Raw genomic sequence first — 115,343 nt, 5'->3', positions numbered from 1 at the left:
AATTATTTGATTTTGGCCACATGGAATTCGTCGTAAAAATTTTCATCGCACCTAACATAAATTTGCTCGAAAATTTTTACGGCTCATTTCATTTGTAATAATGTTTAAGTTGATCAATTAACGAAGTCCTACATTAACACCAAAAATGAATGATCTAACAAGCGGGTAGTTATTATCCCAGCCGTTACTGCCTCTGAAAGTGAAGTCATTTTCAGGGTCCCAGCCTACCCAATTGGTGAATGTATACAGGTTACGACCACTTACATAAAAGGTCAGGCTACCCAGTCCTGTTTTATTTAATAAGCGTTGCGGCGTTGTGTAACTTAAGGTTGCGTCTTTAATTCTTGTATAGCTATTGTCTGAAGCATATCCATAACCGCGGGTGTTGGTATATCGCAATGAAGGCCGTGTATTGCTTTTGTTGGTTTCCGTCCAGTAACCAATTTCCGCAGCGGTGTTCATGCGACCCGCTTCATCGGCAAAGGTTAAATTAGGATTGTTCTTCAATGCGCCCTGGAAGGTTTGAATGAAAATGTTCAGGTGCCAGTTCTTATAATGGAAGGTATTGGTGAGGCCACCGATCCATTTAGGCAGCGTAGAGCCCAATACGGTTCTGTCATCAGCCGTAATGGTTTTGCTGCCATTTCGATCTTCAAATTTCAAATCGCCGGGCTTAACACCGGGGTCCTGGCTCGATGCATCTTCACCGGTTTGCCAAACGCCCTGCAGTACGTAATCATACACTACAAATAATGGCTGGCCTATAAACCACCGGTTGCCAAGGTCGTCTTTCTTATCACCATACAGGTCAACGATCTTGTTCCTGTTCCTGGAGAAGTTCAGCATAGACTCCCATTTAAAGTCACCGGCTTTTACGTTAACCGTGTTCAGCGTTATTTCCAATCCATTGTTTGATAATTTACCCAGGTTATCCCAAACGATCTGGTAACCGGTTGCCGCGGGCAGGTTGCGTCTCAGTAAAATGTCGGTTGTGCGGGTGCTGTACACTTCAATGGTACCGCTAATGCGGCTGTTCAACACCGAGAAGTCGATGCCGGCATTGAAACCGGTTGTTGATTCCCAATGCAGGTCTTTATTACCCATGGTACTGGTGCTTATTACGCCAATGGTGCTTACGCCATTATAAGGGAAGCGAACAGAGGCATTGGTAGATGCGGTCCCATTGGGATCGATGGCCTGGTTACCAGATTTACCGTAAGACATACGCAACTTCAAATTGTTCACGAACGAAACAGGGCTCATGAAATTTTCGTTGCTGATGTTCCAACCTAACGCAAATGAGGGGAACAGTCCGTATTTGTCGGTATTGGCGCCAAAAGCGGAATAGCCATCGCGACGGGCAGTAACGGTTAACAGGTAGCGACTGTCGTAATTATAGTTCAACCGGCCCATTTGTGAGATCAGGGTACTTCTGTTCTGGTTAGAACTTGCGGTCAATGTAGCGGCAGCACTTAAATTCTTATAAGACAACTCATCGTTTACGAAACCTACGCCCGTTGTAGAGGTTGTAAAATAATCGTTCTGTTGCGCACTGTACAAACCGGTAAAGTCAAAATGATGCTTTTGCCAGTCTTTGGTATAGGTGAGAATATTTTCAAAGATCCAGTTCTTGTTCTCGGTGCTGCCCACCGTTGCTGTTCCCAACAGGTCATTTGCCTTCCGGCCAACGTAATTGGCGGTTCTGCCGGGAAGGTACGACCAGGCGGCATTCGCGCGGTATTTCAGGCCCTTTAAAAAGGCAGGTTTTAATTCAAGATAAAAATTACTGTTCAGGTTATTGCCGCGGCTTATACGATCGTTATACAAACCCAGCAATGGATTTACATATAACAATTCGGGGTTCATGGGATAGATCTCATAGTCGCCAGTGGCTTTACGCAGTGTTCCATACGGACTCATAATAGCACCCAGGTAAAAGTTAACCCTTCCGCCATCGTAATTATTATTCACAAAGAATAATGAAGTACCAACGGTGAGGAAGTCGGTAAGGTTTACATCGAGGTTCGACCGGATGCTCAGCCGACGGTATTGATAGCCCTTCACCACGCCTTTTTGATTCAGGTATTCGCCCGACAAATAATATTTCACATCTTTCGTTCCGCCAGATATACTTATATTATGGTCCTGGATGATGCCCTGTTGGGTAACTTCTTTTATCCAGTCAACTGTTTTTCCATTATTGTAATTGGCAATCTCATATGCATTGGGCAGGATGTTCGTTTGTGTTTGCGTGGGGTTCACCTGCTTCCACCAGTCGGCATATTTCTGAACATATTGTTCGGGGCTGCTGGGCTTCATCACATGCGCTATGTTTTCCAAACCGGTGTAACCACTGTACCGGATAAGCGGTTTGCCCGACATCCCTCTTTTGGTAGTGATGAGAATTACGCCATTGGCGCCGCGGGTACCATAAATGGCTACCGCAGAGGCGTCTTTCAATACTTCAATAGAAGCAATGTCATTTGAGTTGATGTCGTTGATGTTACCACCAGTAGTGCTGAACGGAATACCGTCCACTACAATGAAAGGTGTTCTGTTGGCATTGATAGAATTAATACCGCGTACAGTAACGGTAGCGCCGCTACCGGGCACCGATGAGTTTTGGGTAACATTTAAACCAGCTACCGAGCCTTGCATCGCCTGGTATATATTGGTAACGGGCAGTTCACTCAAACGCGCTTTGGGAACAGATACTACCGAACCGGTAACATCTGATTTCTTTTGCGTACCATAGCCTATTACCACTACCTGGTTCAGATCGGCGACGTTCTCCTGCAGCACAATATCGATTGTATGGCGGCCTTTCACCGGGATCTCCTGATCGAGGAAACCCACCGAACTAACGATCAGTACGGCGTTCTCACTGGTAACATTTAATGAGTAGTTCCCATGCTCCTTTGTAGAAGTACCATTGCTGGTGCCTTTTTCCTGCACGGTTACATTTGGCAGGGCCGTATTGCGGGTATCTGTAACACGGCCTGTTATTTCAAAAGACAGCGGGGTACGTTCTTCCGCCGCCTCTTTTTGTTCCGTTGAAATAACGATGAGGTCGTTGCCAACTATTTTATAAGTAAGAGAGGTTTTGTTCAGCAGTTGTTTCAATACATTACCAACCGGTTCAGCCTGCACGTTTATATTGATCTTTTGTTCGGCCGGTAAGATCTCTTCATTGTATACAAACCGAAAATAGGTTTGGCGCTCAATGATCTTGAATGCTGTGCGCAGGGAGCCATTTGCCAGTTTAAGAGTAACTTTTTCCTGGGCAAATCCAACATGCGCTATAGACTGAAGCGAAAAAAAGCATATAAGCAGAACAGTCAATTTCATCAGCAGCAAGCATTTGATAATAGGGGCAGGACATGAGAATGCCCTACATCCATTTTTTTTCATAACTTAGTTTTGAATAGTTAAAGGATGAGAATTTCTCTAAGCAAGAAGGTTGTCAGAATTTAACTTCAAACGGGGGATGCGTCAACATTCTCCGTTTTTGTTTTACGTAGTCAGGTTACTCTTTTCATTGCAAATCGTTTTGGTTACTCAATCGTTAATACATCGTATATATAGTACAAGTACTTTACCAAATGGTGACCTGTGCGCCTTTAATGTCGTACCGGAAGCCGCGCGATAAGCTGAGCGCTTCCATGACGTCAGCCAGTGATTTATTCTCAAAAACACCGGTAAAATGCAGGTCTTTCAGCGATTCATTCTTTAATAGGATGGTTACATTATACCACCGTTCAATTTCCGGTAGCATGCGATCGAAAGATTCGTTCTCAAAAGCCAGTTTATTTTTAACCCACATGGTTTCATAATGGGCAGTGGTATCTTTTTTATAAGGCCGTATTTTACTCAACGTCATCATGGGCTCATTATCTGTATTACCGGCGATACTGTCGCCTGATGTTAGGTTATTATTTACAACAGTAGCATTGTCATTTTTAACGATCAGCTTTTCATCAGGTTTCAGCACTATTTTTTTATCAGGGTTATTGTGAAGGATCACTTCTACAGAACCCCGTATCAGCGCGGTTTCCGTTGTTTTTTCGCCGGGATAAGAACGAACATTAAACGCGGTGCCCAATACTTTTATATCAATAGAGCTGGTATGAATGATAAAAGGAATTCTTTGGCCGGTTTCAGCGGAGGTAGCATGCGCTACATCAAAATAGGCTTCACCGGTAAGGGTTACTTCACGGGTATTACCTAAAAAGTTCTGGCCATAGGTTAATTTACTATCCGAATTCAGCCACACCTGGGTACCATCGGGCAACTCCACTTTTGATTTTGAACCAGGGCGGGTACTGATGGTGTTACTGGCAACAGGATCATCCGTTTTCTTTTTTGAAGGTGAAAAAACAAAAAAGAAGATCAGCACCGATGCCGCTACCCCGGTAGCCAGCCATAACCATCGTAAACGATTGCGATGGGGTACCGGTTCCATCTCAACTGAACGGTTATCAATTCCTTCTTTATCAAACTGCAAAGCAGGCTGAGCCAGGTGATTGCTAAGCCGTTGCAGGTGTTTATCAAAACGAACCTCATTGGCGGCCCCCGCCTCGCGATGCTGCCTGCTGGTCCAGATATTACGCATGATCTCTGCACGCAATTCCAACGAGGGGTCTTGCTTCAGCAGGGTGTTCAGTTCTTCCAGTTCTTCGGCAGTGGCCTCGCCTGTAAGCTGTACACTTAATAAATACCAGACTCTTTCTTCGTTCATGATCATAGGCTGTGATTACTAAGACAAGGGAATGGATGGTTATGTACCAAAGGGGAGAAAAAAAAAATTTGTGACTAATGGAGGCGAAGTAAGATTTTGGGATTGCGGGATTTGGGGATTTCGGGATTTCGAGTTTTTCGAAAGGTTCAAATCCAGGGAAATCGCAAAATCCCTAAATCTCAAAATCAGAAATCGGCATCTCACTTCGTATTTCTAATGTGGTATTGTAAACTAATGGAAACTGGCAATGATTCAGCAATCTTCCGCGTAGCAATAGCTACCTGGTTGCGAACGGTGATCACTGAAATATTCAGAATATCAGCAACTTCTTTATAGCGCATGCCATCTTCTTTCACCATTTGGAAAATAAGGCGGCACTGCGGTGGTAATTGCCTGATGGATTGCCGGATGGTGTTGATGATATCGGCAGAAATGCACAGTTCTTCGGGATTATCGAGGCTGATAACTGTTTCAAGGTCCATTTCGTCGAGACTGACAACGGGATTTTTAAAATGGCGGGTGATATAGTTAAGACAAAAGTTCTTCGCGATCTGGTACAGATAAACTTTCAGGTTCACAATTTCAGGGAGTTTGTTCCTTATCTGCCATAATTTGATAAACACGTCAGAAACAATTTCTTCTGCAACTTCTGAAGACTTTACAAAGGAAAAGCAAAAACGATGGAGATTATTGAAGAAAATGTTATACAAGGCGTGATAGGCCTGCATATCTTCATACAAAGCAATACGCTCCTGCAGCGATCTGATATGGTTGGGATCAGTCAAATGGCAAGTCCTGGTTTTATATTACAACCAATTTCAGCCAAAAAAATAATATGTGCAAAATTTGCCGAATGTTTTTTAGCCAGGACCAATAAAATGTCTAAAACACAGTTGAAATATTCCTCCCCTCCTTGCACACTTATTGCTAAAATCGACGCGCCTATTAGTTTTAATTGCACGTTTATCAAATTTATTTTCAGGACCACTCATCCTTATTTACATTACAGGGCCAAAATCAACCAAAACCATCTGACCTGCACATGATCCCGCTTTTCTGCAATTCACTTCTCACGAAATGTGCTATTCCCAAAAGCAATTGTCAGATCGATCGTATTGGACAACAATTAAAAATAATATCACTAACTATTTAAACTACAACTATGTTCAAAACAAGCTTAACCGCCATTTTTGGGGTTATTGTTCTTCAAACAGGTGCAATGGCACAGGTATACGTAAAAAACACAGGGAATGTAGGTATTGGAACCCAAACGCCTGCTACTAAGTTGGATGTAAATGGTATTGTAACAGCCGGGAATGCAGGCGGAGGTTATCATTTAATAGTAAATGATATTCCCACAGCCCGCTGGGCCCTGGGAACCGGCAATCATGCATTTCATATAGCCAATGATTATCCTGTTACAACTACCTGGGCAGAAAAGTTTGTTATAAGCAGGGATGGGAATGTAGGAATTGGTGTAACAAACCCCAGTGCAAAACTGGAACTGCCCAATAATGGTGCAGCAAGTTTGCGGGTAGGGGTTTCAAGCAATATGGCCAATACCCATACCCAATTACTAAATTCCCTGGCAGTAGTTGGAGAGGTTCCTGCTGCAATTTCCTCTAGTGGAGCAGTAGCCTCGGACTTTTTTAATAATGGCAACAGCCCCACCTGGGCGGGAACGCTCCTTTTTCATTATGGTAGTGGTTTAGGCCAGGGCTACTTATACCCAAACGTCCCCGTTGATAAAAGAAACCTTGGTGTACTGCACTTTCAAAATCAATCAAACGGACTTATCGTGGCAAGTGGAGGTCTCTATTTAGCGGCCGGATATAATTTACTAGCTACTTTGCACGCGAATGGCAATGTGGGTATTGGAACGGATAATCCCGCTTACAAACTTCATGTGAATGGGACTGTTTGGGGAAACAATTTTATTACGTCGGGCGGATATGGCTATCCTGATTATGTGTTTGACTCTACCTATCAGTTACCTACCTTGCAGCAAGTGGAAACCTACATTAAGCAAAATCATCACCTGCCTGAGGTACCATCGGAAGCTGAAGTTAAAAAAGACGGTATAAACCTTCGGGAACACCACGTTATATTGTTGAAAAAAGTAGAAGAACTTACTTTGTATGCAATAGAACAGAATAAAAAACAGCAGGAACAAAATGAAAGGTTGAAGCAGTTGGAGGAGAAAATGGCCGTAATGATGGAAGAAAATAATAAACTGAAAGAAGAGCTGGCAAATTCAAAGACAAAGAAAAAAGCCCGTTGCCGGAAATAACTTTTCAGATTTTCGAAATAATAATATTTGAATGGGGCTGGCCTTTCGGGTTGGCCCCTATTTGTGATGAACTATCAAATGAAATTATTTCGTTGCGACGGGAGTTCGGGTCATTTCAATCCTGCGTTACACTAAAGAAATGTTTTCCACTTCGGAGAAATGTTTATCATTGGTATATATAGGCAGATCATACTGAAGAGCAGTGGCTGCTATCCAAATATCATTTTTTGGAATCGGTTTTCCCTTTTTGAGCAAAGCGGCTTTTACTTTGGCACCTGCCTCCGCAGTACCTTGATCAGCACTCAAAACTGTACATTGTAGTAAGAACGCTTGACGATTTGTTGCTTATCCAGAAAGTTCAAAACTTCCTGATCACCTTTAAACAATTCAATCACAATGCTTGTATCCAGGAGTACTTTATTTCCAGTCATCGGGATTTATTTGTTCAAAACTTTCTTCAATTATACGTTTCATTTCATCAGCTTCTGTTGATGACCATATACCAGAAAACTTTTTAAAGCTTTTAGGTTCTACCGCATGCAGTTTACTTTTGCTTATTACGTTATTCACTTCCTCAAGTACAGCCTCATTCTCAATTTTGAGAATTTCTTCGATCAGGTGTAATTTTTTTGCTTCCCCGTACATAAATGCATTGATTTTCAACAAATAATGATTTTAAATGATTATCCAAACGGGTGGTGTTTGCTGAAGCTGCCCAAAGACCAGTAATGCAGTAACGGGTATAACCCGGGCGGCATCACCTCTATGTTGATTACTGCAACGCGTAAATTGAATTGCGAGGGTTATTGTCCGGATTGCAATGATCAATGTCTGAATTGCGATGAGACTTGTTCGGCTGCAATTACGTTTAGCCTGTTACAGCCTCCAGACTGTACAGCGAAAGAACTATTATGTTTTACGAGCAAGGCAGGCCGTCATTTAAACAATAGCTCTTGCATGCTAAGTTATAGGTATGGTACTTCAGCATACACAGGCTGCACGCAGGTTTTTTTGGCTTATCACCAACCGTTGATCCGCTAAACCTTCAAAGCCGGTATACGGCAGGTCATACACCGTATTGGTGATAGCCACTAAAGGGGAAAAATTATTTAGTCCTCAACTTTTGCATTACTATTTTGCTACTGTTGCCTCGCACTCTTGTACGTTCGGTAATCCTACTCAACACCATAATGTCAAAGAGCTTTACTCTATTTTTGAATATCCGATAGCCTTGATCGAAAACACTGTCAGCCGTGATTGATTGCCCAAATGTATACCAACCAGCACGCTTATTTTTCAAAAATGTGATGGTGTTTTGCCCTTGGTGTGACGGGCTTCGGAAAGTGATGGGATGTTTGGTAGTTTCTCCTCGGAAGCGCTTCCTTTTTTGGGATGGTATTCGGATTATGGTGTGACGAACAATCAAAATCAGGGGACGTTTGACACACTTTCATCGGTTTGTCCTCATTGCCTCCTCGAAATAACCTCGATTCTCCTAGTGTGGGACCTCGGTTTCACCTCAGGCTGTCCTCAGATTTCGAGGACATGTCCTCGGATTCTCCTCTTTGGGTCCTCGGAATCCGAGGAAGCAAAGAGGACCCAAAGAGGAGGTAATGAGGAAGCATTAAGGTTCACACATTGTAATACTTTTTTTGTGATCGCCAGCTTCATGAATGGTTCGGTAACTACAATTACCTTATGCTGCTTACCTGAAACTTAAAAAAACTGCCCGTTGCAATTTATCGCCATTAAACCTGTTATCGTTAAACATCCGGCTCAGTTACTTAAAAAAGAAGTTGCGGGCCGCCTTTTTTAATATCAGTACTTTTTACAAATACGTCAGCCAATTAAAACTAAACGGTCCCAGGCAAGCATAATTCAGAATTTCAAAAGTTGTTTGTGCTTTACAAAAAGTTCGCACCACCCATTGTAGGATTGCTCTTGAAAAATGTGCATGAAAAATATTTACATCCGGCAGGTATAAATAGTTGTCAACTCATTAGCAACGACGGTTCAGAAAATTATGGCCCTGTAAGTTCATTATTGCAAAAGTCACCACCTAACAATACAACACCTGATTGCGCAAAGTGATATTGAGTTTTCAAATTCCATGATTGAAGCGGCTAACAAACAATTAAAGTATCGTTTTTTGTACCATCACTATATAGCCGATTATGACGCTTTGGCTAAATACGTTGAACAATCCGTCAATGATTACAATATCCGGCCGCATCATGTATTGCATGGATTAACGCCTAATGAAGTTTTATGTAAAGATCATAGACGTTGCACTGCAGCCATGAAATTGGGAAAAGCCAGTTAAGCAAAAACAATCCTGTACAAAATCGTAAGAGAGTTAAATTTAGAATATGACCGTTTGAAAATTTAAACTATTCATCGTATACCCCCTCCCACTCCTGGGGTTCTGGAAATTTTTCTCTATATTTTTTTTGATCAGTACTTAGTAAATACTGAACCCATTGCATAAAGTAATCTTCTCCTAAACCCATCCGCCAAAACATATCAAGTTGATCGATGGTTGGAAAAGCTATCCACGGTGGTAAAATCATTGATGGATCATCTATATGTTTCCGAATTTCACTTCTAACATTCATCAATAAAACGCCAAGCCTGTTCTTTCCGGTTCCATCACCGCCGTCGCCCCAATAATTATCATTTTCTGTATGCTCAATAATTAAACTGTCCTCAGTCAACAAAAGCTCCTTTAATAACTTTGGGTGTTGCAGGAACTTACAGCGTAATGCATTATACATTACCTGCTCTTTGATAGCGTCCCAATCGCTTCTTATAATGTTTTTAGAATCCCTGCCTTCAATAGCAGCCTGCATTGGAGATCCAATTGATTTGATCCTTTCCCTAATTTCTATACTTTCAAATTTATTTGCCTGAAAATAATGCTCAACAGTATTCCACCTTTCACTATCTAAATAGATTGGATGAGCCGAAAAGTTAGAAAAAAATCCAAATGGATCGTTTACTTTATAAAATTTTATTTCTTTCATCTACTGACTTGTTGGATACATTATACTAATTGCCTCTACCGGAACTTTGGGCGAAATAGATACTTCCTGCTGCCAAACTGAATAATGATAACCTCTGGAAAATCTAGGTAAAACCATCCAACCTCTCTGAATTGAGGATGCCGGAATTTTTGACAGATCAATTCTTATTATACCATTGCCAGTTGAGAAAGACTTCGCAATATCATATGTTAATGATGTCGAAACCCAGTGGTCATGTAAATAAGCATTCTTACCTGAACCTAGAATTAGATGTTGCTCTAAGCTCCAGGTACCGTTTGGATTTTTACCAAAAACCCCTTCTCCATCAAACAATGTTTTAGCGTTGAGGCTATTCAAACCACGGTAACTATACTCTTTAGGCTGAGTAACCGCCTCTGTTCCAGGTACAAATTTAGGTAAACTTAACCTTCCTCCCTTAGTCGAAAATCCGGAATTTCCAGGAAATCCTCCCAGAGAGAATACCATTTGATCTAAAACAGAACCTCTAATAGCACCTATATCCCCCTGAAGTTTATACATCGCAGCAGCAATTGGCCCATTCGCTATGGCTTCTCCTATGGGCGTATAATAATCACTTCTAACTTTTGCCATAGCCCTTATTACATCTGACTTTTTACCAATATGGCCATTGCCAAATAAATCTGGTGCAACTATTTCCTCTTCAGGCTGTACTGGTTTCATTACTTTATCTGCCCGTACTTTTGCCTGCTGAACTGCTACCGGTGGAGCTTCAGAATGAACAGGCTTTAGTATCACTTTTGCAGAAGATGTCGCTGGAGCAGTAGGATGCGTAGGATATGAACCAGTTATCCATCCATCTTTAGCCCTCAGATTACCAGTATTTATAGGGCCGCTTAATCTTTCACCAGTCCTTGTATTAACGGCCCACATTTCTAATCCATCTAAGTCAATAGCCTGTATAGGAGTATTACTGGCAAATTGATATGGTGTTAATTCAGGATATTCAGCCGTAATAGGATCCACACTCAAAAACTTTCCAATTCTCGGATCATAAATCCTCATCCCATAATCCTGCTGGTTACCCTCCCCCTTCACCTCATTATCATTCTCCTTACCATTAAACCCATACCGGTAATTTCCGCCATTAAAGATACGACCCGGCATTTGCATGCCAAAAGGATAGTAATCGCTTGCCGTTAGAACATTCGCTTCGTAATAATCAATAGTTCCGTTAGTGCCTACATCTATACCGGTTTTATTATCGCTGATAGTGGCCAATATGTTGCCTAAATGATTGCTCAATTCGTACTCCCGTTCACCAATGTTGAACTGTCCATTGCCGGCGCCAGGGGCGATCCAGGTACTGGTAACATCTATATTCGGGCGCCATATGCCCAGCCTGCTGCTGCCATAAAGATGTTGCTCTGACCATTTCATCTTATTATTATCCGTTCCCGAACCCGGTACATACCGGGTGTATACACCTAATACAGTACCCTGGGCATCTCGCACATAAAAGGTATGCTGCGTACTAACGCCCGGGCTTTCCACCGATTTAACGATCCGGTTACCGGCCGCATCATAAGCATACCTGATTGTTTGACCTGTTTTTGTCACCTGCTTTATTTTACCATATAATGTCCAGCTTATTGACGTTCCCCCTTCATTCTTCAAATTTCCAATATTGTCATATTGGTAATAATCCGCCGTTTGGCCGTCTATATCTGTAGTGTACACATTTGACGGAACATTATCCTGAATATGCCGCAACTTATTGTTCACCTTTTGCCCTGCACCGTCGAGGTTATAGTGATACTTCAGGTCATCCATTAAATAGTTTCCGGCAATATTTCCATTCCTATTATAGGTCTCTATATTTCCATTTCCATCGTAGGTAATATTTTCCTGGTAAGCCGGCAGGATGCTGTTGCTGTTCCAGGTGGTACCGCCACCTGCCAGGTCATGCATGCGCATTTGCTTTAACCTGTTTAACTGGTCGTAGCGATAAGTATAGCCTTTTAAAGCTCCATTGTTCAGCATATTAATAGCCAGCGTAGTATGGCTAATATTACCATTGAACAACTCTTTACCACTTGTTGCATTGGGGTCCTGGTAATTATAATTCATACTATAAGCACTACCACCCCCTATCGGCTGGTAATCGCCGTTAAAATATCCCAGGCTAAAGCTCATCACATCCCGGGCAACCAGTGGGAAATTAGAACCCGCCAATCCATCGCCACTCATATCTTTACCGGCATCGAGTTGCTGGCTGTTAATTCCCTTGAGCCATCCCTGCAAGTTATAAGCATAATCCAATCCCTGCACTTTGTTATGCCCCAACTCCGTTCTGGCCAGGGGACCATGCAGGTAATAACGATAGGTTGCTTCTGTATTCCAGATCAATCCATCACGGCTGGTACCGGCTTCAATCACCCTATTATCGGCATCGTATCTATACCTATAATAGAACTGATCACCTTTCCCTTCCTGGTACTTCACTTTGTTCACTTTACCACTTACCAGGTCATAATCATAATCGATCCTTTTGATACCGGTCGCCGCATCAAACAATGATATTTTCTGATTTTCCTGATACAGTGTTTTAGTATTACCGCTTATGTCATAAGAATAATAGGTAGCTGCTGTTCGTTGTGACCCAACAGCACCTTCCAGCACTATACTGGCCGCCACCCGTTTGCGCAAATTCGTTAGTAATCCGGGGGCATACGATGGCGCTTCGTCATAAATAGTTTGCGTTATCTGGCTGTTCTGGCCGCTCTGCATCCAGGTTTGCAAACCGGCATTATCACGGGCTAAAACCTCTGTCATGGATGAACCGGCATTTACTTTTTCACCCACTTCAACTATCCGGTCAAATGCATCGTATTTAGTATAACTGTATCGATTAGCTGGTTCTCCAGGCGTCAATGGTTGCAATTGCTCTGCATTCTGTGATACAGTAAGTTTCCCTAACCGATCGTACCAGAAGCGACTGACACCACCATCCGGTGACGTTTGTTTTATCACCTGGTTCAAACTATTGTATGCATAGGTAGTAGGCAACCCATGGAACGGAACAATAAAGTTATTCAGCGCATCCCTGTTTACCGTATTATAAATATTACTTCCCGCGTTCACCCAATTGTAACCTGAACCGGGCAATGCTACATTGTTATGATTACAGCTTACATCAGCTACAACAGCCCCGTTTTCAGGGTCCATGGGCCAATAACCAACAAGACCTGTTACTGCTGAAGGTGTAATTCCCTGCTGATAATTGGCGCTTATTTGCTGTGCGGTGCGCGCCACATTCCAGATGCGAACTTCATCTATTAAACCGGGCATAAACCCATACGTGCCGCCACCGAAATTATAGCTTGGGTTCACATACTGCTTGGTCGATGTAAGTCCGGTTTTTACCAACTGCCCATTAATATACAGCGAAGGCGTGTTATTGGTATACACCACGGCCACATGCTTTCCACCTGTCATATCTCCCTGCCAAACCAGCAACGACGGCATGTACGCGGTTGCTAACTCATACACACTAACGCCATTGGTACCTACTGAAATCCCCATTCCGGCCCGGTTGGTACTGGCGGCGCCACCATCATCAGGATAGATCAGGTATTGCTGTCCGCTTGTACCTGCAGTTCCAGATTGGGATTGCGCATCAATTTCATGCGTTTGCTCTGGTTTTACCCAAAACTCAACCGTAAAATTGTTGGTAACGTTCGGCAGCCCTTTCGTTTCCTGGTTCAGATTGGCATTTACCTGTAAGGCGCCCTGGTTCGCCACAAGTACTGTTTCTGATACCGGATTACATAATGAAGAAATATTAAACCTGCCCCATATCAATAACGGTGAATTGGTTCCCTTTAACGTCTCTGCAATTGAAAAACAAGGATTGGCATAATTCTCCTGCACTTCTGCACCAGACAACAACCGGTTGTATAATCTTACATGTTTTACCGGTTCAATCACTTCGGCCGGCAATGTATATCCTGCTATAATTGACCAGTCAAATGGATATCCGGATATATTGCCAGGAGGAAGCAATGTAAGTTTGGCGCCGTTTAAATATACATCCCAGGTATCAGCCGTAACGCTGTTTGATTGAACAACCACATGCGACCATTTCTGGATAGAAAGTGAGCCGATGTCGGCCACCATCTGGTTACTAAGGGTTATTGCTATATCGCCAGAGGTACCTGGTTGTAACGAGTATAATTCTACCCACAGTTTTTGGTTGGCAATAGCCGCCTGGTACATGTACTTATGGTCGGGTGTTATAAACCGTACCTGGCTGCCATTTGCAGCATCGATATTATTCAACCATAATTCAATAGACTTTGCGGCATTGCTCTGCAATACGGAACTAACGGTATTCAATGCTGCAGTTTTATCTTCTACTTTAGTAATACCATCGTCTTCGCATGACGAAATATTTAATTGCCGCAGCGTTTGCACCTGGTCTATCTGGCTTTCCGTTAAAAAGCGCACCCCTTCCGGTGGTATGGTTTTTACCAGGTTGCCGCTTTGATCATAATAATAGAGTGTGTAATGGTATTCATACTGCTCGCCTTCTATAGTGGCTGAAGCTTTATTACCTAAACATTTTGAAATATACTGGTTCCTGAATCTTATACGCTCCAGCGTAATGTACCGGTCATATTCCTGTCCGGCCCGTTCAAACGCCGTCATGATACTATTTCCCTGGCAAATGAAATCGTTAAACGGAACTGACGGAGAAGCCGGTTTGTTATACAGTACCGCCGTACTATTTATTGAACATTTTTCAGAGAAAGCAACATAATCACTGTAACCAAGCGCATACCCCAAATTGTGATTACAATAATTCGTAAACAGAACCCGGTAAAGCTTGGTGCTTTGATCAATACCCGGGTATTCATTTAAAAAATTTGATTTCAGCGTATTAACCCTGCTACAATTAACAAATGGATGATCAGTATTTGCGGGAGCAGGTGTGGCCAGTGCTACCGGTAACAAAACCGGTTCATTCAAATACCGGCAACCGGCAGTGCACCTGGTTTCCAGATCCTGTAATTGCGCACTGGTAAGTACCATATCCTCTTCCAGTTCCTGTTTCAGATAGGCATAAAAACTGCCTGCAAAACCAGAAGCATTGTACCGGTTTTTAAGCTGCGTAAGATTGGTACAGATAGTACTGTTTATCTGGCCTGAATTGGGGTTTACATCAACGGGCGTTCTGTTATACGGATAAGGTCTTTCCAACAGGTCCTGGCTAAAGCCCAGTTGAACCAGCGAAGCGCCAACCTTAGCCACAAATGCTGCTTTAAAGTTGCTATACACTCCGGCAGGCGCGGAACCTGAATAGTCGCTGGCAACCCGGATGGTTTCTGGTGTCGTTGCTCTTTGAATATTTACTTTCGCTACCTCCACCAATGCGTTCACCAGGTCATCGATGGTTCCATCTCCTATACTGTTGAAAGCCGCTTCTTCTGTACGAACTGCTTTCAGTTGATCGCTCCAACGTAATTTAAGATTCTCCAAATCTGCCAGGGCAATCGCACGGAATTGGTTCAGGTTCTCTTCATCGGTAGGTATTGGTGTTGGATTGGCATTTAAACAGTTGAGATAACTCGATATATCAATGAATTCATTAAATACACGGTTCTTATTCTGGTATAAAAGATAATTGGGGTGCTGCATGCACACAGATGAAGGGATAACATTCGGTACGCTGGGGCATTCAAGTAAAGTTTCCCTAAGAGTGTATGTTATATGTTCGTCCATTTCTTCCGTAAGATCACCGTCATCAATAAACTCTGTATATTCCATTCCTAAATATACCCGGTCTGTACCTGCCTCTAAAGACACCCAACCCAGATCTATCACACCGAAATCCTGGTTCCCAAGATTATCATACCACCACTCCAGGTGCACATTCACTTTTCTTGGCACATTACCATTATTATATACAAGCCATTTATGCTTTGCATTATAGAAACGTTCATACGGCATATTATTTACATCCGGGATATCCTCGGTTTCTATATGGAAATCGGCCATTGTCGGGCATACAGGGACCTGGGAGCCTCCCTGTGCACATGTCAGCAATGTACCGGCGTTGCCAGTGGATAACAGCGCATCTTTCCCGATAAAACAATCGGTACAACCCGCACTAACCTGTGCTTTTACCTGGTTCAGGTATTTGCTTTTTAACTGGAGATAGTAATTCCTGTATAATTCCCATTCCATTGTCGTTGAGCGGCAGGAAGCATTTACAGAACAAGAAGTCCAGGTGGAAAAAAACACATTAGGATCCGTCGTATTTGTTAAAGGTTTGCAATACAGGGCCCAATCGATAAATGCAAAAATATTCTTTCCTGACTGACCATTTATAATAAAGCCGATAACATTAGAGAAGTCAGCAAGATCGTTGACCATGGAAGCCTTCAGGCTGCTTCCACGCCCGCCATTAAAGAACGGATCAACATCTGCCAGGGCATTCATATTGGAACGGTTATAATATCCCCTGCTTATCGCCTCGTCGCCGGTGGTTACCAGGTCGCGTAATGTTCTGTCAAAATTGTAGCTGGCTTCATTGTTCTTATTGGCGGGTGAAAAACTTTGGTCTTTACAGAACAGGTAACTACAATACTCGATATGCTTTTTAACAAACATATCGGCCCATTCAGGATGGTCTATATAAGCTCTGATGAAGTCAGACTCTGACAGATCACGGATAAACACCGTATTCCCATTATCATCCACATAACTGAAATTATAGATCTCTGTATTGCTGGCGTCGTTCCAGTTATAGAAACGCAATACGTTAATAGTCCTTTCAACGTAACTATACACATTAACGTCGTTCTGCTCCACAGCGGTAATCAAAGCATACTGGCCACCGGGTATAACCTGCTGCTTCATTAGTACCAAATAATCATCACAGGCGGTAGTAACATTACATGAAATACTATTACAATGCGCCTTTAACTCATTCCAGGTGTTGGTGATCCATTGTTGAACCGCACTGTTCGCCTGAACGCCACTGAATTTGTCTGTTCCCAGCAAGTCGAGCACTTTTTGACGGAACGCATCCGGTGTACTACCCAGGGTTTTACAGGCTTCGCAGGTTGTATAACAGCCGGCAAGATCAAGCTCATTCAATTTCTCTTCAAAAAAGGCCTGCAGCTTTTTCAGATCGCTGTTATTCGCTATATAATAATCTGTATGGTAGTTTACCGCATTCTGGCTCAATCGCAGGGTATATGAAACATTATATGACCCACGGCTGGCAATCGGCACAGGCAGCGTTCCGGTTACAGGTTGTGGATTGGCGTTACAGGCCACATTATTTATTGCAAATGGGGTGGTGGTTGCAGTGGCAACGATCTCACCACAATTATTACGAACTTCTATCAGCACATCATAATAACAATTACTGCAAAATTGTCCCTGCCCATGTGTAGTAATTAATGCTGCCGGATTAACCGAATAATGCAAATCAAACGTAACCTGATCTACCGCAGCATTAAACGTGGAGGTAGCCGTCATCACCAATCCAGACGCATTCGCGATAAAATCGGCAGGTTTTATCAGGGTCTCATTGATGCGGGCCCTTGGTTCACCGGCGGCAGCCGAAGGCAATGCATCCAATGTACTGGGTGGCCCACCAGCCAGCGCAGTGGCAACCGTCCTGCCATTCGCATCTATATAGCTCACGCTTGCCTGGCCATTGGCATCTATGATCATATTCTTCAGGTAATGCGAGCAATCTCCTGCTTCCACGCCAAATAACCGGTCCAGTTCCCGTTGACCTGGCTTCCCATAAAAATATTGCGTGGCATGCCCATTGATAGGCTGAAAAGTATTTCCTACCCCACCCTGACGGCGGATGCGCCCGGTATTGTCGGGCATATATTCGGTCAGGGAATAAGGGTATTGCTGGGCATCGGGAACATATTTGGTAAAATAAAATTCATTATCACTCTTAAACGGATTCCCCGGCGAATAATACTTTGAGGCGCCGCTGCTGACATTCAAAGGACCTGCCTCAGCAACACAATTACTGCTTAAAGTAATGTCTGTATGACTAAAGGCGTTGCCGGTACTGTTTACATTGAAATCTGTATAATAATTAAGGCTTTTGCTATTGGTAGGCGCAGGCAATATACTGACCGCAGGGCGGCCCATTTTATCATAAATCGTTTCCTGTACAATTGCCGTTTCCTGTCGGTCTGTAGTGCTATTTGGAACCAGGGTCAAATCACTATTACTTAACGTAATAGCCTGCCTTTCCCGCAATGTGGCATCAAAATAGTTGATTACTTCTTTTCGCTTTCCTTCTTCTGCAAAGGCTGCTGTGTATTGGTAGTTCATACCCGGCTCATGCGCTGTTACCGGCACACAAACTGCAGATCCTGAACCGTTATCATAATCCCATAAACCCGTAAGCCTCAAATTGGTATTTGCCTGGTACGATACGCCGCGAACCCTCACAAGCACATATCCATCAGGGTATGGCAAATTAATAGTATAAGAAGATGATGATAGGGTAACCCGCGTATTATCATTCACCATCCATTCGGTTGCTTTGGCATATGGTAATGAGGCCCCATTACCATAACTTGAATATATAATTCCTCCGTTTGTACTTAACCTATCGATAAAGGTCCACTCAATGTCATATTCCTCGGGATTGCCAAAATGCTGCGGATTCCACGAAACAACCAACTGGTTATTATTGATAACGGTACCCGTAAAAAAGCCGGAAGCCATTAAAGAAAGGGCATTCACTCCGTTACTTTGCAGGTTGAAATATGTCAGGTCGGCCTGCAACGGACCAATAGCATTGGGATTAAACGGATATTTCCGTTCAACCAGGATCTGGTTCTTTAACCTGAAAAGGGCCGGAATATCACTCCCCCATTCCTGTGAGGTTATTGAATTTACAACGACTACAACCTTAAATGCATTTTTAAACTTGTAATGCGCATCTGCCGGATAGAATGCACCTTTGGCGGTATCGTACTTCACTACCAGGTTCACATTATTGATCTCTTCCGGCACTGTTTGATCACGACTGGTGAAATACTTAACCGATACATTTAAAGTACAGGTAAATGATTTGTTATAAAAAAATATTGACGTGTCAGATCGCAGTTCAAAAGAAATGATATTGTCAACAGACAGATGTTGTATATTATTCCAGTCGCTGAGCGACAGATGCAGGAACTTATCATCTATCACCACGCAGGAATCGCCCTGCTTTATTTTACCGGTCAATGTTTGAATATACGATTCACTGGCTGCCAGCAATACAGTTGCCGGCAGGCAAAGCAGGAAAAACAATACCAGTATTCTTCTAATAATGTGCTGTACCGTCATAAAGAAAGGCTTACTGTTCAGGATTAGAAACATGCAATTGATAGTCTTGATACTTCAATGCTGGTTCGATCTGATCTTTTTTTATGGTAATAATTTTACTGATCTCTTCTTCGATATCCATGTTAACAGCCGGCAATTGCCGGTAATCGATGTGGCTTATCCATACCTGGCTGGCAGCAGCCGTTTCAGCGGCAACTCCCTCTTTCCACCATTGTATGGTTGCACGCTTTACCTGGTAGGTAGCCGGATCATATGTTATATCGAATGTCTTTATCTCAGGATTAAAATCACTTTGACAGGAAATTTCCCGTTCATTGTCATTTTTTTGAATAACCTTTCCGGCGATCCTGAAATCAGCCTGTTCATTAAACAACATATCAAAAGTTAGCTGCCGCATGGGCCCCTTAACCCTTTTATGTTCCGTTGCCACCGGCGATACCACAATAACCTGGTTTACCGTATCGAGCTGTACAACCAGCTTGCCGTTACAAAACACTTGCAGGTAACTGAACTGCGAATAGTATTTATCCTGCCTCCTGATATACCGGCAGGTTGTTTGTTCCTTTATTTCGTCCGGTGCTTCCCCGTCGTATAAAGTAATGCTGGCATCCAGACTAATGCTACTGTCATTTTTAATTCGATCGCATATACGTTGATATTCTTCCTTTGCACCCGGCAGTTCATTATCAACGTTCGCATTTGCAAACCAGCCTGCCAGGTTACCGGCTATTGACAAACCCGATACAGCCACTGCCAGTATTAAAAAAATTATTGCTTTCTTTTTCTGCATACGATATAACGGTTATAAACAAATAGATAAACGATATTACAGGCAACAGCTATGGACGCTTTCTGAATGACTGCCTGTTTTCCTTTATGGTCATCACTCCTCTTTCCGTTTCCTTTTTTACACGAACAGGCGTACCCTCATCGTCATACTCATAGAAAGTGGCAAAATTGTTTTCATCCAATTGCGCCATTAAACGCATGTTACGATCGTCGTACACAAATGAGCTCATATTGCCTTCGTAAGGAAAAATGCGCACATCATCAATGTGAATGGCGCCACCTGGCACTAATTGAAGGTTAAAGGAAGCACCCGCTGTAAACACAAGTTCCAAGCGTTTCCATTCTTCTACAACCGGAACAACTTTACTACTTACTCCCTGGTCCTGGCCATTGATGGAAACTGTTAGATTATTGATCTTATTCTGGGTCTTTACGCCGTCGTGCACCCACATACTTAGTATGTATTGCTTCCCTGGTACCGGTGCAAATCCTTTTGCCAGTTCATTGGTTGCCAGCGTAGGCTCGCCATTGGGACCATTAAATGCATAGGGCTTAATAGCAGGTGGCGCTGCATTGCCTGCCTGTTTTGTAATGCTTACCGAGCCCGTTGACAGCAGCCAGCTATATCTACCGCTGTGCACAATATCAGTAGCTAAACAATTACCGAAAAGGCACCAGTTGCTGCCTGAATTGGCTAGCCCCCAATCAAAATGGCGTTTTATTGGGCATACCTGCGTCAAATTACTTTGAAGCGTGAAATTGTAATCTTCAAAACCATCAAAAGCTATTTCATTATGCCGTGCATTGGTGGCTACAGCTATAGCGGCCGATTCGCGGTAACCATATAAAGCCGTACTATACCTGAAAGGATTGGTTATCGCATCTATATTACCCTGGCGGTCGCGGTTAATAGGGATAACGCTTTCCACTTCATTTCCTTTACCATCATAATAAACCGATTTGGTTGCCCATACCCAACGTTCGGTAACAGGTGGATTATCTACCTGCACGTTGCTATGCAATAGAGGTGCGGCCGGGAATTCCCAGAAAGGATTGAATGCCGTATAAGCGCCGGAGTTCCGGATATTCGTTCCACCAGGCAGGTTGGGCGCTCCTGTTTTTTGTTCCCGGTCAACCATGTAAACAAAGCTTTGCTTTGGCCGCCAGTTACCTAAAACACCCTTGACATAGGGATTTACTACCTGGTCAATCGGATCACCGCATGCATCATACTTGTAACAAACTTTCAATTCAGGTTTGTAAAAACCGTGCATTCCAGGCGCGCCATAAAAGTTAATATGTCCACTATTTCCATTGATCATGCTAAGCCTGACACTAAACTGAGGTATATCCCTTGTGGAATACCACTCCTTAAACATAGCAGTAATATTAGTTTCAATGTAACCTGAAGAACTGATAGCTGGTAATGTAACTACGGTACTCGCAGCAACAGGCGGCTGGTTTTGCCAGGTAGCCTGTCCCTGATTACAGTCAAGTACCTGCTTTACCCGTTCAAGCTTTGACGTATTTGATGATCCACTCCAGTCAGTTGCATAAAGCCTTAAAACGACTGACTCTATCTGGGCGTTGGCCGGAATACTGGATACCGTATTAAAGTTTAAATAACTCCGGCTTTCCGCACCGCTTATTGAGCTTGCCTTAAAAAGGCTACTGCATTCTGTTGAAGATTGGCTGTGCACTGTATAATGGCCTGGCTCTCCTTGTGGAGCATAAATACCGGGAGGACAATACATAACCAATTGATCAGGTACTGGCACACTCCATTCATTACTATACAACACAGCCTTGGCATCCAGTATTTTATTGGCCACACTGAATTGCAGGCTTCTGCCAGTACCCGTTTGCACCACCGGGTTATTCATACAAACTATACTACCTACACCGGCACCGGTTTGGTTCCTTCTACCCGATCGTAATAAATAAAATTTTCCGATAGCAGTAATGAAACCTCCCTCTTCGTTTATAAACCGTAAAGAACCATCAACTGTTGACTTAATAACCCAGCCTTTACGCGTATAATCTTCGGATATCAGTTCATCGCCTGAAACAAGATATTGCTCATATGCTGCGGGAACCTTGCCATCTGTTCCGGTAATAAAGTTTGTAAATACAGCGCCGATATTCTTATACGCAGCCCCCATTCCTTCATGCCCTTCTGCCCAATACGCCGGATAATTAAAGGCATAGGTATAATCATTGAACTCATTTTGAGTGCGCGTTAATAAAACATTCCCGGTTTCACCATCCCATAACAGATTTTCTGAAGTAATAGAAGAACCGTTTTTCTCCGTACGAACCTTTTTAAGGATGCCGTATTTATGTATGACCTTTACAAATGAAATAGAATTGTAGGCATGCCTGGTAACATTATAGCCAAAATTACCAGCTCCAAAGAACATTGGTATAGGTATGGGAGATGGTATAATAAATTTGCCCACGTAAATACCCACACCAACACCAAAGCTTTCATCGGTACTTTCCCTAGCATCCGTTACCAGGTCCACATCCATTCCTAATAATTCAGGTTCTATTTTCCATCCTTCCTCCGGCTTTAAAATATCCACTTCATTTTTTAGCGCCTTCGTCTCAGCCTGCTCATCCTCCACATTATAAAAATATTCCGTTGATGAAAGTTTACCGCCGCCCATATCAAACACCTTCATCGATTTGGGCTTACCGTGCATATCGTTTACCTCCACTTTAAACCCCTGAGAAGTGACTACCTTTTTAACAGAGGTGCAGGTAAACAATTTTAGTAAAATATTATTTTCATATGTAAATGGCTCCAGCGGCAGGTTATCAACCAGCGTAGGGAAATCCTTTGCTGTATAAAATTCAGCTTCAATGTAACCGGAAAACTTCTCCAACGCGCCGCCCTGGGCATATGTATCGCCAAAATTGGTAACAGTAACTTTACTATAACCTACTGAAGCAGCCGGAAACCAGGTTTCGCAGAAAGGCCGTTCAACAAAGTGCAATTTATCCGGCGCCCAGTGAACTTTCTCTGTATACGGTATGGGTTCATGAAAAGGGTTTTCTTCATTACCTATCTGTGGTTCGTAGGCCGCAACTCCCGTTGAAATGGGCAATCCGCCTGCATCTTTAACTGTATACTCATACAATTGACCATACCTGGCTGTTTTACCGGTTTGATGTGACATTTCGTGCCAGGCGTCTTCAAAAGTTATTTTTCTTACCCGGGCGCCGCCGCCTATTTTGTTATAATAAGGATTACACAACCTGATCATGCTTTTACTCAGATCGATCCTGTTTGCAAAGCCTTTTTTACTTGCCGACTTTTCAAATGGCTCTATAAATTCCTTCATATTCACAACTGCCTGGATCAATGATTTGATAGCACCCTGTGAAAACGAAACATCGGAGTTGTCATAATTATCATAAGCAAATTGTGGCAATTCTGATCTCATCATTTGCCAGGCAGCTTTAGACACCGGACTGTATTTATTACTGCTCAATTTTTTAAACGCAATAAATGCGGTTGTGCTATTGATTAACTGACAGGCTGCAGGGTCAATCTCTGCATACCCCTGTACATATTCATAACGGTTCTGGTTATTCAGGTCTGTATAAATCTTATAATAAAGATTGTTAGGCATTAATCCATCCGGCCCTTTTAAATACCTTTTCCTGAATTCATCATCATTGCTCACCTGCTCCGGTAGTTCCACGGTAAAACCGTTTGCCCCTACCATCCCTGAGTTATTGGTAGTGCCATTGCCAACACCTTTAATAAAACACATTTGCATGGCCCGCCGGTTCTGCACATACCCATAATCATCGGCCTCATATTCTATATTTATGGTACTTCCGGTTGGTGTAATGATCTTATTTAATTGCCACATGGAAGCAAACAGGTCATCCAACGTACGTTCATTATAATCCAGGGCTGTATTTCCATCATCGTTTTTCTGAATAACATAAGGAAACTCAGAGTTATTCATTTTACCATCGGTGGCTGAGCTACCCGTTAAACGATTATACCAGGTTGGCTTATAAGTACCCCAACGGTCAGCCTGGCGCATGGCATACTCGTTGTTTACCTCCGGAGCATTCTGTGATTGATCGTACGGATAGGGGTTAGGGGCAGGCAGTGTGCTCCCAAACACATCTGTCACTTTTCGCATATCGTATGAGAACTCATAAGGATTGGATTGCCCTCTTGTGTTATTGCCAAACGTAAAATATACTTTCTTTAAAGTGAGTTTACCTTTTTTGAAATTAACATTAATAGCAGGGTTCGCTATTTCGTTTGGGTTCGTTAAAAGCGTCCCGCTCTTATTAAATGGATCTCCTGAATTATTAGGCACATTCGGATGAATAGAATAATCATATTCAAAGTGAACGATCTTTATTGGAGTGGCATTATTTCCATTCTTTAACCAGTCGGCTTTTGAAAATAATTTTATCCGGTCAAGTTTTTTAAGCCTTACATTTTTGTTTTGCCCGCCATTTTCTCCCTTTACGCCTAAGCCATCTTCCCGGTTGGATGTTTCAAAAATGGCAATCATCGTTTTGCTTTCCACCGAGTTCAAATACCATAGCTCCTTGGTTCCACCCACATAACTTCCTTTATCGTCTTTAGGATCACTTACAAACCCTTCATTGAAGTTCGCCGTATTTTCAGCATACGGCGCCCGCCATTGAAAGCCAGTGGTGGTTTTTGTATAATTGAATTTATAGGCGGTGCCCAGGTCATCATCGGTAATACCATTCTCTGTTACATCTACATAATCGGGCGACAATACACCGGTAAGTAAATACGAAGTGGCATAGGCCGGCAGGTGCTCCCTTGAAAACAAATTGTCTCGCCCTTTATTATTGGATTTTGAATTTTCAACACCGGGGGTATATGTAATTAATCCCGTTTTCCGGGCTTTTTCCAGGTTATTGCCTTGTGGTCCCTCTACAGAGAAACTGGCTTCATATTGTCCTCTGTTATAAACAGGCACACCGTACACCATTCGCTTGCCGCCATCATCGGTAACTGTTATTTCGGAAATATGGTGTGCATTCTTTACCCCGGGTTCCATTCTTTCCGAAAGGTAGTCTGTTCTGTATTTCGCAGCCTGAAGCGCCGTGAGGTAGCTGATTGAAGTGGTACGGATCTCCCGCTTATTCTTTTTTAGTTCATTATTTCCAATTTGATCAAAGACTGGTTCGTGGCTTTTAAATGTCGTCCAGGCCATGGCGCCGGAGTAGTGATGATATTTTCCATTGGTAACAACCTGAACAGTTTTATCTTTTCGGGCTAAATCATAATACGCCTCATCTACTTTTGTAAGCTCTCCTGTTTGCTTAAAGTGCACCGGCTCAGCATCTGGTTTTGAAGCATCGAATTCCGGTTCTCCATTATGATGTAAGAAGGCATTATTCTGAACCCATTTTCCTGTTTTAGCTTCCCCCTCCAGGTAATTAACCCGTCCACCGGTTTGTAATAAATTCCCCACCCCAACCGTTAAACCAAGCGTTGTATTATTGGTACTATTACTAAATGCTTTATCGAATACAAGATAATTGCCATTGAAATAAGGTCTGAATTGCAGCGAACCTGCCTGACCTGTGGCGGTAAAGAGATCATGGGTGGCCACCGGAACTGGTATGCCCGGTGTTCCCGGAACATAAATGCCATCTTTCTCCCGGTTGAAATCAATGAGTGCATTCGTGTTCCGCCTGCCATTGGTATAATGCATATACCCAAATGCAGGTGCATATATTGTTTTCTCTAAAATTTTTTCATGGTATGTATACCCATTTCCTCCTAAACCAAAATAGCCACCAAATACTTTGGGCCCTATGTCAAAACTGAAAGTAAACCCTGAGTTCCTGGTATTGGTATGAAATGATGGGGTATATGTTTGTCCAAAATATTTAACAGCGTTGAAATCAAGATTTACTGCATCCATGGAATTATCACTGGTCGCGAAAGAGGCTCCAAGAGAAATCTGCTTCAATCCCGACCGGGTATTATAGGTCAAAGACCCATTAAAAGAGTTGGTGGCTACCTCTGCACCATGGTCATCATGTTGCCCTAGTGATAGAGAAGGTGTAAATGATGCACCTTCCCTGTTATCTGAAGAAAAATCAAGACCAAGATTCAATGCACTCGTTTGATTTTTTGATAATTGATTACTTAAACTAAGCCCCACTTCAGCGCCCACCCCGTAATAGTTATCTTTATATACGCCTACTTTAATGCTGGGCTTAGCTATTTCCCAGCCAAAAAAAGATGGCTTCAGGATTATATTCCCCCCAATCTTTTTAAACTCTTTCCGGGTGTAGTCTTTTTTAATCTTTTCACCATTAAAATCATCGGGCAGCCCGCGAAGTGTTCTATTGATTGCCCCGGGGTTAAAACTCCACCCAAAACCTACCCAACTGGCTTCATCTTCCATGCCCTCTCCCGACCCATAAGACAAATTAAGCGGATAGCCGCCCACGTCAACTAATGGAATGTTATATTTAAAGTTACCGGTAAACAGGTCAACCATTTCGCTATCACCTGCCGGCTTGAACTTCTGCATCTCCGGTTGCGCAGGTCCGGATGTTAACGCATACGCCATCCCGGGATATACGGTTTCTATTCCAAAAATGATCAGGAAGAACCAGGCTGTATATTTTTTAGTTCTGTTACGCATTTCTCTTAACCTATTTTAAATGGGGATTTAAAGCTATAATCTGTTGTTGCCAGCCGCCGAACGAATCATTATATACCAATGCATCCGGACGCTTACCGGCTGGTAATTCAAATACCAGTATTCCTTCTTTATTCGTTTTATTCAGGCCCGTAACCGGCTGAAAAAAGACAGGAGCTATAGAGTCGCTGTCCACAACTGCTTTCCAGTCGCCAGCCATCCTGAAATCATAATAAACATTTCTTTCCTGCTCATACTTTTTATCACCCTGCACACTGTCTTCAAATCCTATTTTATAAGCAATAAATACTTCGCTGCTATCGGCCTTCATTACCTGCCGGCTATCCGCTCTGTCAACATACAATGTTGATCCGTTTTTGTGCACTTCGGCCAAATGTCTTATTGCCGGTATTGTTTTTGCCGCCGGCTGCTGGCAGGCCTGCACATATAGCAGTACAAGCACCGCACTTAAATACGGCAATCCACACCTGATCTCTATTCTCATACTTAATAATGATTATGGTTCAATATCCTTATCCTGGTAAATAAAACGCACCTCTATATTCGGTTCATTGAATGGATGCACTTTCAACAAATATTGCTTTCCGGGTTCCAGCTCCATTTCCGTAAGATCAATATCCACTTTGTTAAGCCCCTGCGTCAACAATACTTCCGGGCAATCCTTCAGCTTTTTCATTCCTTTTCCAATATCGTATATGGCATAGCTTAAGCGCTTGATGCTGTAATTATTCCTGAAAGAAAACTTCAGAGCCCTGTTAGCGATATAATAATTTCCATTTACCAACAGCTTTAACTCCCGGTAACTATCCGTTGGCATTTGCTTCCCGGGTTCAGTACATTGAACAGTAAACTCCCAGATCTCAGACCTCGACATCACTACATTACTCTGGTAAGCAATTACCTGCCACACATAAGTCTTTCCTTCTTTCAAATCAGGATGCCCGGAAGGATAGTTTATACTGGTAGTAGTTATATTATCAAGTAATAATAAGGGAGCGTTCACCAGCAGATTCTCCACTCCTTCCCCTTCTCTTTTTTCAGTCAATAACAACCTAAACCGCATGGATGAAGAAAAGGGTATGGGCGGTTGCCAGCTTAATACCGGTCGCTTTTGACAAATTTTATCACCATCAGCCGGATAGATAAGCGCCAGGGGCACCAGGGGTTGTATCTCGGCATCAAAGCAATTTTCATAATCATCAGACCCCTTATCGGCATTTATAAATTGATAGCAAAAAGCATATTGACCGGGTGGAATTTTTTTTGTTTGATTTGTAATGTTCGCATACGCATTGGAGGAAAATTTAAAAAGACTACCGGAAAATACGTTCCTGGGGAAACTAACCGTTCCCGGCTGAATATTGGTTACCGGCGTAGTGATCGTAACAACGGGTGTTTTACTTACAGTTTCCTGCACAGTAATTACCACCTGTCCCCGTAAAGCAGCACCTGTTAAGTTTTGAACCTGGAATGAGCCAAGCCCATCAACAGTCCTTCCATAGATCTCGGGCTGAAAGAAGAAAACAAATTGTGCATATGTTCCCGGGCACACAAAGAATAATCCTGTTATTATTAAATATATCAATTTCATAACCCGCTTCGTTTAAAAATTTAAGTGCATACCGGCTGTTATAAATAGCTGATTGGCCAACTCAGGCCGGGTGATATCCACTGCTTTTTTATATGTAAGATCTACATCTATATTTAACCATTCTTTCAGGGTAGCACTCGCCTGTTGTTTAATGCCTGCCTGTTTATTCCATCCCACATTGTCGTAATACCCTATGCTATTACCCAGCCTGATAGTTTTGGCTACCTGGTAAGAGTAGTTGGCTTCTGCAGTAAACAGAGAGGTATTGAACAGGTAATCCTTATTATCAGAACGGTTCAGCAGGAAGGTTATCGATAATGGATTCCGGTTAAGCGCAATGGAAGATGTATGCATCAATAAAACCGACCTGCTCTTGTAATTCTCATCCAGCAACATAGGTATGTTCATTTGCTGGTGACTTATGGTAACATTATTTGTTACTTTCCTTCCTGCAACTCGTACGCTGTAGGCTCCATCTGCCTGAATACGCGTGTTACCGCCCTTGCTTTCTCCGGCAGCCAAAAGCCTGGAATCATAAGAAGTATGTTGCCAGGTCAATCCTACCCGGTTGTTCCGGTTGATCCGGTAATTCAATTGCAGTTTATTATTGATCGATCTGTTAGTATACCTTTTCAAAGGATCAAAGTCGCGCTTGCTGAAATCAATATTGTATTTTACGGTCATTTGCTTTACCACTTTTCTAACAACACCAAAACCCACTTTTGTTTCTCCTGACCGCAACAACACATTACCAGGATTGTTATACCCAAGCCCTACCTTTTTTATAAATACAGTCACATCGCTATTCAATATTTCGCCTTTGTAATCTACCATGGCGGCATAGTTCGATTTGCCATCACCGCCCAATAAATTATTATACGCATTGGTTTTATACGCCTGGCTGTCTGGCGACATGTTATTGCTATAAGAACCGAATGATTTTGAAACATCCAGCACTATTTTATGTTTGGGCGCCACTTCAAATCCGGAATGAAATGAAATAGTAGCATCGCGCCGCTGAGGCACTGCCATGTACGCAGATTGAAGCGGGTTATCACCGGCGCCTAACTGCGGGAAATCTTTAAAGTCGAAAAAGTTAACGGCTATAAACTGCTGTGAAGCGCTGCCTGAGCCAGTGCCCAGTTTGAATCCTGTCATACTGGAATACTCGTTGGTAACACCGCTTGTTAAACCCGCCTGTAACCAGTTGTTGATATTATTATTCCTTCCATAAATAAATCCACCGCTTACCTTCTTATTTTTGAATTCAGTGTTTACACCGCTATTGATAACATTTTGCAATGAAAAATCTCCGTCTTTTACCGCATTCTGTCCCAGGTCTACCTTTGTCATATTCATGAACAACCGCTGAATGGTGCTCAACTCCATATGTTCATCAACAATTTTATCGAGGTTTCCCGGCTGCTTTAAAAATGATTTATAACTGTCACGGGTAAAAGGCAGGTTCGACTTCAGTTGCTTTACCAGTTTATTATTTTCAAACTTGTCTTTATCCGATATTATTTTCTGGTATATCTTTTCAAGCAGCTCCACTCTTTTTTCATGCGCTTCGTTGCCGGCCATAGCAGAGTCTGCCATAGCGGCGGAATTTGCTTTTGCTTCAGCAAACAATTTGCTCCTTAATACGGAGCGATCATTCTTCGAGAGATCGGTAACTCCTTCAGGCAACGCCACAAAGGATTTGTATTTCTGAGCATATTCATTTTGCAATTCGGAGATCTCAGACCTTAATGCTTTTTCATAATTACTTTTTATTGCGTTGATCCGGTTCATCGTAAATGCAGTAAGCACATCAGGGTCCAGTTTATCAGCCACTTTACTTTGAATAGTTTGGATATACTTTTGGTGATCAAAATTGAACTTAAACAGTTTATTAAAAGAGGTGTAATCACTGGTATATACTCCATTCATCCCTCTGAAGGAAAAATTCACCGGCAATTGAAATAATGTAATACCGGTACTGAAGTCATAACTATACACACTACCCAAACTGTTTAAAGAACCCAATTCCATACCTGAGGTATCCTGTAAATAAGTATACTCAACAGAAGCGTTGACGCGCCCTGGTTTCACTATTTTTTTATCATCAAACAATGCCATCTTTGAAAGCAGTTGTTGTTGAATAGCCTTCGGCTCGCTTAAAAGGCTATTCAATTCACCTATCAACTCGCCCTTCTTTCCCTTCAGTGCTTTTAATGGTAATAAAGTATCTGTTGTGGGCAACTGCAGTTTGCCTTTGGCTTCTGCCAATTCGCGCTTTATTTCACTATTAACCTTCGATTTCAGGGAATCTGCCACCAAAGGTTTCTTCTCCTGCGAAAAAGCAGTTACAACAATACAATTTGCCAATAGTATAGTGCATGCAGTACCAAGTACTTGCCGTATAGACATAGAATTCATAGTTCGCGTTTGAAAATCAAAGCGGAAAACTTCAATATGGTATAGCCAAATTTTTAAGCCCTGGAAGAAACATCCGGTTTCAGGAGGGGATCGATTACTCGTAGATAAAACAGGTTATGAATGGCATTACACAAGGATTTAGGGTTACTCATAAGCGCTAAATGGTTGGTTATTGTAGGTGATTTTCGGGAAAAACTCGGAGACTAAAAATAGTCTGTTATAATTAACGCACCAAAATATTTAATACTCGTGCAGTTTTAACCGATAAGTGTGCAGTTTCGGCAAATAAGCGTGCAACATAAAAACTGCAAGCCCCGATTTACTTCCATTATTTTAAGATCATTCAAATAGCAAGACCGCTTCATATTAAATCAATTTCACATAATAAAATATAGCCAAAAATAACTGTGGGTACGACAAATAAAAACGCCTGTAAGCTTGTTACAGGCGTGATGATCGACAACAAAAGGCACTACGACTTACAATTTGAAACTGTTCTATTTATTTACCATTCATTTTTTTCTCGAGCGTCTCAATTTTTTGTTGTTGCGCTTCCAGTTGTTTTTGTTGCTGGATGATATATAAAGTAAGCTCTTCTATTTTTTTCAGAAGAACAACCTGGTTATCACCCACATCAAGTCCTTCTTTTTTTACCTCAGCAGCAGAGGGCACATCGGGCAGGTGTTTTTCTTTTTGTATATATTGTTCAACTTCCTTTATAGAACGCAATTGGTAATTATTTTCAAAAACGTAGTCAGCCCAGGTATCCTGGTCAACCCGCACTTTACGGGTGCGGATATTGCCTTCTACATATAATTTGTAGCCGGTACCGGTAATGTTTGTGGTACCGATGCCCACATTGCCATTGACACCTATGCGCATACGTTCTATACTATTAGTAATAATCGGAAGATCATAATTGCTGGTAGTTCCCAGCGTAGACGAAGCTGCAACGGCATTACCGCCAAAGGCCCAGCCGGCGGTACCAGAACCGGTAGCTGTTTGCCAGGTGGCATTTCCATTGGCATCGCTGGTTAATACTTTACCAACACCAGCCCCGGTAGGAAGAATAAGACCACTGGCCCACACCGAGCCATCTACCTGCAATCTGCTGCCATTATCAATAATACTTGCGATCAAAAAGTTACCCGAAGGCGCTACCCCTGCTGCATAGGCAGAACCGGATGAACCAGCCTGACGGACCATAAAGCGGATCGGCAAAATACTGCTGCGATCATCCAGGTACATGCCCCCACCCTGTTTGCTGGTATTATACATAGAACCTGGTTCAGGAAGATTGTGGCCTATAACGGAGTACCGGTCTGCACCGGAAGCATCGCCATACGATTTGATGCCCAAGGCGTTGCTGTAAACATTATCACCAAACTTTACCAATACTCCTGCCCCTATTGATCCCATAAAAGATCCACTGCCAGCTACCTGTAATTTGCTGTCAGGGTTGGTAATGCCAATACCTACGTTACCTGTTCCATGTATAGACATTACTTCAGTTGTACCCGCTTCATCTGATAAAAATGAAAACCGACTGTTTGATCCCGCTACAAAAAGCCTGAACTGCCCGGAACCTATTCCCATACCGGTGCGCAGGATCTGCCCATTATATTCACCTTCCCATATTGCCAGTTTTGAATTTGTGATACTACCACCTAATGACAATAATGTACCTGGAGTGGTTGTACCAATACCTACGTTACCCGAGGTAACCCGCAAGCCGCTACCTACAATATCAACATAACTTTTACCATAACTCTGGCCCGGGTCCAGCACAATACCAGTATTCCATGAGAGCCGTAATTGCTGATAATTGGGGGCTGTCCAGGAGCCGGCAGTGCGGTGTATACCGTATGCCGTTGGGCCAGGATTGTACCAGGTAATGCCAATAGGGTCGTTATTCTCATCAACATTGACAAAACTTAATCGGGCCCCGGCATCATTGGTACCGATCCCGATATTCCCATTATTCTTTATGTTGAAATATTTAGTGCCATTCTTATGAAAAAACAGATCGTAATCTCCCACGTTAATGCTGGTAGTCTGCAATAAACTACCACCAAGTTGTACAGTGGTTGAATTGGGAGCAGTTAATCCATTTTCGGCTGTAGTGATCTGGGCGGTACTATTAATGACGATCAATAATAGTACAGGGAATAAAAAAGGGAGTTTCATGTTGGGTTTAAATAAGTTTTGGTTGAGTGAAATGACTATATGACAACCAAAAATAATTTGTCTGCCATTCATAGGTCAAAAAAACTAATATTCGTGTAGTTTTAGCCGATAAGCGTGTTGATTTGGGAGATAGGCGTGTAAAACCCAATTGATCTTTGATTTGCAGTTCGACCAGCTGTTCCTGGCATTCAACCTGGCAGGGTTTACTTCCAAACTATATGCATTTTCATGAACTGTTGCCAGTGACGCATAATAAAATCGCCATTGACGATGTCAACGGCTAAATTTACCTCCATCTAATTTATTCTACTTATTTTAAGTGTAATTCTAATGCAGCTACCATGTAAAAAAAGTTGCCATTTTACTAATGATATCAGCTACATTCTTTTCATTCAAAACTTGCTTTTCAAATTCCGCGTTACCGTTGTAATTTAACGCAGGAATTATATTCTGTTTAAGCTCATCTTCAGACCAGGTTGCAATAACAGAATTTGGGAATACAAATTCATCAAATTTCAGATCAAAAACCCGTCCCAAAGAGTCTATCAGAATATCATCGTTCTCCAAAGGATACCCAACAAAATCAATATCACCAATCAAGTGTTCCAATCGAATGAATCCCCTACATTCAACTCCTTTTAACCATTCATAATATATCAAAGGAAAAACAGGAGCCGGGCAATTGGGTGGAAGATTCCACATTGAAGCAATTATATCAGGAGTTGTATATTTAGGTTCCATATTTACATTAAAAGTATTGCTATTTAATACGATCAGAAAAAGAAAAGCCTGTCTAATTTCAAACATATAACTCAGCATGCAAGACCTATTGTTTGAATGACGGCCTGCCTCACTCGTAATACTTAATAGTTCGTTTGCTGTGCAGTCTGTATGTTTCCATTGCAATCGTATATATATCGATCGGCTAAACAAAAAAGCTGAAATGCAATGGTCATTGTTCGGAATGCAAGACTTATAGTTCACAAAGCAGTATATATAGTTCGATGGGATCGCTCACTTCATAAAACTTTATTTCTTTCATTTACTCTTTTACTTATGCTAACAGCACTTTGGGGCCATTATACAAAATTTACACGGTACAAGTCCCCCATTTCCCAATAAATTCAAAAATTAATTATTCATGTAGCTTTGCTTATCTTTCCACCCGTATTTTTGATCGCATAGACCATTTATTATGAAGAAAGTATTTTTTGCAGCTATTGTACTATTGGCCACGCTGGCAGCCTGTAATGAGGCTGGCACCTCCAACCCTGACGATACTTCAAAGAACGTAACTGCTGCACCGCCGGCTATTCAATATGCTGTGGTCAATAAATACCCGCACGATACTTCTTATTTTACCGAAGGACTGGAATTCTATAAAGGGCAGCTTTTTGAAAGCTCAGGCGGAAATGCCGATGAAAGCCCCTACCCTTCTGAACTGGGGATCAGCGATCTGAAAACCGGTAAAGTGACCACGAAGGTGCGGCTGGATAAAACAAAATACTTTGGGGAAGGCATTACCTTTTTTAACGATAAGCTGTACCAGCTCACCTGGACAAGCCAGGTTGGGTTTGTATATGACGCCAATACATTTAAAAAAATAAATGAATTTAAGCTGCCATCCAAAGAAGGCTGGGGTTTAACGCACGACTCTGCCTCCCTGATCATGAGCGATGGCACCAGCAACCTGTATTACCTGACGCCCGATTCCCTCAAATTGCAGAATATCCTTCGCGTAACCGATAACAACGGTCCGGTAGCAAATATCAACGAGCTGGAATATATCAACGGCTACATCTACGCCAACCAGTGGGAAACGGCTTATATTCTGAAAATTGACCCGGCCACGGGCAAAGTTATTGGCAGAATAGACCTGGAGAATTTGCAAAAAGAAGCCTCTTCACTGCGTCCCGGAGCCGATGTATTAAATGGTATTGCATACGACAGCGCTACCGGCAAAATGCTTGTTACCGGGAAAAGATGGCCGTTCATTTATGAGATCAAAATACAGTAGAATAAAAAAGGATACCCCTGTAACCTGCAACTTGAAACCTGCAACTACATCTCCTTATTTCCCGATCACGTAGATCAACGAACTACATTGATCTTTGTGAAACAGCGTGTTCAAATTAGAAAGAGAGCCCATAATGCCGCCTTTCAATACGCTTTCTTTACCGGTCTTGTGCTTTTCACTTAACATGCTCACATAAAAACTATCATACCACATAGGTTTTATGGTCCTCAATTTCATTCCATGTTTTTCAATCAGTAAGCGCATAGATTCCGGTGAGAAATGATACAGATGGCGGGGCACATCATACGCGGCCCAATGCTCCTTGTACTTAGCAGCATCGTAGCTGGTATAATTTGGAACGGCAATGAACAAGGCGCCTTGCGGACGTAACAATTCTTTCAGCCGGTCCATATATTCATGCAGCAGATGCACATGTTCCAGTACATGCCACATGGTTATGATATCAAAACTCCCTAAAGTGGGATCGAAAAATTTTTCGGAAGGATAAACGAATAATCCATACTGCTTCACGGCATTTTTACGGGCTGTTTCACTGGGTTCCACCCCTTCTACCAACCAGCCATGTTGTCGCATATGATCCATAAACGAGCCAATGCCACATCCCACATCCAGTAAACGGGGCATGCTTTCGGCATTGCAATACGACTGTACTAATTTTCTTTTACTTTTCAAATTACGTGTACGTACCCGAAGGTATAACCTATTTACCAGACCTTTACTGGTATTGCTGTGAGAAATATAATTTTCCGACTGATAATATGCGGCTATATCATCCTGTTGGGGCACATCCTGTGTAAATCGAATGGTACAACGGCCACACTCCCAAATCTCAAACGTTTTTTGCGAAACCGTGTAATCCTTTGATGCCAAAATAGGGCGAATGTCCGATGAATCGCAGGCCGGGCAAGTAGTATAATGTATAGGTGATGACATCAGGTATTTATGACCTGCAAAGAAAAGAAAAATCAGATTGTTTATTGGAAAAATATCAGGGCGCTGCGTTGATCGGTTGTTGATTTCCTGCAGCGGATGTCACAAAACCACTTTTATACACCCTGAAAAAGATAACACTTAAAGCCAGGGCGGCTATTACCAATGCAAATATCCACCACCCTCTTTTTTTGGGCGGTTCCTCATAATAATCAGGCGGCATTTCATCACCAGAAGTAACATTACTGTCTGATTCATTGGATACATAATCAGTATTTGAGATCTTACGGGTCACTTCCTGGTCGCCCACCAGCATGGTATGTTGTGAGTGGGAATGAATAACGCGGTTGGCAGGCGTAGGCTCCTGCAGGCTGGGGATACGTCCTGCCGATTCAAATATAATTTCTCCTGATATGTCCTTTTTTAACGATCCAATTCCAGCCCATTCAACCACCTGCCCTTCGCGCAATTTGCTACGAAGTTCATATGCCCATTCATTATACCATTTAATGGCTTCATAATCGGCAATGTTCTGTTGTTTCGCCAGATAGGTGAAAAAATCTTTATCGGGAGCGTCGAAATATTTATCAAAACGGAAATGATAATCAGGAGGCAGAATACGACGGTTCACAAAATCAGTCTGCGCCGGGATGCGCTCAATATACATTGACCCCAACCCCGGTATACTGATGCTCTTATGTTGAAGCAAGTAACTTACCAGCACATTATTCATAATATTCCGTTGTTTACTTGTGCAAAGAACAAAAATTTTCCGGTAATGAAAACATAAACTCCGTAAAACCTTTTTCCCCAAGCCAGGCTAGTAGTGAGTGGTTAGTGATAAGCAGGGCGGCTCCTTATGGAATCCCCTACTAGCTACTTTCTTCTAGCTACTGGCTTTATTTGGTATTAAACGAATAAGTTATGCCGCCCAGTATACTAAATCCAAAAACCTGGTACTGGTTCCAGCGCTGGTATTGATCATTTAACAAATTATTAAGCTGCATCCACAGATTAAAGTTTTTTGTAATCCTGAATTCTGCCCCTGCATTCAGGTCAAAGGCATTATCTCCTCTAAAGCTGTCCCCGTTCTTGGCCTTAAATCTGGGCTTGGTCCATGTCCACAATTCACTATACAGGAACAGGTCTTTCAGCAACTGCCACCGGATGGCGGCATTCAGTTCTATAGGAATTAACCCATAGGCGTCTTTTTCCTGCTCAAGATTGAAATAATTATTTAATGTGACGCCCGCCGTTGCGCTGAACTGCTCGCCAATGGTATACCCTATTTCGCTGTGCAATTGCAGGTCATTCATCTTGGGTTCGTACAGTACATTGAAAGTATTACCGTATAGCGTGTCATTTACAAACAACGGCATGTTATGATAGGTTACTATACCCAGTTTGGCAGAATATGTGAAATGGTCGCCCAAGGATCCTTTTATTCCCCCATACAGGTCGATCGCCCGGGTATTCACAAGTGAATCTGGTTGCGCCAGCCAGGGATTAATGGATGCAAACCGCTGGTAAGATCCTTTGTTGTAATATCCTACCCAGCCCAATTGCAGGGTGAATTTTTTGTCGTTGGTGGTAATGTCGGCCATAATGTTGGGCAACATGTGGAATTTCTTCTGGTCCCACGATGGCAGTATACCAGCATGCAAATACAGGTTATTCGTCTTGAATGCTACGGCAGTAGCCACCTGGTACAGGTTATTCTGGATCGATTTTTTATCGCTTTTGTCGCCATACTTATAATTGGTGAGGTCGGCCGTTGCGCCCAGGTTAAATGAGAATTTTTCCCCAAATGTCTTTTCCAATGGCAGGCTCACCACCGTATTGGTCTCACTTCCTTTTGGATCATGATTGTCGCCAAAACCACTCACCCGGATACTGGGATGGTAATTGAGCCCAAACTCTGTTGGACTAATATTCCTGAAATCAACTTTTGCTTCAATGGTCTGAAACCGTTGCTTCAGGTCGTCTTTACTGAATTTTAAGGTATCGGGTCTATATCCGTATAAATAATAATCGTCGCTGCGGAAACCTAAACTACCGTTCCATTCCAGGTTCTTACTGGTTTTATAAGTGGCTGCTGCACCAACACTGGTCTGGCTGTTCTTCTGAAATTCCAACTCGCCCTTCGACGTGTAGTGATTGGCGAAAATATTAAAGAAGGTTCGCTGACCATCGCCAAAGCTAAACCCAGCTTTTACAAATGGCTGATGAACGTTACCAATACCCGCTTTTATATAATTACTGTATTGCCAGGCGTTCATGGAGTCAACTTTCAGCGCCACGGGGTGCACGCCTGCTGGTTGATAGGTAAAAAATAAGTTTTGCGCTGGTATATTATAAGTAAGCCTGGGCCTGGTTGTATCAACGGCCGGCTCGGTGGCATTGAAATTAATTTTTGCTGCTTCCCGTAATACCGGTTTGAAAGTAGAGGTTACATCAATGGTTTTTCCTTTGTTGGGCTCCTGTGCCTGTACCATGGTGGCACCTAATAAGCAACCACTGAAAAGGAAAAGAGTTATACTTGATTTATTCATCTGATAACTGTGTTCTTTATGAATGTTGAGATCGTGAATCGGAAAACTTCAATTTAATAATGTCGAATATCGAATGTCCAATGTAGAATGTCGAAATGAAATGCAGAAATCATAATAGAGGGAACTGCACTTACTTCAACATTCGATGTTCTTCGGTTCAATATTCGATATTCTACCCTCCTACCTTACTATTCTTCCTCTCCTCCTCTTGTGTTTGTTTTAACTTCCTGTCCGCTTCCTGGCGCAGGTCTTCCAGCTTGGCATTGTCTACAATGCTTTGGAAAGTGGCTTTGGCATTGAAATAATCCTTTTGCTTCAGGTATATATCACCCAATAATAAATAGGCCCTGGTAACCCAGTTTTCGTACGAACCTGATTTATTCACCACTTCAAAAGCTGCTTTTTCTGCATCGCTCATGCGGTCCTGCACAAAGAAGCAACGGGCAATTTCATAACGGGCTTCTGCGCCGTAGGCCGATTTATTCAATGAAACTACCTGCCTGTAATAACTGATGGCCTGGTCGCACTGGTTGGCCGTTTGGAAAGATTTGGCAATAGCCATATTGGCTATCACTTTATCATCGGAACCAATCCCTTTTTGATTCAACAGGTCTTTGGCATTGGTAACCGCATCGCTCCATTTTTGTAACTGGAACTGGCTTCGCAGCAACCCGCGCATAGCCTCCAGTTTATTTTCCTGTGAGCTGGCAAACTCTTTCAGTTTGATGAAGTACTTTTCCGACTTCTCATAATTTTTCAGCTCAAAGAAGTTCAACCGCGCGGCATTCAGCAATGCTTTCTCACCAAATTTATTAGGCACCAGGTCACTCAGCTTCTCATATCCTTCGGCCGCTTTTGCCCAGTCTTTCTGGTTATAAAAAATTTCACTTTTATAGTACAACGCTTCGAGCGAAAATTTGCCATCAGGAAAACGGGTAAGATATTCCTCAAATTTTTTAGCTGCTACGGGGAAATTCCCATTATTGAATTGTACTTCGGCCTGCTGGTACATCAGCTCATCTTCCTGGTTGCTGGTAATTTCCTTACCCATTGACCGGGCAAAGGCTACGTACTCGCTGGTTTTACCTTGCTCAACATATATAATACGCGCATTTTCCAATGCGGCCTCTGCTTCTGTTGAATTAGGGAATTGTTGCAGAACGGCGGTGTATTGTTTCAGCGCTTCATTGTCATTATTCAGATTGTAATAGGCGATACCCATTTTAAGATACGCCTTGGGCTTAAGTGATGAAACCGGATCGTTGATCACATTCTTCAAATAAGGAATGGCTTCGCGAAATTGCTCGCTGGCAATATAGGTCATGGCCACTTCCATATTGGCATCGGCCGATAAATCAGATTGCGGGTAGCGGCGTGAAATGCTGGCAAGCAAACTGATCTTCTCTTTGTCATTGCTTACCCCGGTGATCATGGCCTTTTGAAAGGTAGCATAGTCGCCTGCCGCCCAGGAATAGCCGATCACTTTATCGTACATCGCCATCGCTTTCTTAAAATCGCGGTTCATATAGTAGCAGTCGGCGCTCCGCACATAGGCGTCCTGCTCAAGCGGGGTGGCGTTGATCTTGGGGTTGGTAACCACCTTCTCAAAAAATCCCAGCGCCTGGTTATAATTTTCTCTTTTCAAAAAACAATAGCCAAGGCTGTATTGGGCATTAACAGGATTTATTTCTATATATGAAACCGGCCGTTTCAGGTATTCAAAAAAATACCGGATGGCATCATCCACTTTATTTAACCGGTAAGCGATCTCCCCTTTCCAAAAGTTTATCTGCGGTAGAACCGAGGTATTATTTGCATCAGACTCTGCTTTGTTCAGCAGGTCATTGGCGGTTACCAGCATACCATCGTTAATTAATTCGGTAGCCCGGCCATATAATACCACCGGGTATAACCGCCTGGCATTGGGAGAGGGCGTTTTTACACTTTCCAACAAGGCCAATGCGTCTTTATAGTTGTTGGTGCTGGCCAGCATATTCACCAGCAGTTCCTTTGCTTCGTTGTTGTATTCAGATTGCGGATATTTATTTAAAAATTCCTGCAATTCCGACAGGGCTACGTCCTGGTAACCGAGTTCGTATGAGAGTTTGGCGTAATTATATTGTGAAACTTCCTGCTGTTTCTGATTGCTGCTGTTGCGGGCGCACATTAAGAAGGCATTGCGCGCATTCGCTTTTTGACCCGTTCTTAAATAGGAATCACCCAGCAGGTACATGGCGTTCTGGGCCAGCGAATCTTCTTTACCACTTATTTGTTTAAACCCTTCAATCGCTTTATTCCAGTTTTTACCTTCATAATAACAATACGACAATTCATAAATATCCTCGCGCTTTACGCTATCGGCTTTGCTAACATATGTTTCCAGGTAAGGCAGGGCTTTGCTGAATTGCTTTTTTTCGAAATAGGCATGCCCAACCATCTGGCGCATCTGCGCATCATAATACAGGTTGCCTCTTTTCAGTTTTGCTTCGGCATATTCCAGCGCCTTTTCTTTTTGGTTGAGTGAATATTGAATACCAGCTATATAAAAAGGCACTACTTTGCCATAGTTGGGGTGATCTTCCACAACGGCGAAAGCATCCAACGCCTCTTTGTATTTCTTTTCGTAGAAACAAATAAAACCGTAGTAGTAATTGGCATCGGCATAATTGGGGTCACTCTTCATTTGCCGGATGGCATCGAACATCGGTTTGGCCTTATCGAATTGCTTTAAGGTAAAGTATACATAACCAAGATGGAATTTCATATCGGCTATTTCGCGATTGCTCAGGTTGCCGATCTTAACGGTTTCGTATAAAGAGGCCGCCTGGGCCAGGTCGTCCTTACGGAAATAATATTCTGCCAAATGAAAGCTCATCATTTGCACCCGGGGCGCATTGTCTTCCAGTTCAATAAAAGAACGCGCCTTTAACACCGCCCCTGCTTCATTTTGCTTAAGCGCGCAAACAGTAGAGTAATACTTTACTTCCTGGTAATTAATGGCCTGGTTGCTGCGGTCAATAGCCGTTTGCTGTAATTGCAGGTCTTTCAATAAAGGATATGCCAGACTGTATTGTTCCCGTTGATAGAATTCTTTGGCTTGTTTGAATGTTGCCTGAGGGTCGGTTATTACACGGGTTTGCTGAGCATAGGAAAAATGAAAAAGACCTAAAAGGGTTATGAAGGCTGTCGTATATTTCATTCCAGTGTCCTTAAGGTGATAGGTAAAACGAGGTAAAGATTCTAAATATTTTACCTTAAACCAATTATCGTTCCAAACAGATGTGGATAAGTGGCAGGATTAACAAATCTTTTTAATACTAAATGTGAAAAAGCAAATACCCGTATTTTTGACCCACCTAAAAACGAACTCATGAAAAGACTACTGAGCACCGCTTGTTCTGAAACCTCCTTTAACATCGCCGTATTGGTGATACGGGTTACTTTTGGATCAATGCTCCTGATCAATCATGGAATTGATAAACTAAAGCATTTTGCCGAGAAACAAAACAGCTTCCCCGACCCGTTACACATGGGTCATATGCCATCGCTGATGCTGGCGCTGTTCGCAGAAGTGTTTTGCACCGTCTTTATAGTTCTTGGACTATTTACCCGCATCATGGCCATCCCGGTTGTGATCACCTTTGCGGTAATTGTTTTCCTGGTTAACAAAGGATATGCAGGGAACGCGGAAATGGGCGTTCTTTTCCTCGCCGGCTTTTTTAGCATATTGTTGATGGGCCCCGGGAAGTACAGTATCGATGGGGCCATGGGGAAATAATTTCAATATTGAATATTAAATAATGAACCGATGAATGATGAAGGGAAGCCCCTTTCATCATTCATTATTTAATATTCGACATTCAATATTTAGATATCATGTTCATATCCGAAACACAGATCCGTGTTCGTTATGCCGAGACCGACCAGATGAATGTAGTATACTATGGTAATTATGCCCAGTATTTCGAAGTAGGTCGCGCTGAATCTATTCGCCATTTAGGATTTACCTATAAAGACATGGAGGCGATGGGCGTTATTATGCCCGTTGTTGAAATGCATTGCAAATACTTACGTACAGCGCATTACGACGATCTGCTAACCATCAAAACAACCCTGAAAGAATTACCCGCCGATCATAAGATCGAATTTCACCACGAAGTATTTAACGAAAACAAAAAACTGTTAACGGTTGGCCGCGTGGTATTATATTTTGTTACCGCCAATGGAATGCAGAAGACCACTATGCCTGTTGAGTTGTATGAAAAATTAAAACCATTCTTTAGTTTGTAGTTTGTAGCTTGTGGTTTGTCGTTAAGGCTCAAAATTGCTTAGAAACTCCGAATATCAGGTACAACCACAAACAACAAACCTCAAACCACAAACATTTTCCTACTTCAACAAATCCAACACTCTATACATTTTCTTAACTATTTCCCCGGCTGAACCTTCGTAATTGTTTACGATAATTGAAAAAACGTATTGTTTGCCATCTTTTGCTGTATGATAGCCTGCAAACGCACGCGCACCACCAATGGAACCGCTTTTCATTTTCATGCCATTGTATTCGGGCATGGCATTATAAAATGCATTGAACCAGGGACGCGTTCTGGCGTATTGCAACACTTTTACTTCCGCATGGGCGGTTACCCGGTTTTGCGGCGATAAACCACTGCCATCAAGTATATTGATGGCGCCTTTGTCAATGCCCCGCTCACTCCAGAAATTGCGTACCAGTTCAACACCTTTCTCCGTGGTGCCCCGGCCGGTCTTTTCATAAGCCAATGTTTTTATCAGGGCCTCTCCATACAGGTTAATGCTTTTGCGGAGGAACCAGTAATTAATGCTATCTATTGACGGCGACAAAAGCGTAATAATTGTTTTTTGCATTTCGGGCCAGCTATCATTATCAGCCATTGCCCGCGAAAAGAGCTTAAACCTGCCATTGAACGAAATTTCTTGTTTATTGAGGGCCTTTTCAAGCTTATAACAAAACAACATGGGAGCATTGGGAACAGCGCCGGATATTACATATGGTTGGCTGCCTAATGGTATAGTACCCTGGGTAAATCCGTCGCGTGCATAAGGAGATAGATAAATATAGGCATTATCGCCACTTCCCTTTTTTCCCGTTGTAATGTGGTTGATGAGATCATGCACGGTAGTTCCCTGGGGTGTAATTTTTACTATATCAGTTGTATCGCCTTCCTTTTTTCCCGCCTGCAGATGCAGGTCATACTGGTTTTCGTGCCAGTTGATGGCCCAGCAACCTGCGCCGTAATAATTGCCAATGTCGTCCCAGATCCAGCCGCCGGGTATCGGTTGAATGGAAAATGCCCCTTCATTCACCAGTACATCGCCGGAAATTTTTTTAATGTTATTTTTCTGAAGCGCCGTCATTATCTTCTCCAGCACAACCTCTTCTTTGGTATCGCCCCACCGCCAGCTACCCAACGTAGGATCTCCATACCCGTTAAGATGTAAGTTGCCATTTAATATCCCATGCTCAATATGCCCATCATATCCCAGCACGGTTTTATATCGATAGGCGCTTCCTAGTAACTCAAAGGAAGCAGCACTGGTAAACAATTTTTGCGTACTGGCAGCAGCCAGCCCAATATGCGCATTGTGTTCATACACCGTTTTACCGGTTTGTGCATCGGCCACATATAAACTAATAATGCCATGCCGTACCTGGTCATCTGCTTCAAACTGCCTGATGGCACTGGACAGTTTGGTTGTTATAGTTTGCGCGCTGGAGGTTTGTACATGTATAATCAGTAAGCAAATGAGTAGTTTATTCATGGGTTACAAGTTACAGGTTTCAGGTTACAGGGAAAACAGCACACTGATTTTTGGTCTCAACTTTAAATTCTTGGTTTCCGTATTCTGTATTCGCCTTAGGCTTACAGCTTGCGGCTTGCAGCTTGTAGCTGTATTTTAACTTACATTTGTTCTAATGGAAAAAATTATCGCCTCCATAATAACCATTGGTGACGAATTGTTGATAGGCCAGGTAATTGATACCAACAGCGCCTTCATTTCGCAGGAACTGAACAAAATTGGTGTATGGGTTAAAAGAAGAGTGGCCGTAGGGGATAGCAGGGAAGAGATCATTCGCGCCCTGAATGAAGAAAGCCGAGATACCAATATTATTATTATAACCGGTGGGTTGGGACCAACTGCCGACGACATCACCAAACCGGTACTGTGCGAGTATTTCGGCGGTAAACTGGTAATGAATGAAGAAGTGCGCAAACACCTGGTATATCTTTTTGAACAAGTGTTTCGCCGGCCGCTTATTGAACGCAACCTGAAGCAGGCTGAATTGCCTGAAGTATGCACCGTATTGCCCAACGCCCGGGGTACAGCGCCGGGTATGTGGTTTGAAAAAGATGGAAAGGTATTTGTTTCGTTACCCGGTGTGCCGCATGAAATGAAAGGTTTGATCACCAACGAAGTACTGCCCCGCTTACAAAAAACATTCTCTATGCCTTTTATTGCGCATAGGACCTTGCTTACTGCAGGCATTGGCGAATCGTTCATTGCAGAAACCATTAAGCATTGGGAAGAAAAGCTGCCCGAACATCTGAAACTGGCCTATTTACCCAATTATGGCATGGTACGGTTGCGCATCACCGGGTGGAGCACCGATAAAGCGAAACTGGAAAATGAGCTGAATACCGAATTTGCCCAATTGAAAATACTGGTACAGGAATGGCTGGTTACCGATGAAGACCATACTTTACCCATGGCGCTGAGTAAATTGTTGCGGTTGAAGAACAAAACAATGACTACGGCAGAAAGCTGTACGGGTGGGTACATTGCACACCTTATTACAGCTATTCCGGGCGCCAGCAACATATATAAAGGCAGCATTATAAGTTACGATAACGAAATAAAGATCAAAGAACTAAAAGTATCGCCGGCCACCTTGCAAAAAGCAGGGGCAGTAAGTGAAGAAGTGGTAAAGGAAATGGCGGCCGCCGTGCTGATGAAAATGAACACCGATTATGCCCTGGCAGTTTCGGGCATTATGGGCCCTGATGGCGGTTCGCCCGAAAAACCGGTGGGTACGGTATGGGTAGCGGCCGGTGACCGGAATAAACTGGTTACCCAAAAATTTCAGTTCCGGTTCGACCGGGATAGAAATATTGAAATGACGGCTACCCAGGCATTGAATCTTTTACGGAAATTTATAGTTGAACATGCATAAAGCAAACGATTGTTAGTAAATCACTATCTTCGCGACGGAGAGAAATTTGTTTTGAGCCGGGTTGAAGGATGTTGCATTGTGCATATTAATTAATAAGTTCGCGGCTTCAGTTGTTAATCCGGCCTTGTTCGAAGAAAAACAGAAAGCGTAATCGTAAACCATTCCCGCCATGGCGGGATATAAAATCTGCAATTGCATATGGCTTTAGTTGACCTGGTGATGCCTAAAATGGGTGAAAGTATTATGGAAGCCACTATTTTAAAGTGGTACAAACATCCCGGAGAAACAGTGAAGATGGATGAGGCGGTACTTGAAATTGCCACTGATAAAGTGGATAGTGAAGTGCCCTCTATTGCTGAAGGTGTGATAGAGGAAACCTTCTTTAATGTGAATGATGTTGTGCCGGTAGGTACGGTGATAGCCCGCATCCGGTCAAATGCTGCAGAACCTGCAACCAGTAAAACACCGGTGGTAACAAGTCCGGCAGTTGAAATAGCCGAAAACCGGCCTTTCTCGAATGGTATAGACCATAAGGTTACCAGCGAGTCGTTTACACATGCCGGATTACAAAATGGGTCTCGCTTTTATTCCCCATTGGTATTGAATATCGCCTCCAGCGAAGGGGTTAGCCTCAGCGAACTGGAAAACATTGCCGGCACCGGTAATGAAGGCCGGGTTACCAAAAAAGATATTCTGCAATACGTAGCCAATAAAAAAGCCGGCATAACCACGGCTGTTCCGGTTCAAAAAACGCAGGAAACAACGCCTACCATTTTACCCCAGGTTCAACAAATTCAGGAACCTGAGCGTCACCAGATACAAACGTACAGCGGCAATGTTGAGATCATTGAAATGGACCGCATGCGCAAACTGATTGCCGATCATATGGTGCGCAGTAAACAAACCAGTGCGCATGTTACCAGCTTTACCGAGACTGATGTTACCAATATGGTTCAATGGCGCGACAAGGTTAAAAAAGAATTTGAAAAACAGAATGGCGAAAAACTCACTTTTACGCCTCTGTTTATTGAAGCTATTATCCGTTGCATAAAAAAATACCCCTGGTTAAACAGCAGCGTTGATGGCGATAAACTCATTGTAAAGAAAGATATCAATATAGGCATGGCCACTGCCCTGCCCTCAGGCAACCTGATCGTTCCGGTAATTCGCAATGCCGATCAGTTAAACCTTACAGGTTTAACCCGCCAGGTTAACTCCCTGTCGCATGCAGCGCGCAACAACCGCTTACGGCCCGATGATACCCAGGGCGGCACCTTTACCTTAACCAATGTAGGTACATTCGGCAGCCTCATGGGCACACCGATCATCAATCAACCGCAGGTGGCCATTCTGGCAACGGGTGTTATCAAGAAAAGACCTGTGGTGATAGAAACCGAGCAGGGTGATTTTATTGCCATTCGCCACATGATGTACCTGTCGTTATCGTACGACCACCGGATCATCGATGGGGCATTGGGTTCTACTTTCCTGAATGCCGTGGCCAAGGAACTGGAAAACTTTTCAATTGAAAGAACATTGTAACGATCGCTTGCAATTAGAAAATAACAATAGCCCCGACGGTACCGTCGGGGTTTATTTTTTAATTGATTTGCCACAACCCGCGAATAAGGCTTATACATACTAAGCAGCCAAAAACCTTCGTTAATTGTTAGATGGTTTAATTGGTTGATGGTTACAGCCACGAAACTCAGTGGTTAAGAATATGTTTTTATTCGGCTGACAATTAAACAATCAAGCCATCAAACCATCCAGCCATCGAATAACCTTTAACAGAAAATAATTAAACCATCCCTTCCGGGCCTCGCCTTTTTTTTGTAAATTGATAATAACGACAAACCTGATTGTTTTACCTGCGGAACTAAGTGCCAGGACAGGTTCTATTCTAAACTTAAAACGTAATCAAATGAAAACGCTTTCAGAAACATGGTTTGCCGAAGGCTATATTGATTTCGAGTTAAAGAAATATACGCTTCTCGCCTACCTTCAACAGGTATCCGGCTATTTCAATGAATCTAAATTGTATCCACAATTATCAGATGTCATCTTTCATTACAATAACCTGCAGGCATTAAAAGAAAACAAGAAATTCTTACAGGAACAATTCCCCAAAAAGTTGTCGGGCGTACAAATAGAAAAATTGCAGTTACTCTATGAGCAGATCATTGAAGATGATGAACTCATGCAGGAACTGGAAGACATCATTAATTTTTCGGCCGATAAATTAAAAACAACCATCAGCAACGGAACAGAGATCTATGAGTTTGTAGAAGATAAGCTGAATATATTTCCTGTTGGATTAGTGCCGCTCGACACGCATGAAGGCTATTTCTTTTTAAGTGAAGGCACTTACCGCAATACGCTGGTGTATCAATACCGGTTGAGCTTTTTTGAGAAGCATGATGAAAAATACCGGGCCATCAGAACGGAATATGTGAATGAATGGGAGCGCAACATGGTGAACACCTACGAAAATATTAAGGCAGAACTGTTGCGCAATAAGAAAGACCTGCCTAACCCGGCGGTGTATTCAATTGAAACGGAATTGTCGTTCCCTATTTCTGAAACGTTACTCCCTGTTGCAAAAAGGAGTTTAGTAAGATATATTTCTAAAGCCGCGTAAATAGTTTATGGTTTGTTGTTTATGGTTTGTGGTTCATTAATTTGGGATTGCCCTATAATTAGGAACACCCTGAAATTCAAAAATCGGGAACTCCAATTTAATGAACCTACTCAAAGCGCGGAGCAACCACAAACAACAAACCATAAACCATAAACTTACTTTATCGGAGCAACCACAAACAACAAACTATAAACCATAAACTAAAAACCCTTCTTTTCTTCTACTTCCGTTCCCCAATCAACTCCTTTCGAAGTGGCTGGTAAACCTTCGGCCATCCAACGTGGTGCAGGAGCGCCTTTTAAATAGTGATCAAAGAATTGCGACAACCGAATACTCAAATCTTTTCTGTTTCTTCTTTCAACCAGGTTATGATCTTCGCCGTTGTATTGCAACATCCATACTTTTTTGCCCAGCCGGCGTAAAGCGGTAAAGTATTCAATGCTCTGGTACCAGGGCACGGCGCCATCGGCATCGTTGTGCATGATCAGCAAGGGCGTATTTACTTTATCTGCTTTGAACAAGGGAGAGTTTTTAATAAACAGATCGGGTCGTTGCCATAAAGTATATCCAATGCGGCTCTGCGAGCGCTCGTACTGGAACTGGCGGTTCAATCCGGTTCCCCAGCGAATGCCTCCATAGGCGCTGGTCATATTCGACACCGGCGCACCGGCTTCTGCCGCAGCAAATATATTGGTGCGCGTGATCAGGTACGCCACCTGATAACCGCCCCAGCTTTGTCCCTGAATGGCCATTTTAGTAGAATCGACCCATGTTCTTTTGGTAAAATATTTCGCCGCAGACACGATAGAATTATAAGCGCTTTCACCGGGTTCTCCATTCTTATAATAAATGTTCGGAACAAACACCAGGTACCCATTACTTACAAACCAGGGTATGTTAATAACGGAAGCACTGGGCGCCGGTGAATGGTACACATTCAGTTCGTCGGCATCTCTTTCGTAGAAGTAAAAGATGATGGGATATTTTTTCTTCTCATCAAAATCTTCTGGCTTGTACAATAAGCCTTCCGATTGCTTACCATCAAACATCTTCCATTTTACCAGCTCTGCTGTTAGCCAATTGTAGTCTTTTTGCTGCGGGTTAGTTGTTGCCAAAACAGTTTGTGGCGCCATATCATCATTTTTCCATTCACTTACAACCAACGAGGGAGAGATATTAAAGCTCTCTTTTGTATATATCCATACATTGGCCATTTTTGCTTTTACAACCCGGAAGCCAATTTGAAAGGTGCCTGTATGAGAATATTTCGGGAAATGCCGGTACTTCATATCACAGATCGCAAAGCCGCCATCTTTATTCACCGTATTCAACATTCTAAAGACAAGGTTTTGCGTATCGGTGATATACCTTTCATCTCTATCAGTCTGCATATACCGGTAAACAGTTTTATGCGCCCGGCCATATCCATTGGTGAGGCAGTGCGGCGCCGATTTTCCTTCAGGATCGCATTGCCATACATCATACTTGTCATACACATACACATACTTGTCATTGTCATGCCATTTCATTACCCCATGCGGCGGCGGATCATCGGGATGATCATCGTCTTCCTGGTACAATGGTACTTTAATGCTTTTAGTGATATTGGTTATGGCGCCTGTGCCTACTGTATAGGTGAAGTAATTTTTTTCTTTCTGATCGTACCAGATCACATATTTGCCTTTCGGTGAAATAGTTGATATACCGCGTCGCTTTTCTCTTATGAGTTTGCGGCTCCCGTCGGCAGTAGAAATGATCCAGTTATTATATTTCGCAAAGCCCAACCACTGGCTTTCTATGCGGCTTCCCCGGGTGGAGGCCGCCAATACATAACCGGCATTCCCTTCATCGGCCAGGTAAATTGTTTCCGCATCTTCTGAGCCTAATTGAACCACTTTATTATCATCACCGTTCAATACGCACCTATAGCTTCTTTGCAATTCATTATTCAGTTGCACCAACTGTTGTGGCTGCAGGTAATCATCGTTATAATGCCAGATATCCAACCGCGCTGTTTCAAAATCAACCAGCGTGGTATCTTTTGGTTTGCGTACCGGCATTAACCCAAAAAACAATTTGGTACCGTCTTTACTAAACTCAGGCACAGATGCGTCGCTTACGGTAAACCCTTTAGCCACCCCGCTTGTACTTCTATCAACACGCAAACGAGCGCTGTCCATACCCGTACGGAAATAATATAATTTATAGAATTTCTGCAAGGCTTTGGCAGCGCTATCGCGTTCCGCAATAAACGCCAGTTGCGCTCCGGCTTCATCTAACGCAAAGCTCTTTGCTTCATTGAAGCCACGCAAAACAGTATCCGTTTTTCCGGCAGCCGGGTTGAACCAAAGAATAGCCCCTTTCAACAACGTATCGGCATTACTGCGGGTTGTTTCAATAATGAATGCATTTCCGGGCTTGCTGAAATAATAATCGCTCACCAACGCGAATTTCTTTTCTTCCCCGGTATATAAATTCCGAAGTATTAATTCAGTGCCTTCTTCCACCGGGTCGCCCGATTTTGGTTTACTGTCTTTCTTTGCTGATCTTAAAGCTGCCAGGCCCTTGGTTTTTGCTTCATTGGCCTTGTTGCGAAGGCTATCGGCTACCCGCACCAGGCTGTCGGCCATATGTAACAAACTATTTAACTGGGCCAGAGAATCCTGCTTAGGTACAACGGGCGGCGCCGGTAGTGATTTCTCGCGCAGGTAAGCCATCCATTGACCGGTTCCTTTGTCGGGCGTTTTATATGACTTTACCCGGGGAATGCGCAGCACACTGTCTTTACCCATTTCTACAATGGCCAGACTGTCCTTAGGCATGTCATCGGCCTTCTTCTTCTTAATTTTTGCTTCGCGGGTGGCGGCAAAAAGGGGCCTGATCTTACATATAACAAACCGGCTGTCTTCGGTGATAGTAGCGCCGTACCCACGGGGTATTTCTTTTTTGTAAGCGTTATCGGTTGCCTGAATTACTAAAGTAGCATCCCCTTCCTGGGGCGTGATGGTATATACCACCCATTTGCCATTGGCACTGATATAACGTTCATTGATACTTTGCCACCCATCGTATACAGAATGTGTAAGTGGCTTTTTTTGCGCTAATACATACAGGCCTGCCAGCAGGAGCAGGAAAATACAGAATAATTTTCTCATTGTTCGGGAATCGGTTGAAAGCTAAAATTAATACAACCAATGGTTTTACTCTAAATATCATCCTGCCGTTAAACCGTTTATAGATATTTGAGGGCTTGTTTGTACACAGTTATTGGCAAAAAATGCACATTTACAGGTCGAAAATCACGCAATCGGCCAGGAACGATTCGCTTTTGTCGTATTATGATTTTTTCCTTCCCCTGTATACCAGCCAGGTTTGCAAAAAGACCGATAACACAATTAATAATAAACCGATATAAAATGAGCCGGACAGCAGTTTGTCTTCCCGGTATATGATAAAGGCCAGCGCTATGCCATATAAAGGTTCCAGATTATATGTAAGATTAACAGTAAAGGCGGAGATCTTTTTCAGGGCATTCATTGATAAATTAAACGCCCAAACGGTACAAAACCAGCTTAGCACCAACAGCCAGCCCGCATCTGTTATTGTAGGAAGTATATGATCGGCAGGAACAAAATACAGGTAGAATGGCAACAACAAGGTTAAAAACAGAAAGCCGCCGCTCAACTGGTACAAGGTTACCGTTTCGGGTTTATGCTCCTGCACCAGCAACCTGTTAAATACCGGGAACAAACTGGCGAGCAATGCGGAAATGATCCCGAAAATAATTCCTGTTTTAAAATGGGGATCAAAATGAAAAATCAGGTAGATGCCGGCGATCACGAGCAAACCCAGCAGCAATTCATTTTTATTAAATGGTTTACGGGTAATGAGGGGTTCAAGAATAGCAGTAAAAAAACCAACCGCCGAAAAACAAACCAGGGCCACCGATACATTCGCATATTTTATACTGGCATAAAATGTAACCCAATGTAAGGCCACAATAGCGCCCACTGCTATAATACGTGCAATGCCTGCCCCCCTTCGACTGCGCTCAGGACAAGTGCGATGCAGTTTGCGTTGGAATAGATAAAGCACCCACAATGTAATCACCGTGATCAACAGCCGGTACCAAACCAGCAAAGCTTCGTTCAGGGTGATCAATTTGCCTAGAATTCCGGTGAACCCGGCCAGGAAAACGGCTATATGTAGTTGTAGAAATGCTTTACGCATGGGGATAAGATTGCTTGATGGTTTGATTGTTTGATGGCTGATCGTTGAACGATTAGCTTTACGAGTATGTGCAGTTACTCCAAATTACCGGAGGTTGCAGCCATTTAGCCATCAAACCATCGAGCAATTAAACTGGAAGGGCTAACCTTTTTGGTCAGCCCCTCTGATAATCCTTTCAGTATTATTTTGTTTTCGCTAATACTTTTTCCCCGGGCTGGGTTACGGTATAAGATGCGGTGCCGGTATTTTTAACCCGGTTGTGGTAGTCTTTGAAAAGACTAAGCCAACGCAATTTCAGCACACCCCAGATCCCTTCTTTTACAATGCCTTTGTGCATTTTTGATACGCCGAACTTGCGGTCTTCAAAAATAATAGGCACTTCTTTTATTTTAAAACCCAGCTTCCAGGAAGCGAATTTCATTTCAATCTGGAATGCATATCCCAGGAACCGTATTTGATCGAGGTTGATGGCTTCCAGCACTTCACGCGAATAACATACAAAGCCGGCAGTAGTATCCCTTACGGGCATCCAGGTGATCAGCCGGGTATATAACGACCCGCCTTTTGAAAGCAGGATCCTGTTCCTGGGCCAGTTGATGGTTCCGCCACCTTTCACGTACCGCGATCCCACGGCCAAATCGGCGCCGCCGGCAGCGCAGGCTTCGTACAGGCGTTGCAGGTCTTTGGGGTTATGCGAAAAGTCGGCATCCATTTCAAAAATGTACTGGTAGCCTCTTTTCAAAGCCCATTTAAACCCATGAATATAAGCGGTACCAAGGCCTAATTTGCCTTTGCGTTCTTCGAGGAATAATTTTCCGGCATATTTCATTTGCCGGTCTTTTACCAGTGCGGCTGTGTTATCGGGTGAGCCGTCATCAATTACAAGAATGTGAAAATTATCGTATTGAGCAAAGATGACATCAATCAGATGACCGATATTTTCCCGTTCATTGTAAGTTGGTATAATAACGATGTTTTCCAAACAAATCAATTGATATTGGAGTACGAAAATACAATAATTCAAATTGTGCAATTATATAAATTACACATTTGCATTTATTTATCCCTTCTTTAACAGGGTTCTGTTAAAAATTTCGGTCAGTTTTACCTTGGTGTGCATAGGAAAATCTCCTTTCATCATCCAATCATAATACTGAGGCTCAGCCCTTAGCACTTCTGCTACCGAACGGCCTTTATGCTTGCCGAAATTAAATACTTCTACCCCGTTTTCCATGATCATCCGCCGGGCAAAATCAACAATGCTATCGTCCCCTATGCAGGTGATGATTGAATCCACGCTGGTTCCCAACTGGGGATATTTCTCTATTTGTGCCTGTAAGATCTCCCAGGTGGCTACAGCATCCACTTCAGCCCCATGCGCTCCTTCCAGATTTTTATTGCAATAAAATTTATATGCCGCGCTTAACGTCCGTTGTTCCATCATATGGAATATTTTCTGCACGTCTACCAGCCTGCGGTTGTTAAAATCAAACTCAAGTCCTACCCGCAAAAACTCCTCTGCGAGCAAGGGAATATCAAACCGGTTTGAATTATAACCGGCGAGGTCGCAATTGTCGAGAAATTGCTTGATCTCATTGGCTACCTGTTTAAAAGTAGGCGCATCCTTCACCATTTCATTGGTTATTCCATGTAAATCGCGTGAGATGGCCGAGATCGGTATTTCGGGATTGAGCAGCTTACGTTTAATTTGGCGGGTGCCATCGGTCTGAACTTTTACAATAGCTATTTCAACGATACGATCTGAGCCCAGGTTAATCCCGGTAGTTTCAAGATCAATGATTGCCAGCGGCTTCTTTAACTGCAACATTCAGCTTTGATGATTGATAATGGTTATATAAAATTAGGCGTATAGGTCAAAAGTTACAAATTGAACAATCTTCTCCTTTTCAGGAATGCAGGCGGCTACTTGTGTCATATGGAGCATAGGAGAAACTGGTTATTTATTAGGTCTATAATGGGTTATAATAACTGTTGTGCTGAAATAAACATGTTAAACGGGTATCAAGTTTAATGCCATTCAAGATTATTTTTCAGCAACCGATAAATATGGCCGGCGAACAATATAATACTATTTATTATTCCTTGTTACCGCCGTGCAAAAGTAAGTATATTGGGATAATGGTTGGTTTTACCTTTTGGTAACCCATGTACCAAAATCGCGATATACCCATCTACGAATAGCTATAAAATGTAATTCAATGAACCGATTTGCGGCTAAATGTATTTAAGGTGGAACGATTACCAAAAACTTTTTATGAACGCCGAAATTATTTTTGCTCACATGCTTGCACATGCCGGGGATTATTTGTTATTTTGGTGGTCTGATCTTTACTATCCAATCCGAAGAATTTTCCTCCCCCCTAAAGTCCGTTAACCTTTGAATGACCTGATGATCGTTCTACCCTTGTTTTTCATCAGGCAATTGTAAACTTTAATAAATATCACAAAAATGAAACGGACTATCGTTATCCTGGCTTTGGTTATTATGGCCAGCGCAGCTTTTACCTCATGTGCAGCTTCAAGAGGCGCCAAAGGTGGATGTAAGGGAACACAAGGGTACATTGGTTATGGCAGCCGCTAAATTATTTCAACCCTGATATTATGTAACAGGTTACCTACTTTGGTAACCTTTTTTCTTTTGTGACATAGGAGCCGGGGGCGAGAATCGTCAATCGTGAAACGGCAAACGGTAAACGTGAATGGGAATAGTCAATGGTCTTGTCCCAACTTTAGTCGGAATTAGCAAATTATCACATTGTTCTTCACCCCTTTAGGGGGAGGCCAAAAAAGAAACCCCACCTGTTTTATCAAGTGGGGCTTCAATTTCTTATGGCTTATCAAAAAGAGCCATCCGCCAGCTGGCGGACGGGCCTCTAACGATTGCTTGCCATATGAAAAAAACTTATTTCTTAATAGTAGTGTCTGCTTTTTTTGTTGTATCAGCAGCAGCAGCTGTTGTATCAACAGTAGGAGCAGGAGCAGGAGTATCTACTGTAGCAGCAGCAGCTGTATCAGCAGCAGTTTTATCTGCATCGGCGCTTCCGCCATCATTACAAGCTACGAAAGAACCAATAGCTAAAACTAACAACAGTTTTTTCATTGTACCGTTTTTTTGTTTGTTAACAAATGAATTTGAAGTTTAATACAGAAATTGGAAAAAGGTAACCCCGGTCACCTTAAAATTTTTTATTTTTTTTGAAAAAAAGTTCAACCTTGCCCTAACCAGGGCATTTTCAGCCCTTTTTGGCGATCAATTTCATGGGTTAGGTTGAATTTTGCCACTGGTTGGGTTACTTCTACTTAAATTGAGTATTAATTAATGGTTCAAAGCGTGAAAACAGATTCTACCGACGAAAAAGCATTGTTAAAAGGACTGGCACTAAACGACCGGAAATCCGTTGAAACCATTTATAAATTATTTTATAATATGGTTCAAACGTTGATAATCAACAACAACGGGTCTACGGACGACGCACGGGACATTTTCCAGGAAACTGTAATTGTGTTGTATGAAAAAGCGAAATCAGGCTCCTTCGAGTTAAACTGTCAGCTTAAAACCTATGTTTACTCGGTTAGCCGGCGATTGTGGCTTAAAAAACTGCAACAACAGCAAAAATTCCTTCCGGCCGTAAACGGGTTGGAGGACACGGTTCCGGTAGATGAAGAAGTGGAAGGCCACAGCCAACGCAATTCAGAGTTCCAGATGATGGAAAAGGCTTTATTGCATTTGGGTGAACCCTGCAGAAGTTTGATAGAGGCCTTTTATCTGCAGAAAAGAAGTATGACAGACATTGCCGGCCATTTTGGATATACAAACGCTGATAACGCCAAAAATCAGAAATACAAATGTCTGATGAGGCTTCGGAAACTTTTCTTTGCCGAATTTAAAAACAACAACGTGTGATGCAAGATTTACAATTATTAGATGCTATTGAACGGTTTCTCCGCGGTGAAATGACTCCCGAAGAAATGGCTTCATTTGAGCAGCTGCGAAAAAGTAATCCTGAGGTGGATGAAAAAGTAGTAGAACACACCATGTTTTTACACCAGATAGACCAGTTTAGTGAATGGAAGAACTTTAAATCCTCCCTGAACGACGTACATAATCAATTGCTGAAATCGGGCGATATTACCGAAGAAGCACCAAAGGCTACCGTCATCCAGATTTTCAGGAAATACAAACGGGTAATGGCAGTTGCCGCCTCTATCGCCGGTATCACTACCCTCCTTATAGCCGGTATGGCCACTTACTACTCTCAAAAGAAAACCGCTTCAGACCTGCAAAGATTAAGAGGAGAATACAAACAGGAGATCGCTAAAAAAACCAACGAAGTTTATAATAAAGTGCAGGCCCGTATTACCAAGGGCCCCGAAAATACGCCTGTTAAATTTGGCGGTACCGGTTTCCTGGTCGATGGCAAGGGCATTATTGTTACCAATGCGCATGTGGTAACCGGTTCCTCTACCGTTGTTGTTCAAAACAGCAGAGGACAGGAATTCAGATCACGTATCATTTACAGCAATCCCGAAACCGACCTGGCTTTTATAAAAATTGAAGATGCTGATTTCAGAAGCATCGGCCCCCTGCCCTATGGCATCCGTAAAAGTGGAACCGACCTGGGCGAACAATTGTTCACCATGGGTTACCCCCGCGAAGAAATTGTTTACAACGAAGGATACATGAGCGCCAAAACCGGTTATAATGGCGATACCCTGTCGTTCCAGATAGGTGTATCGGCAAATCCGGGTAACTCGGGCGGCCCCGTATTCAACAAAAACGGTGAAGTGATCGGCATTATCACTGCCCGTCAGAAAACCGCTGAAGGGGTAGTATTTGCCATCACCGCAAAAAATATCTTCCGCAGCCTTGAAGAAGTTAAAAAAGATTCTACCTATCAGAATATCCGCTTAACGCTTAACTCTTCCATCAAAGGTATGGAGCGGGTACAGCAGATCAAGAAAATTGAGGAAGGTGTGTTTATGGTAAAAGTTTATTAAGAGCTGCAAGCTTCAAGCCGCAAGCTGCAAGCAGAAAACATATAAACTAAAGCCCCGATGGTATTACCGCCGGGGCTTTTTTATTGGTGGGACTTCTATTTATTGATTGCGCGATGGCTTACAGCTTATGGCGTATGGCTTACCGCTGACAGCCTGCCTTCCTTATTTCCACAACTTAGCCGGATACTCACCCGCTTTAACCAGTTGCTCCAGGTTTGCTTTAACTTCCGGCGCATCTTCCTTATACGTTACGCCAAACCATTGTGCTGAAGTAGGGATCACTTTAATGGTGCCTTTTCCTTCATTGATGAATTTGTCGGCCACGATAGGAATGAAGAACTCAGATTTTATATTGGTGATATTATCTTTCAAAAACTCATTGAATAATTTCTCTGAATAAGAGAAAATAGAAGGTGAGAAACACCAGAAATTCATCGACACCTGTGAATCGATGGGTAATTCTTTTGGTTGCTGATTGTCGTCGGTGAGGATCTTTCCATCTATTTTGGCAATATTAATGCGCTCGGCAATAGAAACCAGGTTGCCATTACCATTGGCTACACAAACACCCCGGTTCACCGTTCCATTGTCGCTCAAGGTTTTCAATAACTCATAACCAATGATTGAATAGGTATTGTCATTCACATCTTTGGTAAGGAATTTATAGGCTTTCTCAAATGCATCGCGACCATAGAAATCATCGGCATTGATCACCGCAAATGGTTCATTGATATTATTTTTAGCACACAGTACAGCATGCGCAGTACCCCATGGTTTGGTACGGTCTGCCGGAACAGGGAACCCTTCGGTAAAAGATTTCAGGTCCTGGTATACATAATCGATCTCCACTTTTCCTTTTAACGAGGGTTCTACTATGGCTTTAAAATCGTCAGCAAACTCTTTACGGATAATAAATACCACTTTTTTAAATCCAGCGCGTATGGCATCATATATTGAATAGTCCATGATCGTTTCACCACCGGGGCCGAATGACTGAATTTGCTTCATACTACCATAGCGGGAAGCCATGCCTGCTGCCAAAATCAAAAGAGTTGGTTCCATTATTGTATTTTTAAAAATTGAGCCACGAAAATATAAAAATATGTGGTCATATTGGTCTTGATGAACAAAGTAAAAAATCAACCGGTCGACTTAACAAAAGCAGTGGTGCAGCCACTTACCAGCGATCTCTTACAACAAAAGAACGTTAGTTTGGATGTGTTGCGGCTCGATCTCATTCATCCCGTTATCTCGGGCAACAAGTGGTTCAAGCTAAAATATCATATCCGGGAAGCGCAACTGCAAAACAAAAAAGGCATTCTCACCTTTGGCGGCGCCTGGAGTAATCACCTGGTAGCTACCGCCCTGGCCTGCCATCAGGCCGGCCTGGCCAGCATTGGTATTATAAGAGGTGAACAACCGGCGAGGCTGTCTGATACCTTACAGGAAGTACAGCAGTACAACATGCAGCTTCAATTTGTTTCACGGGCAGCATATAGCAATGAAGCGGCTATTGGGGTTAACCGTGCCACGGTTTTCTTACAGGAGAAATACCCTGAATATTTTATTGTTCCGCAGGGCGGACAAAGCCACCTGGGTGTGCTGGGTGCTGCGGAGATCCTGCAACTCACACAAATAGAAAGTTATTCACATATTTCCTGCGCTGCGGGGACCGGCACCATGCTTGCAGGTTTAGTGCACGCCGCGTTACCGTATCAGCAGGTAATTGGAATTTGCAGCCTTAAACTGCCTTCCGGCGAAAATAATAGCCTGTGCACCTTTGTTAAGCCCTACGCAGCCAACCTAAAAGATTATACCCTTTTCTATGATTATCATTTTGGCGGTTATGCCCGAAAAACAGATGAGTTGATTCGTTTTATGAATACAATTTATCTACAACATGATCTGCCCACCGATTTCGTGTATACCGGCAAACTGTTTTTCGGGATACTGCAACTCGTTCAAATGGGTTATTTTCAACGAAACAGTCGCATTTTAGTAGTACATAGCGGCGGTTTACAAGGCAACCGGTCCTTACCCGCAGGAACATTAACATTCCTGTAAGTTGTAATATAAAACCGCTATCGCAAAACTATTATATTTGCGACGCCAAATCCTTTACCGACTAATTCAATACGGCGCATGCGCAAACTGGCAGCATTACTCATACTAACATGTACCTTATTTTTTACCAGCAGAGCGCAGGAAATTCTGCCTGATTTTACCGTCGTTACCAAGGGGAACCAGAAAGTTATCATTAGCTGGACCAACAACTACCCCGTTATAACACAAATAAGCGTACAACGCTCAAAAGACAGCACAAGAGGTTTTGCTACTATTTTATCTGTTGCCGATCCCAGGGCCCCGCAGAATGGTATTGTTGATGGCAAAGCACCGGATGCCAAACAATTTTACCGCCTGTTTATCGTGCTTGACAATGGTAAATTTGTATTCAGTAAATCAAAACGACCTTTTTGGGATACTGTTCGCGTAGTAGTGAATAAACAACAACCGTCTGCTGAAAATGCACCGCGGGTGATCATTACAGAAAGCGTTACACCCCGGCAGGCTGAAGAAATAAAAGAAAAACTTCAAACAGCTTCTACCGTAGTAAAAGCGCCCGAACCGGAAAAATTCTTCTTTGTAAAAAAACGCGATACACTGGTGGCCACCATCAACGCTAAAGAGCTGAAAAAGTTCCGCGATTCGGTTGTTACCAAAACAAAAGACACCATCGCTTTTGCCGGCGGAGATACCATTCTGTTAAAACCATTTGTTCCTAAGGAGATATTCAAACCTTCCAAATACGTGTATACCGAAAAGGATGGGAATATTTCTATTAACCTGCCCAATACCGGCCTGCACCATTATTCCATCAAAATCTTTGACGAAAGAAGCGTTCCGCTGTTTGACATCACCGAAGTAAAGGAATCACCGCTGCTGATAGATAAGGTGAACTTTTTACGCTCGGGCTGGTATAAGTTTGAGTTGTATGAAGACGGCAAGCTGAAAGAGAAGCATAAGTTTTTTGTGCCGAGAGACTAGCTGTAAGCCCCTGGTGAATATCGAATATTGAACCGAAGAACACCGAATGTCGAAGTAAATACAGCTCTACTATTCATAATTTGCATTTCACTTCGACGTTCTACATTGGACACCTGCCTGCCGGCAGGCAGGTTCGTTATTCGACATTAAATCAACTCTACATCAAAGACTTTTTCAAAATGAAATTTCACTCTCTCTTTAACTTCCTTCATCTCTAACTTACGTCCCAGCTCTTTCTCCATTGAAGTTACCTGCTTGTTCTGAATACCGCAGGGAATGATATGATCGAAGTAAGTAAGATCGGTATTTACATTGAAGGCAAACCCATGCATGGTGATCCACCGGCTGCAGCGAATGCCCATGGCGCAGATCTTCCGTTCTTTTCCCTGAATAGCAGCGTCAAGCCAAACCCCGGTTTCGCCGGGCGACCGCTCCCCTTTCAACCCATAATCGGCCATCGTGGCAATGATCACTTCTTCCAGGTTACGCAGGTATTTGCCGATATCTGTATAGAATTTTTCCAGGTCAAGAATGGGATAACCCACCAATTGCTCCCTGCCATGAAAAGTAATATCGCCGCCGCGATTGGTATTATAAAAACTAATTCCTTTGGCTGCCCTTTCTTCCTCGCTGATGAGCACATTTTCTATGGCGCCGCTTTTTCCCAATGTATAAACAGGCGGATGCTCTACAAATAACAAATAATGGTTTGTAGACGGTTCAATTCCCTCATTTTCAATTGCATATTGTATATTGTCTATTGCCAATTGCCCATTACCTGCGCCTTGATTCTCCAAAGCGGCCATCCGCTTCCTCAGTTCCATTTTAACCGAAACATTCTCCTGCAACAGCTTTTCCTGCAGATCCCAGGCGTTGCGGTACTCGATCTGGCCTAAATCGCGAAAAAAGACCCCCTGTTTTATATTGGTTTTCATTTAATAACAAATGTACTACTTTATACAACTCCCCTCATGGATGCTTACCTTTGTGCAAACAGTGATACCCCATGACTATACAGGATGCCAACACTTTTAACGATCAGGAAGAAAATGTAGAAGGTGCGGAGGAACTATACGAGCGATTAAGTTTGGTGGTTGACAAAGGCCAGGAGCCTATGCGGCTCGACAAATTTCTGGTAGCCCGCATTGAGGGTGCGAGCCGAAACAAAGTGCAGCAATCTATCGAAAGCGGCCGCGTTACCGTAAATGGTAAAACCGTTCAGGCCAATCACAAAATAAAGCCGGGTGAAGAGATCATTGTATACTCCGATAAGGAGATGCATGGGGAAGAAATTATCCCCGAAAAAATGCCGCTGAACGTGGTATTTGAAGACGATGACATTTTGATCGTTAATAAACCGGTTGGGTTGGTAGTACATCCTGCAAGTGGTAACCCCCGTGGTACGCTCATCAATGGCGTAGCCTGGCATTTACAGCAGCAGAACAGCAATATTTCGGCCGATAACCTGCCCCGCTTTGGGCTGGTGCATCGTATTGATAAAAACACCAGCGGTTTAATGGTGCTGGCCAAAACAGAGAAAGCAGTAACCTGCCTGGCCAAAGAATTCTTCGATCATACCATTCACCGCCAGTACGTTGCCATGGTTTGGGGCGATGTAGCCGAAGATACCGGTACCATCAAAGCGCACATCGGCCGCCACCAGCGCTTTCGCAAAATATTCGACGCCTACCCCGATGGCGAGTATGGTAAAGATGCAACTACTCATTACAAAGTGCTGGAGCGCCTCGGTTACGTGACCATCGTTCAATGCGAACTGGAAACCGGCCGCACCCACCAGATCCGCGTGCATATGAAGCATATTGGTCACCCGTTGTTCAATGATGAATTATATGGCGGTGACAGAATTGTAAAAGGAACCGTTTTCAGCAAATACAAACAGTTTGTAGATAATTGTTTTTCCATTTGTCCACGACATGCCCTGCACGCCAAGACCATCGGCTTTATTCATCCCCGCTCGCGGAAAGAAGTAGTGTTTAACAGCGAAATGCCCGAGGATATGCAGCAGTTGTTTGAGAAGTGGAGAGGGTATGTAAAAACCAGGAGCATTGGGTAAGTTAGGTATGCTGGTTTGTTTGTTAGAACTTCCTACATAGAAAAGTGCTAATGGAATAGCTGCAAGCTTCAAGCCGCAAGCTGCAGGCAGGAAAGAAGCAAAAGAGTTGGACGGGAATTGCAATATGTATTTGCTTGTAGCTTGTAGCCTTTAACCTATGAAACCCATAGCTACATATTAGTAAAATCAAACAAAGTAGCAGTAAACACACACCGTTCCCGCTTCTTCATCACTACATCCCAATTACCATTGTACCGCAATACTTTTGGAACGAGGTAGTTGCCGAATTTGGTTAACTCCACCTCCATGTGTACGTTAAAATCGTACACGCCGGCATTATAGCTGAGGTCGTAGTTGCGCGCAACAATTTCCCAGGTATCTATGCGGAACCAGGTGGTCATATCGTTCACTACGATCTTGTCTTTCTCATTCTCCGTAAGGTCTGCCCGCGGTTTGCAGGTGAACACATAACACATTTCGCCTTTAAAGGCCTCCATATCAATAGTGAAATCGTAACGCACGGCCACTTCATCATCGAACAAAGCGACCTTATTGCCAATGAAGGGAATGCCGGGAATTTTCTTACCCGGATTAAAAAACAACATCTTCAGTTGTTCCTTGTGTTTAGCCAACCCGCTTTTGCCCTGCGTGCTGAAAGCGGCATCCTTAACAATATTGGTTTCGCCGCAAATGGTATCGGCGGCAAAAAACAATCCCGCATAAAGGCGGGACGTAAAATAGTTGAACTGGTGATGTTTGTCGTAAATGTCGCCGCTGGTATTTTCTTCCAGCACCTGGGTATAGCGGCAACCGTTGTTGACGTGTTGCCGGGTGCGACTGTACAAAGAAGCCGTTATTTTTTCTTTCTTATCATACATCCTGATGTCGTTCAGCGACGTATAACCGAGCACTTTCAGATTGCGGAATGCTTTGTAGAAAGTAGTGTCGTTCCTGATCCGTTCAATAAAAGCAGCCACATTAAGGTTGTTCCTTACAACCACTTCTTTAAGGGTAACTGTTTTGTTTTGAACAGTTACCAGGGAATCCTGCGCATAGAGGTTACAAGAAATAATAAGCAAAACAATTACGCGCCAGCAGCCTGGTAATATCATAACACTATTTAGGGAAAATCATTTTATAATCAGCCCGCACTTTGCCTTTGGAAATATCATCGAGCTTACCGCGTAATAATTTCCGCTTTAAAGGCTTCAGGTAATCAATAAATAATTTTCCTTCTATGTGGTCATATTCATGCAGAATGATTCGGGCAGTGATACCATTGAATGTTTTTTCATATGAAGTAAAATGCTCGTCTACATAAGAAATGGTAACAGTTTCATTGCGCATTACATCTTCCCTGATCCTGGGAATGCTTAAACAGCCTTCATTATACGCCCACTCCTGGCCGTTAAGGGCTGTTACCTGGGCATTGATGAATACTTGTTTAATTCCGGGCTCATCTGGGTATTTTCCTTTTTCATCATCGTCCTGGTTTTCAAAAACCTGCTTGCTGTCCATTACAAACAAGCGAATATCTTTATTGATCTGGGGGGCTGCCAAACCTACGCCATTGCTGGCATACATGGTTTCCCACATATCTTCGATCAGTTTATTCAGATTGGGATAATCGGGGGTGATTTCCTTACCCTTACTCCTCAAAATTTCAGCGCCATATGCTACGATCGGTAATATCATTATTTAACTGTTGTTTTGTATTGAGTTTGCAAAGTTACTTGAAAAATGCGAGTGGGTAAAAGCTGTAACTGGTTACCGGTTTCCGGGAAAGCGAAGTATAATCAGCTATCTGAAATAAAAGTCCTGGCAACCGGGCCCCGGTAACCGGTAACTTTGCCATTCCTCTATCAACCCGCCTACTTCTTGTTGATAATCAACTATTAATACGTAAATATTCCTGCAGCATAATAGTAGCGGCAATTTCGTCGACCAGGGCCTTGTTCTGACGCTGCTTTTTTTTCAGTCCCATTTCAATCATAGCCTGCGATGCCAGTTTGGATGTGTAGCGTTCATCGACCATCTTAATGGGCATAGCGGGAAATTCTTTTTTCAGTTTCTCCACCGCCTTCTTTACCAGCGGTGTGGCATGCGTATCAGATTCATCCCAGTTTTTCGGTTCGCCCATAATGATCAGTTCCACGGGTTCCTTCGCGAAATATTCTTTCAAAAAAGGGATCAGCTTGGGCGTTTCTACCGTTGTTAATCCCGTTGCAATGATCTGCAGGGGATCGGTAACGGCCAATCCGGTTCGTTTTAAACCATAGTCTATTGATAATATACGTGCCATTCGTTTTTTTGTAAGTACAGAGGTTTTAGGAGTCAGTTTGTGGTTTGTGGTTTGTGGTTTGTGGTTTGTGGTTTGTGGTTTGTGGTTTGTGGTTTGTGGTTTGTGGTTTGTGGTTTGTGGTTTGTGGTTTGTGGTTTGTGGTTTTTTAAATTCGCTACTATCTTCAGCCTCGTTGCCTTTATGCCTTTATGCCTCGTTGCCTTTATGCCTCGTTGCCTTTATGCCTTTTGCCTCGTTGCCTTTATGCCTTGCCTTTCTTTATCCAATCAGCAAATCAGTAATCACAAACACCGCAAAAACAACACTCGCAATACCATTGGCCGTCATAAAGGCCAGGTTCACCCGGCGCAGATCGGTTGGTTTTACAATGGAATGCTGGTACAACAACATGCTTACAAATATGCCTACGCCTATCCAATACCACCAATGAAAATGCCCCAGCAGGCCGGCTGCAATTACACACACAGCACTTAACACGTGCAACAATTCCGACACGCGCAACCCTTTTGCTTTTCCCAGCCAGGCGGGAATGGAATATAATTGTTTCGATTTGTCGAACTCTTCATCCTGCAATGCATAAATGATATCGAACCCGCTCACCCAAAAAATAACGGTGAGGGAGAACAGAATAGGCAGCAAGGCAAACGCACCGGTCACCGCCAGGTAGGCTCCGATAGGCGCCAGAGATAACCCCAGTCCAAGCACAAGATGACACAGGGGTGTGAACCGTTTTGTATAGCTGTAAAACAAGATCACAAATAACGCTACCGGCGATAAAAAGAAACAAATGCGGTTGATGAACCAGGTGCACACTACAAACAACACACTGCAGATAATGGTGAACCACAATACATTGTTTGCCTTTAAAATTCCGGCAGGAATTTCCCGGATGGCGGTTCTTGGGTTTTGCGCATCAAAACTGCGATCGAGGTAGCGGTTGAAAGCCATGGCGGCGCTGCGCGCGAAGATCATACAGGCGATCACTAACGCTAACTTTATAAGCAGGTCCTTGGTTGAATACAGATGTAAATAAATACTTTCATTAATTACCACATTGGGCATGGGTTGCACGGTATAAGGCTCCACCTTTTCGCCCGCGCGCATCAGGGCTATTACAAACCCGATCAATGCAAAGGGCATCGCAAAAATGGTGTGTGAGAATTTGATCAGGCTCAGGTATTTCTTTACGGTTGTCATTTATAAATATTGAATATTGAATTTCCAATGTTGAATGTCGAAGAGGATCCTGAAGAATGTTGAATATTGAACCTGCCTGCCGGCAGGCAGGTATCCAATGTTGAATGCCGAAGGGAAATACACTTCAACATTCGATATTCGTTATTCATTATTCGATATTTTATTTCTTACCAGTTCCCACAACACGATGCCCGCCGCTACAGAAATGTTCAGGGAATGTTTCATACCCAGTTGTGGAATTTCAATGCAGCCATCACACAGCTTTATCACCTCCTCTTCTACCCCGCTTACTTCATTGCCAAATACAACAGCTACTGCCGAATTTTGGTTCATATCAAACTGATGTAACGGAATGCTGTTTCGTACCTGTTCTACAGCGTATATTTTGTAGCCATCCGCTTTCAGCCGTTGTACGGCTTCCACGGTGGTCTCTGCATATTTCCACTCCACCGTTTCAGTAGCGCCCAGCGCAGTCTTGTGAATATCCCGGTGCGGCGGTTGCGGTGTATACCCGCACAGGTAAATGCCGCGTAACAAAAAAGCATCCGCTGTACGAAATACACTACCCACGTTATGCATGCTGCGGATATTATCCAGCACCACTACAACGGGCATTTTTTCGGCTTCCTTAAATTCATGAACCGATTTGCGGTTCAGCTCATCCATGCTCAGTTTGCGCATCGGGCAAAGGTAAAGTAAGAAATTTAGAGATTTCGGGATTTTGAGATCTCGGGATGTGGCGATCTATCGGAAAATTTAACCAGGAGCAAATCTCAAAATCGCTAAATCCCAAAATCAGCAATCCTTCTTTTCTTCCCCAATTTCTCCACATCCCCAACCCTGCTTTTTTTATCCCCTGTCAAACCTTTTATATTTGCCCACCATGTCGAAAGCCACTACAGAAACTCCTTTAATGCAGCAGCACCGGGCCATCAAACAAAGATATCCCGATGCGGTATTGTTGTTCAGAGTAGGTGATTTTTACGAAACTTTTGGCGAGGACGCCGTCATTGCTTCGCAGGTGTTGGGCATTACCCTTACCAAACGGAATAATGGCGCAGCTTTCAGCAGCGAACTGGCGGGGTTTCCCCACCATGCGCTCGATACCTACCTGCACAAACTGGTGCGGGCCGGCTATCGCGTAGCCATCTGCGACCAGCTCGAAGATCCCAAAGCTGCGAAAGGTATTGTGAAACGCGGGGTAACGGAACTGGTAACACCCGGGGTGGCTACCAACGATAAAATGCTGGAGCATAACAGCAATAACTTTCTGGCGGGTATTCATTTCACTGAAGACTATGCCGGCATTGCCTTTCTTGATATTTCTACCGGTGAGTTCTTTGTGGCCGAAGGCAATTCGGAATACATCGATAAATTACTGCAAACGCTGAAGCCCGCTGAAGTGATCTTTCAGCGCAGCTTTCAAAAGCATTTCAAAGAAGTATTCGGTTCCCGCTTCTATACGTACACGATGGAAAGCTGGATCTTCGATGAAGCATATGCTACCGAAAGCCTGCTGAAACATTTCAATACGCATTCCTTAAAAGGGTTTGGGGTAGAAGCGCTGCACCACGGCATTGTGGCCGCCGGCGCGGTACTGCATTACCTGAAAGATACCGAACATCCCAACCTGCAACATATTACGTCTATCCAGCGCATTGATCGCGACGATTACCTGTGGATGGACCGTTTTACCATTCGCAACCTGGAGTTGATCAGTACGGGTAATGGCGATGGTAACAATTTGCACAAGGTGCTCGACAACACGGTATCGCCTATGGGCGCCCGTTTGCTGAAACGCTGGATCTTACTGCCCTTAAAAGATCTCAACCGCATCAATGAGCGATTGGAACTGGTTGAATTTTTTATCAAGGATGTTGACCTGCGTTCGAAACTGATACAGCATATTAAGCAATGCGGTGATATTGAACGCCTGGTGAGCAAGATCCCGTTAAAGAAGATCAACCCGCGGGAAGTATTGCAAATTGCAAGAGGTTTACGGCATATTGAAGAAGTTAAACAAATATGCAGCAATGCAGCCAACGAATACTTGAAGCGCCTGGCAGATTCGCTGAATGGTTGCCGGTACATTGAAGAAAAGATCACCAAAGAAATTATTGATAACCCGCCGGCCGCAGTGAACAAGGGCGGCGCCATTCAAAGCGGCATTCACGCCGAACTGGATGAACTGCGGCACATTGCCAGCGGTGGTAAGGAATACCTGGTGCAACTGCAACAAAAGGAAGCGGAAAAAACGGGCATTTCTTCTTTAAAGATCGGCTTCAACAATGTATTCGGTTATTACCTCGAAGTAACCAATTCGCATAAGAGCAAAGTGCCGGCTGAATGGATGCGCAAGCAAACGCTGGCCAATGCAGAAAGGTACATCACGGCAGAGCTAAAGGAATATGAAGAAAAGATAACCGGCGCGGAAGATAAAATACAGGCCATAGAACTGGACATCTATGAAAAGTTATTGCTCGAATTGCAGGATTACATTGCGCCCATGCAGGTTAATGGCAATGTATTAGCCATCCTGGATTGCCTGTTGTGTTTTGCGCACAATGCCCTGCACTTTAATTATAAAAAACCTGAGCTGCACGAGGAAGGGGTGCTTGACCTGAAAGAAAGCCGTCACCCCGTAATAGAGCGTAATTTGCCGGTGGGCGAACCGTATATCGCCAATGATGTTTTTTTGGAGCCGGCCACGCAGCAGGTGATTATCCTTACCGGACCGAACATGAGCGGTAAAAGTGCCATATTACGTCAAACCGCGTTGATTACGCTGATGGCGCATATGGGAAGTTTTGTGCCGGCTACGGCAGCCCGCATTCCGCTCACCGATAAAATATTTACGCGGGTAGGCGCTTCCGATAATTTGAGCGGCGGCGAATCTACCTTCATGGTAGAGATGAATGAAACGGCCAGCATCATCAATAATATTTCTTCGCGCAGTTTGATCCTGTTGGATGAAATTGGTCGCGGCACTTCAACCTATGATGGTATTTCCATAGCGTGGAGCATTGCAGAGTACCTGCATCAGTCGCCGTACGCACCCAAAACCCTGTTCGCCACCCATTACCACGAGTTGAATGAATTGGAGAACAAACTGGCCCGCATAAAGAACTATCACATCACCAATAAAGAAGTAGGCAATAAGATCATCTTCCTGCGCAAACTGGCGCCCGGCGGCAGTACGCACAGTTTTGGTATTCATGTGGCTAAAATGGCCGGCATGCCGCCTGCCCTCATCGATAGGGCCAATGAAATATTAAAGCTGCTCGAAAAAAAGCACGAAGACCCATCTGCGGGCAACGCACAAAATAAACTGACCGAACAGGTTAAACAAATTGCCACCCAAAAAGTACAGCTCTCTATTTTCGATGCCCATAGTGAAACCTTTGATGACATTCGTAAGATGCTACAGGATATAGACATCAACCGGTTAACACCGGTGGAGGCTTTAATGAAGTTGAATGAGATCAAGGGGTTGATAAAGTAAAAGCTAGTAATGAATGGCAAGTGGCGAGTAGGCAAATACAGAAAGGCTCGCGAGGCTATGGATCAGTAGTGAACTTCAAAATTGAAGCCCCACTAGCTACTAGCTACTTACTACTCGCTATTTACAAATAACTCAACCACCACTGCGTGTGCGTGGCTTTATATTTATTATACCATTTACACAGCGGATACAAAGCCAGGATCACCACTATCCAGATGAGATACACCGCCCAGAGATCGTAACCAAATTGCACCGGGCGGAATAAGAAGGGCGTTTGGCCAACAATATCCTTCGTGCCATAACCTTCTATAAAAAAAGCGATGACGGTCAACAGGTGTATGAGGTAAATATGGAGCACATAATAGAAGAAAGGCACGCGGCCAAAGATCTTTGCAAACTCCGTAAACCGGTTCTGTACATTTTCCAGCAGGGCCAGCACAATGAGCGCCGGTCCCAGGGTAATGCAGGCGTACATCAATGATGGCGGGTACTTCTGTATATTCATGAACGCTCCCAAAGTAGCCAGGCCGCTTTTTTGTTCTGTCCAGGGAAATGGATTGCCATATTCATTCAACAATCGCAACACCACAAACAATACAATTAAACCGGTGCCAATTATAAACAGTGTTTTTTGCCGTTTGATTGAATCTACAGTAGGCGCGAATAATTTTCCGGCGCAATACCCCATGAACATAATACCCGTCCAGGGTAAAAAAGCATAAGCTATAATTAACACCCGGTTGGGGGCAAACGTGTATGTATCGAACCGGCCATTATGCAACAGGTCCCAAATAAATGGTACATTCTGATTACGGGCTGCTTCGGGATAGTCGAGCAGATTATGCCCCAGCACAATCAGCGCACCTATGGTGAAAATAACCCCATAGGGCAACCGCACCGCTAATCCCAGCAATACCATGCTAATACCTATTGCCCATATAACCTGAAAAATAATGGCATTATACAGGGGGTTAAAGGTCCATGCCAGTGTAATTACAACGGCTTCTATAAATATGAGCCACAGGCCCCGCTTCATTAAAAAGCTGCTCAGGTCAGCTTTTGGTTTTCTTAATCCGATCAAATAGGCGGAAGTGCCGGCCAGGAATACAAATGTGGGCGCGCAAAAATGCGTGATCCAACGGGTAAAATATAATATGGGCGTGGTAGTAGCCGGGTCGAGCGGGTCGGCCTGAAAAGCGCCATTATGAAAGTAATCACGTACGTGATCAAGGGCCATAATGATCATTACAATGCCGCGCAGGATATCAATAGATTGTACCCGCTTTTTTACTGCAGTTAGTTCGTTCATACTGGTCAATTAAGGGATGGTCTCCCGACAATTTACAAATATTCCCATTAACAGCTTATGATTTGGGCTTAACGGTTGCAAGTTTATATAAGTGAGGCCGACATATTTCCCTGGGTATTTTCATTTAGGTTTGTTTTGACCCTTTACGAATATTCAAGTACAGTCTGAACATCCGCAACTTTGCCATCCATACATTAAACCATCCAGCCATCAATAAAAGAGCGGGGCCAACCTTTGGTCAGCCCCGCTTTGATCATCCGCTGGCGGATGACTTGTTTTAAACTTAACCACAGCGTTGAAAGGCAGAGTTGTGCAACCTTTCACTAATGGTAGATCAAAAAATAGTGCCAGTTGTGCTGTATAAATTAAAGGAATTGTTAAAGACACTAAATGCTTAACGCTGAAGGCACAAGGGTTAACGCTGAACGCTTAACGCTCCCTCCTCTGTTCGAATGATTTACAAAAACCGGAAATTCGGGAATTGGCGTTCCGCGTTTTGCGTCCCCCGTTCAGCGTTCAGCGCTTAGCCTTCTTAACGTTTGAAAATCATCTTTTAACTTACTATATAAACCAGCATAAATATTGTAGTAGCGCTGGTAAAGGGTATGCAGGGCGGCATCGGGCGTATACTGTTGTTGAATGTGGAAAAAATCAGTCGATTTGTGGTCTGTAAACAAGCCCAGCGCCTGCCCACCTAATAAAGCGGCCCCCACCGCCGAAGCATCTTCACTGTTAATTACTTTTATTTCCTTTCCAAATACATCGGTTAACCATTGCAGCCATAAGGGCGAGTTGATAAAACCACCACTGGCATAAATATGCTGCCACTGCCCTACTGCTTCCTGCACCGAAGCGGCCACCTGGTACAACGCATAATTGATACCTTCAATAATGGCGCGCATAAAATGCGCTTGGGTATGCCCGGCATGTACCCCGAAAAAAACGCCTTTTGCGGCAGCATCCCAAACCGGGGCGCGCTCGCCTAATAAATAAGGCAGAAAGAGCAATCCATCGGCGCCGGCCGGCGCCTGGGCAGCCTGTTCTACAAACCACGTGAGATCACCGGCGCTTGTAAACGGCTTTTGTAAAAAATGTTCTGCGTACCATTTCAATAACACCACGCCATTGTTTATGGCGCCGCCTGAAACATATAGTTCATCGGTGAGAATGTAATTGAATATTCGTTCCTGTAAATCGTAAGCCGGCCTGGTGGCTATCATGCGTACCGCACCGCTGGTGCCAATGGTAACGGAGAGGTCGCCGGGCTGCGTGGCGTTGCTACCCAGGTTGGCCAAACAGCCGTCACTGGCGCCAATAACAAAAGGCATATCGCCGGTAATACCTAACAGTTTGGCATACGTTGTATTAAGCCCTGTTACTACGTGCGTGGCAGGAACAGGCTGCGATAAATGATCGCTGGTAATGCCCGCTGCTGCCAGCGCGGGAGCATACCAGGTTTTTTTATCAATATCAAACAACCCGGTAGCGGAAGCTATAGAATGATCGACCAGGTATTGATTAAAAAAACGGTAAAATATAAACTCCTTTATGGAAATGAATTTGTGCGCAGCGGCGAATATTTCAGGCTGCTGATCGCGCAACCACATGAGCTTACACAGGGGCGACATAGGGTGCACCGGCGTGCCCGTATGACGATAAATGTCGCTGCCAACCGGCGATTGTTTTAAGGCATCGGCATAAGCAGCGCTGCGTGCATCGGCCCAGGTAATTACATGGGTAAGCGGCCGGCCGCTTTTGTCAACCGCTATCAAACTATGCATGGCGGTGCTGAAACTAATGCCGGTTATAGTACGTGCTAACCTGGTTGCCTGTTGCGCTGTTCTTTCAATGGTGGTAATAACGGCATTGAACAACACTTCAGGGTCCAGTTCATGATAGCCCGGCGGGTTGTTGACCGGGTTATACGACACATACGTATTCGCAATAACTGCCCCCTCGCTGGTAAAAGCAATGGCCTTTGTACCCGATGTGCCTATATCTATGCCGATTATAATGCTCATTGTTTGATTGCTTGATGGTTTGATTGTTATGAGGTCTGCAATCTAAAATTACTTCCGGAATTTAAAACTTCCTAGCCATCAAACAATCTAACCATCGAACCATTAAGCCATCAAACCAAAAAAAAGCGAGCCACCTTAAAGTGACCCGCCCATTCTTATTTGTGAGCAATAACAAACTTCTTTCTTATATCATCTCTTTCAGCTTCTCCACCACAAAATCAATTTCTTCTTTGGTATTATGCTTACTGAATGAAAAACGAACCGTTACCTGGTTGGGGTTATTATTGATGGCGCGAATAACATGCGACCCCTGGTCGGCCCCGCTGGTGCAGGCGCTGCCGCCGCTGGCGCAAATATTATTCATATCCAGGTTAAAAAGGATCATTTCCGATTTCTCGGTTTTAGGGAACGAAACACTCAGCACGGTGTACAGGCTGCAACCGAGCGGATCGCCATTGAAGGAAACATGGCGAACCTGCTTTTTTACCTGTTCCATCATATATATTTTCAACTCCCTGATATAGCTGCTTTGTGTTTCATACTGTTCAGTAGCCAGTTCAAGCGCTTTCGCAAACCCTACAATTCCATACAGGTTTTCGGTACCGGCCCGCATATTGCGTTCCTGCGATCCGCCGTGGATGTATGGTTTTATCTTTACGTTTTCATTAATATATAACATGCCCACGCCTTTTGGCCCGTGGAACTTGTGACCGGCGCCGGTGATAAAATGCACAGGCGTATTACGCAGGTCGAAGGGGAAATGCCCTACGGTTTGCACGGTGTCGCTATGAAAAATAGCGCCATACATCTTGCACAGGTTACCTACGGCATGTATATCGAGCATATTACCAATTTCGTTATTGGCATGCATGAGGGTAACCAGCGTTTTTTCGTGGCTATTGGCCAGCAAATGCTCCAGGTCTTCCATATCAATATGGCCATTCGGCAGCAGCTTTACAAAACTCAACGCCGCTTCGCCATGGTGATATAAATGGTCTACCGTATGAGAGGTTGCATGGTGCTCGATGGGCGAAGTAATAATATGCCTGCAACCCAGGTCGCGTATAGCCGCGCTGATGGCGGTATTGGAACTTTCTGTACCACCCGAAGTGAAAAAGATCTCTGCGGGGTGCGCATTCAAAATTTTTGCTACGGTTTTACGGGCATTCTCAATGGCCAGCCGGCTTTCCCTTCCATAAGAGTAAATAGAAGAAGGATTACCAAACTTATCGGTAAAATAAGGCATCATCGCCTCCAGCACATGGGGGTCGAGCGCCGTGGTTGCTGCATTATCAAAATAAATACGATCAGGCTGGTTTGACATGAAAAATATTTTAAGTTCCCCCCTCACTGCTTTTCGCTCCCCCACCGGGGGAGTTGGAGGGGGCCTGGGTTAGGGAGAGGCCTAAATAAAAAACTCCGCTAAAAGCGGAGCAAAATTGAAAAAAATATTTGAAAAGAAATTTACATGTCATTGAATTACATACATAGCATCAAAAACACGGATAAGTAGCTAAATGTTTAAAAATTTGCGGTATTCATCTGATTTTATTCAAAAGAAGGCGCTGTTTTTTGCATTATATATACCGGCTATTACACCAGTAAAATACTCGACTTTTTCACTATTTGCACGCTTCGATCCTTCGACTCCGCTCAGGACGCTCAGCGTGCTTGCATCCCCCCTTCGACTACGCTCAGGGCGTTTACATGAATTCCTTAATGTCATGCATCAAACGCAGGGCAATATTATTGGCCGTTGTTTCAAAACTGCTTTCAGCATAGATGCGAATGATGGGTTCTGTATTGGAAGTACGTAAGTGAACCCAGTCACTATCGAACTCGATCTTCAAACCATCCTCCGTATTTACCGGTTGGTTCTTATACTTTGTTTTTATCTTCTCGAAGATCTCTTTTACGTCGATACCGTTCTGCAGCTCTATTTTATTTTTTGAGATAAAATAATCAGGATAGCGTGTTCTGAATGAACGGATACCATTTTTATGTGTAGCGAGCGAGCTCAGGAATAAACCAATACCAATAAGCGCATCACGGCCGTAATGCAGATCGGGAACAATAATACCGCCGTTGCCTTCACCACCGATCACAGCATTTACCAGTTTCATTTTATCAACCACATTCACCTCGCCCACAGCAGAAGGATAATACTCGCCGCCATGTTTAAGGGTAACCTCTTTCAGGGCTTTGGTGCTACTCATATTACTTACCGTATTACCTACTTTTTTGCTCAGTACGTAATCAGCTACCGCCACCAGCGTATATTCTTCGCCGAACATGCTGCCATCTTCACAAACAAAACACAGGCGATCTACATCCGGGTCAACCGCAATGCCCAGGTCGGCTTTATGCTTGCGTACAGCCGCACTTAAAGCGGTCAAATTTTCAGGTAATGGCTCGGGATTGTGCGCAAACTTACCGGTGATCTCTTCGTTCAGTACGATCACTTCTTCAATGCCCAATGCGGTAAGCAATGGTGGAATGGCCAATGCACCGGTTGAATTCACCACATCAACCACCACTTTGTATTGCTTCTGGCGAATGCCTTCCACATCTACCAGCGGATAGTTTACAACGGTATCAATATGCTTTTGTAAGTAAGTGTCATTAACTGAATAAGTTCCCAACTTATCTACAGTAACAAAATTAAAATCTTCTTTCCGGGCTTTTTCCAACACCAGGGCGCCATCTTCACCACTGATGAATTCGCCGTGTTCATTCAACAGTTTTAATGCATTCCATTCTTTGGGGTTGTGGCTGGCGGTAATAATAATACCCCCCGCAGCTTTTTCCCACACCACCGCCATTTCAACGGTTGGGGTAGTGGAAAGCCCAATGTCAACCACGTCTATGCCCAGCCCTGTTAGCGTATTAACTACCAATTGCTGCACCATAGCTCCGCTGATGCGACCATCCCGGCCGATAACAATTTTATTGCCTGAATTTTTCTCAAGCAACCAACTACCAAAGGCGGCGGAAAATTTTACCACATCAAGGGGAGTGAGATTTTCTCCGGTTTTACCTCCGATCGTTCCACGAATTCCTGATATACTTTTAATCAATGCCACAATAACAGGGTTTAACTATAATAATTGCAAAAATAAGTGTTTGGCCGTTAGCAGGGGCTACCAGTTTCGGGTATTTTAAAGGATCGGGAATCAGAGGGGTGAAGATAAGTGAAAATTAAAGACAATTTAAATATGAGTTTCAGGATGTGGAAAACAGAATAATAATATGAATTGCTGATTTAGAGATTTAGAGATTTAGGGACCGGCCAGCCGGCCTTGTTCGCTACGCGACAGCATGCCGCCTAAACAGCAGGCAGGTTTCGGGATGTAAGGTTTTGCTCCAATTTCAAACTTTCCAGATAAATCTCAAAATCGTAAAATCCCGAAATCCCGAAATTTTTAAATGTCTTACTTCCTACTTTTGTTGAAATTTCAGCCATTCATGTTCAGCAGCAGCAACTGGTTTAAGGAGTGGTTCAACTCCCCTTATTACCATAAATTATATTTTGAACACGACGAAAAGGAAGCATCTGCTTTTATAAACAGGTTGCTCAACAAGCTGAAACCCCCTTCACCCGCAAAGTTCATTGACGTAGCTTGCGGCCGGGGCCGGCATGCAAAGTTGCTGGCTTCTAATGGGTTTGATGTAACGGGTATTGACCTGGCCCCAGCAAGCATAGCCATGGCCCAAAAGCTGGAAAATAGTAACCTGCATTTTTTTGAGCATGATATGCGGCTGCCCTTCTGGATAAATTATTTCGATTATGCCTTCAACTTCTTTACCAGCTTTGGCTATTTCAGAACAGAACGCGAACACTACAACGCCATTCGCACCATTGCCAACGCGCTGAAGCCTAACGGCACCCTGGTCATTGATTACCTGAACGTGCATTATGCCGAAGACCACCTGGTTCACAAGCAGGAAAAGGTGATCGATGACGTTACCTTCTACCTTACCAAATGGTTCGATGAAACCCATTTTTATAAAAAGATAGAAGTGGAAGACGATGCGCTGAACGCGCCACTGGAATACACAGAGAAAGTAGCCAAGTTCTCCCTGGGCGATTTCAATGACATGTTTGCCTATTATCACCTGCAGCTAAAGGAAGTGTATGGGGATTACTCACTTAACCCTTACGATACTAAAAAATCACCCCGGATGATAATGATTGCAGAGAAGACAATTTGAAAATTTGAAAATGTGCCAATTTGAAAATAAGGGTCGTTCATTAAAAAGCACCCAAACTTTTCGCCATTTTCAAATTTTCAAATTAATTAATTTTCAAATTACTTCTTCTTATTATTAAGTAACATAAACCTCGCCGTTTCATACAGCGCATCGGTCAATACCTGCATTTCATGCGCAATGGCAGCATGTGCGGCATCGTTAGGAACGGCATCATTATTTACGATCGATACCAGTTCCTCTTTCTTTGCTCCCAACTGCTTGCGGTATAAATAATCTCCTTTCACCACGCCGGTCATACTATAATCCGGGTCAAAAATGAAAGCAAACCCTTTGGTGGTTGAATCAAGCAGATCTTTGCCGAGGGTGCTATTGGTGTATTTAATATCACATAAGCCGGCAATGGTAGGCAACACATCGGTTTGTGAACTGATGGTATGCACGCGCTGTGGCGCCAACAAACCAGGTGCATAAAATAACAACGGCACATGCATGCTGGTCAACCGCTGGGCCGTCCACGAATGCGGGAACAAGGCATCGGCGTTACCAGGTATGCCATGATCGCCGATAAATACAAAAATGGTGTTGTTGAAATACTTTTCTTTCCGTGCGGCCTCTATAAATTGCTGGTAGCCAAAATCGGTATACCGGAAGGCATTCATTTCGGCCAATGATTCAAACCCATATTTGCGTAAAGAATCCGCCGGCGCTTCTACCTTTTTAAATGCTGAAAGGTCTTCTTCCGGTATGGTATAAGGCCGGTGGTTGTCAGCCGTTTGAATAATGGCAAAAAATGGCTTTTGCTGTTGGGCAAGGATCTTGTTCGATTCCAGGAACAGGTTTTTATCACTGATGCCCCATACATCGATCTTCGGCGCCTTAAAATCTTCCTGCTCGTATAGGTGCAATCCGTTTATATTATTGGTAAGCACCCCGCGAATATTCGCCCAACTGGTGCTGCCACCAAGGAAATAGAACTTTTCGTAACCGGTAAAATCATTAATGATCGTATGCTGGTCTACAGCAGCCGGGTTACGGCTGGCCGTCTTGGGCATTTCTACATCGGGTATGCCGGTGATGGTTGCCCACACGCCCCGGGCGGTTCCGTAGGTGGGGGTAAAACAACGGTCAAAGAAGATCCCCTGCCGGCACAGACTGTCGAAAAATGGCGTGGTCTTCAGCGGGTTGCCAAACATAGAGCTTTTGTAAGCACTGAACGATTCGCAAATGACCAGTACAATATTGGGTTTTGAAGTAATAGCGCCGGTGTGTGGAGCCCCTGTTCGGGTAAATAGTAAGGGATTGTCAGAAGGCGTAAAGTTGAAATAGCTTCCGATGACCGGGGCCAGTTCCTTTACCTTCTTTTCATCATAGGTGCTGTGCCTGAATTTGAGCGTATTGAAAAAACTTTCAAACGGGTTCAACGCCAGGTACGCTTTATAGTCGCTTCCCTGTGCAAAAGCATCGCTCCAGCGCAACGGGTATTGATTAAACCGGCCAAAAATGAAAAACCCGCCGGCCAAAAAGAATACAATGAAGGAAATTATCCGGCTACGACTTGTTCCGGTAAACGGCTGTTTGCTTACCATCCGGTGACTGCGATGTAATATCCATATCAATAAAACCGCCACCAGCAATACGCCCAGCACCATGCGTATAATGGGGTACGATTGCCATACCATGTTCATGGAAATACGGGCATCCTGCAGGTAATTCAGCACGCTGGCATTCAGCCGCTGCTCCAGGTAAGCGTAATGGGCAAAGTCAACGGAAAAGAAAAACAGCACAAACAGGGTAACCACACCCAAGATGGCCATCCAGACCTTTTTGCCGCGCGTACTGCTAAAAGGGTGCAGGGCCGGAATGCTGCCCAGAATCAACATGGGTATCAGCACTATAGAGATCATTCGTAAATCGTAGCGAAGACCCAGGAAAAAAGTACCGCCCAAAGTGCTCAATCCATAACTTTGTTGGTCAGATAAAATGAACAACCCCAACCGCATGAGCGTAAATAACACAAGGAAAATCAAGCCAGTCCACAATAACCACCGGATCAGTTTAGGAATTTTCACCATACGTAATAAATAACAAATAAGACCTAAAATTATAGTATTTATTTTTGCAAATATGATTATTGATCCTCCCTTTTGCCTATTAACATTTTGGCAGCATATTCAACCCTTCGACGCCTGGCTTATTACCCATATTAACCAGGACTGGAGCAATACCTTTTTAGACACGGTATTACCCTTCATGCGGGAAACCATGACCTGGTACCCGCTGTACCTGTTCCTGCTGTTATTTGTAACAACCAATTTCGGCATAAAAGGTTGGTGGTGGGTTATGGGTGTGGTATTGTGCGCCGCTGCGAGCGACCTGATCAGCAGCCAGCTTATTAAGCCCAACATATTCAGGATGCGGCCTTGTGGTGACGACGTGATGGGCCCGCAACTACGCTTTTTTATCAATTATTGTCCACATAGTTCCAGTTTTACTTCTTCCCATGCCACTACGCACTTTGCCCAGGCCATGTTCTTTTTTTCAACATTGCGCCCTGTTATGGGCAAATGGGCCAGTGTTTTTTTTGTTTGGGCGTTTATTATTGCCTATACGCAGGTTTATGTAGGGGTACATTATCCTTTTGATGTATTTTGCGGAGCGCTCTTGGGTTGCGGAATAGGTTTTAGCTTAAGCAAACTATTTCATAATCGAATAGGAATGCTTACAGTATCTTAGTTCACCAAACCAACCGGCTAATGGAAATATTTATATTACTGGCGTTGATTTTATTGAATGGTTTATTTGTAATCTCTGAAATAGCCTTGGTATCGGCCCGCAAATCCAGGTTAGAACACCTGGCCAACAAAGGTGATGAAACAGCACGCAGGGCGTTAGACTTAGCTAATAACCCTGAAGTGTTTTTATCGGCAGCACAAATTGGTATTACCCTGGTTGCCATCCTTACGGGTGTGTACTCAGGTGAACGTTTTGGCAAATACCTGCAACCTTCAATTGAAAAAATTGAGGTGGTAAGGCCTTATGCCGAAACAATTGCCACCTCCATCATTGTTATTATCGTTACGTTCCTTTCTATTGTATTCGGAGAATTAATTCCCAAACGGATCGGCCTGATAAAAGCGGAGAAAATTGCCCGCCTCGTTGCGTTGCCGGTGTTATATTTCTCCAGAGCCACCCACCCTTTTGTTTGGCTGCTGAACAAGACCAGTAACCTGTTCCTGAAGATCCTGAATGTAAGATCAACAGGCGACAATTCGGTTACGGAAGAAGAAATAAAAGCCATCATTAGTGAAGGTACCGAACAGGGCGCCATTGAAGAAGTGGAACAGGAAATTATTGAGCGGGTATTTCACCTGAGCGATCGTAACATCACTTCTTTAATGACCCACCGCAGCGATATTATCTGGTTCGACCTAAACGATACGGAAGATTCCATCCGCGATAAGATCATCCGCGAGCCGCACTCGGTTTATCCTATTTGCGATAAAGACCTCGACAATATCAAGGGGAATGTTTCTTTAAAAGACCTGTACGTTACCAACGATTTTACGGCATTCAAGTCTATTATGAAACCGGCCGTGTTCGTACCGGAAAACATAACGGCCTACCGGCTACTCGAACGCTTTAAACAACAGCGGGTAACCTCCTGCTTTATCGTTGATGAATACGGCAGCCTGCAGGGCATGATCACGCTGAACGACATTTTACAGGCCATTGTTGGCGAAATGCCTCAGCCGGATGACGATTACTATGAAATTATTAAACGTAAAGACGGTACTTACCTGGTAGATGCACAAATACCTTTCTATAATTTCCTGAGCTATTTTTACCGGGCCGAATGGATGAGTGAAGTAGAACAGGAGTTCGATACCCTGGCAGGTTTTATCCTGCACCAGCTCGAACGTATTCCGCATATCGGCGATACCATGGAATGGAAAGGCTTTCAATTCGAGATCATCGATATGGACGCCCAGCGTATTGATAAGGTACTGGTTACCGCTTCGGATGAGATAAAGGAAGATATGGAGGATGGGAATGAGGAAGATGAAAGTTAAGAAGCTGTAAGCTATAAGCCGTAAGCCATAAGCGAATACAGAAGAAATCCTATTGTATTTGCTTAAAGCTTATCGCTTAAGGCTTAAAGCTATTTTCCTATAGTTCACTTAACTTTCAAAAAGTTACAGACCTAGAATACAAAAGAAGTCTCTTTTTCAGGATAATTCAACCTGGTACTTTTTCTGTTCCCATTCACCGACACATGCATCAAATTCATTTGTTTATCATACGACTCATATAAAATGGTATTCACCACGTCTATTTTTTTAGGCGCCGTAGTGGTATTCTTCACTTCAAAATAACTCCATACCGCATCGTTCTCTTTCTCAAAACCCACAAATTCAAGCGTCGCCGCTTTATTATCCAACTTCAATAACAAATGGTTTTTAATATATTCCTTTACCATTCTATCCGCCTCCTCTTTATTCGCGGGCGTAGTAAGGTCAACTTTCGTATGGTAAATACCAGAAAGCGTTTTCTCAAAATCGTCGGTAAATATCTTGCAGCTTATTTCAAAGTTCTTATCCGTTGCGTTGTAGTTCATTTCGGTAACGCTAACATACAATGGGTGCTTTTCGGATAAAGCGGCAAAATGCCCGCTACCCAAAAACGCCGAAACCAGGAACAACCATTTATAAAGAAGTATTACCATTAAACATGAAAATTTTAAGGATACAAATCTCTTAATTATTTTAACACCTTCGCCGCAATATGCAGGATTTTACATTTTATTTTCAATTGGGCACAGAGCACATTCTTACACCGGATGCACTGGATCATATCCTGTTTGTAACCGCTTTGTGCCTCCGCTACCTGTGGAAAGACTGGAAAAAAGTAGTGGTGCTGGTGACCGCTTTTACCATCGGGCACTCGTTAACGCTGGCGTTGAGCGCCCTGAATTATATCCATTTCAATACAGGCTGGATTGAGTTTTTCATTCCTCTTACCATTGCGGCCACCTGCGTTAACAACATTTTTCAAAACAACACAGCGCAAAAAAAACGCATACCGCTGATCTACTTCTTTGCCCTGTTCTTTGGTTTGATACACGGGCTCGCTTTTGCCGGGCAATTTCTTAGTCTGGAAGGAAAAGAAGGTTTGATAGCGCATTTGCTGGCATTTAATATTGGTATTGAAGTGGCGCAACTGTTCATCGTGCTAATTGTACTGCTATTATCATTTATGGTGGTTCAGTTGTTAAAATTATCACGAACGGTATGGTTGCGAAGTGCGTCTGCTGTAATTTTGGTCGTTTCACTTTTTTGGGCATATAAAAGATTCCCATATCATAAAAACTACAATGATGAATCAGAAAAAACAGTTCTTGTTTTTGGTGTTGGCTGTAGCGGGTCTGTGTAAGGGCGTACAGGGCCAGAATATACAGAACAACCCGGGTTCTAACCACGGAAATAAGTTTGAACAGTTGGGCACCATACTTCCATCGCCCAATGAATACCGTACCGCCAGTGGCGCTCCCGGTCCAAAGTACTGGCAGCAGCGATGCGATTACGATATAAAATGCGAACTCGACGAAGTCAACCTGAAACTAACCGGTAGCGAGGCTGTTACCTATTTTAATAACTCGCCCAATACACTCACGTATTTATGGTTGCAGTTGGATGAGAACCAACATAGCTCTACAAAAAATGCCAATTATCAAACCGGCAGCAGCATGCCCAGGCAGTTGAATGCAGGAGTAGTAGACAGGTTGGAAGAGTTCAAAACAGACAATGGTTATGGCTTTAATATTGTAAAAATAACAGACGCTCTTGGCGCCGCTTTGAAATATACCATCAACAAGACCATGATGCGGGTTGAATTGCCTGCTGCATTAAAGCCCGGACAAAAATTCACATTCAACATCAACTGGAATTATAAGATCGCCGATCGCTTTAAATATGGCGGCCGCGGCGGCTACGAATACTTCCCCGAAGACGGCAATCACCTGTTCACCATTGCCCAATGGTATCCCAGGTTGTGCGTATACAGCGATTTTCAGGGTTGGCAGAACCACCAGTTTACCGGCCGTGGTGAATTTGCGCTGACCTTCGGCAACTTTAAAGTGCAAATGACCGTGCCTGCTGACCACGTAGTAGGAAGTACCGGCGAATGCCAGAACTATGCACAGGTATTATCACCCGTTCAAATGGCTCGCTATACAAAAGCCCAAACCGCCAAAGAACCTGTACAGATCGTAACACTGGACGAAGCGAAAAAAGCAGAAACGCAAAAAAGCAAGACAAAGAAAACCTGGATCTTCAAAGCCGACAACGTTCGTGATTTTGCCTGGACCTCTTCGCGCAAATTTGTATGGGATGCCTTACCAGCTTATGTAGAAAGCAAAAAAGTAATGTGCATGAGCTTTTATGGCAAAGAAGCCTATGGCCTGTACAGTAAATTCTCCACCAAAGCAGTAGCGCATACTATTAAAAGCTATTCCAAATTCACCATCCCCTACCCTTACCCTGTAGCGCAAAGTATAGAAGCGGCGAATGGTATGGAATATCCGATGATCTGCTTTAACTATGGCCGTACCGATAAAGATGGCACCTACAGCGAAGCTACCAAATATGGTATGCTGGGTGTTATCATTCACGAAGTAGGACACAACTTCTTTCCCATGATCATCAACAGCGATGAACGCCAGTGGAGCTGGATGGATGAAGGACTGAACTCGTTTGTAGAATACCTCACAGAAGAATTATACGATAATAAATTCCCCATTCGCGGAAAAGGACCAGCCTGGGCCATTGTAGATTACATGAAATTGCCCAAAGATCAACTGGAGCCAATTATGTCGAATTCTGAGAACATCATTGGGTTTGGACCTAATGCCTACACCAAACCAGCCACCGGTTTGAATATGTTGCGTGAAACCATCATGGGCCGCGAACTGTTTGACTATGCTTTTAAAGAATATGCAAGGCGCTGGGCATTTAAACATCCCGAGCCTGCTGACTTTTTCCGTACCATGGAAGACGCCTCCGGTGAAGACCTCGACTGGTTCTGGCGGGGATGGTTCTTTGGAACCGAACCCTGTGATTTAGCGATCGACTCAGTGAAAGCATTCAAAGCCGATGCGAATGCGCCATTACAACAACAGCGGGATACCGTAGCATTCAGAAAAGTAGATAAGCCAATGCTTACGGCATTCGATGATATTTCAAAACAGCGTAACCGCGAAGACAAAAACATTCAATTCCTTACCGACCAGGATACTACGCTGCACGATTTTTACTGGCGCTACGCCCGTGGACTGGAACCACTTGATACTACAACCTACCAGGTGCCGGTGCCCGCCACAACCGAACCAGCAGATGAAGCAGCTAAAGAAAAAGTAGCCGGTAAATATTTTTATGACGTGGCATTCAGTAATAAAGGCGGATTGGTAATGCCTATAATTGTAGAATGGACTTTTAAAGACGGTACCAAACAAATAGACCGCATTCCCGCACAGATCTGGCGTTATAATGAAAAGAATGTAACCAAGACATTCATGAAAGACAAAGAAGTAGCTTCATTGAAACTGGATCCGCTGCGTGAAACAGCCGATATAGACGAATCAAATAATAACTGGGGCACTATGCCTGCTCCATCGAAGTTTGCGGTGTTCAAACAAAAGCAACAACCGCGCGGCCAGTCAACAGGTATTACCCCAATGCAAAAAGCGCAAGAGAAGAAAAAAGGATTTTAATAATAATTTCATATTTACAATCGCTTCCTGTTCACAAAACAGGGAGCGATTTTTTTTGGGAGACGTTGTATTTATATATACAATGCATTGCCAACCGAAATGGCTTTCGGCTTGCAGCGAGGAGCTTGAAGCTTCTTCTAATGACAGGCTCTAAGAAAGATACCAGCTATTGCAACTACAAAAGGTATCCAGAAAAAGACGTAGCTATTTTTCATAATGGTATAAAGTTAGCATCAATCGCACACAAACCCCAATCGTTCATGTAATTTTGGGATAGCAAAAAAATCATATTCATTGTTTTTCAATGACTGAAGGCCAGGTTTTTGGTGGATATCACAAGTGGCATTAAAAATATCGATGATATATAAATGTATAGATAACCACTAATGGGGATAACTTGGATATAGAATATTAGTCATTTATACATTATTTTTGCGGCGCACAGAATTAAAAATCCCGGATCATTTTCTAATCTGGATTTTTCTTTCTAATATAGCGCTCTGAATTCTTCCTGTGAATATCCCACCATTTAAAGTCTCCAATCTTCCGGTAATATCTGTTCAATTAGTACCATTATTCCTTAGGGTGTAATGTTTGGCAGGTTCTGATGTTCCATCCTTTTTTAGTTTTAGTTATATCCTTCTCCATATTCCTTTGAAATGCATTCCTCCAAGTTCTATGTCCTTGGTTTGCTAAATATTAATGCACAATATATGAAGAAGGTTACCTCTACTCTCACAACGTTATTACTATGCCTGTATGTGAGCGCCCAGGTTGGCACCCTGGATGGCGGGTTCAATACAACAGGGTATGCCATTCAAAATTTCTTTGCTACCAATCAGGAATATGGCTCTGCCATTGGAACACACAGTGACGGCCGGGTTGTAGTGGCTGCAAAAAGCGATGATAAAACTTTTACTATCGTCCGTTATTTAACCGATGGCACATTAGACCCTGCTTTTGGTACTGGTGGTATTGTGCAATTGGAAGAAGCATCAGGTGCCGATGCGTTCCCATACGCATTAGCAGTAACAAGCGATAATAAAATTTTTGTTGTAGGATCCAGTTGGGTTTCCAGTATCGATTTCGGTGTACTTAAACTACTCGAAAACGGAACACCGGATGTTAGCTTTGGCGGCGACGGATGGGCTTCTATCCCTGTCGGCAGTTTTCGGGATATAGCAAGAGGTATTGCCATACAACCAGACGGTAAAATTTTAGTTGCCGGAGATGCAGAAACCGCGTCAAATAGTGGCATTTATAATTTTGCCGTAGCGCGCTTCAATGCCAATGGAACCCTTGATAATACCGGCTTTGGCACCAATGGTATAGTGAATATCGACATCAATGGCGACGACCGGGTATCTGGTGTGGTGCTGCAATCTGATGGAAAAATTATTGTCGGCGGCTCCTCTAACTACAGTTCTACCAATTCAGATTATACAGCAGTAAGGCTGAATACCGATGGTACTATCGATAATACAACATACGGCGTTAATGGTATTGCAAGCATAGATATCGAGGGCTTTGGCGCTCCTGGTTCAAACGACTGGGCAAATGCTATTGCCATACAACCAGATGGTAAGGTTATTTTAACCGGACAAACGCATACCGTAGGTATTGCAAACGGACACATAGCCACTGTTCGATTAACTACAGCCGGTGCACTAGACCCAACCTGGAACCCAACCGGTGCTATTGTTAATCCCTTCGCCGGAGTTACCAATACTGCTCCGGGCATTGCCGTCTTCAACGTTGGCGTTATCAATAACGATGAAGGCACCCGCTCTATAGGCATTCAAAGCGATGGGAAAATTATTGTTGGGGGAGACGGCGATGGCGAAAGCCCCAGTTTCGACTTTTTATTGATCCGCTATAATTCTAACGGTACTCCTGATAATACATTTAGCCTTGATGGTCTCGCTACTGCCGACTTAGGTGGTACAGATGAGATAGGTTATGCCATTAAATTGTTTGGCAACCGTATTTATATTGCTGGCACTACAATTGTTGGCGGACAGGAAGATTTTGCGATTGCCGCTTTTGAGAACGATGGTTCTCCGCTTCCAGTGGTATTATCACAATTCTATGCACAAAAACAAACCAGCAAAGTGGTATTGCAATGGCAAACCAGCAGCGAAGAAAATGTGAAGCAGTTTGTGATCGAGCGCAGCAATGATGGTAAAACCTATAAAGCGATCGGCACTGTAGCAGCAGCCGGCAACAGCACCCTTACTAAAAATTACTCTTTTGCCGATCAGTCGCCTTTCACCTCTGCCAATAACTATTATCGTTTGTTGATGCAGGATGTTGATGGCAACTACAAATACAGCAAAATACTCATCATTAAATTCGATGGTCAGTTAACTACCAACATGCAGGTGTTCCCAAGTAATGTAAAAGATATTCTGCAGGTTCAGTTACCCAATGGTTTAAATGGTAACGTAAGCTTACAGGTTATTGATATGAATGGACGCGTAGTAAAAAGAAATAACCTGGCTTCTGATGGCAGTGCGCTGAACACCACTGTAGATGTAAGCAACCTCACAAAAGGTGCTTATATCCTGAAAGCACAGGCTGGAAATACGTCAGTGATCAGCCGATTTACAAAACAATAGGCAATTGACAATAATCAACTAACAACAGCATAAATGAACTGGGACACATATCTGATAAAATGTGTCCCGGTTTTTAAATAATGGTTTTTGTATATTAAAAAACCGGGTAATACTTTTAAATCTGGATTTTTCTTTCTAATATAGCGCCCGGATTAAATCCTTCCTTTGAATTTATCTTAAGGCTCCAATCTCCCACAACCACTTGCGATTCCTTTGTATTTACTTACCCATTTTCCTTTGAGATAACACGCTTCCAAGTTCTATGTGCCTTTGCTTATTCAAAAGACACAATATAAAATTTATGAAGAAAGTTACCTCTACTATCACAATGTTCTTATTATGCCTGTATGTGAACGCCCAGATTGGCAGCCTGGACCCTACATTCAACGCTTCAGGAACGCCCGGATTCAGGATCGATAATGCCTCCGGTACACCTGACGGATATGAATTTGCCACATCGATGGCAATTACTAATGATGGCAAATTATTAGTTGCCGGACGTGCTGAAAACGACAATTATTTTCTCATAACCCGGTATACTATGGCCGGTGAAATTGATGCCACATTTGGCGCCGGTGGCGTAGTGAAGGTACGCTCGGAGGTAAATAACTCCGCACGAGGTTATGGTATGGTCCTTCAACCCGATGGCAAAATAGTGCTGGCAGGCTGGAACTGGCCTTCCACTATAGATTTTTGTGTAATGCGCTTCAATGCCGATGGCAGCTTTGACAACACCTTCGGCACAGGCGGAAAAGTTACTACACCAATAGGCGCCGGCAATGATGAAGGAACCAATGTGGCCCTGCAAAACGACGGCAAAATAGTGGTTACAGGTTCCAGCTTCAACGCCTCAGGCAATACTGATTATGTAGTATTGCGCTATACAGCTACCGGAGTAGTAGATAGTACATTTGGAACCAACGGCATTGTAATAACTGACATCAATGCTTATGATATACCGGAAGGTATTGCGATCAATAGCACCACCGGCGCCATAACAATAGCCGGCACCAGCAACTCAGACTATTCCCTGTTGGGAACCCACCATACCGGTAACGGAGATTTCACCGTTGTTCGGTATACATCTTCCGGTGCGCTCGATGGCTCCTTTGGCACAGGTGGTATAGCAACTTTCGATATTAGCTCCGGCTCGGCCGATGCAGCACATAGCCTGGCGGTTCAACCCGATGGCAAATTGATAGTGGCCGGCACTACAGTAAGGACAGTCAATAATAAAGATGTGGTTGTGATACGGCTAACGACCGCCGGCGCACTCGATCCCAGCTTTGGTACAGGCGGCATAGCAATCGAAAACTATGATGGGGTAAATTCGGATGACGATTGCCGCAGCGTAGCCTTGCAAAGCGATGGCAAGATCGTTATTGGCGGCAACGTTGACGCTTTCCCAAATACAACAGGGTTAAAACCAATAGGTTTAATGTTGATGCGTTTTACAGCTAACGGTGCGCTCGACCCTTCATTCAATGGAGATGGAAAAACAGCAGCCAATATAGCCTGGACAGATAATGATTTCGGCATGGCACTGGCACTCAGCGGTAGTCGTATTTACCTGGCCGGTAGCAGCGGTCAACCCAAGGACCTGGCTATAGCTGCTTTCCAGAATAGTGTTGGTGGGGCGCTTCCGGTAGTATTAACACAATTCTATGCACAAAAGCAAACCAGCAAAGTAAATTTGCAATGGCAAACCAGCAGCGAAGAAAATGTGAAACAGTTTGTTATTGAGCGCAGCAACGATGGTAAAAACTATAAAGCTATCGGCACTGTAGCAGCAGCCGGTAACAGCACCCTTACTAAAAATTACACATTTGCCGATCAGTCGCCTTTTACATCAACCAATAACTATTATCGTTTGCTGATGCAGGATGTTGATGGCAAATACAAATACAGCAAAATACTCATCATTAAGTTCGATGGCCAGTTAACCACCAACATGCAGGTATTCCCAAGTTATGTGAGAGATATCCTGCAGGTTCAGTTACCCAATGGTTTAAATGGTAATGTAAGTTTACAGGTTATCGATATGAATGGTCGCGTAGTAAAAAGAAACAACCTGGCTTCTGATGGCAGTTCGCTGAACACCACTGTAGATGTAAGCAACCTCACAAAAGGTGTTTATATCCTGAAAGCACAAGCTGGAAACACTTCAGTGATCAGCAGGTTTACCAAACAGTAAGCAACTAACAACGATCAAAATAAAAAGAGCCACGCTGTAAAGTGTGGCTCTTTTATTATTTATGGAACATAGCTATCCATCACTCACCACATTCATCGATCCTCGCGCTTCGCTTCCTGCCTTTCCCTACTTGCTACTCGCTATTTACTACTCGCCTTTAGTCAACCTCCCGTACTTCCATCTTTATACCTCACCTTCTTCTTACCCGAGTTCTTCTTTTCAAATTCCACCACTTCCTTCGGTTTTGCTACTGGTTTCTTTTCTGTTGTTACCGGAACTTTCGCTTCCTGCTCCAGCTTCCCCAACGTATACAATTCCGAGCGAATTACCCTGCCGGAAGCCGGATCATAATATTTCCATACCCCATGCTTGATGGCCGCACCTTCGTTCTTGATAACAACCGTGCGGTAGGTATCAAATTTATCGGGGTCCTCTATTTCAAGGGTATCATACTCTTTATCGGGGTTCAGGGCTTTCCAGCTTTGCTCCAGCTTTAATTCACCATCCCTGGTAAAATAGCGGCAGATGCTGTCCTTCAAACCCCATTTATAATATTCAATGCCAACGAGGTCGCCCATGAGGGTAAACAGCCGCCACTCCCCTTCTTTGCGGTTCTTTTCGAACCAGCCCTCTTCTTCGTACCCGGGTTCACCCCGTACATTGTCGTAATGCAGCTTCCAGGGTCCCCATTTCCGGTCAAGTTTATCGATCCGGTTCAGGGTATCGCCCGTTGAAGTCAATTTATAGCTCTTCCATTGGGCAAAACTGCTGGCAGAAAACATCAGGAACACAAATAATATCGATCGCATCTTTACAGGTTTGATAATGGTTATAAACTACCTCACAATCACAATAATAACGCCAATCCCGGCCGTTTCATTGCCAGGCCATATTATGGCGCTTTGTTAAATTTAACCAATATCCTGCGAAGAGGTCAATTTCTGATTTTGAGATTTAGAGATTTTTCGATTTGCTCAGGCTTGAGCTTTTCCGATAAATCTCAAAATCCCGAAATCCCGAAATCTCAAAATCAGCGATCACTTTCCTGGTAGTAATATGTAACAATCTAACTTTTAAGGCTTATCAGGTATTGTAACGCCAACTCGTACCCCTTCAGCCCGAGCCCGATAATACTACCGGCCGATTTGCCGGAAACGTGGGATAATTTGCGGAATTCTTCGCGCGCATGTACATTGGAGATATGTACTTCCACCACCGGGGTTTTTATGCCGGCAATAGCGTCGCCGATAGCTACGGAAGTATGTGTATAGCCGCCGGGGTTCATAATAATGCCGTCATAATCGAACCCTACCCGTTGCAATTCATTGATGAGCTCCCCTTCTACATTACTCTGATAATAATGAATGTGAACCTGGGGGTATTTGCTTTTCAAGGTACCGAGATAATCCTCGAATGAAGTACTGCCGTAAATACCGGGTTCGCGTTTACCCAACAGGTTCAGGTTGGGACCATTGATGATAGCTATTTTCATAATCTTTTGATGGCTGAATGGTTTGATGGCTGGGTGGCCGCATCTGCGAATGTCAGGTATCTGCGATAATCGCAAAACTGATCGCCCAACAATCAAGCCATTCAACCATCAATCAATCCAAAAACTTTCAGGTTAACCATTTTGATTAGCCCTCTCTGGTATTAGTTCATATGATCCTTGATCATATTGATAAAATCATCGAACAGGTAGCGGCTGTCGTGTGGACCAGGCGTGCTTTCGGGGTGATATTGCACCGAGAAAGCCGGTTGATCTTTCAGTCTGATACCTTCGATAGAATTATCATTCAGGTTCATGTGGGTTACTTCTACATGCTTCGCCTTTTTAACAGACTCCGGGTCAACCCCAAACCCATGATTCTGGGTTGTTATCTCGCATTTGCCGGTAAGCAGGTTCTTAACCGGATGGTTCAGCCCACGGTGGCCATGGTGCATTTTAAAAGTAGAAATATCGTTGGCCAATGCCAGCAACTGGTGACCAAGGCAAATACCAAAGGTTGGTTTTTTCTCTTTCAGCACTTCTTTCACCGTTACAATGGCATAATCCATTGCAGACGGGTCGCCAGGGCCATTTGAAATGAAATAGCCATTGGGAGCGAATTGCCTGAGTTCGGCAATGGGCGTTTTGGCCGGGAATACCTTAACATAAGCGCCGCGTTCAACCATACATTGCAGAATGTGCTGTTTGGTGCCAAAATCAAGCACGGCTATTTTAACCGGTGAATTGGGATCGCCCAATGTATAGGGCTCGCTGGTGCTTACCTTGCTGGCCAGTTCCAATCCGGCCATGGTGGGCACTTTAGCCAGTTCTTGCCGAAGTTGCTCCACATCCAGGATCTCGGAGGAGATGATGCAGTTCATGGCGCCTTTTTCACGCACATGCGTTACCAGCGCACGGGTATCAACCCCTTCAATGCACACAATGTTATTCTTGATCAGGTACTGATCCAATGATTCAGTAGCCTGTTTACGGCTGTATTGTTCTTCCAGGTTACGACCGATCATGCCACGGATCTTCACACTATCCGACTCAACATCAGTGTCTTTCGTTCCATAATTGCCCACATGCACATTGTTCATTATAACGATCTGACCAAAATAGCTGGGATCTGTAAATACTTCCTGGTAACCGGTCATTCCGGTGTTAAAACAAATTTCACCGGCTGTAGTGCCTACTTTTCCAAAGGCTTTACCATAATGAACGGAGCCATCTTCCAACAGCAGAACAGCGGGTTTTTGTTGCGTATTCGACATTTTTCGTTAAAAAATTTTACAAAGAAAAACAATAATTAACTATCTCATTTCACGAATTGTTCACAGCATCTTAAATTCTTTATATGGCTTGATGGCTTTATTGTTTGATGGAACCATCAATTAATTAGGGTCCAAAAAAAAGCAAGACTAATAAAAGTCTTGCTCCTTTATAAAAACCAATTCGATCATTTTTACTTTGCTGCTTTTTTTGCTGGTTTTTCTTCGGCTGCTTTTTCTTCAGCAGGAGCGGCGGCTTCGTCAGCTTTTTTACGGCTACCACCACGACGTGTTTTCTTCGCAGCTTCTTTAACTTCGCCTTTTCCTTTACCGTAGATCTCGTTATAGTCAACCAGCTCGATCATTGCAGTTTCAGCGTTATCACCTACGCGGATACCCAGTTTAATGATACGGGTATAACCACCAGGACGGCCACCGATCTTTTCGGCAATTGGTCCAAATAACTCAGTAACAGCCTCTTTGTTCTGCAGGTAGCTGAACACTACGCGGCGTTGGTGAGTGGTGTTGTCTTTAGCTTTAGTGATCAGCGGCTCAATGAATGTGCGCAGTGCTTTTGCTTTAGCTAAAGTGGTAGTGATACGCTTGTGATTAATCAGTTCACTAGCCAGGTTCTTCAGTAACGCCTTCCGGTGAGAAGCCGTTCTGCCCAGGTTGTTGATTTTGTCTCCGTGACGCATGACGATTTTGTTTTACCGACTGTACCGTGTCAGGAATTACAGTCTACGTTATTAAAATATTTCGGAATTTTTGATTTGGTGATTTTGGGATTTAAATCCCAAAAACGCTGAATCCCGAAATCAGAAATCACTAAAGTTCCTCTTTATCGAGACCTAACTTACTCAGGTCCATTCCGAAGTGCAGTCCTCTTTCAGCCAGCACCTGCTCAATTTCAGCAAGTGATTTCTGACCGAAGTTTCTGAACTTCATCAGGTCTTCCTGTTCGTACTGTACCAGTTCGCTCAAGCTGTTGATCTTGGCAGCTTTCAAACAGTTGAAAGCGCGTACAGACAGATCGAGGTCTTCCAGCGGAGTTTTGAGGATCTTGCGTAATTGCAACATTTGCTCATCAACCACATCCTCTTTCTTATCTTCTTTATTATCGAACGTAATGTTCTCGTCGGTGATGATCATCAGGTGCTGGATCAGGATCCGGCTGGCTTGTTTCACCGCTTCTTCAGGGTGAATGGTGCCATCGGTAGTAACTTCCATGATCAGCTTTTCGTAGTCAGTGCGCTGTTCAACACGCGTGTTCTCAATAGCGTACTTTACGTTTTTGATCGGGGTGAAGATAGCATCGGTAGGAATGTAACCGAATGGCGCATCTTTCACTTTGTTATCTTCAGCAGGAACATATCCGCGACCTTTGGAAACGGTCAGTTCAATGTCGAGCTTAGCTGATGAATCCAACGTGCAGATCAACAGATCGGGGTTCATGATGTCGAAGTTTTGAGTAGCTTCTCCGATCATGCCGGCTGTGAACTCTGATTTATTTTTAATGCTCAACGTCACTTTTTCCTGGCTCACTTCATGATCTACCTTCTTTTTAAACCGAACCTGTTTCAGGTTCAGAATGATCTCCAGCACATCTTCAGTAATACCCTTGATGGTAGCAAACTCATGGTCTACACCTTCAATACGAATACCTACGATTGCAAACCCTTCCAATGAACTCAACAATACCCTGCGCAAAGCATTACCGATGGTTACGCCGTAACCAGGTTCTAACGGGCGAAACTCAAACTGAGCTTCGAATTCCGTTGCTTTTTGTAAAACTATTTTGTCAGGTTTCTGGAAATTTAAAATGGCCATATTTTAAAATTTCGATTTTTTACTTCTTTATTAAAAGGTAGCTGTGACTTGCTAGTTGCTCGTATTGGTCGTGAGGCCGGCTTAGTGGGGGTTTCCCTTTCACGTTTGCCGTCTGCCGTTTCACGATTATTTGCTGTATAACTCAACAATCAATTGCTCCTTAATGTTCTCTGGAACGCTTTCCCGCTCAGGGTAAGCCACGAACGTACCTGTCATTTCAGTTTCGTTCCAGTCGAGCCAGCTGAACTTCTGATTTTTACCGCGGAAAACGCTGGTAATGGAAGTGTTTGTTTTGTCTTTTTCTTTAACGCTGATGATATCGCCGGGTTTCAACTGGAAAGAAGGAATGTTCACTACCACCCCGTTAACGGTAACGTGTTTGTGCGAAACCAACTGACGGGCACCAGGACGTGAAGGAGAAAGACCCAGGCGGTAAACGGCATTATCCAAACGGGCTTCCAGCAATTTGATCAGGTTTTCACCGGTAACACCTTTTAAGCGCGCTGCTTCTTCAAAGGTTTTGCGGAATTGTTTTTCCAATACGCCGTAAGTATATTTAGCTTTTTGCTTTTCTTTTAACTGTAATGCGTACTCTCCGGGAGCTTTACGTCTTTTTGAAGGACCATGTTGACCGGGAGGATTGCTGTTCTTGGTAAGATATTTACCATTGCCTAAGATAGGCTCGCCGAAAATACGGCATACTCTTGTTTTGGGACCAGTGTAACGTGCCATGTTGTTATTAAGTTAGATTTTTTGGTGACGATACACGATCCTAAAAATCTTAAAAATCAATCGTGTACCCTATTTTAATATTTAGAGATCTTGGGATTTAGCGATTTTGAGATTTAAATCCCTCAATCACCAAATCCCGAAATCAGCAATTATACTATACTCTTCTTTTCTTGGGAGGACGGCATCCATTGTGAGGCAGCGGAGTTACATCCTTGATCATTGCTACTTCAATACCATTTTGAGACAGGGACCGGATAGAGCTTTCGCGACCGGCGCCGGGTCCTTTTACATACACGTCAACTTTCTTCACACCTGCATCGAAAGCTGTTTTTGCAGCATCTGCAGCAGCCATTTGTGCGGCGTATGGGGTGTTCTTTTTAGAACCTTTGAAACCCATTTTACCGGCACTGCTCCAGGAAATAACCTGGCCGTTCTTATTGGTAATGCTGATGATAATGTTGTTGAAGCTAGCTGAAATATGAACATCTCCGTAGGTGTCCACTTTCACAATTCTTTTCTTCGCAGCGGCTTTTGCGCTGGGCTGTTGTGCTTTTGCCATAATTGTTTACAGGTAATCTTGTTTTAAAATAATCCCTTGTATGGGAACCAGATCAACACTCCGCCTGCACCTGGGTATCTGTAGCTGATCTGTTTTATATGGTGCATATAAACTAAGCAACAAGCCGTAAGCTGCAAGCTACAAGCGATTTTAATAAAGGCTTGAAGCTTACAGCTCGGAGCTTGCAGCTAATATTATTTCTTAGGCGCTTTCTTCTTACCGGCAACAGTTTTCCGTTTTCCTTTACGGGTACGGCTGTTGGTACGGGTACGCTGACCACGAACAGGCAATCCTTTACGATGACGTAAACCACGGTAGCAAGCGATATCAAGTAAACGCTTGATACTCATTTGCACTTCAGAACGCAACTGACCTTCTACCTTCAATTCGTTGGTAATAATGTTACGGATAGCGTTCAGTTCATCATCATTCCATTGATGCACTTTTTTGTCCAGTGGAATACCAGCTTTGGTAAGGATGTACTGGGCAGTTGAACGGCCGATCCCAAAAATATAGGTAAGACCTATTTCTCCTCTTTTATTCTTGGGTAAGTCTACACCGGCAATACGAGCCATAGTTCTTGTTTATTGTTTGTAGTTTGTAGTTTGTTGTTCTTCTAATCGATCAGCGTTTACAATCTGCAACAGCCATTTATTACCAATTGCATCTTGTTCCCGATAACTATCGGGGCCGATTGATTACCCTTGTCTTTGCTTGAAGCGCGGGTTCTTTTTGTTAATAACATATAACCGGCCCTTTCTACGCACAATTTTACAATCGGCGCTACGCTTTTTAATAGATGCACGAACTTTCATAACATTTATTTATTTACAGTGCTTACTTATAACGGAATATTATCCTTCCTCTCGTCAAATCATAAGGGCTCATCTCCACTCCCACTTTGTCACCCGGTAAAATCCTGATGTAGTTCATCCGCATTTTACCCGAGATTGTCGCCAGTATTTCATGACCATTCTCAAGTTTCACCTTAAACATGGCATTCGATAAAGCTTCAGTTATAACTCCATCCTGTTTAATCAGCGGTTGTTTACCCATATAATTTTAAGGAGCGCAAAGATATGATAATCGACCTAAAAAAGAAAAAAATAAGAAATAATTAAAAATAATTGATCATTTTCCCCTTAATTCCCAACCCCACCGGGCAAAAAGAAACAAGGAATATTGACTGCCAAAGTAAAACACAACCTTCGGCCCAACACTCCTTGCTCTTTTATAAATAACTGAAAATAAACTATTTAATGTGCCGCCGCCGGCATCAGTTCTACCTTGGTCATCTGATAATAATGGTTTTGCAGCTCATGCACATGGATAGGCTGGTTCAGGTACCGGTGATCTTCACGCCACCATATTTCCATCTGGCTAAAGTTGCCTTTTTGGGGCAACAGCACCCGGAAAGAGTCTTTCACATATTTCACAGATCCATTTCCGTTCTCAGTTTGTGTAAAACCCAGCCGCTTCATTTGTTCATCGTTCAGGGGCACCGGGTACAGATGATCGGGGGTATACCAGAATTCCTGTACGCCTGTTTCCACACACACTTCCTTATCTTCCCTGTTGATGTCCTTTACCATTCCTTCCCTTTGCTGGCCATCGTATTCAGCCGAAACAATATCTCCAAATTTAAGTTCTGAAATTTTGATCATATGACAGCATTTTTTAGTTGATTTCTAATTTACAAAAGGGCTGTCATATAACAATGAATTAGCTTCAGTATATATCCCCTGATTATTAAGGCGCCCTGGTTACCAGATACCGGTTTCCGGTTACCGGGCTCCCGGAAACTGGCGCCGGTAACCGGTAACTTATTCTATCACAAAAGCCTCCGCCTTCATCTCCCGGGCCGGTTGTGGTACATTTGCCGCCAGTTTCCTGCTTACCTGCCGGTTTATAAAGTACATCATTACAATCACCGCCAGCATCGATGCAATTACAATTACCCCCAGGGTACTGTAATGGTGCAATTTCTTATCGGGTCCCTCGCTGATCACATGTCCGGCCAGGAAGGCCGCTAAACCGCCCGCAAACTGCTGAACCGATGAGTTGATGCTCATGAACGCTCCCCTGTCCTGCGGCTGCGGAATAGCGCTTATGAGGGCTGAAGAAGTAGCCATTCTGGCCAGGATGCCGGCAAACATCAACACATTGATCGCAATAACCACCGTCAGCGGCGTTACGCCCAGGTTGGTGTAAATGGCCACCATGGTTATGGTCAGTATGCTTCCACCCACAAAAACCCTGTACTTGCCCAGTTTATCGCCCAGGTACCCCGTGAGCGGCCCAAAAACAAAAGAGAATACGCCCGATACGCCATACAAAACCGGCAGATCTTCCTGCCTGATGCCCAGGTTATTTACGCTAAACGCGCTGCCGAAAGGCATCAGCATGAACCCGCCGGTAGCCAGCAAAGTAGTGGTTAGAAAAGCCATCAGGTACCGTGAGTTGGAAACGGTATTTCCCACATGTTCAAACGGGGTGCGTTCGTTTTTCAGGTGTAAATGTGCGGTAACCGGCTTCATTTTCAACACAATGATGATCCCCGGCACCAGGCCAACTGCTACGATCAGCCAGAAGGGCGCATGCCAGCTATAGTGGTTGGCCAGGTAAAGGCCGATAGGCAACCCCAAAACCTGGCTGGCGGCAAAGGCCATTTGAATAAAGCCCATTACCCGGCCTCTTACTTCCAGCTTGAACAGATCGGTTACAATAGCCATACTTACAGAGCCGATCACTCCGCCGAAAATACCGGTTACAATACGGGCGCCCAGCAAAAAGTGATAATTGGTGGCCATAGCGCACAACGCTGTACCTATTAAAAATCCGATATAGAAGAAGACGAGCAATTTTTTACGGTCGAAATAATCGGCATAGATCGCCGCCAGCAGTCCCGAAGCGCCGGCGCTGAATGCATAGGCCGATACCGCCATTCCGAACTGGGCAGGGCTGATTTTTAATTGCGGCATCAGTATGGCGCCCAGGGGCGACATAACCATAAAGTCGAGGATTACGGTAAACTGCAAAAAGGCCAGGATAGCTATCACAAAGACCTCATATCCGGTAAAAGTAGGTTTGGCAGGTTGGTTTGGTTTGGTACTCTTCATTTGATTCGGTTTGAACTTTTAATTAATCTTACTTCTAATCTGGCAATTCCTCACATAAATACCCCGTAGCAGTCACCAGGCGGATAATATCTTCCGGTAATAACCAGGCTGTTTCAATGCGCAATACATTGTCGATATCCAGCTGGTCAACATTCCATTTAAGAATGCCGGGCGTGTTGCACATGAGCGGTGAAATGTGATGGATATCTCTTGCAGACATCAGGTTGGTTTTGAAAACCAGTACCTGCATCTTTTGTTCCCGGTAAGCGATAGGTTTAATCATATTCATAAAAATGAACATTCATTTAGTTAATTGGACAAAAAAATATCAGGGTTTCAGGGCTTTGATCACCAGCTGCAGTGTCTGGTTCACTATGTCGTCATTAATGCTGAACTTTTCGCTGGCCGGACTACTTCCCTGTGCATGGAATTTTATCAGCTGGTACAAAGGGGCAAATGCAATGGACCAGTATACCTCAAAAGGAAGCGGCTGCAGTTCTCCCCTATTGATGGCATTGTGAACGAAGCGACCCAGCACATCACCAAAGTTTTGCCTGATAGAGTCCCGCACCGAATCATATGTAGGCATATAACGGATCTGTTCTATGAACTCTACATCCAGCGGGTGTTTGAAAAAGAACTCCATCCGGTTCTTCCACTGTAGTTCCAACCCATCGGCAAACGACATTTTGGGGTGCATACCCTTCAAGCTGGTCTCCATCAGGCGGTGACTGACGGTGGTGGCGATCTGTGTAATGAGGTCGTCGCGGTCTTTGTAATAGATGTACAGGGTTGCAGGCGAAACATTGGCTGCTTTGGCCAGCTTTTGCATGCTGAAGCCGTCAAGGCCTTCCTTTACGATCATTTCGATCGCTTTCTCCTGAATAATATTTTCTTTATTTACGTCTCTCGTACGCATTGCAATGCAAATATAAATGAATATTCATTCATTTATGAAATCTTTTACCGGGAATTTCAGGGGTTTTACTGGTGAATGGAGGAGAGACAGCTCCCCTACTCAAATGTGCCTCGTCCTCTCTGACCATTGCCTAACCATTGCCTGGGTATTGCCTGGGTATTGCCTTGCAACCATGTGTTCCTGTAGGATCCCTGTAGTATACGCGTAGTGTACGTAGGCCATCCTGCTACCAGTTTGCTACAATACCGGTACCATTACAGTACCATCTGCGCCAGCCATCAAGGGGCCCTGCACTGATCCTACTTACCGAAACTTTTACTGAAGAAGTACCCAATCGCCTGCATTGCACAACGTAATTTTCTGATTGTGACTATTTTATTGCGTTTATACCCAGATATCTTTTTTCAGATGATGCAAGTTAATTGTACCTTTGCGCGTCAGATACATTAAGCATGCAACGAAAACGGGTATCCGGTTGTCGTACTGCTGTTAGCCATGAACTCAAATATTATGATAAAAACAATTTTGTCTATCCCGCTGGTATTGCTGCTATTTACAGCATGCCGCAAAACAAGCAATCCTACGGTGTTTGACCTGGGGGTAGACATGCAGGCTTCTTTTAACAAGGACCATGTACAGGTATTAATAGACAATCAGCCTTTATTGAACTCAGAGGTAACTACCATCAATTTATTGGGAATTGCTAAAAGCATCTCTACTGCCGCCACCGAAGGAAACCATTCAATAAAAGTTATTGTAAACGATAGTATCGTTAAAACGGAAAACTTTACCCAATCCGGCAATTTATATATTGGCGTTAACTATAACAAAGCCACCAATACAGTATCAATTGCTTATTCAGCACGCCCGTACACGTATATTTAAAGAGAGATAGGGAACTAAAAATATTACAGTCACGCCAATTGGCGTGACTGTTTTTTTCGAAGTTTATCTCAGGAACGCTTTTTATAATGGATCACCGCCCAGGTATTTAACACAACAGCAAATCCCAACACGGTAAACAGGTGCGTACTGATATCTTTCAATCCACTCCCCTTCAATACCACCATACGCATTACATCAATAAAGTAGGTAACCGGGTTTACCCTGGTAATGGCTTTTGCCCATGCCGGCATACTGTCGATGGAGGTATATAAGCCGCTTAATAAAATAAACACCATCATCATAAAGAACGATAACAACATGGCCTGTTGCTGGTTACTGGTATAGGTCGATAACAGCAACCCCAATCCCAGCACCGCGAGCAGGTACACGGCCGCAAACGTATAGATCACCAGCAAACTGCCGGTTGGTACAATGCCATACGCTACCCTGGCCAGGGTGAGCCCGATGGTTAAGATCAATAATCCCAGGATCCAGAATGGAATGAGTTTCCCCAGAATGAAATGATATTTTTTAACAGGCGTTACGTTGATCTGCTCGATGGTACCGATCTCCTTTTCACGCACAATGTTTAACGATGCCAGGAATGCCCCTACCATAGTCACCAATACCACCAGGATCCCGGGCACCATAAAATATTTGTAATTCATGGAAGTATTGAACCAGTTGGAAGAAGTGACTTCTATCTGCAATTCGGGATTGAACCGGGGTAACTGCACCCATTTCAACCGTACTTCCCTGTTATAATCCTGTATAATGCTTCGCAGGTAGGCACCGCCCAGGTTCGCTTTTACGCCATTAATAGCATTAATGGCCATGAATAAAGTAGCTTCATTTTCCCTGATCAGCTTCTTTTCAAAATCGGCCGGTATTTCCAACACCAGGTCGGCTTCATCGTGTTCTATGTGCTGCATGGCATTGAGGTAAGAACCTGAATAATCCTGCAGTTTGAAATAACCCGAAGATGTTACTTTGTTAACCAGTTGCCGGGAATATTGCGAATGATCATGGTCTACCACACTGAGTTGAATATTCTTCACTTCATAATCTGCCGCCCACGGTAATATCAACAATTGTATGGAGGGCATCATAAATATGATGCGGATAATAGATGGATCGCGGAATATTTGCCGGAACTCTTTTTGCAATAGAAAACGTAAGGTTCTCATATTAATAATTTCCCCCGGCTCCGCCAGCTGGCGGAGAGCATGGGCATTTAACAATAGCGATTACTTAAGCCAGCCTGATCTTAAAACTCCTGATGCTCAATACCAACAAAAACAAAAGCATTCCGGTAAGTACCAGTGTCTCTTTCCACACGGCTGCAATACCCAGCCCTTTGATCATCACTTCTTTTACGATATAATAAAACCATTTGGCCGGTACTATATTCGAAATGATACGCAACGGCAATGGCATGTTTTCAATAGGGAACATAAAACCGCTGAGCATAATGGTTGGCAGAAACATCCCCGTCAAAGCAATGAACATGGCGGTTTGCTGCGAATCGGTTTTTGTGGAAATGAATAAACCAAACGCCAGGCAGGTAAGCGTATAAAGAATGCTCTCAAAGATCAGCAACAACAGGCTGCCATTGATAGGCACATCCAGCACAAACACGCTCAGCAACAGGATACTTGTAATATTTACAACAGATAATAATAAATACGGTACCGCTTTGGCCACTACGATCTTGAATGGCTGCATGGGCGATACCAGCATAATTTCCATGGTGCCTAATTCTTTCTCCCGCACAATAGTAATGGCCGTCATTAAGGTGCACACCAGCATCAACACCATGGCCATAACACCCGGAACAAAACTATACGCGCCTTTTAGTTGCGGATTATATAGCATGCGCATTTCCGTTTTAATGGTATAGGGCAATTGCCGATTGTTGGTAATGCGGTCCTGGTAATCCATGATAATGGCCGTAGCATAATTGGTCAAGGTGTTGGCCACGTTCGGGTCCGATGCATCAGCGATAAGTTGTACCTGGGCAGTATTAAAATGATTAAGGTGGTTGGCAAAATTTTCAGGGAAGATGACCGCCAGTTTGATCTTTCCTTTTTTGAAAGCGCCTTCAATTTCCTGGTAAGAATGCAGGTCCTGTGCAATATCAAAATAGCGGCTGGCATCCAGCTCACTGCGGAGCGTTTGCGTGGCAAGGTCGTTCGACTGATCGAAGATGGCGATCTGTGAATTCTTTACTTCATTGGTAAGTGCAAATCCAAAAATGAGGATCTGCATAATGGGCATACCCAATAAAATAAACAGGGTGCGTTTGTCGCGCCCTATATGGTGAAACTCTTTTTTGACGAAAGACAAGAACTGTTTCATTTTATAAAAGTTCGTTTATTATCATGATTCTCTATTAACTGATGGTTGAATAGCTTTATGGCCTGATTGTTAATACCACCCCGCAATCGGTACTTCATCCATCAAACAATTAAACAATTAATCTGCCGCCCTCTTCGCCTTCCTGGCCAGCTTCAAAAACACCTCATCCATCGATCTTACTTCAAATGTCCTTTTCAATTGGGCCGGCGTATCCAGCGCATCAATGCGTCCATCAACCATGATAGAAACGCGGTTACAATACTCGGCTTCATCCATATAGTGCGTCGTTACAAATATGGTAATACCCGATTCGGCCGCTTTGTAGATCATATTCCAGAACTCACGCCGGGTAACGGGATCCACACCACCGGTGGGCTCATCCAAAAACACAATCTCAGGTTCATGAAAAATGGCAACGGAAAAGGCAAGCTTTTGTTTCCAGCCCAGCGGTAAAGATCTCACCAGTTTATTGGCTTCCGCTTCCAGGTGCAGTTCTTTTAATAAGAAAGCTGTTTTCTCTTTTATGAAAGCATCACTTTTACCATAAATGCCGGCGTAAAACCGGATGTTCTCTTTTACCGTCAGGTCTTCATACAGAGAAAACTTCTGGCTCATGTACCCGATGCTTCTTTTGATGTGCTCGGTTTGTTTATAAACATCAAAGCCCGCCACGGTTGCTTTGCCGGAAGTTGGGATGGAAAGTCCGCATAACATACGCATGGCCGTTGTTTTGCCGGCGCCATTGGCACCGAGGAAACCAAAGATCTCCCCTTTCTTTACTTCAAACGAAATGGCGTCAACCGCAGTGAAATCACCGAAGCGTTTGGTGAGTGTTTCTGCTTGTATAGCTGTGTTGTTTGTTATCATTAGTATCTAAATCAATAGTGAAAAATCGGGAATCGTGAGTTGTCAGTGGTCACTGGGGAGTGCGTTCCTGAATATTCAGGAACGCTGCACTTTCGGCAACCTTACCCACACTCACAATTCACCACTCACCTTCATCAATGCAATAAAGCAATCTTCTATATCGGCCCTGATGGTTTTAACATCAGGCTGGTGGTAATTATGCTGCTGTAAAAAATCCGAGACTGTATTAGCCGAATATCCGTCTTTCAGCACTACGTGATGGTATTCACCAAAAGGATAAGCATTCTGCACGCCTTCAAAATTTTGCAGGTCATTCAACAACTGCAGCATGTTGCTATCTTTTACTGCCACCAATGGTTGCCTGAAAGAATTGATCACGCCTTCCGGGCTGTTCACCGATAATATTTCACCATTCTGTATCAGAGCAACCCGGTCGCACAGGCTGGCTTCATCCATATAAGGTGTTGATACCAGGATGGTGATGCCCTGCTTTTTGAGGCTGCGCAGCATTTCCCAGAATTCCTTGCGCGACACAGCATCTACTCCGGTAGTAGGTTCATCGAGGAACAATACCGAGGGTTTGTGGATCAACGCGCAGCTCAGCGCCAGTTTTTGTTTCATGCCACCCGATAATTTGCCTGCTCGTCGGTCTTTAAATGGTTCAATTTGCGAATAGATGTCTTTAATGAGATCGTAATTCTCTTTTACAGTTGTATTAAAGATGGTAGCAAAAAAATCCAGGTTCTCTTCAATGGTCAGGTCCTGGTACAACGAAAAGCGCCCGGGCATATATCCTACCCGTTGGCGAATGGCTTTAAAATCCTTTACCACATCCAGGCCATCCACTGAAGCAGTGCCGCCATCGGGCAATAATAAAGTGGTGAGAATACGAAACAATGATGTTTTACCGGCGCCATCGGGACCAATGATACCAAAGAGTTCCCCTTGTTCCACCTCAAAAGAAATACCTTTCAGGGCCGTTACAACATCCTTTTTCTTACCATACTGCTTTTTGAGATTATTAGCGATTACTGAATACATGTGTACAAGTTGAAAAGTTGATAGTGTTGACAGAGGCTCCTCTATAAACTATTTAACAAACAAAACCTCCCCATACATTCCGATCTTCAAATACCCATCATTCTTCACCCTTACTTTAACAGCATATACTAAATTGGCCCTTTCTTCCTTGGTTTGAATCGTCTTCGGCGTGAACTCTGCTTTGTCTGATACCCAGGTAATGGTACCGGGATATTCACGGTATGCTTTGGCGCCGCTATCGATCATTACTTTTACAGACTGGTTCAACTTAATTTGCGGCAATTGTGTACCGGTAATATAGGCCCGCAACGTCAATGTATCGAGGTTGGCGATCTTGTATAATGCCTTTCCCGCAGAAGTCACCTCACCGGCTTCGGCATACTTGGTAATAACAGTACCATTAACAGGGTTGATGATCCGGGCTTTGCCTATTTGCTCACTCAGTTGTTCAACTCTTTTTTCGAGCGGCTTCTTTTCGCTGAGCACAGAACGGTTTTGCGTGCTGGTGTTGGTACGTTGTACATTGATCTGCTGGCGGGTAACGTCCATTTGTTTTTGCATCACATCGATCTGTGCGTTGATATCATCCAGTTGTTTGCCGGTAGCCGCATCCTGTTTCAACAGGTTTTCAATACGCGTGCGTTCGTGTTGCAGGTTGTTCAATTGCGATTGCTGAACAGCCAGTTGCTCCTGCAATAATTTTATCTGCGGCAATACATTGGATGTTTTTTCCTGCAATGCTTCAATGCTGGCCTGGATCTGTTCTTTTTGCAACGACAGGTTTTCTGCATCGATAATACCTACCACATTTTCTTTCGGGATGGTTTGCCCTTCAAACACATTAAACGATAATATTTTACCACTTTGTTCGGCAGAAACGATCACCTCTTCAACCTCAAAAGTTCCTGATGCGTCAAATTTTTGGGCGTTACGGTTACAGGCAGCAAACAACACTGCCGTAGCACTAATAAGGGTTACAAAAAATTTATTCATGATCTTTTATTTATCAATGTTATCTATTTATATCGCATCTCGTTCCTTCGACTTCGCTCAGGATGCCCGATGCTTTTTAATCGTCCGTTCGACTACGCTCAGGACCAATTACTGATTGCCTGATAAGGTACGATAATTGATCTGGGCCTGGATCAATTGCAACTGATGCGCAATAAGCGATTGCCTTGCCTGGTCTTCGGCATTTACTTCTTTCAGATAATCATTGGCAGTGATCACCCCATTCGACAATTGCGCATTTGCAGCTTCTTTAACCTGCGTTCGAATGCTGATGATCTGCTGATCACTCTGCACCAACTGCTGCAGTTTATCCAGTTCCGCCTCCTGTTGTTTGAGCTGCGTATTGGTGTTGAGCATAAATAACTCTTTCTGCACATCAACCATCCGTTGATTTACCTGCAACAATTCCCGTTCTTTTTTCGTGGTGTATAAACTGCCCAGCCCCCAGTTCAACCGTACACCGGCTACATAAAAAAGGTCAAACTCATTTTTGAGCATATTCAAACCCGGCCGGCCATAACCTCCCTGCACAAACAAACTGGTGCGTGGCCGGTTCTTCGCGCTGATCAATTGGTTTTGTACCTTGAACAACTCGCTTTGATAGTTGTATAATTTCAACTCAGGACGGGCAATGGTTTCCTTTGCAAAGGTCATCACAATAGCAGGTTGTTCTAACTGCACATTGGCGGGCAGTGACTTGTTAATGAATAGTGATAATACATCTACCAATCCTTTGCGATTGGCATTCAGTTCAATTATGCGCTGATCGTTCTTCATCAACTCCGCTTCCAGCGTTAACTGGCTCGAACGGAAAGCCGTTCCATTCTTTACCTGCGCTTCTACTCTTTTAATTCCTAATTGTATATCATTTTTTACCAGCGCCACCTGTTTCAGTTGCTCATCTACCAACAGGATGCCGAGGTACAGCTGGTTGATGCGATCTTTCACTTTATACAACTCCACTTCCGCTTTCTGATCTTCCACCAACGCATTGGCATTTTGTACGTTCTTCTGCGCCGACGTTGCGCCCCCATCATACACCAGTTGGCTTAACTCAGCCTGTATCTTATACTGATCTTTACTGGGCTCTTCAATTTTAACACCCGGGATACTCACCGGCACACTGGTTACGTCTGATTGGTAAGTAGCCTGACCGGAGATATTCAATTGCGGAAGAAACCCTTTACGCAGGTTTTCAATGGTAAGGTTGGCCGTTTGGCGAACCAGGTCCTTTTGTTTGATCAACGGGTAGTTTTGCCTGGCCAGATCATAAGCCTGCTCCAGGGCGAGCCGGCTGTTGTCCTGCGCCTGCACAGCTACCGCCAGCAACAGTACCGCTATAGAAAGACAACTTTTAATCATAAGGTTTAACCATTTAGTTAATAACATGATAAAAAAATTTATTTCTTAATTGAATCTATTACAAACTTTACCACGGTCTTTTTACGCTGCTCCATCATTTGCAGAAACTCCTCATCATTTGTTTTGGTGATCCATTGCACTATGGGACGGGCCATAAATGGGAAAATACACAGGGACACCATGTTGATCATCAATTCATACCCCTTAATGGATTTGATCTCACCCTTCTTTACCAGCGATGCCACATGCTCTTCTATTTTATCAATAGGTGGCCGGTGATTGCCCCAGATCTTTTTCATCATCTCTTTGGGATTCCGGTTTATCTCATTCAGGACAAAAATGGGCAACAGCGGATTTTGCACCAGGGTATCAATATATTCCCACACAAACTTTTCAATCTTTTCAAACAGCGGAAGTTCTGAAAGCATAATCGTTGTCACTTTGGGCATGAACTTCTGCGCTTCTTCAGTAAAGATCCGCTCGAATAGCTTATCCTTACTGCGGAAGTAATAGTGTAACAAGGCTTTATTAATGCCTGCCTTATCGGCAATGTCCTGCATACGCGCTCCATCGAGCCCGTTTTCCAAAAATACCTGCTTGGCAGCGTCCAGTATCTTTTGCTCAGTGCTTATGTCGTTATTTGTCACTTTAGCCACGTAGTTTAACCATTTGGTTAAACACAAAGATAAATCAGAAAATTTGATACCGCCAAGCTTTTTCAAAAAAAAATCGTCTGCCCATGTTTTAAGACAGACGATCAACCCAAAACAATATTTTATTAAATAAATGGATGTTAATTATCAGGAACCGCTGCAAGCTGCAAGCTACAAGCTGCAAGCTATAAGCTGTAAGCAGAAAGCAAAAAAGCTGAAGGTGCTCTGTTTGCAGCTGTATTCCATTATCGAATTATAACATTATTACTGTATTCCGCTTATAGCTTGCAGCTTGAAGCTGTATTCCATTATCACTCCGCCCAGCTCATTGTATAATTCTGGTTTTCTATATCAATAGCCTCCACCGTTAGTTGCAGCGGATGAAATGTATCTACCATCACTGCCAGCTCTTTGGTTTCTTTGGCGCCGATACTTTTTTCTACCGCCCCGGGGTGCGGTCCATGCGGTATACCGGCAGGATGCAAAGTGATCATACCACGCGTTACATTCTTGCGGCTCATAAAATCGCCATCAACATAATATAACACCTCATCACTATCGATATTACTGTGATTATAGGGCGCCGGCACCGACTGCGGATGATAATCGAACAACCTTGGGCAAAAAGAACACACCACAAAATTATTTGCCTCAAATGTTTGATGCACGGGTGGCGGCTGGTGTACGCGGCCGGTAATAGGCTCAAAATCATGAATGCTGAATGCAAACGGGTAACAATAACCGTCCCACCCAACAATATCGAATGGATGATGACCATAATGCAGGTTATACATCATACCGCGCTTTTTGGTGCGGATCAAAAAATCTCCTTTCTGATCAAAAGTAGGCAGGTTCTGCGGCGGACGAATATCGCGCTCACAAAAAGGTGAATGCTCTAACAACTGTCCATACTTGCTCAGGTATTTTTTGGGGAACCGGATGGGGCTGAATGACTCCACAATAAAAAGACGGTTGTCGGTATTCTTAAACTGTACCTGGTAAATAGTACCGCGTGGTATCACCAGGTAATCGCCATATGCGAATGGCAACTCGCCATACATGGTTCGTAACACACCTTCGCCTTCATGCACAAAGATCATTTCATCGGCATCTGCATTTTTAAAATAATAATCATGCATGCCTTCCTGTGGCGCCGCCAATACAATATGGCAGTCATTATTCACCAAAACCGGGGTACGGCTTTGCAAATAGTCTATTGCCGGTTTTACTTTAAACCCCTCAAAGCTGCGATGCCTGAGCATTTTTTCTTCGGCAACTTTTGGCGATACATCGTAAGACGGTTCAGTTTTAATAATATCAGTTGGCGGATGGCAATGGTACAACAACGAATAATCATTGGAAAACCCTTCAGTAGAGAACAATTGTTCTGCGTATAAGGAGCCATCCGGTTTGCGGAATTGTGTATGACGCTTATGGGGAACATTCCCTAACTTATAATAATATGACATATAACAAAGTGCTTATGTTAATAATGAAGCAATGTGCTAATGTGCTAATTAGCTAATATGCTGATGAAATACAAAATGCAGGTAATAAATGAGCGTGCGGGACCTTTTATAGAGAAAGTTCGAGTGTTTTTAGCAGAAATACATATTTCCAGCTCCGCTTATCGATCCAATATGTAAAATTGCGATGGAATGGCATGGCAATAATCGTTGAAGTAAAGTTAATGAATATTTATTACCCATTCTTTATTGTACCAGCGCCGCCATGTATCTTGCACCCCGTATTTTTCAGAACCTGGCTAAAACACTAAATAATTACTAATGAAAAAGAATCTAATCCTTACCAAAGAAAGACACATTGATGCTACCCCTTTGAAAATATGGACCATTTTAACCGATAACCAATATATTGAACAGTGGCTGGGAGTTCAAATGATCACCGACTGGAAACCGGGAAGCGCCATCGCCTTCACCTTTGTGTACAAGGATAAAGAAGTTAAAGACAAAGGCGCCCTGCTGCATTTTGAACAGGAAAAGAAATTATCCTATACCTACTGGAGCGTATTTTCCGCTACAGAAGACAGTCCGGAAAATTATTCAGAGATCACCTTCAGCCTCACCCCTAATGAAACAGGTATCCTGTTACAATTGACGCAAAGTAATTTTTCATCCCAAATGGTATTTGCGCATGCCGAAAAGAATTGGGAAGAAACGCTGGATACCATCAAACAACTGGCCGAAGATGAGGTCGTGTACCGTCCATAAAAAGCAACCAGCAAGCCTTACTAATGCTATACTTGTTTTATCATGAAGCGAATAGGGTTGATATCTGATACGCATGGCCATCTGGATGAAGCCGTTTTTAAACACTTTGCATCCTGCGATGAAATATGGCATGCCGGTGATTTCGGGAATATCGAACTCGCCAACAAACTGGCTGCTTTCAAACCCCTGAAAGGCGTATACGGCAATATTGATGGCCAGGATATAAGAACAGTTTATCCGGAGAATCTTCGCTGGACCTGTGAAGGCGTAACAGTTTTTATGACCCACATTGGGGGGTACCCGCCAAAATACAATCCAGCAGTAAAAAAAGAATTGACAGCCAATCCACCGCAATTATTTATTTGCGGTCACTCCCATATTTTAAAAGTAATGTTCGACGATCAACTGCAATGCCTGCATATGAACCCAGGTGCAGCAGGCATGCAGGGCTGGCACAAAGTGCGCACCCTGATCCGCTTTGTGATCGATGGAAGTAATATGAAAGATTGTGAGGTGATAGAACTCGGAAAAAGAGTTTCTTAGTATTAAATTATTTCTCCTGCGTTCTACCTTTCAGGCTGTAAGCTGTAAGCTGCAAGCAAATACAAAATACCGCTGCAAGCTTCACGCTGCAAGCTGCAAGCAAATACATATTCGTTTTACTTTATGCCTTGTTGCCTCAATGCCTTTGTGCCTTTCTCATTGCCTCGTTGCCTTTTTTTCCTTATCTATAACATCTAACAACCCTCCACTGTAAGTATCTTCCCCCAATTGCCAGAACATAATACCATTGAGCTTTTTTTCAATAGCATACGCTGTCTTCAACCGCATAGAGGTAGTATCGTCAAACGTCACAAACAATTTTTGTTTGGCATTATACAACCAGGGCGCACGGGCTATGGGGTCCCAGTGATAAACAAAACCACTATCAGCAGAAAGCACCCGGGGATATGCTTTGAACGGAACTCCCCGTTTGAATTTACCAGGTTGATACAGACCGTTATTTACGCTATCTACATTTTCAAAGATGCGCGCATAGAAAGCGGCGCCGATCACCATTTTCCGACGCGGAATCCCTATTGAATCCAGGAAACGGATGGCATTGTCTGCAGACTCTATTTGATCAGGAGTAGAATATATAGGGGTATGATGACCGGTAACCGTACTATAACCATGCACCAGGTCGTAGGTCATTAAATTAACCCGGTCGAGCAGGGGCATTACTTTTTTCCATTCAATAGATTCTTCCAGGAATTTGGTAAAACCGCCGGCGGCAAAGCTGATCTCGTTTTTCCAACCAATGGCCGCACGCAATTGTGTAACCAGTTTGGTGAAATTGGGTTTATCTTCCGGCACAAACCGGTGGCCGGGATAACCGGAGATTGCAGGGTATTCCCAATCGAGGTCAATACCATCTGCCTTGAAATAATCCAGCAGGCCTTTTACCGATTGCGAAAATTCCGCCCGTCCTTTTTCTGTAGAAAATACATCGGAACAGGTTTCACAGCCACCCCAACCGCCCAGGGACAATAATACTTTTAGCCGGGGATTTCTTTTTTTCAATGCCACCAGCCGCTGAATGGTGAAGGTATCTTTGGCATTATCAACTTTCAGTTGATTTCCGTTTAAATGACAGAAGCTAAATATGATATGGGTTAGCTTTTCAGCCGCAAAACTGTCAACCTGCGCTGCCTGGCCGGCATAATAAGCAATCACTGCCAGCCCCTGCGGTTGCTTTTTGGGCGCCTCTTTTGGTTTAGGCGGGAGTTCTGATTGTGAAAAACCGTTAGCACATATGGCAAGCAGGAACAGTGATGTTAACAGTATGCGGGTCATTCGATGTGTGTTTTATATTAATAGTGCTGCAAATGCGAAAAATGTAATGTACAGCAGAACACACATTCAATGATCACCACTTGTATAAATCATCTTACGGGAATGATACCCCTAACCCCTAAAGGGGAGTTGCTACCGGTTACAGGTTTCAGGTTTTACGATTTCACGTTTGCCGTTTCACGCCTTAAAATCTCGGGCACAATACGGCATCACGAGCAGCATTATCCCTATCAAAAAATCCCACATATGACAATGAAAGTTCAAACCCGCCTCTGCCCTGACTGGCGGTTTTCAGTTGAGACACATTCACATCATAGCTCAGGGCAACAGATAATGACCTCATATCAACTTTCACAACCGGGATAAAGGCATCTTTCCAACGCAAAAAAGCGCCGAAATGCAATACACAGGCAGCATCATCAACAAAACTGCTGGTATTGTATGAATATAATCCACCGGCTATGGTTTCCTTTACGGTTCCCTGTTGCGAATGATCGGCCTGTAACGTGAAATAAGAAAAGTCGTCGATCAACCATTTCACACCTGTTGAAAAAACATATTTCGGGTTGAGTTGCAACGTAGCGTCGCGATAAAATGAATTTTTGGGTTTATTTAAATGATGGTAGGCAAGGCCAACGAACAGGCTATTTGCGCCATTAGCGCCAAAAGCCGTGTTGTAACTCATCCCTACCGAAGCATCCCAGGCATTGAAATTAGGCATAGCAAATGTTTCACCTGTTGGTGCAGTGGAATTCCAACCGCCATTGTATTGATTGTTGGTGGTCATTTTAGTCATATCAAGGCTCTTGCGTATTAAACCACCCATGAAGCCCAGTGATAAAAAGGCCACTTTATCATCACTTAACGATTTATGATAATTCAATGCGGGCATCAATTGCGTAGTGGTCAACCCAACGGTTCCCGCCTTATCATACAACATTTGCATCCCAGCCGTTATAAAATCATTGTTGCCCCCTACCGGCATTTTATATTCTGCATTCAACGACCCGGTGCGATACGCATTGGTAAAGCTGTTCCATTGATCGCGGTACACGCCCTGCACCCTGATATCACCGGTAAAGATGCCTGCCAGCGAAGGATTGCGCAATAACGGCGCTTCAAAAAATTGCGAGAAGTGAAGGTCCTGTGCCTGTGCTGAAACCGATGCCACCAACGCAAAGCCGGTTACAATTTTTCTACATAGCTTTTTCATGGTATAGGTTTAGGTATTGATACTGGTAATTTCCTGAATAAAACACTTATAAACTCTGTCAACTGGTTAACTCGTAAAACGGTAACCAAAACTAACTAACGGATCAGCGCCACATTCCCTTTATAGGGAATTATATTCGAATTATCACAGATTATATCTACGATATATACATAAACATCCATATCGGCTAACCTGCCATTGATCTTTCCATCCCAACCCGCCGCAGGATCATTTGCCATAAAATTCCTTTTCTCAAATACCAAATGCCCCCACCGGTTAAAGATGCGCAGTGAATGAACATTGTATACGCCCTTTCCACGCACCATGAATACATCGTTAACGCCGTCGCCATTGGGTGAGAAAGTATTTGGTATAAAGTAATTATCGCCGTTACAAATAGAAGTGATGGTGATATCATCAGAAGCTGTACAACCGCCCTGGTTTGATGCCGTAACGCGGTAAGTAACGCTTCCTTTTACCTGTGCCTTTGGCGAAGGACAATTCGTACAACTTAACCCGTTTGCAGGTGTCCAGTTGAAAGAAGAAACATCCTGAGAATAGGTTGGTTTTAGATGAATGGTATTGCCCGTATTCACGGTAGTATCATTGCCTGCGAATATTTGCGGAATAGGATAAACTACTACGTTCACCACACCGGTATCGGTAAAGCAATGGTCATTATCGTTGCCTACAACGGTGTAAATGGTTGTCTTCGCCGGCGATGCTTTAGGTGAAGCTGCCCTGTTATTATCGAGGCCGGTAGCAGGGCTCCATTGATATTGATCTGCACCGGAAGCCGATAACCTGATCTGTTCTCCCGCGCAAATGGTATCGCCCGGTTGCACCTGCATGGTAAACGGCTGGCGTACCCGAACGTTTATGGTGTCGCTTTTTACGCATCCCTTTGCAGATACACCTGTTACGATATAAGTTGTATTGTTTGCAGGGTTTATCAACGGCGCCGTGCAATTCGTACAGGAAATATCGGGTGTTGAGGCCCAGGTATATTGAAGGGCACCGGAAGGTTTTAACTGCATGGGTGTGCCGCGGCATACAAATGTATCTTTTCCGGCAAAGGTGTTCGGTAAAGGCCAGATGGTTACACTATGGCGTGCTGTATCGAAACAATAATCCTGGTAAACAGTTTGTAACTGCACCTGGTAATTACCGGGTGCGTTGTAGGTATGGGAAACCGAAGTGGTTGTTTCAGCCGTTTGTCCATTACCAAACTCCCAATGTTTTTTCAAACCTGCATCATCGCCCGTTACTACGGCATTGAAATTTAGTTGGCCGGGCTCACACGCTTCTTTATCGCCGGTTATCGCCACTTTAGGCGTTGCAAATACTTTTATCGTGTCAATCATCCGAAGCACATCTTTACAGCCATTGGCCGTAGTTACCATATGCAAAACGGTATAATTAGCGGGCGCCGTAGAAAAATGATGCCGTGGATTAGGCTGCATACTGTATGTACCATCTCCAAAATCCCACAGATGCGCGGTAATATAATCGTTAGCAACCGATTTGTCGGTGAACTGAATATAACCGCTGTTACAGATCCTGTATGTATCCATGGTTGCCCTGGCTACCACCCCAATGGCATTGATGGTATCTTTTCCAATAACCGGCACCTGGCAGCCATTGCTATCAATCAGGATCATGCGGGGAATGAAACGTCCGGCAGCATTGTAGGTATACTGTACAGAGTTAACTGTTGAAGCGGTAGTATTACCATCATTATAATCCCAGATGTATGATTTAATGTCATTCCCTACGCCGTTGAACTGCACCGTAAGCGGCACACAACCTGTTGTGGGTGTATAGGTAAAGTCGCCCTTCGGGCCTTTTACAATTACCTTTCTTGACATCGTGGCTATACAACCACCCGGCGCTATTACCGTTTGGGTAACTGTAAATTCGCCGGGGATATTATAATAGTGTTCCGGATGTTCAAGGGTAGAAGTAGAACCATCGCCAAATTCCCAGCGAATGGTTACATAATTTTTGG

Annotated in this window: 85 protein-coding genes and 1 pseudogene (1 of these 86 cut by a window edge); 24 read left to right on the top strand and 62 right to left on the bottom strand. The window is 43.5% G+C overall.

Features of this window, described 5'->3' with window-relative positions:
- Positions 1-117: 117 nt before the first annotated feature.
- From FAM09_RS09215 to FAM09_RS09205, 3 genes are all read right to left on the bottom strand, one after another.
- On the bottom strand, positions 118-3,348 hold the full coding sequence (locus FAM09_RS09215) for a TonB-dependent receptor (RefSeq protein WP_243751635.1): 3,231 nt from the start codon (positions 3,346-3,348) through the stop codon (positions 118-120).
- Between the two features lie 247 nt (positions 3,349-3,595).
- Complete coding sequence (locus FAM09_RS09210) at positions 3,596-4,744, bottom strand: FecR family protein (RefSeq protein ID WP_136576805.1); 1,149 nt, start codon at positions 4,742-4,744, stop codon at positions 3,596-3,598.
- Positions 4,745-4,938: 194 nt separating this feature from the next.
- Positions 4,939-5,523, bottom strand: a complete 585-nt coding sequence (locus tag FAM09_RS09205) for an RNA polymerase sigma-70 factor (protein WP_136576804.1) — start codon at positions 5,521-5,523, stop codon at positions 4,939-4,941.
- A 377-nt stretch (positions 5,524-5,900) separates the two neighbouring features.
- On the opposite strand from FAM09_RS09205, the gene FAM09_RS09200 reads away from it, so the two are divergent.
- Positions 5,901-7,028, top strand: coding sequence for a cell division protein ZapB (locus tag FAM09_RS09200; RefSeq protein ID WP_136576803.1), 1,128 nt, complete (start codon positions 5,901-5,903; stop codon positions 7,026-7,028).
- A 126-nt stretch (positions 7,029-7,154) separates the two neighbouring features.
- Here the strand turns inward: FAM09_RS09200 and FAM09_RS31005 are convergent.
- The 11 genes and pseudogenes from FAM09_RS31005 to FAM09_RS09140 form a co-directional block, all read right to left on the bottom strand.
- Positions 7,155-7,343 (bottom strand): annotated as a pseudogene (locus FAM09_RS31005) (PIN domain-containing protein); the annotation flags it as partial.
- 102 nt (positions 7,344-7,445) lie between these two features.
- A complete protein-coding gene (locus tag FAM09_RS09190; RefSeq protein ID WP_208025518.1) occupies positions 7,446-7,691 on the bottom strand; it encodes a hypothetical protein in 246 nt (81 codons plus the stop codon).
- Positions 7,692-9,418: 1,727 nt separating this feature from the next.
- A complete protein-coding gene (locus FAM09_RS09180) occupies positions 9,419-10,051 on the bottom strand; it encodes an NADAR family protein (protein WP_136576801.1) in 633 nt (210 codons plus the stop codon).
- Complete coding sequence (locus FAM09_RS09175; RefSeq protein ID WP_166437076.1) at positions 10,052-19,414, bottom strand: LamG-like jellyroll fold domain-containing protein; 9,363 nt, start codon at positions 19,412-19,414, stop codon at positions 10,052-10,054.
- Positions 19,415-19,424: 10 nt separating this feature from the next.
- Positions 19,425-20,204, bottom strand: coding sequence for a hypothetical protein (locus FAM09_RS09170; protein ID WP_136576799.1), 780 nt, complete (start codon positions 20,202-20,204; stop codon positions 19,425-19,427).
- A 49-nt stretch (positions 20,205-20,253) separates the two neighbouring features.
- Positions 20,254-26,880, bottom strand: coding sequence for a DNRLRE domain-containing protein (locus FAM09_RS09165; protein WP_136576798.1), 6,627 nt, complete (start codon positions 26,878-26,880; stop codon positions 20,254-20,256).
- A 10-nt stretch (positions 26,881-26,890) separates the two neighbouring features.
- The gene (locus FAM09_RS09160) at positions 26,891-27,382 is read right to left on the bottom strand and encodes a hypothetical protein (protein ID WP_136576797.1); all 492 of its coding nucleotides are present in this window, start codon (positions 27,380-27,382) and stop codon (positions 26,891-26,893) included.
- Positions 27,383-27,394: 12 nt separating this feature from the next.
- Positions 27,395-28,489, bottom strand: a complete 1,095-nt coding sequence (locus tag FAM09_RS09155) for a hypothetical protein (RefSeq protein WP_136576796.1) — start codon at positions 28,487-28,489, stop codon at positions 27,395-27,397.
- Between the two features lie 12 nt (positions 28,490-28,501).
- Entirely contained in the window at positions 28,502-30,901 is a 2,400-nt protein-coding gene (locus FAM09_RS09150) for a hypothetical protein (protein WP_136576795.1), read from the bottom strand.
- A gap of 510 nt (positions 30,902-31,411) precedes the next feature.
- Positions 31,412-33,097 carry a hypothetical protein gene (locus FAM09_RS09145; RefSeq protein WP_136576794.1) on the bottom strand — a complete coding sequence of 562 codons (1,686 nt, stop codon included), beginning with the start codon at positions 33,095-33,097 and terminating at the stop codon, positions 31,412-31,414.
- 336 nt (positions 33,098-33,433) lie between these two features.
- On the bottom strand, positions 33,434-33,916 hold the full coding sequence (locus FAM09_RS09140) for a hypothetical protein (RefSeq protein ID WP_166437075.1): 483 nt from the start codon (positions 33,914-33,916) through the stop codon (positions 33,434-33,436).
- A gap of 376 nt (positions 33,917-34,292) precedes the next feature.
- On the opposite strand from FAM09_RS09140, the gene FAM09_RS09135 reads away from it, so the two are divergent.
- On the top strand, positions 34,293-35,114 hold the full coding sequence (locus FAM09_RS09135) for a glutaminyl-peptide cyclotransferase (protein WP_136576792.1): 822 nt from the start codon (positions 34,293-34,295) through the stop codon (positions 35,112-35,114).
- A gap of 54 nt (positions 35,115-35,168) precedes the next feature.
- Here the strand turns inward: FAM09_RS09135 and FAM09_RS09130 are convergent, their stop codons facing one another.
- From FAM09_RS09130 to FAM09_RS09115, 4 genes are all read right to left on the bottom strand, one after another.
- On the bottom strand, positions 35,169-36,068 hold the full coding sequence (locus tag FAM09_RS09130) for a class I SAM-dependent methyltransferase (RefSeq protein ID WP_136576791.1): 900 nt from the start codon (positions 36,066-36,068) through the stop codon (positions 35,169-35,171).
- 55 nt (positions 36,069-36,123) lie between these two features.
- Positions 36,124-36,798: a hypothetical protein gene (locus tag FAM09_RS09125; protein WP_136576790.1), complete on the bottom strand. Its 675-nt coding sequence runs from the start codon at positions 36,796-36,798 to the stop codon at positions 36,124-36,126.
- A 166-nt stretch (positions 36,799-36,964) separates the two neighbouring features.
- A complete protein-coding gene (locus FAM09_RS09120; protein ID WP_136576789.1) occupies positions 36,965-38,617 on the bottom strand; it encodes a hypothetical protein in 1,653 nt (550 codons plus the stop codon).
- A gap of 172 nt (positions 38,618-38,789) precedes the next feature.
- The gene (locus FAM09_RS09115; protein ID WP_136576788.1) at positions 38,790-41,816 is read right to left on the bottom strand and encodes a tetratricopeptide repeat protein; all 3,027 of its coding nucleotides are present in this window, start codon (positions 41,814-41,816) and stop codon (positions 38,790-38,792) included.
- Between the two features lie 171 nt (positions 41,817-41,987).
- Here FAM09_RS09115 and FAM09_RS09110 point away from each other — a divergent pair, with 171 nt between their 5' ends.
- Together FAM09_RS09110 and FAM09_RS09105 are read left to right on the top strand one after the other, a co-directional pair.
- Positions 41,988-42,395 (top strand): DoxX family protein, encoded by a 408-nt coding sequence (locus tag FAM09_RS09110; RefSeq protein WP_136576787.1) that lies wholly within the window; start codon positions 41,988-41,990, stop codon positions 42,393-42,395.
- 98 nt (positions 42,396-42,493) lie between these two features.
- A complete protein-coding gene (locus tag FAM09_RS09105) occupies positions 42,494-42,907 on the top strand; it encodes an acyl-CoA thioesterase (protein ID WP_136576786.1) in 414 nt (137 codons plus the stop codon).
- Positions 42,908-43,006: 99 nt separating this feature from the next.
- On the opposite strand, the gene dacB is transcribed toward FAM09_RS09105, so the two are convergent.
- Positions 43,007-44,419, bottom strand: coding sequence for a D-alanyl-D-alanine carboxypeptidase/D-alanyl-D-alanine endopeptidase (gene dacB / locus FAM09_RS09100; protein ID WP_136576785.1), 1,413 nt, complete (start codon positions 44,417-44,419; stop codon positions 43,007-43,009).
- 154 nt (positions 44,420-44,573) lie between these two features.
- On the opposite strand from dacB, the gene FAM09_RS09095 reads away from it, so the two are divergent.
- The 3 genes from FAM09_RS09095 to FAM09_RS09085 all read left to right on the top strand — a co-directional run bounded on the left by FAM09_RS09095 (position 44,574) and on the right by FAM09_RS09085 (position 48,471).
- Complete coding sequence (locus FAM09_RS09095) at positions 44,574-45,830, top strand: CinA family nicotinamide mononucleotide deamidase-related protein (RefSeq protein WP_136576784.1); 1,257 nt, start codon at positions 44,574-44,576, stop codon at positions 45,828-45,830.
- A 198-nt stretch (positions 45,831-46,028) separates the two neighbouring features.
- Entirely contained in the window at positions 46,029-47,372 is a 1,344-nt protein-coding gene (locus FAM09_RS09090; protein WP_136576783.1) for a dihydrolipoamide acetyltransferase family protein, read from the top strand.
- 382 nt (positions 47,373-47,754) lie between these two features.
- The gene (locus FAM09_RS09085) at positions 47,755-48,471 is read left to right on the top strand and encodes a hypothetical protein (protein WP_136576782.1); all 717 of its coding nucleotides are present in this window, start codon (positions 47,755-47,757) and stop codon (positions 48,469-48,471) included.
- A 200-nt stretch (positions 48,472-48,671) separates the two neighbouring features.
- Here the strand turns inward: FAM09_RS09085 and FAM09_RS09080 are convergent, their stop codons facing one another.
- The 4 genes from FAM09_RS09080 to FAM09_RS09065 form a co-directional block, all read right to left on the bottom strand.
- Entirely contained in the window at positions 48,672-51,626 is a 2,955-nt protein-coding gene (locus FAM09_RS09080; protein WP_136576781.1) for an alpha/beta hydrolase family protein, read from the bottom strand.
- Between the two features lie 181 nt (positions 51,627-51,807).
- Positions 51,808-52,701: a DMT family transporter gene (locus FAM09_RS09075; RefSeq protein WP_136576780.1), complete on the bottom strand. Its 894-nt coding sequence runs from the start codon at positions 52,699-52,701 to the stop codon at positions 51,808-51,810.
- A 181-nt stretch (positions 52,702-52,882) separates the two neighbouring features.
- Positions 52,883-53,683: a polyprenol monophosphomannose synthase gene (locus FAM09_RS09070; RefSeq protein ID WP_208025517.1), complete on the bottom strand. Its 801-nt coding sequence runs from the start codon at positions 53,681-53,683 to the stop codon at positions 52,883-52,885.
- A gap of 78 nt (positions 53,684-53,761) precedes the next feature.
- Positions 53,762-54,529 (bottom strand): 3'-5' exonuclease, encoded by a 768-nt coding sequence (locus FAM09_RS09065; RefSeq protein ID WP_136576779.1) that lies wholly within the window; start codon positions 54,527-54,529, stop codon positions 53,762-53,764.
- A 642-nt stretch (positions 54,530-55,171) separates the two neighbouring features.
- On the opposite strand from FAM09_RS09065, the gene FAM09_RS31395 reads away from it, so the two are divergent.
- On the top strand, positions 55,172-55,303 hold the full coding sequence (locus tag FAM09_RS31395; RefSeq protein ID WP_262711650.1) for a hypothetical protein: 132 nt from the start codon (positions 55,172-55,174) through the stop codon (positions 55,301-55,303).
- Positions 55,304-55,624: 321 nt separating this feature from the next.
- On the opposite strand, the gene FAM09_RS09060 is transcribed toward FAM09_RS31395, so the two are convergent.
- Complete coding sequence (locus FAM09_RS09060; RefSeq protein WP_136576778.1) at positions 55,625-55,822, bottom strand: hypothetical protein; 198 nt, start codon at positions 55,820-55,822, stop codon at positions 55,625-55,627.
- A 231-nt stretch (positions 55,823-56,053) separates the two neighbouring features.
- On the opposite strand from FAM09_RS09060, the gene FAM09_RS09055 reads away from it, so the two are divergent.
- Both FAM09_RS09055 and FAM09_RS09050 read left to right on the top strand, forming a co-directional pair.
- Positions 56,054-56,626, top strand: a complete 573-nt coding sequence (locus tag FAM09_RS09055) for an RNA polymerase sigma factor (RefSeq protein ID WP_136576777.1) — start codon at positions 56,054-56,056, stop codon at positions 56,624-56,626.
- Positions 56,626-57,720, top strand: coding sequence for a S1C family serine protease (locus FAM09_RS09050; protein WP_136577260.1), 1,095 nt, complete (start codon positions 56,626-56,628; stop codon positions 57,718-57,720). Before FAM09_RS09055 ends, FAM09_RS09050 begins: the two co-directional genes overlap by 1 nt.
- A gap of 162 nt (positions 57,721-57,882) precedes the next feature.
- Here the strand turns inward: FAM09_RS09050 and FAM09_RS09045 are convergent, their stop codons facing one another.
- Positions 57,883-58,782 carry a nucleotidyltransferase family protein gene (locus FAM09_RS09045; protein ID WP_136576776.1) on the bottom strand — a complete coding sequence of 300 codons (900 nt, stop codon included), beginning with the start codon at positions 58,780-58,782 and terminating at the stop codon, positions 57,883-57,885.
- A gap of 60 nt (positions 58,783-58,842) precedes the next feature.
- Between FAM09_RS09045 and FAM09_RS09040 the strand changes: the two genes are divergently transcribed.
- Together FAM09_RS09040 and FAM09_RS09035 are read left to right on the top strand one after the other, a co-directional pair.
- On the top strand, positions 58,843-59,784 hold the full coding sequence (locus tag FAM09_RS09040; protein WP_136576775.1) for a 1-aminocyclopropane-1-carboxylate deaminase/D-cysteine desulfhydrase: 942 nt from the start codon (positions 58,843-58,845) through the stop codon (positions 59,782-59,784).
- 78 nt (positions 59,785-59,862) lie between these two features.
- Positions 59,863-60,765 carry a hypothetical protein gene (locus FAM09_RS09035; RefSeq protein WP_136576774.1) on the top strand — a complete coding sequence of 301 codons (903 nt, stop codon included), beginning with the start codon at positions 59,863-59,865 and terminating at the stop codon, positions 60,763-60,765.
- Positions 60,766-60,911: 146 nt separating this feature from the next.
- Here the strand turns inward: FAM09_RS09035 and lipB are convergent, their stop codons facing one another.
- Entirely contained in the window at positions 60,912-61,700 is a 789-nt protein-coding gene (gene lipB / locus FAM09_RS09030) for a lipoyl(octanoyl) transferase LipB (RefSeq protein WP_136576773.1), read from the bottom strand.
- A 71-nt stretch (positions 61,701-61,771) separates the two neighbouring features.
- Here lipB and FAM09_RS09025 point away from each other — a divergent pair, with 71 nt between their 5' ends.
- Positions 61,772-62,839: an RluA family pseudouridine synthase gene (locus FAM09_RS09025; RefSeq protein ID WP_136576772.1), complete on the top strand. Its 1,068-nt coding sequence runs from the start codon at positions 61,772-61,774 to the stop codon at positions 62,837-62,839.
- Positions 62,840-63,009: 170 nt separating this feature from the next.
- Here the strand turns inward: FAM09_RS09025 and FAM09_RS09020 are convergent, their stop codons facing one another.
- From FAM09_RS09020 to FAM09_RS09000, 5 genes are all read right to left on the bottom strand, one after another.
- Positions 63,010-63,951 (bottom strand): hypothetical protein, encoded by a 942-nt coding sequence (locus tag FAM09_RS09020; RefSeq protein ID WP_243751634.1) that lies wholly within the window; start codon positions 63,949-63,951, stop codon positions 63,010-63,012.
- A 4-nt stretch (positions 63,952-63,955) separates the two neighbouring features.
- Positions 63,956-64,534, bottom strand: coding sequence for a peptide deformylase (gene def, locus FAM09_RS09015; RefSeq protein ID WP_136576771.1), 579 nt, complete (start codon positions 64,532-64,534; stop codon positions 63,956-63,958).
- Between the two features lie 193 nt (positions 64,535-64,727).
- Positions 64,728-65,141: a Holliday junction resolvase RuvX gene (gene ruvX / locus FAM09_RS09010; protein WP_136576770.1), complete on the bottom strand. Its 414-nt coding sequence runs from the start codon at positions 65,139-65,141 to the stop codon at positions 64,728-64,730.
- A gap of 258 nt (positions 65,142-65,399) precedes the next feature.
- On the bottom strand, positions 65,400-66,338 hold the full coding sequence (locus FAM09_RS09005) for a UbiA-like polyprenyltransferase (protein ID WP_136576769.1): 939 nt from the start codon (positions 66,336-66,338) through the stop codon (positions 65,400-65,402).
- A 141-nt stretch (positions 66,339-66,479) separates the two neighbouring features.
- The gene (locus tag FAM09_RS09000; protein ID WP_166437074.1) at positions 66,480-67,019 is read right to left on the bottom strand and encodes an RNA methyltransferase; all 540 of its coding nucleotides are present in this window, start codon (positions 67,017-67,019) and stop codon (positions 66,480-66,482) included.
- A 202-nt stretch (positions 67,020-67,221) separates the two neighbouring features.
- Between FAM09_RS09000 and mutS the strand changes: the two genes are divergently transcribed.
- Positions 67,222-69,840 (top strand): DNA mismatch repair protein MutS, encoded by a 2,619-nt coding sequence (mutS, locus tag FAM09_RS08995; RefSeq protein WP_136577257.1) that lies wholly within the window; start codon positions 67,222-67,224, stop codon positions 69,838-69,840.
- 121 nt (positions 69,841-69,961) lie between these two features.
- On the opposite strand, the gene FAM09_RS08990 is transcribed toward mutS, so the two are convergent.
- From FAM09_RS08990 to glmM, 4 genes are all read right to left on the bottom strand, one after another.
- A complete protein-coding gene (locus tag FAM09_RS08990; protein ID WP_136576768.1) occupies positions 69,962-71,149 on the bottom strand; it encodes a DUF1624 domain-containing protein in 1,188 nt (395 codons plus the stop codon).
- A 509-nt stretch (positions 71,150-71,658) separates the two neighbouring features.
- A complete protein-coding gene (locus tag FAM09_RS08985; protein WP_136576767.1) occupies positions 71,659-73,170 on the bottom strand; it encodes a gluconokinase in 1,512 nt (503 codons plus the stop codon).
- Between the two features lie 184 nt (positions 73,171-73,354).
- Complete coding sequence (locus FAM09_RS08980) at positions 73,355-74,494, bottom strand: cysteine desulfurase family protein (RefSeq protein WP_136576766.1); 1,140 nt, start codon at positions 74,492-74,494, stop codon at positions 73,355-73,357.
- 379 nt (positions 74,495-74,873) lie between these two features.
- Positions 74,874-76,253: a phosphoglucosamine mutase gene (gene glmM / locus FAM09_RS08975; protein ID WP_136576765.1), complete on the bottom strand. Its 1,380-nt coding sequence runs from the start codon at positions 76,251-76,253 to the stop codon at positions 74,874-74,876.
- Positions 76,254-76,596: 343 nt separating this feature from the next.
- Here glmM and FAM09_RS08970 point away from each other — a divergent pair, with 343 nt between their 5' ends.
- Positions 76,597-77,382, top strand: a complete 786-nt coding sequence (locus FAM09_RS08970) for a class I SAM-dependent methyltransferase (protein ID WP_243751633.1) — start codon at positions 76,597-76,599, stop codon at positions 77,380-77,382.
- Positions 77,383-77,480: 98 nt separating this feature from the next.
- On the opposite strand, the gene FAM09_RS08965 is transcribed toward FAM09_RS08970, so the two are convergent.
- Positions 77,481-79,454 (bottom strand): LTA synthase family protein, encoded by a 1,974-nt coding sequence (locus FAM09_RS08965; protein WP_136576763.1) that lies wholly within the window; start codon positions 79,452-79,454, stop codon positions 77,481-77,483.
- A 52-nt stretch (positions 79,455-79,506) separates the two neighbouring features.
- Between FAM09_RS08965 and FAM09_RS08960 the strand changes: the two genes are divergently transcribed.
- Complete coding sequence (locus FAM09_RS08960; RefSeq protein WP_136576762.1) at positions 79,507-80,115, top strand: phosphatase PAP2 family protein; 609 nt, start codon at positions 79,507-79,509, stop codon at positions 80,113-80,115.
- A 20-nt stretch (positions 80,116-80,135) separates the two neighbouring features.
- Positions 80,136-81,452, top strand: coding sequence for a hemolysin family protein (locus FAM09_RS08955; protein WP_136576761.1), 1,317 nt, complete (start codon positions 80,136-80,138; stop codon positions 81,450-81,452).
- A gap of 131 nt (positions 81,453-81,583) precedes the next feature.
- On the opposite strand, the gene FAM09_RS08950 is transcribed toward FAM09_RS08955, so the two are convergent.
- Positions 81,584-82,105 (bottom strand): DUF6702 family protein, encoded by a 522-nt coding sequence (locus FAM09_RS08950; RefSeq protein WP_136576760.1) that lies wholly within the window; start codon positions 82,103-82,105, stop codon positions 81,584-81,586.
- A 59-nt stretch (positions 82,106-82,164) separates the two neighbouring features.
- On the opposite strand from FAM09_RS08950, the gene FAM09_RS08945 reads away from it, so the two are divergent.
- From FAM09_RS08945 to FAM09_RS08930, 4 genes are all read left to right on the top strand, one after another.
- On the top strand, positions 82,165-82,812 hold the full coding sequence (locus FAM09_RS08945) for a HupE/UreJ family protein (protein ID WP_136576759.1): 648 nt from the start codon (positions 82,165-82,167) through the stop codon (positions 82,810-82,812).
- Entirely contained in the window at positions 82,754-85,147 is a 2,394-nt protein-coding gene (locus FAM09_RS08940; RefSeq protein ID WP_166437073.1) for a M1 family metallopeptidase, read from the top strand. The genes FAM09_RS08945 and FAM09_RS08940 overlap by 59 nt, the downstream gene beginning before the upstream one ends.
- 713 nt (positions 85,148-85,860) lie before the next feature.
- Complete coding sequence (locus tag FAM09_RS08935) at positions 85,861-87,765, top strand: T9SS type A sorting domain-containing protein (protein ID WP_166437072.1); 1,905 nt, start codon at positions 85,861-85,863, stop codon at positions 87,763-87,765.
- A gap of 301 nt (positions 87,766-88,066) precedes the next feature.
- On the top strand, positions 88,067-89,959 hold the full coding sequence (locus FAM09_RS08930; protein WP_166437071.1) for a T9SS type A sorting domain-containing protein: 1,893 nt from the start codon (positions 88,067-88,069) through the stop codon (positions 89,957-89,959).
- Between the two features lie 161 nt (positions 89,960-90,120).
- Here FAM09_RS08930 and FAM09_RS08925 read toward each other — a convergent pair whose 3' ends face one another.
- From FAM09_RS08925 to FAM09_RS08860, 14 genes are all read right to left on the bottom strand, one after another.
- A complete protein-coding gene (locus FAM09_RS08925; protein WP_136576756.1) occupies positions 90,121-90,768 on the bottom strand; it encodes a toxin-antitoxin system YwqK family antitoxin in 648 nt (215 codons plus the stop codon).
- A gap of 257 nt (positions 90,769-91,025) precedes the next feature.
- The gene (gene aroQ / locus FAM09_RS08920) at positions 91,026-91,451 is read right to left on the bottom strand and encodes a type II 3-dehydroquinate dehydratase (RefSeq protein WP_136576755.1); all 426 of its coding nucleotides are present in this window, start codon (positions 91,449-91,451) and stop codon (positions 91,026-91,028) included.
- Positions 91,452-91,612: 161 nt separating this feature from the next.
- The gene (gene carA, locus FAM09_RS08915; protein WP_136576754.1) at positions 91,613-92,722 is read right to left on the bottom strand and encodes a glutamine-hydrolyzing carbamoyl-phosphate synthase small subunit; all 1,110 of its coding nucleotides are present in this window, start codon (positions 92,720-92,722) and stop codon (positions 91,613-91,615) included.
- Positions 92,723-92,913: 191 nt separating this feature from the next.
- On the bottom strand, positions 92,914-93,417 hold the full coding sequence (gene rplQ / locus FAM09_RS08910) for a 50S ribosomal protein L17 (protein ID WP_136576753.1): 504 nt from the start codon (positions 93,415-93,417) through the stop codon (positions 92,914-92,916).
- A 130-nt stretch (positions 93,418-93,547) separates the two neighbouring features.
- Entirely contained in the window at positions 93,548-94,549 is a 1,002-nt protein-coding gene (locus FAM09_RS08905; protein WP_136576752.1) for a DNA-directed RNA polymerase subunit alpha, read from the bottom strand.
- A 126-nt stretch (positions 94,550-94,675) separates the two neighbouring features.
- Entirely contained in the window at positions 94,676-95,281 is a 606-nt protein-coding gene (rpsD, locus tag FAM09_RS08900) for a 30S ribosomal protein S4 (protein WP_136576751.1), read from the bottom strand.
- A 154-nt stretch (positions 95,282-95,435) separates the two neighbouring features.
- Positions 95,436-95,840: a 30S ribosomal protein S11 gene (gene rpsK, locus FAM09_RS08895; RefSeq protein WP_136576750.1), complete on the bottom strand. Its 405-nt coding sequence runs from the start codon at positions 95,838-95,840 to the stop codon at positions 95,436-95,438.
- Between the two features lie 194 nt (positions 95,841-96,034).
- On the bottom strand, positions 96,035-96,415 hold the full coding sequence (rpsM, locus tag FAM09_RS08890; protein WP_081147898.1) for a 30S ribosomal protein S13: 381 nt from the start codon (positions 96,413-96,415) through the stop codon (positions 96,035-96,037).
- A 123-nt stretch (positions 96,416-96,538) separates the two neighbouring features.
- The gene (ykgO, locus tag FAM09_RS08885) at positions 96,539-96,655 is read right to left on the bottom strand and encodes a type B 50S ribosomal protein L36 (protein ID WP_010519235.1); all 117 of its coding nucleotides are present in this window, start codon (positions 96,653-96,655) and stop codon (positions 96,539-96,541) included.
- Positions 96,656-96,677: 22 nt separating this feature from the next.
- Positions 96,678-96,896, bottom strand: a complete 219-nt coding sequence (infA, locus tag FAM09_RS08880; protein ID WP_081147897.1) for a translation initiation factor IF-1 — start codon at positions 96,894-96,896, stop codon at positions 96,678-96,680.
- A 200-nt stretch (positions 96,897-97,096) separates the two neighbouring features.
- A complete protein-coding gene (locus FAM09_RS08875; protein WP_136576749.1) occupies positions 97,097-97,504 on the bottom strand; it encodes a hypothetical protein in 408 nt (135 codons plus the stop codon).
- A gap of 159 nt (positions 97,505-97,663) precedes the next feature.
- Positions 97,664-98,959, bottom strand: a complete 1,296-nt coding sequence (locus FAM09_RS08870; protein ID WP_136576748.1) for an MFS transporter — start codon at positions 98,957-98,959, stop codon at positions 97,664-97,666.
- A 34-nt stretch (positions 98,960-98,993) separates the two neighbouring features.
- Entirely contained in the window at positions 98,994-99,248 is a 255-nt protein-coding gene (locus FAM09_RS08865; protein WP_136576747.1) for a hypothetical protein, read from the bottom strand.
- Positions 99,249-99,287: 39 nt separating this feature from the next.
- Entirely contained in the window at positions 99,288-99,878 is a 591-nt protein-coding gene (locus FAM09_RS08860; protein ID WP_136576746.1) for a TetR/AcrR family transcriptional regulator, read from the bottom strand.
- Positions 99,879-100,388: 510 nt separating this feature from the next.
- Between FAM09_RS08860 and FAM09_RS08855 the strand changes: the two genes are divergently transcribed.
- Positions 100,389-100,763 carry a hypothetical protein gene (locus FAM09_RS08855; protein WP_136576745.1) on the top strand — a complete coding sequence of 125 codons (375 nt, stop codon included), beginning with the start codon at positions 100,389-100,391 and terminating at the stop codon, positions 100,761-100,763.
- 68 nt (positions 100,764-100,831) lie between these two features.
- Here FAM09_RS08855 and FAM09_RS08850 read toward each other — a convergent pair whose 3' ends face one another.
- From FAM09_RS08850 to FAM09_RS08815, 8 genes are all read right to left on the bottom strand, one after another.
- Positions 100,832-101,950 (bottom strand): ABC transporter permease, encoded by a 1,119-nt coding sequence (locus FAM09_RS08850; RefSeq protein ID WP_136576744.1) that lies wholly within the window; start codon positions 101,948-101,950, stop codon positions 100,832-100,834.
- A gap of 64 nt (positions 101,951-102,014) precedes the next feature.
- Positions 102,015-103,121, bottom strand: a complete 1,107-nt coding sequence (locus FAM09_RS08845; protein WP_136576743.1) for an ABC transporter permease — start codon at positions 103,119-103,121, stop codon at positions 102,015-102,017.
- Between the two features lie 117 nt (positions 103,122-103,238).
- Positions 103,239-103,988 carry an ABC transporter ATP-binding protein gene (locus FAM09_RS08840; protein WP_136576742.1) on the bottom strand — a complete coding sequence of 250 codons (750 nt, stop codon included), beginning with the start codon at positions 103,986-103,988 and terminating at the stop codon, positions 103,239-103,241.
- Positions 103,989-104,099: 111 nt separating this feature from the next.
- Positions 104,100-105,029: an ABC transporter ATP-binding protein gene (locus FAM09_RS08835; RefSeq protein WP_136576741.1), complete on the bottom strand. Its 930-nt coding sequence runs from the start codon at positions 105,027-105,029 to the stop codon at positions 104,100-104,102.
- Positions 105,030-105,077: 48 nt separating this feature from the next.
- Positions 105,078-106,022 carry an HlyD family secretion protein gene (locus FAM09_RS08830; RefSeq protein ID WP_136576740.1) on the bottom strand — a complete coding sequence of 315 codons (945 nt, stop codon included), beginning with the start codon at positions 106,020-106,022 and terminating at the stop codon, positions 105,078-105,080.
- Positions 106,023-106,130: 108 nt separating this feature from the next.
- Complete coding sequence (locus FAM09_RS08825; protein ID WP_136576739.1) at positions 106,131-107,402, bottom strand: TolC family protein; 1,272 nt, start codon at positions 107,400-107,402, stop codon at positions 106,131-106,133.
- 38 nt (positions 107,403-107,440) lie between these two features.
- A complete protein-coding gene (locus FAM09_RS08820; RefSeq protein ID WP_243751631.1) occupies positions 107,441-108,049 on the bottom strand; it encodes a TetR/AcrR family transcriptional regulator in 609 nt (202 codons plus the stop codon).
- A 317-nt stretch (positions 108,050-108,366) separates the two neighbouring features.
- Positions 108,367-109,524 (bottom strand): homogentisate 1,2-dioxygenase, encoded by a 1,158-nt coding sequence (locus FAM09_RS08815; RefSeq protein ID WP_136576737.1) that lies wholly within the window; start codon positions 109,522-109,524, stop codon positions 108,367-108,369.
- Positions 109,525-109,842: 318 nt separating this feature from the next.
- Here FAM09_RS08815 and FAM09_RS08810 point away from each other — a divergent pair, with 318 nt between their 5' ends.
- Positions 109,843-110,286, top strand: coding sequence for an SRPBCC family protein (locus tag FAM09_RS08810; RefSeq protein WP_136576736.1), 444 nt, complete (start codon positions 109,843-109,845; stop codon positions 110,284-110,286).
- A 42-nt stretch (positions 110,287-110,328) separates the two neighbouring features.
- Complete coding sequence (locus FAM09_RS08805; protein WP_136576735.1) at positions 110,329-110,829, top strand: metallophosphoesterase family protein; 501 nt, start codon at positions 110,329-110,331, stop codon at positions 110,827-110,829.
- 156 nt (positions 110,830-110,985) lie between these two features.
- Here the strand turns inward: FAM09_RS08805 and FAM09_RS08800 are convergent, their stop codons facing one another.
- The 3 genes from FAM09_RS08800 to FAM09_RS08790 form a co-directional block, all read right to left on the bottom strand.
- The gene (locus tag FAM09_RS08800; RefSeq protein ID WP_136576734.1) at positions 110,986-112,122 is read right to left on the bottom strand and encodes a glycoside hydrolase family 18 protein; all 1,137 of its coding nucleotides are present in this window, start codon (positions 112,120-112,122) and stop codon (positions 110,986-110,988) included.
- A 184-nt stretch (positions 112,123-112,306) separates the two neighbouring features.
- On the bottom strand, positions 112,307-113,335 hold the full coding sequence (locus FAM09_RS08795; protein WP_136576733.1) for a PorP/SprF family type IX secretion system membrane protein: 1,029 nt from the start codon (positions 113,333-113,335) through the stop codon (positions 112,307-112,309).
- Positions 113,336-113,430: 95 nt separating this feature from the next.
- Positions 113,431-115,343, bottom strand: partial view of a PKD domain-containing protein gene (locus tag FAM09_RS08790; protein WP_136576732.1) — the 3' portion only. 2,884 nt of this gene lie beyond the right edge of the window; the window shows 1,913 of its 4,797 coding nt (coding positions 2,885-4,797); the start codon falls outside the window, past its right edge; the stop codon is at positions 113,431-113,433.

The sequence above is a fragment of the Niastella caeni genome (assembly GCF_004834005.1).
GTDB lineage: Bacteria > Bacteroidota > Bacteroidia > Chitinophagales > Chitinophagaceae > Niastella > Niastella caeni.
This window is presented reverse-complemented; position numbering and strand designations above follow the sequence as displayed.

Excerpts from the sequence above, each read along its gene's own strand:
- FAM09_RS09215 (WP_243751635.1), bottom strand. The coding sequence starts at position 3,348 with ATGAAATTGACTGTTCTGCTTATATGCTTTTTTTCGCTTCAGTCTATA.
- FAM09_RS09210 (WP_136576805.1), bottom strand. The coding sequence starts at position 4,744 with ATGATCATGAACGAAGAAAGAGTCTGGTATTTATTAAGTGTACAGCTT.
- FAM09_RS09200 (WP_136576803.1), top strand. The coding sequence starts at position 5,901 with ATGTTCAAAACAAGCTTAACCGCCATTTTTGGGGTTATTGTTCTTCAA.
- FAM09_RS09180 (WP_136576801.1), bottom strand. The coding sequence starts at position 10,051 with ATGAAAGAAATAAAATTTTATAAAGTAAACGATCCATTTGGATTTTTT.
- FAM09_RS09175 (WP_166437076.1), bottom strand. The coding sequence starts at position 19,414 with ATGACGGTACAGCACATTATTAGAAGAATACTGGTATTGTTTTTCCTG.
- FAM09_RS09170 (WP_136576799.1), bottom strand. The coding sequence starts at position 20,204 with ATGCAGAAAAAGAAAGCAATAATTTTTTTAATACTGGCAGTGGCTGTA.
- FAM09_RS09165 (WP_136576798.1), bottom strand. The coding sequence starts at position 26,880 with ATGCGTAACAGAACTAAAAAATATACAGCCTGGTTCTTCCTGATCATT.
- FAM09_RS09160 (WP_136576797.1), bottom strand. The coding sequence starts at position 27,382 with ATGAGAATAGAGATCAGGTGTGGATTGCCGTATTTAAGTGCGGTGCTT.
- FAM09_RS09155 (WP_136576796.1), bottom strand. The coding sequence starts at position 28,489 with ATGAAATTGATATATTTAATAATAACAGGATTATTCTTTGTGTGCCCG.
- FAM09_RS09150 (WP_136576795.1), bottom strand. The coding sequence starts at position 30,901 with ATGTCTATACGGCAAGTACTTGGTACTGCATGCACTATACTATTGGCA.
- FAM09_RS09145 (WP_136576794.1), bottom strand. The coding sequence starts at position 33,097 with ATGAAACTCCCTTTTTTATTCCCTGTACTATTATTGATCGTCATTAAT.
- FAM09_RS09140 (WP_166437075.1), bottom strand. The coding sequence starts at position 33,916 with ATGCTGAGTTATATGTTTGAAATTAGACAGGCTTTTCTTTTTCTGATC.
- FAM09_RS09135 (WP_136576792.1), top strand. The coding sequence starts at position 34,293 with ATGAAGAAAGTATTTTTTGCAGCTATTGTACTATTGGCCACGCTGGCA.
- FAM09_RS09130 (WP_136576791.1), bottom strand. The coding sequence starts at position 36,068 with ATGTCATCACCTATACATTATACTACTTGCCCGGCCTGCGATTCATCG.
- FAM09_RS09125 (WP_136576790.1), bottom strand. The coding sequence starts at position 36,798 with ATGAATAATGTGCTGGTAAGTTACTTGCTTCAACATAAGAGCATCAGT.
- FAM09_RS09120 (WP_136576789.1), bottom strand. The coding sequence starts at position 38,617 with ATGAATAAATCAAGTATAACTCTTTTCCTTTTCAGTGGTTGCTTATTA.
- FAM09_RS09115 (WP_136576788.1), bottom strand. The coding sequence starts at position 41,816 with ATGAAATATACGACAGCCTTCATAACCCTTTTAGGTCTTTTTCATTTT.
- FAM09_RS09110 (WP_136576787.1), top strand. The coding sequence starts at position 41,988 with ATGAAAAGACTACTGAGCACCGCTTGTTCTGAAACCTCCTTTAACATC.
- FAM09_RS09105 (WP_136576786.1), top strand. The coding sequence starts at position 42,494 with ATGTTCATATCCGAAACACAGATCCGTGTTCGTTATGCCGAGACCGAC.
- dacB (WP_136576785.1), bottom strand. The coding sequence starts at position 44,419 with ATGAATAAACTACTCATTTGCTTACTGATTATACATGTACAAACCTCC.
- FAM09_RS09095 (WP_136576784.1), top strand. The coding sequence starts at position 44,574 with ATGGAAAAAATTATCGCCTCCATAATAACCATTGGTGACGAATTGTTG.
- FAM09_RS09090 (WP_136576783.1), top strand. The coding sequence starts at position 46,029 with ATGGCTTTAGTTGACCTGGTGATGCCTAAAATGGGTGAAAGTATTATG.
- FAM09_RS09085 (WP_136576782.1), top strand. The coding sequence starts at position 47,755 with ATGAAAACGCTTTCAGAAACATGGTTTGCCGAAGGCTATATTGATTTC.
- FAM09_RS09080 (WP_136576781.1), bottom strand. The coding sequence starts at position 51,626 with ATGAGAAAATTATTCTGTATTTTCCTGCTCCTGCTGGCAGGCCTGTAT.
- FAM09_RS09075 (WP_136576780.1), bottom strand. The coding sequence starts at position 52,701 with ATGCGTAAAGCATTTCTACAACTACATATAGCCGTTTTCCTGGCCGGG.
- FAM09_RS09065 (WP_136576779.1), bottom strand. The coding sequence starts at position 54,529 with ATGTTGCAGTTAAAGAAGCCGCTGGCAATCATTGATCTTGAAACTACC.
- FAM09_RS31395 (WP_262711650.1), top strand. The coding sequence starts at position 55,172 with ATGAAACGGACTATCGTTATCCTGGCTTTGGTTATTATGGCCAGCGCA.
- FAM09_RS09060 (WP_136576778.1), bottom strand. The coding sequence starts at position 55,822 with ATGAAAAAACTGTTGTTAGTTTTAGCTATTGGTTCTTTCGTAGCTTGT.
- FAM09_RS09050 (WP_136577260.1), top strand. The coding sequence starts at position 56,626 with ATGCAAGATTTACAATTATTAGATGCTATTGAACGGTTTCTCCGCGGT.
- FAM09_RS09045 (WP_136576776.1), bottom strand. The coding sequence starts at position 58,782 with ATGGAACCAACTCTTTTGATTTTGGCAGCAGGCATGGCTTCCCGCTAT.
- FAM09_RS09040 (WP_136576775.1), top strand. The coding sequence starts at position 58,843 with ATGAACAAAGTAAAAAATCAACCGGTCGACTTAACAAAAGCAGTGGTG.
- FAM09_RS09035 (WP_136576774.1), top strand. The coding sequence starts at position 59,863 with ATGCGCAAACTGGCAGCATTACTCATACTAACATGTACCTTATTTTTT.
- lipB (WP_136576773.1), bottom strand. The coding sequence starts at position 61,700 with ATGAAAACCAATATAAAACAGGGGGTCTTTTTTCGCGATTTAGGCCAG.
- FAM09_RS09025 (WP_136576772.1), top strand. The coding sequence starts at position 61,772 with ATGACTATACAGGATGCCAACACTTTTAACGATCAGGAAGAAAATGTA.
- FAM09_RS09020 (WP_243751634.1), bottom strand. The coding sequence starts at position 63,951 with ATGATATTACCAGGCTGCTGGCGCGTAATTGTTTTGCTTATTATTTCT.
- def (WP_136576771.1), bottom strand. The coding sequence starts at position 64,534 with ATGATATTACCGATCGTAGCATATGGCGCTGAAATTTTGAGGAGTAAG.
- ruvX (WP_136576770.1), bottom strand. The coding sequence starts at position 65,141 with ATGGCACGTATATTATCAATAGACTATGGTTTAAAACGAACCGGATTG.
- FAM09_RS09005 (WP_136576769.1), bottom strand. The coding sequence starts at position 66,338 with ATGACAACCGTAAAGAAATACCTGAGCCTGATCAAATTCTCACACACC.
- FAM09_RS09000 (WP_166437074.1), bottom strand. The coding sequence starts at position 67,019 with ATGCGCAAACTGAGCATGGATGAGCTGAACCGCAAATCGGTTCATGAA.
- mutS (WP_136577257.1), top strand. The coding sequence starts at position 67,222 with ATGTCGAAAGCCACTACAGAAACTCCTTTAATGCAGCAGCACCGGGCC.
- FAM09_RS08990 (WP_136576768.1), bottom strand. The coding sequence starts at position 71,149 with ATGAACGAACTAACTGCAGTAAAAAAGCGGGTACAATCTATTGATATC.
- FAM09_RS08985 (WP_136576767.1), bottom strand. The coding sequence starts at position 73,170 with ATGAGCATTATAATCGGCATAGATATAGGCACATCGGGTACAAAGGCC.
- FAM09_RS08980 (WP_136576766.1), bottom strand. The coding sequence starts at position 74,494 with ATGTCAAACCAGCCTGATCGTATTTATTTTGATAATGCAGCAACCACG.
- FAM09_RS08970 (WP_243751633.1), top strand. The coding sequence starts at position 76,597 with ATGTCTTACTTCCTACTTTTGTTGAAATTTCAGCCATTCATGTTCAGC.
- FAM09_RS08965 (WP_136576763.1), bottom strand. The coding sequence starts at position 79,454 with ATGGTGAAAATTCCTAAACTGATCCGGTGGTTATTGTGGACTGGCTTG.
- FAM09_RS08960 (WP_136576762.1), top strand. The coding sequence starts at position 79,507 with ATGATTATTGATCCTCCCTTTTGCCTATTAACATTTTGGCAGCATATT.
- FAM09_RS08955 (WP_136576761.1), top strand. The coding sequence starts at position 80,136 with ATGGAAATATTTATATTACTGGCGTTGATTTTATTGAATGGTTTATTT.
- FAM09_RS08950 (WP_136576760.1), bottom strand. The coding sequence starts at position 82,105 with ATGGTAATACTTCTTTATAAATGGTTGTTCCTGGTTTCGGCGTTTTTG.
- FAM09_RS08945 (WP_136576759.1), top strand. The coding sequence starts at position 82,165 with ATGCAGGATTTTACATTTTATTTTCAATTGGGCACAGAGCACATTCTT.
- FAM09_RS08940 (WP_166437073.1), top strand. The coding sequence starts at position 82,754 with ATGATGAATCAGAAAAAACAGTTCTTGTTTTTGGTGTTGGCTGTAGCG.
- FAM09_RS08935 (WP_166437072.1), top strand. The coding sequence starts at position 85,861 with ATGAAGAAGGTTACCTCTACTCTCACAACGTTATTACTATGCCTGTAT.
- FAM09_RS08930 (WP_166437071.1), top strand. The coding sequence starts at position 88,067 with ATGAAGAAAGTTACCTCTACTATCACAATGTTCTTATTATGCCTGTAT.
- FAM09_RS08925 (WP_136576756.1), bottom strand. The coding sequence starts at position 90,768 with ATGCGATCGATATTATTTGTGTTCCTGATGTTTTCTGCCAGCAGTTTT.
- aroQ (WP_136576755.1), bottom strand. The coding sequence starts at position 91,451 with ATGAAAATAGCTATCATCAATGGTCCCAACCTGAACCTGTTGGGTAAA.
- carA (WP_136576754.1), bottom strand. The coding sequence starts at position 92,722 with ATGTCGAATACGCAACAAAAACCCGCTGTTCTGCTGTTGGAAGATGGC.
- rplQ (WP_136576753.1), bottom strand. The coding sequence starts at position 93,417 with ATGCGTCACGGAGACAAAATCAACAACCTGGGCAGAACGGCTTCTCAC.
- FAM09_RS08905 (WP_136576752.1), bottom strand. The coding sequence starts at position 94,549 with ATGGCCATTTTAAATTTCCAGAAACCTGACAAAATAGTTTTACAAAAA.
- rpsD (WP_136576751.1), bottom strand. The coding sequence starts at position 95,281 with ATGGCACGTTACACTGGTCCCAAAACAAGAGTATGCCGTATTTTCGGC.
- rpsK (WP_136576750.1), bottom strand. The coding sequence starts at position 95,840 with ATGGCAAAAGCACAACAGCCCAGCGCAAAAGCCGCTGCGAAGAAAAGA.
- rpsM (WP_081147898.1), bottom strand. The coding sequence starts at position 96,415 with ATGGCTCGTATTGCCGGTGTAGACTTACCCAAGAATAAAAGAGGAGAA.
- ykgO (WP_010519235.1), bottom strand. The coding sequence starts at position 96,655 with ATGAAAGTTCGTGCATCTATTAAAAAGCGTAGCGCCGATTGTAAAATT.
- infA (WP_081147897.1), bottom strand. The coding sequence starts at position 96,896 with ATGGGTAAACAACCGCTGATTAAACAGGATGGAGTTATAACTGAAGCT.
- FAM09_RS08875 (WP_136576749.1), bottom strand. The coding sequence starts at position 97,504 with ATGATCAAAATTTCAGAACTTAAATTTGGAGATATTGTTTCGGCTGAA.
- FAM09_RS08870 (WP_136576748.1), bottom strand. The coding sequence starts at position 98,959 with ATGAAGAGTACCAAACCAAACCAACCTGCCAAACCTACTTTTACCGGA.
- FAM09_RS08865 (WP_136576747.1), bottom strand. The coding sequence starts at position 99,248 with ATGAATATGATTAAACCTATCGCTTACCGGGAACAAAAGATGCAGGTA.
- FAM09_RS08860 (WP_136576746.1), bottom strand. The coding sequence starts at position 99,878 with ATGCGTACGAGAGACGTAAATAAAGAAAATATTATTCAGGAGAAAGCG.
- FAM09_RS08855 (WP_136576745.1), top strand. The coding sequence starts at position 100,389 with ATGATAAAAACAATTTTGTCTATCCCGCTGGTATTGCTGCTATTTACA.
- FAM09_RS08850 (WP_136576744.1), bottom strand. The coding sequence starts at position 101,950 with ATGAGAACCTTACGTTTTCTATTGCAAAAAGAGTTCCGGCAAATATTC.
- FAM09_RS08845 (WP_136576743.1), bottom strand. The coding sequence starts at position 103,121 with ATGAAACAGTTCTTGTCTTTCGTCAAAAAAGAGTTTCACCATATAGGG.
- FAM09_RS08840 (WP_136576742.1), bottom strand. The coding sequence starts at position 103,988 with ATGATAACAAACAACACAGCTATACAAGCAGAAACACTCACCAAACGC.
- FAM09_RS08835 (WP_136576741.1), bottom strand. The coding sequence starts at position 105,029 with ATGTATTCAGTAATCGCTAATAATCTCAAAAAGCAGTATGGTAAGAAA.
- FAM09_RS08830 (WP_136576740.1), bottom strand. The coding sequence starts at position 106,022 with ATGAATAAATTTTTTGTAACCCTTATTAGTGCTACGGCAGTGTTGTTT.
- FAM09_RS08825 (WP_136576739.1), bottom strand. The coding sequence starts at position 107,402 with ATGATTAAAAGTTGTCTTTCTATAGCGGTACTGTTGCTGGCGGTAGCT.
- FAM09_RS08815 (WP_136576737.1), bottom strand. The coding sequence starts at position 109,524 with ATGTCATATTATTATAAGTTAGGGAATGTTCCCCATAAGCGTCATACA.
- FAM09_RS08810 (WP_136576736.1), top strand. The coding sequence starts at position 109,843 with ATGAAAAAGAATCTAATCCTTACCAAAGAAAGACACATTGATGCTACC.
- FAM09_RS08805 (WP_136576735.1), top strand. The coding sequence starts at position 110,329 with ATGAAGCGAATAGGGTTGATATCTGATACGCATGGCCATCTGGATGAA.
- FAM09_RS08800 (WP_136576734.1), bottom strand. The coding sequence starts at position 112,122 with ATGACCCGCATACTGTTAACATCACTGTTCCTGCTTGCCATATGTGCT.
- FAM09_RS08795 (WP_136576733.1), bottom strand. The coding sequence starts at position 113,335 with ATGAAAAAGCTATGTAGAAAAATTGTAACCGGCTTTGCGTTGGTGGCA.